Source organism: Myxococcales bacterium (genome assembly GCA_016717005.1).
Lineage (GTDB): Bacteria > Myxococcota_A > Polyangia > Haliangiales > Haliangiaceae > UBA2376.
This window is the reverse complement of record JADJUF010000038.1, coordinates 57672-173014: the sequence shown is the minus strand read 5'-3', so window position 1 is coordinate 173014 and position 115343 is coordinate 57672. Positions and strand designations below refer to the sequence as shown.

Annotated in this window: 96 protein-coding genes and 1 pseudogene (2 of these 97 cut by a window edge); 52 read left to right on the top strand and 45 right to left on the bottom strand. The window is 73.4% G+C overall.

The window, feature by feature from the left end:
* The 11 genes in view from IPL61_29810 to IPL61_29760 are tightly spaced (at most 1 nt apart) and all read left to right on the top strand, a layout consistent with a single transcriptional unit that may run on beyond the window.
* A protein-coding gene (locus IPL61_29810; protein MBK9035405.1) for a beta-ketoacyl-[acyl-carrier-protein] synthase family protein crosses the window boundary here: on the top strand, positions 1 to 996 show its 3' portion. Its footprint begins 225 nt before the window's first position; the window shows 996 of its 1221 coding nt (coding positions 226-1221); its start codon lies beyond the left edge, outside the window; the stop codon is at positions 994 to 996.
* Entirely contained in the window at positions 993 to 2132 is a 1140-nt protein-coding gene (locus IPL61_29805; protein ID MBK9035404.1) for a hypothetical protein, read from the top strand. Before IPL61_29810 ends, IPL61_29805 begins: the two co-directional genes overlap by 4 nt.
* Positions 2129 to 2869 (top strand): 3-oxoacyl-ACP reductase FabG, encoded by a 741-nt coding sequence (gene fabG, locus IPL61_29800; protein MBK9035403.1) that lies wholly within the window; start codon positions 2129 to 2131, stop codon positions 2867 to 2869. Before IPL61_29805 ends, fabG begins: the two co-directional genes overlap by 4 nt.
* Positions 2866 to 3525: a nitroreductase family protein gene (locus tag IPL61_29795; protein MBK9035402.1), complete on the top strand. Its 660-nt coding sequence runs from the start codon at positions 2866 to 2868 to the stop codon at positions 3523 to 3525. Before fabG ends, IPL61_29795 begins: the two co-directional genes overlap by 4 nt.
* Positions 3522 to 3935 (top strand): acyl carrier protein, encoded by a 414-nt coding sequence (locus tag IPL61_29790; protein MBK9035401.1) that lies wholly within the window; start codon positions 3522 to 3524, stop codon positions 3933 to 3935. Before IPL61_29795 ends, IPL61_29790 begins: the two co-directional genes overlap by 4 nt.
* 1 nt (position 3936) lies before the next feature.
* The gene (locus IPL61_29785) at positions 3937 to 5421 is read left to right on the top strand and encodes a radical SAM protein (GenBank protein ID MBK9035400.1); all 1485 of its coding nucleotides are present in this window, start codon (positions 3937 to 3939) and stop codon (positions 5419 to 5421) included.
* On the top strand, positions 5418 to 6164 hold the full coding sequence (locus tag IPL61_29780) for an SDR family oxidoreductase (protein MBK9035399.1): 747 nt from the start codon (positions 5418 to 5420) through the stop codon (positions 6162 to 6164). The genes IPL61_29785 and IPL61_29780 overlap by 4 nt, the downstream gene beginning before the upstream one ends.
* Positions 6161 to 7486: an aspartate aminotransferase family protein gene (locus IPL61_29775; protein ID MBK9035398.1), complete on the top strand. Its 1326-nt coding sequence runs from the start codon at positions 6161 to 6163 to the stop codon at positions 7484 to 7486. The genes IPL61_29780 and IPL61_29775 overlap by 4 nt, the downstream gene beginning before the upstream one ends.
* The gene (locus IPL61_29770; protein MBK9035397.1) at positions 7483 to 8181 is read left to right on the top strand and encodes an SDR family oxidoreductase; all 699 of its coding nucleotides are present in this window, start codon (positions 7483 to 7485) and stop codon (positions 8179 to 8181) included. Before IPL61_29775 ends, IPL61_29770 begins: the two co-directional genes overlap by 4 nt.
* On the top strand, positions 8181 to 9158 hold the full coding sequence (locus tag IPL61_29765) for a hypothetical protein (GenBank protein ID MBK9035396.1): 978 nt from the start codon (positions 8181 to 8183) through the stop codon (positions 9156 to 9158). The genes IPL61_29770 and IPL61_29765 overlap by 1 nt, the downstream gene beginning before the upstream one ends.
* Complete coding sequence (locus IPL61_29760) at positions 9155 to 10246, top strand: acyltransferase (GenBank protein MBK9035395.1); 1092 nt, start codon at positions 9155 to 9157, stop codon at positions 10244 to 10246. Before IPL61_29765 ends, IPL61_29760 begins: the two co-directional genes overlap by 4 nt.
* Here the strand turns inward: IPL61_29760 and IPL61_29755 are convergent.
* From IPL61_29755 to IPL61_29745, 3 genes are all read right to left on the bottom strand, one after another.
* On the bottom strand, positions 10208 to 11173 hold the full coding sequence (locus IPL61_29755) for a flippase-like domain-containing protein (protein MBK9035394.1): 966 nt from the start codon (positions 11171 to 11173) through the stop codon (positions 10208 to 10210). The two genes, IPL61_29760 and IPL61_29755, sit on opposite strands and share 39 nt — an antisense overlap.
* 51 nt (positions 11174 to 11224) lie before the next feature.
* Positions 11225 to 12661 carry a radical SAM protein gene (locus tag IPL61_29750; protein ID MBK9035393.1) on the bottom strand — a complete coding sequence of 479 codons (1437 nt, stop codon included), beginning with the start codon at positions 12659 to 12661 and terminating at the stop codon, positions 11225 to 11227.
* Between the two features lie 121 nt (positions 12662 to 12782).
* A complete protein-coding gene (locus IPL61_29745; GenBank protein ID MBK9035392.1) occupies positions 12783 to 13310 on the bottom strand; it encodes a hypothetical protein in 528 nt (175 codons plus the stop codon).
* A gap of 202 nt (positions 13311 to 13512) precedes the next feature.
* Here IPL61_29745 and IPL61_29740 point away from each other — a divergent pair, with 202 nt between their 5' ends.
* The 6 genes from IPL61_29740 (at position 13513) to IPL61_29715 (ending at position 16966) form a co-directional block, all read left to right on the top strand.
* Complete coding sequence (locus IPL61_29740) at positions 13513 to 13920, top strand: hypothetical protein (GenBank protein MBK9035391.1); 408 nt, start codon at positions 13513 to 13515, stop codon at positions 13918 to 13920.
* Positions 13913 to 14272: a hypothetical protein gene (locus tag IPL61_29735; GenBank protein MBK9035390.1), complete on the top strand. Its 360-nt coding sequence runs from the start codon at positions 13913 to 13915 to the stop codon at positions 14270 to 14272. The genes IPL61_29740 and IPL61_29735 overlap by 8 nt, the downstream gene beginning before the upstream one ends.
* Entirely contained in the window at positions 14272 to 15174 is a 903-nt protein-coding gene (locus IPL61_29730) for an FAD:protein FMN transferase (protein MBK9035389.1), read from the top strand. The genes IPL61_29735 and IPL61_29730 overlap by 1 nt, the downstream gene beginning before the upstream one ends.
* 271 nt (positions 15175 to 15445) lie before the next feature.
* Positions 15446 to 16096 (top strand): ferric reductase-like transmembrane domain-containing protein, encoded by a 651-nt coding sequence (locus tag IPL61_29725; GenBank protein ID MBK9035388.1) that lies wholly within the window; start codon positions 15446 to 15448, stop codon positions 16094 to 16096.
* Between the two features lie 66 nt (positions 16097 to 16162).
* Positions 16163 to 16339 (top strand): hypothetical protein, encoded by a 177-nt coding sequence (locus IPL61_29720; protein MBK9035387.1) that lies wholly within the window; start codon positions 16163 to 16165, stop codon positions 16337 to 16339.
* A 9-nt stretch (positions 16340 to 16348) separates the two neighbouring features.
* Positions 16349 to 16966, top strand: coding sequence for a J domain-containing protein (locus IPL61_29715; GenBank protein ID MBK9035386.1), 618 nt, complete (start codon positions 16349 to 16351; stop codon positions 16964 to 16966).
* Positions 16967 to 17029: 63 nt separating this feature from the next.
* On the opposite strand, the gene IPL61_29710 is transcribed toward IPL61_29715, so the two are convergent.
* From IPL61_29710 to IPL61_29700, 3 genes are all read right to left on the bottom strand, one after another.
* Positions 17030 to 17818 (bottom strand): hypothetical protein, encoded by a 789-nt coding sequence (locus IPL61_29710; GenBank protein ID MBK9035385.1) that lies wholly within the window; start codon positions 17816 to 17818, stop codon positions 17030 to 17032.
* Positions 17819 to 18079: 261 nt separating this feature from the next.
* Positions 18080 to 18718 carry an MBL fold metallo-hydrolase gene (locus IPL61_29705; protein MBK9035384.1) on the bottom strand — a complete coding sequence of 213 codons (639 nt, stop codon included), beginning with the start codon at positions 18716 to 18718 and terminating at the stop codon, positions 18080 to 18082.
* A gap of 250 nt (positions 18719 to 18968) precedes the next feature.
* Positions 18969 to 19403, bottom strand: a complete 435-nt coding sequence (locus IPL61_29700; protein ID MBK9035383.1) for a gamma-glutamylcyclotransferase — start codon at positions 19401 to 19403, stop codon at positions 18969 to 18971.
* A 61-nt stretch (positions 19404 to 19464) separates the two neighbouring features.
* Between IPL61_29700 and IPL61_29695 the strand changes: the two genes are divergently transcribed.
* The 3 genes from IPL61_29695 to IPL61_29685 are packed head-to-tail and all read left to right on the top strand — an operon-like array spanning position 19465 to position 23479.
* The gene (locus IPL61_29695; GenBank protein ID MBK9035382.1) at positions 19465 to 22077 is read left to right on the top strand and encodes a CHASE2 domain-containing protein; all 2613 of its coding nucleotides are present in this window, start codon (positions 19465 to 19467) and stop codon (positions 22075 to 22077) included.
* A 2-nt stretch (positions 22078 to 22079) separates the two neighbouring features.
* Positions 22080 to 22577: a hypothetical protein gene (locus IPL61_29690; GenBank protein MBK9035381.1), complete on the top strand. Its 498-nt coding sequence runs from the start codon at positions 22080 to 22082 to the stop codon at positions 22575 to 22577.
* A complete protein-coding gene (locus IPL61_29685; GenBank protein MBK9035380.1) occupies positions 22574 to 23479 on the top strand; it encodes a M48 family metalloprotease in 906 nt (301 codons plus the stop codon). The genes IPL61_29690 and IPL61_29685 overlap by 4 nt, the downstream gene beginning before the upstream one ends.
* 128 nt (positions 23480 to 23607) lie before the next feature.
* Here IPL61_29685 and IPL61_29680 read toward each other — a convergent pair whose 3' ends face one another.
* Both IPL61_29680 and IPL61_29675 read right to left on the bottom strand, forming a co-directional pair.
* Positions 23608 to 26487, bottom strand: coding sequence for a serine/threonine protein kinase (locus IPL61_29680; GenBank protein MBK9035379.1), 2880 nt, complete (start codon positions 26485 to 26487; stop codon positions 23608 to 23610).
* A 1-nt stretch (position 26488) separates the two neighbouring features.
* On the bottom strand, positions 26489 to 27112 hold the full coding sequence (locus tag IPL61_29675; protein MBK9035378.1) for a sigma-70 family RNA polymerase sigma factor: 624 nt from the start codon (positions 27110 to 27112) through the stop codon (positions 26489 to 26491).
* 155 nt (positions 27113 to 27267) lie between these two features.
* Between IPL61_29675 and IPL61_29670 the strand changes: the two genes are divergently transcribed.
* Positions 27268 to 29160: an OmpA family protein gene (locus IPL61_29670; GenBank protein MBK9035377.1), complete on the top strand. Its 1893-nt coding sequence runs from the start codon at positions 27268 to 27270 to the stop codon at positions 29158 to 29160.
* Positions 29161 to 29272: 112 nt separating this feature from the next.
* On the opposite strand, the gene murD is transcribed toward IPL61_29670, so the two are convergent.
* The 6 genes from murD to rsmH form a co-directional block, all read right to left on the bottom strand.
* Positions 29273 to 30697: a UDP-N-acetylmuramoyl-L-alanine--D-glutamate ligase gene (gene murD, locus IPL61_29665; GenBank protein MBK9035376.1), complete on the bottom strand. Its 1425-nt coding sequence runs from the start codon at positions 30695 to 30697 to the stop codon at positions 29273 to 29275.
* A 3-nt stretch (positions 30698 to 30700) separates the two neighbouring features.
* On the bottom strand, positions 30701 to 31840 hold the full coding sequence (locus IPL61_29660) for a phospho-N-acetylmuramoyl-pentapeptide-transferase (protein ID MBK9035375.1): 1140 nt from the start codon (positions 31838 to 31840) through the stop codon (positions 30701 to 30703).
* Positions 31841 to 31854: 14 nt separating this feature from the next.
* Positions 31855 to 34725 (bottom strand): UDP-N-acetylmuramoyl-L-alanyl-D-glutamate--2,6-diaminopimelate ligase, encoded by a 2871-nt coding sequence (locus IPL61_29655; protein ID MBK9035374.1) that lies wholly within the window; start codon positions 34723 to 34725, stop codon positions 31855 to 31857.
* A gap of 75 nt (positions 34726 to 34800) precedes the next feature.
* Positions 34801 to 36855 carry a transpeptidase family protein gene (locus IPL61_29650; protein ID MBK9035373.1) on the bottom strand — a complete coding sequence of 685 codons (2055 nt, stop codon included), beginning with the start codon at positions 36853 to 36855 and terminating at the stop codon, positions 34801 to 34803.
* The gene (locus IPL61_29645; protein MBK9035372.1) at positions 36852 to 37199 is read right to left on the bottom strand and encodes a cell division protein FtsL; all 348 of its coding nucleotides are present in this window, start codon (positions 37197 to 37199) and stop codon (positions 36852 to 36854) included. Before IPL61_29645 ends, IPL61_29650 begins: the two co-directional genes overlap by 4 nt.
* Positions 37196 to 38164, bottom strand: coding sequence for a 16S rRNA (cytosine(1402)-N(4))-methyltransferase RsmH (gene rsmH / locus IPL61_29640; protein MBK9035371.1), 969 nt, complete (start codon positions 38162 to 38164; stop codon positions 37196 to 37198). Before rsmH ends, IPL61_29645 begins: the two co-directional genes overlap by 4 nt.
* Positions 38165 to 38463: 299 nt before the next feature.
* Here rsmH and IPL61_29635 point away from each other — a divergent pair, with 299 nt between their 5' ends.
* The gene (locus IPL61_29635; GenBank protein ID MBK9035370.1) at positions 38464 to 39261 is read left to right on the top strand and encodes a Fic family protein; all 798 of its coding nucleotides are present in this window, start codon (positions 38464 to 38466) and stop codon (positions 39259 to 39261) included.
* An 87-nt stretch (positions 39262 to 39348) separates the two neighbouring features.
* Here the strand turns inward: IPL61_29635 and IPL61_29630 are convergent, their stop codons facing one another.
* Positions 39349 to 40950: an aldehyde dehydrogenase family protein gene (locus IPL61_29630; protein ID MBK9035369.1), complete on the bottom strand. Its 1602-nt coding sequence runs from the start codon at positions 40948 to 40950 to the stop codon at positions 39349 to 39351.
* A gap of 71 nt (positions 40951 to 41021) precedes the next feature.
* Positions 41022 to 42827, bottom strand: a complete 1806-nt coding sequence (locus IPL61_29625; protein ID MBK9035368.1) for a pyruvate kinase — start codon at positions 42825 to 42827, stop codon at positions 41022 to 41024.
* A 258-nt stretch (positions 42828 to 43085) separates the two neighbouring features.
* Here IPL61_29625 and IPL61_29620 point away from each other — a divergent pair, with 258 nt between their 5' ends.
* Positions 43086 to 43892 carry a HEAT repeat domain-containing protein gene (locus IPL61_29620; protein ID MBK9035367.1) on the top strand — a complete coding sequence of 269 codons (807 nt, stop codon included), beginning with the start codon at positions 43086 to 43088 and terminating at the stop codon, positions 43890 to 43892.
* A gap of 25 nt (positions 43893 to 43917) precedes the next feature.
* On the opposite strand, the gene arfB is transcribed toward IPL61_29620, so the two are convergent.
* Positions 43918 to 44343, bottom strand: a complete 426-nt coding sequence (gene arfB, locus IPL61_29615; GenBank protein ID MBK9035366.1) for an aminoacyl-tRNA hydrolase — start codon at positions 44341 to 44343, stop codon at positions 43918 to 43920.
* A gap of 86 nt (positions 44344 to 44429) precedes the next feature.
* On the opposite strand from arfB, the gene IPL61_29610 reads away from it, so the two are divergent.
* From IPL61_29610 to IPL61_29590, 5 genes are all read left to right on the top strand, one after another.
* Complete coding sequence (locus IPL61_29610) at positions 44430 to 45095, top strand: hypothetical protein (protein ID MBK9035365.1); 666 nt, start codon at positions 44430 to 44432, stop codon at positions 45093 to 45095.
* A 131-nt stretch (positions 45096 to 45226) separates the two neighbouring features.
* Positions 45227 to 46909 carry a serine/threonine protein kinase gene (locus tag IPL61_29605; protein ID MBK9035364.1) on the top strand — a complete coding sequence of 561 codons (1683 nt, stop codon included), beginning with the start codon at positions 45227 to 45229 and terminating at the stop codon, positions 46907 to 46909.
* Positions 46906 to 48543 carry a PEGA domain-containing protein gene (locus IPL61_29600; GenBank protein ID MBK9035363.1) on the top strand — a complete coding sequence of 546 codons (1638 nt, stop codon included), beginning with the start codon at positions 46906 to 46908 and terminating at the stop codon, positions 48541 to 48543. The genes IPL61_29605 and IPL61_29600 overlap by 4 nt, the downstream gene beginning before the upstream one ends.
* A 6-nt stretch (positions 48544 to 48549) precedes the next feature.
* Entirely contained in the window at positions 48550 to 50574 is a 2025-nt protein-coding gene (locus tag IPL61_29595) for a molybdopterin-dependent oxidoreductase (GenBank protein MBK9035362.1), read from the top strand.
* 302 nt (positions 50575 to 50876) lie between these two features.
* Positions 50877 to 51506 (top strand): hypothetical protein, encoded by a 630-nt coding sequence (locus IPL61_29590; protein ID MBK9035361.1) that lies wholly within the window; start codon positions 50877 to 50879, stop codon positions 51504 to 51506.
* Positions 51507 to 51614: 108 nt separating this feature from the next.
* Here the strand turns inward: IPL61_29590 and IPL61_29585 are convergent, their stop codons facing one another.
* Both IPL61_29585 and IPL61_29580 read right to left on the bottom strand, forming a co-directional pair.
* Complete coding sequence (locus IPL61_29585; protein MBK9035360.1) at positions 51615 to 52244, bottom strand: hypothetical protein; 630 nt, start codon at positions 52242 to 52244, stop codon at positions 51615 to 51617.
* A 43-nt stretch (positions 52245 to 52287) separates the two neighbouring features.
* Complete coding sequence (locus tag IPL61_29580; protein ID MBK9035359.1) at positions 52288 to 53286, bottom strand: class D beta-lactamase; 999 nt, start codon at positions 53284 to 53286, stop codon at positions 52288 to 52290.
* A 51-nt stretch (positions 53287 to 53337) separates the two neighbouring features.
* Between IPL61_29580 and IPL61_29575 the strand changes: the two genes are divergently transcribed.
* A complete protein-coding gene (locus tag IPL61_29575) occupies positions 53338 to 53913 on the top strand; it encodes an NAD(P)H-dependent oxidoreductase (protein ID MBK9035358.1) in 576 nt (191 codons plus the stop codon).
* Between the two features lie 118 nt (positions 53914 to 54031).
* Here IPL61_29575 and IPL61_29570 read toward each other — a convergent pair whose 3' ends face one another.
* The 3 genes and pseudogenes from IPL61_29570 to IPL61_29560 form a co-directional block, all read right to left on the bottom strand.
* Positions 54032 to 58060, bottom strand: coding sequence for an NAD-glutamate dehydrogenase (locus IPL61_29570; protein ID MBK9035357.1), 4029 nt, complete (start codon positions 58058 to 58060; stop codon positions 54032 to 54034).
* Positions 58061 to 58157: 97 nt separating this feature from the next.
* Positions 58158 to 58946 (bottom strand): annotated as a pseudogene (locus tag IPL61_29565) (NAD-glutamate dehydrogenase).
* A 260-nt stretch (positions 58947 to 59206) separates the two neighbouring features.
* Positions 59207 to 60424: a multidrug effflux MFS transporter gene (locus IPL61_29560; GenBank protein MBK9035356.1), complete on the bottom strand. Its 1218-nt coding sequence runs from the start codon at positions 60422 to 60424 to the stop codon at positions 59207 to 59209.
* 110 nt (positions 60425 to 60534) lie between these two features.
* On the opposite strand from IPL61_29560, the gene IPL61_29555 reads away from it, so the two are divergent.
* Positions 60535 to 61173: a hypothetical protein gene (locus IPL61_29555; protein ID MBK9035355.1), complete on the top strand. Its 639-nt coding sequence runs from the start codon at positions 60535 to 60537 to the stop codon at positions 61171 to 61173.
* 54 nt (positions 61174 to 61227) lie between these two features.
* On the opposite strand, the gene IPL61_29550 is transcribed toward IPL61_29555, so the two are convergent.
* The 3 genes from IPL61_29550 to IPL61_29540 all read right to left on the bottom strand — a co-directional run bounded on the left by IPL61_29550 (position 61228) and on the right by IPL61_29540 (position 63388).
* A complete protein-coding gene (locus IPL61_29550; protein MBK9035354.1) occupies positions 61228 to 62169 on the bottom strand; it encodes a hypothetical protein in 942 nt (313 codons plus the stop codon).
* Positions 62170 to 62177: 8 nt separating this feature from the next.
* Entirely contained in the window at positions 62178 to 63125 is a 948-nt protein-coding gene (locus IPL61_29545) for a hypothetical protein (protein MBK9035353.1), read from the bottom strand.
* A 68-nt stretch (positions 63126 to 63193) separates the two neighbouring features.
* Positions 63194 to 63388: a hypothetical protein gene (locus IPL61_29540; protein MBK9035352.1), complete on the bottom strand. Its 195-nt coding sequence runs from the start codon at positions 63386 to 63388 to the stop codon at positions 63194 to 63196.
* Positions 63389 to 63738: 350 nt separating this feature from the next.
* On the opposite strand from IPL61_29540, the gene IPL61_29535 reads away from it, so the two are divergent.
* From IPL61_29535 to IPL61_29520, 4 genes are all read left to right on the top strand, one after another.
* Positions 63739 to 64056: a hypothetical protein gene (locus IPL61_29535; GenBank protein ID MBK9035351.1), complete on the top strand. Its 318-nt coding sequence runs from the start codon at positions 63739 to 63741 to the stop codon at positions 64054 to 64056.
* 191 nt (positions 64057 to 64247) lie between these two features.
* Positions 64248 to 64913: a hypothetical protein gene (locus IPL61_29530; protein ID MBK9035350.1), complete on the top strand. Its 666-nt coding sequence runs from the start codon at positions 64248 to 64250 to the stop codon at positions 64911 to 64913.
* A 200-nt stretch (positions 64914 to 65113) separates the two neighbouring features.
* The gene (locus tag IPL61_29525; protein MBK9035349.1) at positions 65114 to 65569 is read left to right on the top strand and encodes a hypothetical protein; all 456 of its coding nucleotides are present in this window, start codon (positions 65114 to 65116) and stop codon (positions 65567 to 65569) included.
* Positions 65551 to 66204, top strand: a complete 654-nt coding sequence (locus tag IPL61_29520) for a hypothetical protein (GenBank protein ID MBK9035348.1) — start codon at positions 65551 to 65553, stop codon at positions 66202 to 66204. The genes IPL61_29525 and IPL61_29520 overlap by 19 nt, the downstream gene beginning before the upstream one ends.
* A gap of 40 nt (positions 66205 to 66244) precedes the next feature.
* Here the strand turns inward: IPL61_29520 and IPL61_29515 are convergent, their stop codons facing one another.
* Positions 66245 to 67000: an ATP-dependent Clp protease adaptor ClpS gene (locus IPL61_29515; protein MBK9035347.1), complete on the bottom strand. Its 756-nt coding sequence runs from the start codon at positions 66998 to 67000 to the stop codon at positions 66245 to 66247.
* Between the two features lie 677 nt (positions 67001 to 67677).
* Between IPL61_29515 and IPL61_29510 the strand changes: the two genes are divergently transcribed.
* The 3 genes from IPL61_29510 to IPL61_29500 are packed head-to-tail and all read left to right on the top strand — an operon-like array spanning position 67678 to position 69794.
* A complete protein-coding gene (locus tag IPL61_29510) occupies positions 67678 to 68487 on the top strand; it encodes a hypothetical protein (protein ID MBK9035346.1) in 810 nt (269 codons plus the stop codon).
* Positions 68484 to 69155 carry a hypothetical protein gene (locus IPL61_29505; protein ID MBK9035345.1) on the top strand — a complete coding sequence of 224 codons (672 nt, stop codon included), beginning with the start codon at positions 68484 to 68486 and terminating at the stop codon, positions 69153 to 69155. The genes IPL61_29510 and IPL61_29505 overlap by 4 nt, the downstream gene beginning before the upstream one ends.
* Before the next feature lie 3 nt (positions 69156 to 69158).
* Positions 69159 to 69794: a hypothetical protein gene (locus IPL61_29500; protein MBK9035344.1), complete on the top strand. Its 636-nt coding sequence runs from the start codon at positions 69159 to 69161 to the stop codon at positions 69792 to 69794.
* Positions 69795 to 70019: 225 nt separating this feature from the next.
* Here the strand turns inward: IPL61_29500 and IPL61_29495 are convergent, their stop codons facing one another.
* The 10 genes from IPL61_29495 to IPL61_29450 all read right to left on the bottom strand — a co-directional run bounded on the left by IPL61_29495 (position 70020) and on the right by IPL61_29450 (position 83446).
* Positions 70020 to 72638 (bottom strand): carboxypeptidase regulatory-like domain-containing protein, encoded by a 2619-nt coding sequence (locus IPL61_29495; protein MBK9035343.1) that lies wholly within the window; start codon positions 72636 to 72638, stop codon positions 70020 to 70022.
* Positions 72639 to 72674: 36 nt separating this feature from the next.
* Positions 72675 to 73205 (bottom strand): hypothetical protein, encoded by a 531-nt coding sequence (locus IPL61_29490; GenBank protein ID MBK9035342.1) that lies wholly within the window; start codon positions 73203 to 73205, stop codon positions 72675 to 72677.
* A gap of 292 nt (positions 73206 to 73497) precedes the next feature.
* On the bottom strand, positions 73498 to 75774 hold the full coding sequence (locus IPL61_29485) for an erythromycin esterase family protein (GenBank protein MBK9035341.1): 2277 nt from the start codon (positions 75772 to 75774) through the stop codon (positions 73498 to 73500).
* A gap of 186 nt (positions 75775 to 75960) precedes the next feature.
* A complete protein-coding gene (locus IPL61_29480; protein MBK9035340.1) occupies positions 75961 to 77184 on the bottom strand; it encodes a hypothetical protein in 1224 nt (407 codons plus the stop codon).
* Positions 77181 to 78119 carry a hypothetical protein gene (locus IPL61_29475; protein MBK9035339.1) on the bottom strand — a complete coding sequence of 313 codons (939 nt, stop codon included), beginning with the start codon at positions 78117 to 78119 and terminating at the stop codon, positions 77181 to 77183. Before IPL61_29475 ends, IPL61_29480 begins: the two co-directional genes overlap by 4 nt.
* A 162-nt stretch (positions 78120 to 78281) precedes the next feature.
* Positions 78282 to 78683, bottom strand: a complete 402-nt coding sequence (locus tag IPL61_29470; GenBank protein MBK9035338.1) for an erythromycin esterase family protein — start codon at positions 78681 to 78683, stop codon at positions 78282 to 78284.
* Positions 78680 to 79879 carry an erythromycin esterase family protein gene (locus tag IPL61_29465; protein MBK9035337.1) on the bottom strand — a complete coding sequence of 400 codons (1200 nt, stop codon included), beginning with the start codon at positions 79877 to 79879 and terminating at the stop codon, positions 78680 to 78682. The genes IPL61_29470 and IPL61_29465 overlap by 4 nt, the downstream gene beginning before the upstream one ends.
* A gap of 294 nt (positions 79880 to 80173) precedes the next feature.
* Complete coding sequence (locus IPL61_29460; GenBank protein ID MBK9035336.1) at positions 80174 to 81958, bottom strand: hypothetical protein; 1785 nt, start codon at positions 81956 to 81958, stop codon at positions 80174 to 80176.
* A 4-nt stretch (positions 81959 to 81962) separates the two neighbouring features.
* Positions 81963 to 82586, bottom strand: coding sequence for a hypothetical protein (locus tag IPL61_29455; GenBank protein MBK9035335.1), 624 nt, complete (start codon positions 82584 to 82586; stop codon positions 81963 to 81965).
* Entirely contained in the window at positions 82490 to 83446 is a 957-nt protein-coding gene (locus tag IPL61_29450) for a serine/threonine protein kinase (GenBank protein ID MBK9035334.1), read from the bottom strand. Before IPL61_29450 ends, IPL61_29455 begins: the two co-directional genes overlap by 97 nt.
* A gap of 243 nt (positions 83447 to 83689) precedes the next feature.
* Here IPL61_29450 and IPL61_29445 point away from each other — a divergent pair, with 243 nt between their 5' ends.
* The 8 genes from IPL61_29445 (at position 83690) to IPL61_29410 (ending at position 95760) form a co-directional block, all read left to right on the top strand.
* Entirely contained in the window at positions 83690 to 85099 is a 1410-nt protein-coding gene (locus IPL61_29445; protein ID MBK9035333.1) for a lanthionine synthetase C family protein, read from the top strand.
* Entirely contained in the window at positions 85096 to 87963 is a 2868-nt protein-coding gene (locus IPL61_29440; protein MBK9035332.1) for a lantibiotic dehydratase, read from the top strand. The genes IPL61_29445 and IPL61_29440 overlap by 4 nt, the downstream gene beginning before the upstream one ends.
* On the top strand, positions 87903 to 88301 hold the full coding sequence (locus tag IPL61_29435) for a hypothetical protein (GenBank protein MBK9035331.1): 399 nt from the start codon (positions 87903 to 87905) through the stop codon (positions 88299 to 88301). The genes IPL61_29440 and IPL61_29435 overlap by 61 nt, the downstream gene beginning before the upstream one ends.
* Positions 88298 to 90079, top strand: coding sequence for an HlyD family efflux transporter periplasmic adaptor subunit (locus IPL61_29430; protein ID MBK9035330.1), 1782 nt, complete (start codon positions 88298 to 88300; stop codon positions 90077 to 90079). The genes IPL61_29435 and IPL61_29430 overlap by 4 nt, the downstream gene beginning before the upstream one ends.
* Positions 90079 to 90777: a hypothetical protein gene (locus IPL61_29425; protein MBK9035329.1), complete on the top strand. Its 699-nt coding sequence runs from the start codon at positions 90079 to 90081 to the stop codon at positions 90775 to 90777. The genes IPL61_29430 and IPL61_29425 overlap by 1 nt, the downstream gene beginning before the upstream one ends.
* Positions 90774 to 92231, top strand: a complete 1458-nt coding sequence (locus IPL61_29420) for a peptidase domain-containing ABC transporter (GenBank protein MBK9035328.1) — start codon at positions 90774 to 90776, stop codon at positions 92229 to 92231. The genes IPL61_29425 and IPL61_29420 overlap by 4 nt, the downstream gene beginning before the upstream one ends.
* A 705-nt stretch (positions 92232 to 92936) precedes the next feature.
* Positions 92937 to 94505 (top strand): sigma 54-interacting transcriptional regulator, encoded by a 1569-nt coding sequence (locus IPL61_29415; protein ID MBK9035327.1) that lies wholly within the window; start codon positions 92937 to 92939, stop codon positions 94503 to 94505.
* Between the two features lie 109 nt (positions 94506 to 94614).
* Entirely contained in the window at positions 94615 to 95760 is a 1146-nt protein-coding gene (locus IPL61_29410) for an AAA family ATPase (protein ID MBK9035326.1), read from the top strand.
* On the opposite strand, the gene IPL61_29405 is transcribed toward IPL61_29410, so the two are convergent.
* From IPL61_29405 to IPL61_29395, 3 genes are all read right to left on the bottom strand, one after another.
* Positions 95757 to 96287, bottom strand: a complete 531-nt coding sequence (locus tag IPL61_29405) for a hypothetical protein (GenBank protein MBK9035325.1) — start codon at positions 96285 to 96287, stop codon at positions 95757 to 95759. The two genes, IPL61_29410 and IPL61_29405, sit on opposite strands and share 4 nt — an antisense overlap.
* A 117-nt stretch (positions 96288 to 96404) precedes the next feature.
* Positions 96405 to 96902: a hypothetical protein gene (locus IPL61_29400; GenBank protein ID MBK9035324.1), complete on the bottom strand. Its 498-nt coding sequence runs from the start codon at positions 96900 to 96902 to the stop codon at positions 96405 to 96407.
* Between the two features lie 3 nt (positions 96903 to 96905).
* A complete protein-coding gene (locus IPL61_29395) occupies positions 96906 to 97409 on the bottom strand; it encodes a hypothetical protein (GenBank protein ID MBK9035323.1) in 504 nt (167 codons plus the stop codon).
* 63 nt (positions 97410 to 97472) lie between these two features.
* Here IPL61_29395 and IPL61_29390 point away from each other — a divergent pair, with 63 nt between their 5' ends.
* Positions 97473 to 98042 (top strand): pseudouridine synthase, encoded by a 570-nt coding sequence (locus IPL61_29390; protein MBK9035322.1) that lies wholly within the window; start codon positions 97473 to 97475, stop codon positions 98040 to 98042.
* 172 nt (positions 98043 to 98214) lie between these two features.
* On the opposite strand, the gene IPL61_29385 is transcribed toward IPL61_29390, so the two are convergent.
* A complete protein-coding gene (locus tag IPL61_29385; protein ID MBK9035321.1) occupies positions 98215 to 99300 on the bottom strand; it encodes a hypothetical protein in 1086 nt (361 codons plus the stop codon).
* A gap of 536 nt (positions 99301 to 99836) precedes the next feature.
* Here IPL61_29385 and IPL61_29380 point away from each other — a divergent pair.
* The 6 genes from IPL61_29380 to IPL61_29355 all read left to right on the top strand — a co-directional run bounded on the left by IPL61_29380 (position 99837) and on the right by IPL61_29355 (position 106974).
* The gene (locus IPL61_29380; GenBank protein MBK9035320.1) at positions 99837 to 100598 is read left to right on the top strand and encodes a hypothetical protein; all 762 of its coding nucleotides are present in this window, start codon (positions 99837 to 99839) and stop codon (positions 100596 to 100598) included.
* Between the two features lie 52 nt (positions 100599 to 100650).
* On the top strand, positions 100651 to 101178 hold the full coding sequence (locus tag IPL61_29375; protein ID MBK9035319.1) for a hypothetical protein: 528 nt from the start codon (positions 100651 to 100653) through the stop codon (positions 101176 to 101178).
* The gene (locus IPL61_29370) at positions 101178 to 103292 is read left to right on the top strand and encodes an ATP-binding protein (GenBank protein ID MBK9035318.1); all 2115 of its coding nucleotides are present in this window, start codon (positions 101178 to 101180) and stop codon (positions 103290 to 103292) included. The genes IPL61_29375 and IPL61_29370 overlap by 1 nt, the downstream gene beginning before the upstream one ends.
* Positions 103293 to 103334: 42 nt before the next feature.
* On the top strand, positions 103335 to 104027 hold the full coding sequence (locus IPL61_29365) for a hypothetical protein (protein MBK9035317.1): 693 nt from the start codon (positions 103335 to 103337) through the stop codon (positions 104025 to 104027).
* Positions 104028 to 104031: 4 nt separating this feature from the next.
* Complete coding sequence (locus IPL61_29360) at positions 104032 to 104838, top strand: hypothetical protein (protein MBK9035316.1); 807 nt, start codon at positions 104032 to 104034, stop codon at positions 104836 to 104838.
* Positions 104839 to 104928: 90 nt separating this feature from the next.
* On the top strand, positions 104929 to 106974 hold the full coding sequence (locus tag IPL61_29355; GenBank protein MBK9035315.1) for a cation:proton antiporter: 2046 nt from the start codon (positions 104929 to 104931) through the stop codon (positions 106972 to 106974).
* Positions 106975 to 106977: 3 nt separating this feature from the next.
* Here IPL61_29355 and IPL61_29350 read toward each other — a convergent pair whose 3' ends face one another.
* The 5 genes from IPL61_29350 to IPL61_29330 form a co-directional block, all read right to left on the bottom strand.
* A complete protein-coding gene (locus tag IPL61_29350) occupies positions 106978 to 107643 on the bottom strand; it encodes a hypothetical protein (GenBank protein MBK9035314.1) in 666 nt (221 codons plus the stop codon).
* 114 nt (positions 107644 to 107757) lie between these two features.
* Complete coding sequence (locus IPL61_29345; GenBank protein ID MBK9035313.1) at positions 107758 to 111528, bottom strand: protein kinase; 3771 nt, start codon at positions 111526 to 111528, stop codon at positions 107758 to 107760.
* 11 nt (positions 111529 to 111539) lie between these two features.
* On the bottom strand, positions 111540 to 113762 hold the full coding sequence (locus IPL61_29340) for a molybdopterin-dependent oxidoreductase (protein ID MBK9035312.1): 2223 nt from the start codon (positions 113760 to 113762) through the stop codon (positions 111540 to 111542).
* Positions 113763 to 114015: 253 nt separating this feature from the next.
* Entirely contained in the window at positions 114016 to 114840 is an 825-nt protein-coding gene (locus IPL61_29335) for a hypothetical protein (protein ID MBK9035311.1), read from the bottom strand.
* 45 nt (positions 114841 to 114885) lie between these two features.
* Positions 114886 to 115343: the 3' portion of a glutamate racemase gene (locus tag IPL61_29330; protein MBK9035310.1), read on the bottom strand. It continues 355 nt past the right edge of the window; 458 of the gene's 813 nt are visible here — the last part of the coding sequence; its start codon lies beyond the right edge, outside the window — the gene reads right to left on this strand; the stop codon is at positions 114886 to 114888.

Genomic DNA, 115343 nt, shown 5'->3' with positions numbered 1-115343 from the left:
GAGGCCTGGGCCCAGGCCGGGTGCGGCCCGGCCGAGCAGCGCGCGCCGCTGGTGATCGCGCTCGGCCTCGAGCAGGCGTTCCTCGAGGACTTCGCGCCGATGATCGAGCCCGATCGGATCGCGTGGGCACGCGCGGCGACCGCGGCCGGCGACCGCGCGCTGGCGTTCCGCGCTCCGGTCGACACCGCCGCCCGCGCGGTGCGGCGCGCGCTGGGCCTGCGCGGCCCGACCGTCGTCAACGTGTCGGCGTGCGCGGCCGGCGCGCTGGCGGTGGCCCACGCGGCGCAGCTGATCGCGCGCGGCCGCGCCGACGTGATCGTGTGCGGCGGCAGCGACAGCATGGTCAACCCGCTGGGCATCGGCGGCATGGCCCGGCTGGGCGCGCCGTCGCCGCGCAACGCCCCCGACGCGTGCCGACCGTTCGATCGCGATCGCGACGGCCTGGTGATCGGCGAGGGCGCGGCGATGTTCGTGGTCGAGCGCGCCGACCGTGCGCGCGCCCGGGGCGCCCGCGCGCTGGCGGCGATCGTCGGCTGGGGCGCGACCCAGGACGCCTACCGCGCCACCGCGCCTCGCCCCGACGGTAGCGCCGCCGCCGCGGCCATCGCCCGCGCGATCGCCCGGGCCGGGATCGCGCCGGCCGACGTCGGCTACGTCAACGCCCACGGCACCGGCACGCCGCTCAACGACCCGGCCGAGGCCCGGGCGCTGGCGACGGTGTTCGGCCCGGCGCTGGCGCGCACGCCGGTCAGCTCGATCAAGGGCGCGATCGGCCACCTGATGGCCGCGGCCGGCGCGATCGAGCTGGCCGCGTGCGTGGCCGCGCTCACCGACGGCTCGCTGCCCGGCACCGCGCACCACCAGACCCTCGACCCCGAGTGCCCGCTCGACGTCATCGGCCCGACCCCGCGGCGCGTGCAGGTCGAGCACGCCGTCTCCAACTCGTTCGGGTTCGGCGGCCACAACGCCAGCCTGGTGCTGCGGCGGTGCCCGTGACGACGCCGGTCGCGGTCCTGGCGTGGCGCTGGCGCACGGCCCTGGGCGCCGACGTCGACGGCGCGGTCGCGCGGCTCGTCGCCGGCGAGCGCGGCGCGATCGCCAACCCGGTCGCCACCTCGCGCGCGCGCACGATCGCGCCGATCCCGGGCGCGCCGCCGCGGACCCGCCACGATCGCTACCTGCGGCGCATGGGCGCCTTCGGCCTCGACGTCGCCACCGAGGTCGCGCGGGCCGCGGCGCTGCCGCCGGATCCGCGCACGGGCCTGTACGCCGCGGTCGGCGGCCTGCGCGCCCACTGGGACGACATGCTGCCGGCGCTGGCGCGGCAGCGCGCCGACGGCCGCGACGCCTGGGCCCTGGGCCTGCGCGAGATCCACCCGTTCTGGATGTTGCGGCACCTGTCGAACAACGCCCACGCGCTGCTCGCCGCCGACCTGGGCGCGCGCGGCGATGGCGCGACCTTCGGCGGCGCCAGCGCCGGGGCTCAGGCGATCATGAGCGCGGCGTGGGCGCTCGCGGCCGGCGCGATCGACACCGCGATCGTCGTCGCCTACGACTCGCTGCTCGAGCCCGAGCTCCTGGTCGAGCTGTCCGAGCGCGGCGACGTCACCGCCGCGGCGCCCGCCGACGTGATCGCGCCGTACCACGCCGCCGCGCGCGGGTTCGTGCCCGGCGAGGCCGCGGCCGCGCTGGTGCTGGTGCGCCCCGACGATCCGCGCGCGGGCGCGCGCACCGCGACGATCGCGGCGTTCGCCGGCGCCGGCGACCTCGCCGCCGCGCTCGCGGCGCTGCCGGTGGCGCCGATCGTCGACGGCTGCGCCCGGGCCCGGCCAGCCCAGGACCTCGCCGAGCGCGCGTTGATCGCCGCCGCGTGTGGCGACGCGCAGCTCACCGCCACCAGCGCCGGGTTCGGCCACGCCGGCGCCGCGACGGCGCTGATCCAGACGATCGCGCTCGGGACCGCGCTGGCGCAGGGCGTGCTCCCGCCGGTCGCCGGCGCTGGCGCTGGCGCGGTCGCCGACGGTCCGCTGACGATCGTGACGAGCGCCACACCCACGACCGCTCGGGCCGCGCTGGCGCTGTCGGTCGGCGCCCCCGATCTGGTCGCGGCCGTGCGAGTGTCGGTGCCATGAGCCAGCCCGCGGCCCTGGTCACCGGCGGCTCGCGCGGGATCGGCCGGGCGATCGCGCTCGAGCTGGCCCGCCGCGGCCTCGCGGTCGCCGTCAACTACCGGCGCGACGCCGACGCCGCCGCCGCCACCGTCGCCGCGATCACCGCCGCCGGCGGTCGAGCCCAGGCCATCGCCGCCGACGTGACCGACCCGGCCGCGGTCGCCGCGCTGGTCGCGACCACCGAGCGCGACCTCGGGCCGATCGACGCGCTGGTCGCCAACGCCGGCCTGACCCGCGACGCGCTCCTGGGCACGACGACGCCGGCCGATCTCGACGCCGTGATCGCCACCAACCTCGGCGGCGTGGTCACCGCCTGCCGCGAGGTCATGCGCGGCATGCTGCGTCGACGCCGCGGCGCGATCACGTTGATCTCGTCGGTCGCGGCCCAGCGCCCGGGCCGCGGTCAGGCGCTCTACGCCGCGTCCAAGGGCGCGGTCGAGGCGCTCGCGCGCGCGCTCGCGGTCGAGCTGGCGCCGCGCAGCATCCGCGTCAACGCGGTCGCGCCCGGCGTGATCGACACCGACATGACCGCCGAGCTCCAGGCGCTGGCCCCGGCCGAGCTGGTCGCCCGGGTCGCGCTCGGCCGCCTGGGCCGGCCCGAGGAGGTCGCGCGGGTCGTGGCGTTCCTGTCGACCGACGACGCCAGCTACGTCACCGGCCAGGTCTGGAACGTCGACGGAGGCTTCAAGCTCGCATGATCGAACCCGAGGAGTTCCACGCCTGGCTGCGGGCCCGCCGCAGCGTCCGCGACTTCGCGCCGACGCCGGTGCCGCGCGCGCTGCTCGCGCGGCTGATCGAGGCCGCGACCACCGCGCCGTCGAACACCAACCGCCAGCCGTGGCGGTTCGCCGTCGTGACCGCGCCCGCGACCCGGGCCGCGATCGCCGACGCGGTCCGGCGCAAGGCCGACGAGATCCGCGCGATCATCGCCCGCGGTCACCACGCCGACGACTACGGCAGCTACGGCGACTTCTTCCACGAGCCGCTGGCCAACGCCGCCGCGATCATCGTGCCGCAGTACCGCGCGTACCCCGATCTGATCGCCAACTTCATCGCCTCGGGCGGCGGCGACCCGACCCAGTTCGCGACCGCCAGCGCGATGCAGGCCGAGCTGTGCTCGACCTGCGCCGCGGTGATGACGCTGCTGATCGCCGCCCACGCCGAGGGCCTGGGCGCGTGCTGGATGGCCGGCCCGATGATCGCCCGCGACGAGATCCAGCCGCGCCTGGGCATCGCCGCCCCGTGGCAGATGGTGGGCGCGATCGCGCTCGGCTATCCTGTCGGCCCGACCGAGCCCAAGCCGCGCAAGCCGGTCGATCGAGTCGTGACCTGGTTCGAGGAGGACGCCCCATGACTGAGCCCGCCGCCACCACCGACGCCTCGGTCGAAGACCGCGTCCGCGCCATCATCGCCACGTCGCTCGGCAAGGACCCGGACCAGGTCGAGCTCGCCGCCGCGCTGATGGAGGACCTCGGCGCCGAGTCGCTCGACATGCTCGACATCGTCTTCGGCATCGAGCGCGAGTTCGGCATCGAGATCACCCGCGGCGAGATGGAGCGGGCCGCGCGCGGCGACATGACCGACGACGAGTTCGCGCCCGGCGGCGTGATCTCGGACGCGGGGCTGACCCGACTGCGCGAGCTGATGCCCGAGGCCGCGCACCGGATCACCGCGGGCCTGCGCGCCCGCGAGATCCTGGCGCTGTTCACGGTCCAGACCTTCGCCAACATGGTCCACGGCAAGCGCACCGGTCGGCAGGTCTGACGTGGCGGTCGAGCCGGCCACCGCCGACGCGCTCCTGCACCAGACCACGAGCCTGTGCCGGACCTGCCGCGAGGCCATCCCGGCCGACATCGTCGCGACCGACGCCGACGAGGTCTGGATGCGCAAGCGCTGCGCCGACCACGGCCAGCAGGACGTGCGGATCTCGACCGACGTCGCCTGGTACCAGCGCACCCGCGCGATCGCGCAGCACAAGGTCGGCCCGCGCGCGAACAAGCGCCCGATCGAGCTGGGCTGCCCGTTCGACTGCGGCCCGTGCGAGGCCCACAGCCAGAAGGTGCGGCTGCCGGTGGTGACGATCACCAGCGCCTGCAACCTCGACTGCCCGATCTGCTACGTCCACAACAAGAACGAGGACGCCTACCACATGGGCCCCGACGACTTCGCGAAGGTGCTCGCCCACCTGCGCGACGATCACGGCGGCGAGCTCGACATCGTCAACATCACCGGCGGCGAGCCGACCCTGCACCCGCACCTGCTCGATCTCGTGCGCGCGGCCCAGCGCGAGGGCATCCACCGGGTCACGGTGTGCTCGAACGGGGTGCGCCTGGCCAAGGACGAGGCGTTCGTCGCCGAGCTGGCCGCCCTCGACGCGCGGATCGCGCTGTCGTTCGACAGCTTCGACCCCGACGCCGACTACCTGCTGCAGGGCGCGCACCTGATCGCCACCAAGAAGCGGTGCATGGACCTGCTCGAGAAGCACGGCGTCTCGACGACGCTGATCCCGGTGATGACCCGGGGCGTCAACGACCACGAGGTCGGCGAGCTGATCGCCTACGGCCTGGCCCGGACCAACGTCCGCCACCTGGAGATCCACACGATCACGTACACCGGCCAGGGCGGGCGCACGTTCGACCGCGCCGGCCGCATCTCGATGCGCGAGGTGCTGGCGCAGATCGAGGCCACCACCGGCGGGCTGCTGACGGTGGGCGACTTCGTGCCGTCGCCGTGCGCCCACCCGCTCTGCTACCAGATCGCCTACCTGCTGGTCGATCCCGACGGCGGCCCGCCGATCCCGTTCACGCGCTTCATGAGCCCGGCCGAGCTGTACGAGGCGCTGTCGGACCGGCTGTACATGGAGCCGACGCCGCAGCTCGAGGCGGTCATGCAGGCGGCGATCGATCGGCTGTGGGCCGACGAGGACCCCGCCCACGAGCGCACGCTGCGGCTGCTCAAGCAGATGCTGGTCGCGATGTTCCCGTCGGACCGCTCGATCTCGCCGCGCGCGGCGATGCAGGCCGGCGAGCGCGCGGTCAAGGCGGTCTACGTCCACTCGCACATGGACGAGGAGACCTTCGACACCGAGCGCGCGATGGACTGCTGCGACGCCAACTGCTACGCCGACGGCCGCACGATCCCGGTCTGCAACTACAACGTGCTGTACCGGGACAAGGAGGCCGCCTTCAACGTCGCGCCGGCGACCTGGAGCGCGCGGCGCGGCGGCCACAAGCTCCGGGTGGTGTCGTGACCACGCCGCGGCTCGCCGGCAAGCGCTGCCTGATCACCGGCGGCACCCGCGGCCTCGGCCTGGCCATCGCCAAGGCCTGCGTCCGCCACGGCGCCCGGGTCGCGATCACCTACCGGCGCGAGCAGGCCGACGCCGAGGCCGCGGTCGCGGCGCTGACGGCGCTGGGCGGCGAGCCGCTGGTGTTCCAGGGCTCGGTCGCCGACGCCGCGCACGCGCGCGACACCGTCGCCGCGATCACCGCCGCCTGGGGCGGCGTCGACGTGCTCGTCAACAACGCCGGCATCACCCAGATCTTGCCGGTGGCGTTGATCGAGGAGGACGACTGGGATCAGGTGATGGACGTCAACGCCAAGGGCGCGTTCCTGTTCGCGCGCGCCGCGCTCAAGGGCATGATCCGCGCCCGCGCCGGCCACATCCTCAACATCGGGACGTTCGCGTCCGAGCGCGTGATCGAGGCGCCGATCCACTACGCCGCGTCGAAGGCGGCGCTGCGCGGCCTGACCGACGCGCTGGCCCGCGAGGTCGGGCGCTACGGCATCCAGGTCAACCTGCTGGCGCCGGGGCTGCTCGACGTCGGCCTGGCGCAGATGCTGCCCAAGCACCGGCTCGGCGAGTACGTCAAGCAGGCGGCGCTGGGGCGGCTGGGCCACGCCGACGAGGTCGCCGAGATCGCGGCGTTCCTGGTCAGCGACGACAACCGCTTCATGGCCGGCGCGAAGATCGTCGCCGACGGGGGCCTGTGACCATGGCCGACGACACGCTCCGCGACGGCTGGGCCGCGTACCGCGACTTCGTCAACCCGATGGTGGCGCTGCGGGCCGAGCTCCTGGGCGAGCCGGTGCGGATCCGCGAGGTGATCGACGGCCAGCTGATCGAGGAGCGCGGCGCCGTCGAGGACTTCCACGGCACCCAGACCTTCGGCCACCGCAACCCGGCCGTGACCCAGGCGGTCGTGGACTTCCTGGCGACGCCGGCCCCCAACTGGTTCCCGGCCCGCGTCAACCCGCACGCCGGCGCGCTCGCGAAGGCGCTGTGCGAGCGCAGCGCCCGCACCTCGGTCGGCCACCGCCCGGCCTACGACAACGTGTTCTTCGCGCACTCCGGCTCGGGCGCGGTCGAGGCCGCGCTCAAGATGGCGCGGGCCGCGACCCGCCGGCCGCGGGTGCTGTCGGTCGACGGCGCCTACCACGGCACGACGATGGGCAGCTGCAGCCTGATGAAGCCCGGCATGTTCCGCGATCCGTTCGGCCCGCACCTGCCCGGCTGCGGCCCGCTGCCGTTCGGCGACGTCGACGCCCTGGCCGCGGCGATCCGCGCCGACGACGTCGCCGCGGTCGTGATCGAGCCGATCCAGCTCGAGGGCGGCGTCCGCACCCACCCGCCCGGCTACCTCGAGGCGCTGTGCGAGCTGACCGAGCGCCACGGCACGATGCTGGTCGCCGACGAGATCCAGACCGGGCTCGGGCGCACCGGTCGGTTCCTGGCCAGCGAGGTGTGGCCGCGCCGGCCCGACGGGGTCGTCCTCGGCAAGCACCTCGGCGGCGGGCTCATGCCGATCTCGGCGTTCATGACCCGGGCCGAGCTGTTCGACCGCGCCTACGGCGGCAACTACGCCTCGGCCGAGGCCCACAACTCGACGTTCTCGGGCCACGCGCTGGCGTGCGTCGCCGGCCTCGCGGTGCTCGAGCTCTTGACCGACGAGCTGATCGAGCGGGTCGCGCGCCTGGGCGCGCACCTGCGCGGGCAGCTCCAGGACCGCCTGGCCCGCCACGCGATCTTCGACGACGTGCGCGGCGACGGGCTGCTGGTCGGCATCGGCCTCAAGCCGTCGGACCACCCGTGGCTGTCGTTCGAGCACTTCGGCGTCGACGGCCTGGCCGATCAGCCGTCGATCGGCGTGATCGTGTGCCACCGCCTCTACAAGCGCGGCTTCTACGCGTTCGCGTGCGGCCACGACTGGCGGATCCTGCGCATCCTGCCGCGCTTCAACATCCCCGAGGCCACGCTGGCGCGGTTCGTCGACACGATCGACGACGAGCTCGGCTACGTCGGGGGCCTGCTGTGACCGCCCGCCACGCGCTGGTGCTGGGCGGGACCGGCGCGGTCGGCGCCGCGGTGGTGCGGGCGCTGCGCGCGCGCGGGGTCGACGTGACGTTCACGGTCCACACCAACCACGCCGCCGCCGCCACCCTGGCCGAGCTGGGCGCGCGCCCGGTCGCGGTCGATCTGGCCGACGACGCCGCGGTCGCGGCCACGCTGGCGGCGCTGCCGGCGACGATCGACGTGGTCGTGGCGTGCGCGGCGGCGCTGGCCGACGGCGCGTTCGTCGAGCAGGATCAGGCCGCGTGGCGCGCGTGCTTCGCGGTCAACGTCGACGCCACCGCCGCGGTGTGCCGCTGGTTCGCGCGGACCCGGGCCGACGCCGGCGGCGACGTCGTCCTGGTCGGCGGGCTCGATCGCGGCCAATCGCTGCCGCTGCCGCCGGCCTACGCCGCCAGCCAGGGCGCGCTGACGGCGCTGGCGATGGCGCTCGGCCACGAGCTGGGCCCGCGCCAGATCCGCGTCAACCTGGTGGCGCTGGGCGTGCTCGACCGCGGCCTGTCGCGGCGGCTGTCGTCGTCGCGGCGCAAGGACTACCAGCAGTTCAGCGCGCTCCGGCGCGAGGGCACGCCGGCCGAGGCCGCGAGCGTGATCGTGTGGCTGGCGCTCGAGAACACGTACATCCACGGCAAGGTCGTCGCCGCCAACGGAGGCATCTGATGGCCACCGCGCCCCACACCTACCGCGGCCGCGGCGTCTGGTACTTCGACGGCGCGATCCAGTGCCCGCTGGCCGGCATCGGTGGCCGCGGCCCGTTCGCCTCGAACCGGGTCGTGATCGAGGACGAGCGCGCGACCGTCACGCTCGATCGCGATCGCCACCGGATCGACGTGACGATCACCGGGACCTACCCGACCAAGGCCCTGGTCGCCGACCTGACGTTCCTGGGCGACGGCACGACCGCCGCCGGCGCGACCACGCCGCTGGCCATCCACCTCGAGATCTTCCGCGAGGGCGACAAGCTCGTGCTCGACCTGCACCGCCACCTGCGCGTGCAGGACAAGCTGGTCGACGCCGCGTTCGAGCCGTACACCGTCGTCGTCGACGACGGCCGCACCCGCACGACCGTGCTCGATCGACAGATCGTGCTCGACCTGGTCCGCAAGCCGTCGCTGACCCACCGGCTGATCAAGGCGATGATGGCGATGAAGGATCACGCCGAGCACGCCCGGCAGGATCTGACCCGGCCCGGGTTCGCGGTCGCCGACTTCGAGATGGGCTTCGGCGTCGGGCCGCTGACCAAGATGCTGGTGCGCGCGCGCCTGACCTCGCTGCAGCCGGCGGCGGCGCTCACCGCGGCCGGCACCGCCGGCGAGCTGCTCGCGCACGGCGGCTGGGAGCTCGAGCTCACCGCGCTGGCCGAGAAGTACATCAACGACGTCATCAAGCGCGACCTGATGCTGTTCGGCCTCGAGGACGAGCCGCTGCTGGCGCCGATCAAGGCCCGGGGCCTGGCCCGCGGCCAGAAGCTGGCGTTCCGCTTCGACGACGGCGTCGGCAGCATCCGCGTCGACGCCACCAGCGCGCCGATGCCGGCCGCCCTCGACGTGGCCCGCGCGTACCTCGAGTACCACATGCTGGGCGGCCTCCTGGCCGAGCACGCCGAGCGGTTCGTGCGCCGCCTGCCGGCGCGATGACCGCGGTCGCCAGCGACGAGCCCGGCCTGGCCAGCGCGCGCGGGCTGGCGATCGTCGGCGTCGTGCTCGGCCACGCCGCGCTGTCGTTCCTGGCGACGCCGATCGGCTGGGCGGTGCGCGACGACGCGCGCTGGCTCGGCGCCGACGCGATCGTCTGGATCCTGCGCCAGTTCCTGATGCCGGCCTTCTTCGTCGTGGCCGGGCTGGCCGCGGCGCGGCTCCTCGACGTGCGCGGCGTCGGCGGCTACCTGCGCCAGCGCGCGCGCCGGATCGCGCTGCCGCTGGCGCTGGCGCTGGTGCCGGTGTCGCTGGCGATGAACGCGCTGTGGGACTGGGGCCGGACGCTGGCCGCGCGCGCGGCGGTGGCCGAGACGGTGCCGCGGCTGCGGGCGTCGACCGCGCCGGTGACCCTGGCGCACCTGTGGTTCCTCTACTACCTGCTGGCGCTGTCGCTGGCGGCGCTGGCGATCGCGCTGGCGCTGGGCCCGCGCCGACGTCGGGGGGTGACCGCCGCGCTCGACGCGCTCACCGCCCGACCGCTGGCGACGGTGGTGCTCGCGTCGCTGCCGACGTGGGCGTGCCTGCAGGTCGACGGCACGCTCCAGCTCGACACGCCGCTGGGGTTCGCGATCGATCCGGTGGTCGCCGGCTACTTCGGCTGGTTCTTCGCGTGGGGCTGGTGGCTGGCGCGCCGGCGCGCGGGCCTGGCGGCGCTGGCGCGCGCGGTCCCGGGGCTGCTCGCGCTCGCGGTCGCCGCCACCGCCGCCGCGATCCCGGCGCTGCTGGCCGCGCGCGACGGCGATCGCCCGAGCGCGCTCGCGACCGCGGTGTGCGCGCTGGGCTCGTGGGCGTGGGTGCTGGCGCTGCTCGGCGGCGCGCGCCGCTGGCTGCCGGTCGCGCCGCGCTGGCTGGCGCGCTGCGCCGACGACAGCCTGTGGATCTACGTCGCGCACCTGCCGCTGGTCGTGCTCCTGCAGCTCGGCGCGGCGCACCTGGCCGCGCCGGGACCGCTCGAGTACGCGGGGATCGCCGCGGCGGCGCTGGCGGGCTCAGCGCTGATCGCGCGCGGCCTGCGCCGGGCGCTGTAGCCGCCACAGCCCGCGCGTCGCCAGGTAGACGCCGGGCACCACCACCTGCGCGACGAAGCGCGCGATCCGGAACGCCACCACCGCGATCACCGCGTCGGCGGGGCCGATCAGATCGCCGAAGAACACCACCGACGACGCCTCGGCCACCCCGGCGCCGCCCGGCGTCGGCGCCAGGAAGGTCGCGCACAGGTACGCGAGCGCACGCGGCAGCGCCGCGCCGGCCGTGCCGGGCACCAGCGCGTGGCAGATGAGCACGAGCGGCGCGGCGTAGCCGACGAAGTAGAGCGCGTGCAGCGCCATCAGGCCGAGCATCCCGCGCCCGCGGACGTCGGCGATCCGCGTCAGGCTCGGCACCACGTGGACCGCGAGGCGTCCCGTCACGCGTCCGAGGCCGCAGCGCTGGCCGAGCCACGCCAGCGCGCGCGTGGTGCGATCGACGTCGCGCGCGATCGCGATCACCGTGGCCATCACCAGCGCCGCGCCGGCGCACGCGAGCGCGCCGCTCGTCCGCAGCCACGCCACCGGCGGCCCGCCGCCGAGGACGAACACCGCCGCGCCGACCGCGAACACGAACGTGAAGCTGGTGGTGAACTTCACCATCGGCACCGCCAGCGCGACCTCGGCCGGCGCGCCGCCGCGCCGCAGCACCCACGCGACCGCGGGCTCGCCCAGCCCGGTGGCGGGCGTGATCGCGGTGAAGAAGCCGTTGGCCGCCGCCGCGTCGATCGCGCCGCGGCGACCGACCGCGCAGCCGAGCGCGCGCGCGACCCACCACACCCGCGCTGCCTCGACCGCGAGCGGCGCGAGCGCCGCCGCCGCCGCCAGCCCCAGCCACGGCCACGGCGCCGCCGCCAGCCGGGACGCCGCCGCGCGCAGCGCCGCCGCGCTCGGCGCCGCCCACGCCACGCCCGCGCTCACCAGCGCCACGACCAGGACCGCGACCGCGATCGTCCAGCCAACGCTGGACCTCGGCCCGCGTCACGCCCGCCGACCGCGGCCGAGCGTCACCAGCGGCGGCGCCGGCGCCGGCGCGAACCGGGCGTCGCGGTTGCGGTAGAGCACGTTGTACGCGCAGCTCGGGATGTTCTGGCCGTCGGGCTCGCGGATGCCGACGCAGCACTGCCGGATGCGATCGGTGTCGAAGGTGTGCTCGTCCATGTGCGCGTGGACGTAGATCGCCTTGCTCCACCGCTCGCTGGCGCGCAGGCGGGCGTCGGGCGACAGCCCCGGCTGGAACACGGTGTCGATCAGGCCGCGCAGCGCCGCGAGCACCAGCTCGGCGTCGGCGGGCTCGACCGCGCCGGCCCAGACCCGATCGATCACGTCGGCCAGCGCGACCTCGACCGCGGGCCCCGGCTCCAGGTACAGCATCCCGCCGAGCATCGCGCGCAGCTCGTCCCAGCTCATGAAGCGCGCGAACGGCAGCCAGCGATCGGGCGCGATCCGCAGCAGGTACGTGACCTGGTAGCAGGTCGGGTGCGCCGCCGGCGATGGCACGAAGTCATCGCGGCGCAGGCGGCCATCGGTCTGGCGCTCGATCTCGGCCAGGACCTCGTCGGCGGTCATGCGCGCGCCGGCGTCGAAGTCGAGCCCGCCCTGGCCGGTGAACGTCATCGTGTGCAGCTCGAGCGACCGCACGTGATCGCGCGCCAGCGCCAGGTCGACGAACGCGCCCAGCTCGTCGTGGTTGTGGCCGCGGGCGATCACCGGCAGGAGCGTGGTCGCGACCCCGTGGCGGCCGAGCAGATCGAGCACGCGCAGCTTGGCCTCGGTCAGGGTCGCGCCCAGCATCGCGACGTTGGTGGCGTCGCGCAGCGAGTCGAACGACAGGATCACGCGGGCGTCGAGCGCGGCCAGGCGGGCGACCAGCGCCTCGTCCTTCTGCAGGCCCAGGCCGTCGGTCGAGATCGTGATGCGGTGGACGCCCTCGGCGTGGCACAGCTCGACCAGGCGCGCGAAGTCGGGGTGCAGCGTCGGCTCGCCGCCGGTCAGGTTGATCAGCCGGCGCTCGGGATCGGTGGCGCGGATGTGGCCGAGGATCGCCCGCAGCTCGGCCTCGCTCATGTGGTAGGCGCCGTCGTTCTTGTTGACCGTGTAGCAGATCGGGCAGTCGAGGTTGCAGGCGCTGGTGATCGGCACGATCGGCAGCATCGCGGTCTGCTCGTGCTGCGCGCACGGACCGCAGTCGAACGGGCAGCCGCGGTCGACCGGGCGCGGCGCGGCCGGCGCGCGCACCACCGCCGGGTACGCCGAGATGCGCTCGTACCAGTCGGCGTCGTGGGCGACGATCACCTCGGCCGCGCCGTGATCCGGGCAGGCCTTGGTCATCACGACCTGGTCGCCGCGTCGGTGCACCTCGGCTGGGACGCTGCGCCGGCAGATCGCGCACAGGCTGGTGGTCGCGCGCAGGAGCACGCCCGACGGTAGCGCACATTCAGCGGCCGGACGTGGCGGCGGTCGGTCGCGCTACTTCCGAGGTGCGAGAGGACAGGCAGCCGAACCGGGCGCAGGCCGGCCGCGGCGCCGATCGGCCGCGCTACTTCTTCTCGAGGTGACAGTCGAGGCAGCCGAACCCCTCGGGGTTGGTCGGGCTGTGGACGGGCTCGCCCAGCAGCTCGGCCATGCCGGGCGTGACCTCGTCCTTCATGAACGCCGCCATCTTGGCGTGCTTGCCGGCCTTGAGCGCCGCGAAGTCGAGCTTGGGCAGATCGGGGTTCGGCATCTCGTACTTCTTCGACGCCACGCCCTTCCCGTGGCAGGTCTTGCACGAGAACTTGCCGAAGTCGCCGGCGTCGAACTTCTTGAAGGCGGCCTTCATGGGCGGCATCACCTTGGTCCGCATGAACTTGATCTGATCGTCCTTGGACAGATCCCCGAAGGCCACGCCGCCGGCGTCGATCGGGGGCTCGGCCGCGTCGGTCGGGGGCGGCGCGGCGTCGACCGGAGGCGGCGCGGCGTCGATCGCCGGCGCGGGCGGCGCCGATGACCCCGGACCCGACGAGGAGCCGCCGCCCTTCGAGCAAGCGGCGGTGAGGACGAGGGCGACGATGCACAGGCGAGACATCGGCGCGCACGATAGCCCGGCGGTCGCACCAGTAATACTGCCTCGCCGCGCAGACCGTGCCCGATCCGGCGGGGGCCGCGGGCGCTCACATGTGTCCCTGGGCACTGCGCCAAGAATTTGAAATTAAAGGCTTTCACATCTATCGGATGGGCGCCGGGGCGACGTCGATGCATCCATGGGCACAGACCCCAGGAGGATCACGATGCCCAAGGAAACGCCCCCCGCCCCCGGCCGCACCGCGATGATCGTCGCGGTCGCGAGCCTCACCCTCGCCGTCGGCGCCACGGTCGCCGCGCTGACCGGATGGATCGGCCGTCGGCCGCCCGCGGCCGCGGCGCCTGAGCCCCCCAGCGCCGCGGCCCCGGATTCGGTCGACGCGACGGTGGGAGGTCCGACGTCGACCCCCGACACGCCGCCGGGGCCGTTGTCCCCCCAGCCCACGATCCTGGTCCCGGTCCAACCAGTGAACGCGGCGGCCGAGCCCGCGCTCGCCCCCTCGCCCGACGATCTCGTGGCCGCGGACTGGCGCGGGGATGACGGCGGCCGCAAGCACCGCCGTCATCACGAGGACGACGATGATGACGACGACCGCGAGCACGACGATGACTGACCCCGCACCGCGCCCGCGCCGCGGCGCCCGCTGGGACGTCGATGGTCGCTCGCTGCGCTTGTGGGTGGTCGCGGGCCTCGCGACCACCTACCTGATCGCGTGGTGGAGCTTCGCACCGGCGCCGGCGGCCACCTCGACATCGTTCGACGCGCCGGCGGAGACCCCGACCGCGCGCGGGCCGACGACCGTCTGGTGGAGCGAGCTGCCGCCGGGCGATCGCCCGGTCGTGACGCTGCCGCCCGGCTGGGAGATCGCGACCGCGGCGCCGCCGCGCCTGCAACCCGTCAGCGCGGCGCCGACGCCGCGCGCGCGGCCGACCCGCCGCGTCCGCATCCGGACCCGGAGCTCGTGATGATCGAGCTGCGCGCGATGGACACCCGGGTCTCGGTGTACGCACCGACCCTGGCCGCTGAGGACGAGGCCGCGGCGGCGGCCACCGTCGCGGCGCTGTTCGAGGCGGCCGAGGCTCGCTTCAGCCGGTTCCGCCCCGACAGCGAGCTGGCGCGCCTGAACCGCGCCACCGGCGCGATCGCGGTGTCGCCGGTGATGCTCGCGGCCCTGGCCCGCGCGCGCGGCTACGTCGAGCTCACGCGCGGGCGCTTCGACCCGGCGGTCGGCGGCGCGCTCGCCGCGGCCGGCTACGATCGCTCGTTCGCGGCCGGCGCGCTCGATCATGACGACCAGCCCACGCAGCCGCGACCGGCGCGGTTCGCCGAGGTCACGCTCGACCTCGAGCGCGGCGTGGTCGACCGGCCCCCGCACGTGCAGCTCGATCTGGGCGGCATGATCAAGGGCGCGACCGTGGACCTCGCGGCGCGCCAGCTCCCGGCGGTGGCCGCGCTCGACGCCGGCGGCGACGTGGTCCTGCGCGGCGCCGGCCCCGACGGCGACGGCTGGCTGATCGAGGTCGAGGATCCGATCGATCCCGCGCGCACGCTCGTGACCCTGGTCGTGCGCGACCGCGCGGTCGCGACCAGCGCCGCCAATCGCCGACGCTGGCGGCGCGGCGATCGATGGGCCCACCACCTGATCGACCCCGCGACCGGCGCGCCGGCGACCTCCGACCTGGCGCAGGTCACGGTGGTCGCCGCGTGCGCCGAGCGCGCCGAGGTGCTCGCCAAGGCGGTGTTCGTCGCCGGCGCGCAGGCCGGGCGCGCGCTCCTGGCCGCGACCGCCGACGTCGCCGCCGTGCTCGTCCACGTCGATGGCACCGTCGAGCTCGTCGGCCCGCTGGAGGTCCATCACGATGCGTAAGACGATCCTCCTCGGCCTCGCGCTCGCGCGGGCCCTGCCCGCTCACGTCGATGGCGCGGTCGAGCTCGTCGGCCCGCTGGAGGTCCATCACGATGCGTAAGACGATCCTCCTCGGCCTCGCGCTCGGCGCGCTGGCCCTCCCCGCTCACGTCGATGGCGCGGTCGAGCCCGTCGTCCGCGGCCCCCCCCCCCCCCGGCCCCGGGGCGCCCCCCCCGGCCTCGCGGGCGTGGCCCCCCCCGCCCTCGCTCGGCCCGCTGGAGGTCCATCACGATGCGTAAGACGATCCTCCTCGGCCTCGCGCTCGGCGCGCTGGCCCTGCTCGCGCTCGGCGCCGTCGGCGCGCGTCTCGGCGTCGTGGTCGCGCCGCCCCGCCCCGACGGACCGTGGGCCTGGGTCGCCGCGCGCGCCGCGGGGGTGACGGCGCTGGTCGCGCTGACGCTCGACGCGCTCGCCGGGCTGGTGCTGTCGACCGGGGCCCTCGACCGGTGGCTGGCCCGGGCGCGCTCGATCGAGCTGCACCAGACCCTGTCCCGGTTCGCGCTGGGCTTGACCGCCGGCCACGTGCTGCTGCTCCTCGCCGACGGCTACATCCGGTACGACCTGTTCGACGCGCTGGTGCCGGGTGTGTCGAGCTACCGACCGTGGGCGGTGGCCGCGGGCATCGTCGCGGCATACCTGGCGGTGGTCGTGCACGTCAGCTTCGGCTGGCGCGCGCGGCTCGGCACCCGGACCTGGCGGCGCTTGCACTACCTGTCGTTCGCGGTGCTGATCGGCGCGCTCGGGCATGGCCTCGCCGCGGGCACCGACACCGGTCGACCGGGCCTGCGCGCGCTGTACGTGGTGCTGGCCGGATCCGTCGCGGCGCTGGTCGCCGTGCGCGCGCTGACGGCGATCCGAGCGCGCGCCGCGCGGCCCGCCTGAATATTTGCACTGGCGCGGCAATTTTGTGCGACCATCGGTTCCTCGCTGCGACCAACAGTGAGCCGTATGTCGAAGCCCTACGATCCCGCAGCACCCAGCCCGTCACGGGTCGTCGAGCTCCTGCGCAGCCTGGGCAAGCGCGACTCGGGTCCGATGCCGGCGGTCGAGCCGCCGGCCGATCTCGAACCGTTGGCCGACGACCCTGGCAGCGGTCCGGTGGTCACGCGCGACCCTGCGCGCTAGGCTCGGCCGGTGAGCCTGACCCGTCGGATCCTCGAGAGCGCCCGCGCGGGGCTGTCGACGCTCACCTCGCTGGTGATCGTCGACGATGAGCCGCTGTCGAGCGTCGAGGCGGCGGCGCTCGAGGTCGAGCTGGCGGCGCGCAAGAAGGCGCACACCGGCGAGCCCGGGCGCTCGGCGATCGCCAAGCTGGCCGGGCCCGGCGCGCGGGCCGATCGCGCGCGGCAGGCGGCCGAGCGGGCCCACCGCATCAACGGCGCCGCCGCCGCCAAGGCCGCCGCCGCCAAGCGCGCGGCCGACGACGCGTTCCGACGGATGAAGGCCGAGGCGGCCCGCGGCGACGCCGGCGCGAGCGGCGCCACCGGCTCGAGCCGATCGAACAGCGGCGGGCAGCGGACCGGCCGACCGAAGCCGGGCTCGACCGACGCCCAGCTCGCCGAGTGGTACCGCGTGCTGAACCTGTCGCCCGGCGCCGACCCCGGCGAGATCAAGAGCGCGTACCGCCAGCTCATGCGCAGGTACCACCCCGACATGCACGCGGCCAACCCGGCCAAGCAGAAGGCGGCCAACGAGCTGTCGATGCGCGTGACCGCCGCCTACAACGGGCTGCAAGAGCACCTCAACAAGTAGCGGCGGCGCGGCGGGATCAGCGGGTGATCGCGACCTGCCCCCGCGCGTCCGCGTCGGTGACCGTCAGTGACAGCCGCGCGCGCCGGCCAGGGCGGGGACCTCCTCGAAGCGGCGCTCCTTCCACACGTACCGGACCTCGATCGGCGGCGGCGGGACGCACGCGCTGCGGTCGCTGTAGTAGCGCTGCACGGTCGCGACGATCGTGCGCGGCCCGCGCGGTCGCTCGCGCACCAGGCGATAGCTGGCGGTGGTACCGCCGCTGGGGCCGCGCGCGATCGTCGCGCCGCGGAACACCTCCTGACCGCGATCGGTCTTGCGCAGCGAGATCAGCACCAGCGCGTGCTGGCGATCGGTCCCGCTCGACCTGCCGTCCGGGCTGTCCTCGGTCACGACCTGCTCGGTGGCGGCGACCAGCACCAGCGCCGGCCACTTCATGCGCCGCGGGCCAGCGCCGACGCGCGGCAGCGGCAGGTACGCGCCGGGCTGCGCGCGCCCGCCGCCATCGGTGATCGGCAGCTCGGTCGCGTCGCCGGCGAGGTCGACCACCCCGACCACCGCCAGCGTGTCGGCGCCCCGGAGCCCGACCACGGCGCCCTCGCAGGCGCGCGCGGTGCAGCTCATCAGGATCGCGCGCCGCGCTTGCCAGGCGTAGCCGGTGGTGTTGCGGCCGACCACGACGTGGGTGGTCCCGGCGACGCCGGCCACCTTGAAGCCCCGCGCCTCGGTCACCGTCGCCTCGTCGACCTGCGCGAAGTGCGCGTACTTGTGGACGACCTCGTCGCCGCGCGCCGCGGTCGCCAGCGCCATCAACGTCACGAGCGCCAGCGGGGCCCGTCGCAGGATCGATCGCATCGGGCCTGCTGACGCTCGAGCGCCGCCAACGATCTGGCCGCTCACGAGCACCCCGGGATCATCCCCAACGCCGCCCTGGAAGGTCCCGTCCTGCGAGGTGTCCTCGACCTCGACCGGCTTGGGCCCGCAGGCACCGCGATCGATCCTCGAGGTGCCGCTGGATCGTCCCGACGATCGTCACCGGCCCGCGCATTCGCGCGGGCCTCGTCGTCGAGGGTCAGGCGCGGACGAACGGGTTGGCGCGGGCCTCGTCGCCGAGGGTCAGGCGCGGACGAACGGGTTGGCGCGGGCCTCGTCGCCGAGCGTGGTCGTCGGGCCGTGGCCGGGGATGACGACCGCGTCGAGATCGCGCGTGTACAGCCGGGTCTTGATCGAGGTGCGCAGCTGGGCCGCGTCGCCGCCCGGCAGATCGGTGCGCCCGACGCTGCGCCGGAACAGCGTGTCGCCCGCGAACAGCCGCGTGGGCTCGCCGGGCGCCGCCACCTCGAAGCACACCGAGCCGGGGGTGTGCCCGGGCGTGTGGACCACCAGCGCTGCGCGCGCGCCGAACCCGAGCTGATCGCCGTCGGCCAGCCACCGCTCGACCGCGGTCATCCGCGGCGCCGGGAACCCGAACATCGCCGCCTGCACCGCCGCCGCGTCGTAGAGCGGCTTGTCGTCGGGGTGCAGGCACACCTCGCCGCCGTGCGCGAGCTTGACGTCGCGGGTCGCGAAGATGTGATCGAGGTGCGCGTGGGTGTGGACGATCGCGCGCACGGTCAGATCGTTGGCGCGCACGATCGCGGCGATGCGCGCGACCTCGCCGCCGGGATCGATCACGATCGCCTCGCGCGTCGCCGGGTCGGCGATGATCGTGCAGTTGCACTGGAACGGCCCGGCGGCGAACGTCTCGCACAGCATGGCGTGGTTGTAGCCCACGCCGGCGCGGGCGCCGCGCTGAGCCGTGTTCTGACATTTCGGCACCGCGATCGTCGTCTAACCTATTGTGATCTATCGCTTTTTCACGCCCCGCGATGCACCGACCCAACCCTTGACTCCTGCCGGCGTTTGGACAAACTGCGCCCGTGCAATCGATCCATCGTCGCCCGCGCGAAGTCAGCGCCGGCACCTTCGCGCTCGCGCTAACCGCCTTGTCTCTCGCGCTGGTCGCTTACTTCGGATCCTGATCACTCGCCGCGCGCGCCAGGTAGCGCGCCCAGTCACCGTGCTCGAGCCGGCGCCCATGGCGCGCCAGCTCGGGTGACACGAGGACGTAGATCCACGCCCAGGTCCCGCCGTCCGCGGTCGTGACCTCGGTCAACATGCGCATGAACTCGTCGCCCTCGAACGCGTCGAGCAGCGGCAGCGCCGACGCCAGATCGCGGAGCTGCAGCAGCTCGCCGACGATCACCCCGCCGTCATCGGGCACGACCCCCGGGTAGTCGCCCGGGAAGGCGTACAGGCTGCCGCGGGTCGTCGCGCTGACGCCGCCGACGAGGTGCGCCGCGACGATCGCGCGCGCGGTCTGGCCCGTGCGCAGCGTCCCGTAGACGAACAGTCGATCGACGACGGTCGCGGGGACCGTCCTGCGCTCGTCGGTGCTCACGCTTCGGTTGTAGCAGGTGACGCGACGCGAGGGACGATCACGCCCGTGGTACCGTGCCGGGGTGAGCGCATCCCTGTCGCCGCGGGCCAAGAAGCTGGTCGCAGCTGGGCTGGTCGGGGTGCTGGTCGGGCTGGTCGCCGCGGTGCTGGCGTTCGCGCGCCCGCGCTTGCTCGAGGGCGGCGAGCTGTGGACCTACGATCAGCGCGCCCGCGCCGCGGCCCGCCCCAGCACGGCCTCCCCCGACATCGTGTTGATCGAGGTGTCGGAGCAAGACATCGAGGACGCCGAGGACAACCTCGACGTGACCTGGCCGTGGCCGCGCGCGATGTACGGCTACATCGCCGCCTACTGCAAGACGGCCGGGGCCAAGGTCGTCGTGTTCGACTGGCTGTTCCAGGACCGCGGCCAGTACTCCGTCGGCGACGCCGAGGAGTTCGCCCAGGCGATGCGCGACGCCGGCAACGTCGTGATCGGTCTGGCGCTCACCAAGGACCCGCTGGTGGCCCGCTCCCGGACCGGCGCGTGGGCCGCGCCGCTGCGGCGCTTCGACGACGCGGCCGCCGCCGAGATCGCGGCGCAGAAGCTGCTGGCGTGGAACACGCGCGTGTTCCTGGTGCCCGACGGCGGCGGCGTGACGGTCTGGTACGGCGGCAAGGACGAGGCCGCCGACGTGGTCGCGGCCTGGCGCCGGATGTCGGCCGCCGAGGAGCTGGCCGAGCTGTTCGCGCCGCCGGAGCCGGCCGACGACGCCCCGACCGGCGACGCCCCGACCGGCGACGCCCCGACCGGCGACGCCCCGACCGACGACGCCCCGACCGGCGACGCCCCGACCGGCGACGCGCCGACCGACGAGGCGCCGGCCGACGACGACGGCGAGCCCGCGGCGCCGATCGAGCCAGCCCCGCGCGTGCTGACCGCGGCCGAGCTCGCGACCGAGCTGACGCCGACGACGATCATCACCCGGCGCGACGGCTTCGTCGGCGGCGACGGCGGGCTCACGCTCGAGCGCCGCGACGGCCTCGATCCGCCGCTGGCGGTGATCGCCGCCGGGCCGGCCCGGGCCGGCAACGTCTACCAGGGCACCGACGCCGACGGCATCATGCGCCAGCACATGCCGCTGGTGCGCCACGACGGCCGGCTGTACCCGTCGCTGGCGCTGGCCGCCTACCTCGTCGCGCACCCCGAGGTCACGCCGCGCCTGGTCGACGGCGAGCTGGTGCTCGGGTCGCGCCGGATCGCGCTCGACGAGCACGGCCGCTTCAGCCTGCGCTTCCACGGCGCCGGCGTCTACCCGCGCATCCCGGCCTACGAGCTCCTGCGCTCGCAGGCGCAGCTCGACGAGGGCGCGGCGCCGGCGATCGCGTTCGAGCGCCTGCGCGGCAAGTACGTGATCGTCGCCGCGACCGGCCAGGCGCTGCGCGACATCCGCATCACGCCGCTGGGCACGCCGGTGCCGGGCTCGGAGATCCAGGCCACCGCGCTCGACAACCTCGAGGCCGGCCGGGTGATCGTGCGGCAGAGCCGGCCCGCCGACGCCGCGATGGCGCTGGGCCTGTGCGCGCTGGTGGCGATGCTGGTCACCGGGGTGTGGATGGCGACCCGGCGCACGCTGATCGCCCTGGCGGCGACCACGGCGATCACCGCCGGCTCGCTCCTGGCCTACTGGTGGCTCGCGCGGTGGCTGTTCACCAGCCGCGGGGTGTGGATCGCGGTCGCGACCCCGGCCCTGGGCGCGATCGCCTCGGTGTTCGCGATCATCCTGGTGACCTCGGCCGCCGAGCGCCGCAACCGCCGGTTCGTGCAAGAGGCGCTGGGCCGCTACACGTCGCCGGCGCTGGTCAAGGAGCTGATCGAGCATCCCGAGCACCTGTCGCTCGAGTGGGGCGAGCGCCGCGGCATGTCGGTGTACTTCTCGGACATCGCCGGCTTCACCAGCTTCAGCGAGAACCTGTCGCCCGAAGATCTCGTCGCGCTGCTCAACGACTACCTGACCCACATGACCGACCTCGTGCTCGAGCACGGCGGCGTCGTCGACAAGTACATCGGCGACGCGGTCATGGCGTTCTGGGGCGCGCCGATCCCGAACCAGGACCACGCCGCCGCGGCGATCCGGTGCGCGATCGCGATGCGCGACCGCTGCGCCGAGCTGCGCCCGGGCTGGCGCGCGAAGTTCGGCGTCGACCTGTTCGCCCGCGCCGGCCTGTCGTCGGGCGACGCCGTCGTCGGCAACATGGGCTCGCGCCACAAGTACAACTACACGGTCATGGGCGACATGGTGAACCTGGCGTCCCGGCTCGAGGGCGCCAACAAGCCCTACGGCACCAGCCTGATGATCTCCGAGGCCTGCTACGCCCGGGTCAAGGATCTCGTCGTCACGCGCGAGCTCGACTTCCTGGCCGTCAAGGGCAAGGAGCAGCCGGTGCGGGTCTACGAGGTGTTCGCCGAGGTCGGCCAGGTCGGCGCCGACGTGATCGCGCTCACCGAGGCGTTCGGCGCCGCGCTGGCGCGGTACCGCGCCCGCGATTTCGCTGGCGCCCAGGCGGCGTTCGAGGCCATCTTGGTGAACACCCCCGACGATGGACCGTCCAAGACCTACGTCGAGCGCTGCCGGCAGCTGGCCGCTGAGCCGCCCAGCGATGACTGGGATGGCGTGTGGCACTTGAAGGAGAAGTAGTCATGCGAAGAGTCCGAACGAGCATGCGGTGGTGCGCGATCACCGTCGCGGCGCTGGCGCTGACCGGCGCGGTCGCGGTCACGGCGGCGCCCAAGAAGGGCAGCGTCGTGACCGTCCGGGTCATGAGCGCCAAGGTGATGAAGGCGCCCAAGTTCATCGGCAAGGCCGCGGGCTCGGTGTCGCGCGGCGACCAGCTCACGATCGCCGAGATCAAGGGCGACTGGTACCGCGTCAGCGGCGCCGCCACCGGCTGGATCAACCGCACCAGCGTCGTCGACGGCAAGGTCGCCCTGTCGAGCTCGCCCGGCGGCGGCGGCGGCGCGTCGCGCGACGAGGTCGAGCTGGCCGGCCGCGGCTTCACGCCCGACGTCGAGGAGCAGTACCGCGGCAAGCACCCGGACCTCGACTTCAGCCACGTCGACGCGATCGAGAAGACCGGCATCGACTTCACCGAGCTCGAGGCGTTCGTCGCCGAGGGCGGCCTGGGCGGTGAGCCGTGAGGCGCGCCCTGATCGTCGCGGCCGCGCTGGCCGTGACCACGCCGATGCTCGGCTCGTGCAAGGTCCAGCTCACGCCCGAGGGCCTCGCCAAGACCTGGGACGCGATCACCGACGCCCAGAAGGACCTCACGCCCGAGAACGAGTACTGGACCGGGCGCTCGGTCGCGACCAACCTGCTGGCGCGCCACGACTACAAGTACCTCGACGCCGACGCGCTCGAGGCCGGCACGCTCGAGGGCGTGACCGCGTACGTGTCGGCGGTCGGCACCGTGCTCGCGGCGTCGGCGATGGAGACCGCGCGCAAGGGCGACCGGCCGGCGCCGATCGCCGGCTGGCACTTCACCGTGGTCGAGAGCGACACGATCAACGCGTTCGCGGCGCCGGGCGGCTGGGTCTTCGTCACGACCGCCGCGGTCCACGCCGCCACCAGCGAGGACGAGCTGGCGGCGCTCCTGGCGCACGAGATCGCCCACGTCGTGCGCGGCCACGCGCTCGGCTCGATCAAGAAGGGCCGCTGGGCCAACGTCGCCAAGACCATGCTCGACACCTCGGTCGAGCTCGATCAGCAGGCGCTGGGCGAGCTGACGCAGGTGTTCGAGGGCGCGATGGACGACATGATCGACGGCCTGCTGGTCAAGGGCTACTCCAAGGACACCGAGTTCGAGGCCGATCGCATCGGGCTCGCGATCATGGCCCACGCTGGCTACGATCCGCAGGCGCTGGTGCGCTACCTGAAGACCCTCGCGGCCACCCACGGCGGCGGCGACGGCGGCTTCCAGGCCACGCACCCGAAGCCGGCCGATCGGATCGCCAAGGTCAGCGCACAGGCCAGCACGCTCGGCACCCGCGCGATCCCGCCGATCCGGATCGAGCGGTTCGAGGCGGCGGTCGCCGAGATGTAGCGCCGCGGGCGGCGGGTCGCGGCGGCGGGCCCCGAGAGGTCGCGCCGCGGGCGGCGGGTCGCGGCGGCGGGCCCCGAGAGGTCGCGCGCGCGCCGCGGGTCGCGGTCGCGCGCGCGTCGCGGTCGGCGTCAGCGGTGCGCCGCCGCCCAGCCCTCGACCGGCGGCGGCAGATCGCGGCGGTCGGGCGCCGCCGCCACGACCTTGCGCGCGACCGCGATCGCGGCGCGCGCGGCCGTACGGTCCCCCAGCGCCCACAGCGCGTCGGCGAGCACGGTGTGGGTCTCGACGATGATCAGCGGGTCGAGATCCGTGCGGCCCGCGAGCGCCGCCGCCCGGCCCCCCAGGAGGTCGCGCGCCGCGGTCACTTCGCCGAGCGCGACCAAGGTCTTGCCGAGCTCGACCCGCAGGTTGTGCGTGGCCGGGTGATCATCGCCCAGCTCGGTCTCGGCGATCGCGAGCGCCCGGTCGAACGCGGCGCGCGAGTCGGCCAGGTGGCCTTGCTCGCGCGCGACGTAGCCGACCAGGAGCAACGGCTCGACCAGCGCGCCGACGCTGGGGCCGAGCGTCTGCTCGAGCGCGCGCACCTGCTCGGCGCCAGACGCGGCGGCGCGATCGAGCTGGCCGACGCCGACGTAGTGGACGGCCAGCCGGCTCTGGATCCGCGCCAGCTCGCCGTCGAGGTTGGCGGCGCGCGCCAGCGCCGCGGCGCGCTCGAGCACGGCGCCGGCCCCGGGGTCGCGCAGGCGCGTCAGGGCGTTCCCGATCGTCTCGAGCGCGTCGATCAGGTGGGCGTCGGCGGGCCCGTACCACGCCTCGAGGTCGGCCTGCGCCCGGCGCGCGAGCGCGAGCGCCGGCTCGGCGCGGCCGAGGTTGAGCTCGGACGCCGCCAGGACGGTCCGGTAGCGCGCGACGGTCGGGTGGTGCTCGCCGAACACCTGCTCGGCGACCTCGACGGCGGCGGTCGCGGCGGCGACCGCCTCCTCGGTGCGTCCCGCGTTCAGCAGCACGGTCGCGAGGTTGAGCTGGTCCGACGCCGCCCAGCCGCTGGGCGCGTCGGGGTCGCGCGCGGTCATCGCGATCAGCTCCCGGCGCGCCGCGATGGCCTCATCGTGACGACCGGCGCGCGTGGCCACGATGGCCGCGGCGCCGAGCACGCGCCGCCGCACCAGCGGCTCGCCACCCCGCTCGGCCAGCGGCCGCGCCAGCGCCAGCGCCAGCTCGGCCTCGGCGCCGCGCGCGCGCACCGCCAGCGCCCACGCGAGATCCGCCAGCGAGGTCGCGGCGTCGGCGTCGACGCCCGCGGCCAGCGCGACCGTCGCGGCCTCCCGAAACTCGGCGAGCGCCGCCGGCGAGCGGCCGGCCTCCTCGAGGATGTTGGCGTGGGTCGCGAGCGCGCGGGCCAGCACCGGCGGCCAGGCGCTGGCGCGCGCCGCCGCCAGCGCCTGGGTGGCCTTGGCGACAGGATCGAGCCGACCGCGATCGAGCTCGGCCGCGCGCGCGACCGCCAGCACGCGCTCGGCCTCGTCGACCCGGACCCGCGCCGCCGGCTCGGTCGGCAGCGGCGCTTGCGAGGCCAGGCCCACGGCGTCGGCGCAGGCCGCCAGCTCGGGCAGCACCTCGAGCGCGGTCCCGGCGGTCGCGCGGGCGGTCGCGGTGCCGGCCGTCAGCGTCGTCAGCACCGCGTCGAGCTGGGTCCGCGCCCGGCCGAGGCACTGCATCCGCCGATCGAGCAGCTCCTCGCTCTGCGACCGCGCGACCCGGGTCGCGCGGCACGCGTCGCGGTGCCCGAGCTGCCAGGCCCGGGCGTAGGCCTCGATCTTCGGCGCCAGCGCCGGCCACTCGGCGCCGAGCGCGGTCGCCAGCGTCGCCGCGCGCGCCGGCGACCAGGTCGCGGCCAGCGCCGCCGCGCTGTCGGTGCACGGCGGCGGCGTGCGACTGGCGCGCAGGGCCAGCGGCACGGCGATCGCGACCGCGACCGCGGCGCCGCCGGCGACCAGCCCCAGCCGGCGCCGGCGCGCCGCCGGATCGCGCCGCAGCTCCGCGACCAGCGCGGCGACGCTGGGCCAGCGCGCGGCCCGATCGGGCTGCAGCCCACGCCGCAGCGCCGCGAGGACGTGGCGGGGCACGCCGCGCACGCGCGCGCCCGCCTCGCCGAGCGCCGGCGCCGACGACTCGATCGATGACTTGACCGCGGCCGGGGTCGCGCCGCCGAAAGGCCGGATCCCACACAGCGCCTCCCACAGCGACGCGCAGAACGCGAACTGATCGGCGCGGGCGTCGACCTCGGCGCCGGCCAGCTGCTCCGGCGGCATGTACGCGGGCGTGCCGAGGATCGCGCCGACGCGCGTGGCGTCGAGGTCGGCGGTGTCGCCGGTGTCGCCGGTGCGGGCGGGGTCGGCGCCGGCGTCCTCGGCCAGCGCGATCGCCCGCACCAGGCCGAAGTCGGCGACCCGCGGCCGCTGGTCCGCGCCGACCAGGACGTTGTCGGGCTTGAAGTCGCGGTGGATCAGCCCGGCGGCGTGGGCGGCGGCGAGGCCGTCACCGGCGGCGGCGTACAGCGCGACGATCGCGCGCCAGGTCCGCGGCCCGCGCCCGAGCCACTCGCGCGCGGTGCCGCCGTCGACGTACTCCATCGCCAGGAACACGCGCTGGTCGTGCTCGCCGACCTGGTGGACCACGACCACGTTCGGGTGCGACAGCTTCGCCAGCGCCGCGGCCTCCCGCGCCAGCCGCGCCAGCGCCCCGCTCGAGCGCGCCGCGCCCAGCTTGATCGCGACCTGCCGGCCCAGCCGCTGATCGGTCGCGAGGTAGACCACGCCCATGCCGCCGCGCCCGACCGCGCGCTCGATCCGGTACTGATCGCCGAGCAGGGTCCCGGGCGCCAGCGTGGCCTCGGCGCCGGTGCTGGCGACGCCGCGCAAGAGCGAGCCCATCGAGCCGACCTCGCCCTCCGCCACCGCGGTCGGGGTCGACGAGTCGAGGTCCGCCGCGTCGTCGGCGCTCGCCATGTCAGTCGCGGCTGCCCAGCCCGGCCGCGCGCGCCAGGGCCCGGAGCTCGGCCTTGATGCGCTCGAACCGCTTGCGCAGCCCCGCGGCCCGCCGGACGACCTCGGGCTCGGTCAGCGGCGCGTCGTCGTCGGTCATGATCATCGCGATGTCGCGCCACGACAGGTCGCGATCGACCCGCATGATCAAGATCGCCTGGTCCTCGGGCGCGAGCTGCAGCCGCAGCTCGCGCACCTGGTCCTTGACCGCGGTGCGCAGGTGGGCGGCGGTGCGGGTGCGGATCTGCTCGGCCAGGTCGACGAGCTCGCGCGAACCCAGGGCCTCGTGCCGCCGACGGTGCGGCTCGCGGCGCACCCGCGCCAGCGCGTGGCGGGCGACCCGATAGCACCAGGTCCGCAGGCCGGCCTCCCACCGGAAGCCCGGCAGGCCGCGCCACGCGTCGACGGTGAACTGCGCGAACGCGTCGGCGCCGTCGGTCTCGCTGCGGGCGATCGCGGCCAGGTAGTCGGCTAGCTCGTCGCCGAAAGCGCGCAGCAGCGCCGCGGCGGCCGCGTCCCAATGCCCGGCGGCACCGAGGGCGCGGACCTCGGCCTCGACCTCTGGTCGTGCAGCGTCGGGACTCGACACGTGCGCCGATGGTACCTGGATCGCCGCCCGATCGCGACCCTGGGTCGAACCGCGGCGGCGGTGGTTGACCCGCGCCACCGGGGCTTGCGACCATGGTCGGTGCGCAGGGGTGAGGACGCGTACGGGGTGTTGCTGCGCTTGCATCCGGGGGACCCGTGGCCGACACCTGCACCGCACTCACCGCCACTCGCACGCGCCGCCGGCTGCTGGCGCTCACCATCGGCGGGCTCGCGCTCGTCGGCGGGCTGACCTCGGCCGCGGCGCAGGCGCCGCTCACCACCGACGTCCCGGTCGAGCGCATGCGCTGGATCGCCGACCGCGACGGCGTGCTCGACGTGCCGTGGGGCACGGTCTTGCCGAGCCTGTCGCTGGCCGCGGGCCTCGGGTTCTCGTACGCCAACGATCCGCTCACGATCTACCGCGACGAGGGCGGCGACCGCGTGCGCGTGGCGTCCCCGGTCTCGGGCCGCGCCGGCGCCGAGCTGGTCGCCGCGCTGGGCGTGAGCGATCTGCTCGAGTTCGGCCTGGCGATGCCGCTGGTGCTGCAGCAGAGCTCGAGCGCGGGCAGCCTGATGCTGCCGAGCAGCTCGTCGGCCGGCATCGGCGACATCCGGGTGTCGGCCAAGCTCGGCCTCCTGCGCCAGCGCACTTTCGGCGTCGACGGCGCCGCGACGCTGGTGGTCGGGTTCCCGACCGCCACCTCGACCTCGTACATCGGCGAGTCGGGCCCCGTGGCTGAGCCCGGGGTCGCGGTCAGCCGCAAGTTCTCCGACGTCTGGCGCGCCACCGCGACGCTCGGCTACCGCCTGCGCGATCGCACCGAGTCGCTGGCGCTGGTCGTCGACGACGAGCTGGTGGCCGCGGTCGGGGTCGGCTTCCGCGTGGCCGCCGCCGACGGCCCCGGCGTCGAGCTCGGCGCCAGCGTCAACCTGGCGACCGCGGCCGGCGACGCGCTGGGCTCGTTCGATCGCAACTACGCCGAGCTCAAGCTGGGCGGCGCCTTCTCGCCGATGCCGCGGATCTCGGTCCTGCTCGGCGGCGGCGTCGGCATGGCCCAGGGCTTCGGCACGCCCGACTGGCGCGCCTTCGCCGGCGCCCGCTTCACGTTCTCGGTCGCCGACGCGCTGGCCGGCGGCGGCGACGACGGCGTCGACGTGCCCAAGCTCGACATCGCCAAGGCCGGCACGATCTCGCGGACCGATCCGATCACCAAGCCGGAGCCGACCGACGACGATCACGACGGCTTCGTCGGCGACGCCGACGCGTGCCCGTACCAGGCCGAGGTCGTCAACGGCTACCTCGACGACGACGGCTGCCCCGACACGCTGCCCGACCGCGATCACGACGGCCGGCTCGACCAGGACGATCAGTGCCCCGACGAGCCCGAGGATCTCGACGGCATGGCCGACGAGGACGGCTGCCCCGACCTCGACGACGACGCCGACGGGGTGCTCGATCGCGACGACCGCTGCCCGCGCGAGCCCGGCGTCGCCGACAACGGCGGCTGCCCCGACCCGGATCGCGACGGCGACACCGTCGTCGACCGCCTCGACAACTGCCCCGACGAGCCCGGCACGCCGGCCAACGCCGGGTGCAAGGCCAAGCAGCTGGTGCGCCTGACCGGCGACAAGATCGAGATCCTCGACGCGGTGTACTTCCGCACCGACAAGGCCGACATCCGCTCGAAGTCGTTCAAGCTCCTCGACAACGTCGCCAAGGTGCTGGCCGGCCACCCCGAGATCACCGTGCGGATCGAGGGCCACACCGACAGCGAGGGCGACGACGCCCACAACCAGGACCTGTCGCAGCGCCGGGCCGAGTCGGTGCTCACGTACCTGGTCAAGAAGAAGATCGACCGCGCCCGCCTGACCGCCCAGGGCTTCGGCGAGACCGCGCCGATCGCCGACAACGGCACGTCGAAGGGCAAGGCCGCCAACCGACGCGTCGTCTTCGCGATCACCAGCGGCGGCGACGGCGCGGTGGTGGTCGATCCGACCGGCGCCCCGGCGACGCCCGCGCCAGCGCCGCCGACCACGCCGACGCCGTGACGGCGGGGCACGATCTCGGGTCCCGGATCCCACCCCCGACCCCGATCTTGGTCCCGATACCGATCCCCACTCCGACCCCGATTCCGACCCCGATCCCGGTTCCCGATCCCGCTCAGTCCAGGCGGGTCGCGCCGACGGCGCTGACGGCGGCCCGGAACACCTGGCCGCGGTGGCCGAAGTTCTGGAACATGTCGTAGCTGGCGCACGCGGGCGACAGCACGACCGCGTCGCCGGCGCCGACCAGGGCCGTGGCCTTGGCCACCGCGTCGTGCATGTCGGCGCCGTCGAGCACCGGGTAGGTCACGCCGCGCTCGACGCAGGCGGCGCGGATCAGCGGGCCGGCGGCGCCGATCAGCACGATGCCCTTGCAGACGCCCTCGAGCGCCTCGAGCATCGGCTGGTAGGTGCCGCCCTTGTCGACGCCGCCGGCGATCAACACGAGCGGCCGCGGGAAGCCGCGCACCGACGCCGCCACCGACGCCACGTTGGTGCCCTTCGAGTCGTCGTAGTAGTAGATGCCGTCCTTGTCGCCGACCAGCTCCATGCGGTGCGGCAGCGGCCGGTAGCTGCGGGCGCCGGCGCGGATCGCGTCGACGCTCACGCCGCACGCGCGCGCGCCCAGGTACGCGCCCATGGCGTTCTCGAGGTTGTGGTTGCCGACGATCACCAGGTCGTCGACGGGGTAGCGCTCCTCGGGCGCCGCGCCCGGCACGCCGCGCAGCACCAGCGCCCGGCGATCGGCGGACAGGCACGCGCCGCGCGCGACGTCGGCGCCGGGTCGCACGTCGAACCAGGCCAGCTGCGGCGTCAGGTCGACCGCCTCGCGCACGACCCACGGGTCGGCCGCGTTGGCGATCGCCAGGTCGGTCGGCCGCTGGAAGTCCCAGATGCGGCCCTTCACCTGGGCGTAGCGCTCGATCGTGCCGAACCGGTCGAGGTGATCGGGCGTGATGTTGGTGAGCACCCCGGTGGTCGGCGCGAAGGTCGTGCAGTTCTCGAGCATGAACGCCGCGACCTCGACCACGATCAGCCCGCCGTCGACGTTGGCCGGGTGATCGACGGCGTCGATCATCGGCATGTTGCCGAGGTTGCCGCCGCAGAAGGTCGGCCGGCCCGAGGCCGCGCACAGCGCGCCGGTCAGCGCGGTCGTCGTCGACTTGCCGTTGGTGCCGGTGATCGCCAGCACCCGGGCGCCCGGGTGCAGGCACCGGTAGGCCAGCTCGATCTCGGCGATGACCTCGACGCCGGCGGCCCGGGCCGCGACCATCTCGGGCAGGGTCGGCACGCCCGGCGACATGACGACGAGATCGGCCGAGGTGAACGTCGCCAGGTCGTGGCCGCCGAGCTGCCAGGTCACCGGCACGTCGGCGAGCTGCGCCATCTTGTCGGCGAGCTGGGCGGCCGCCTTGCCGTCGGTGACGATCACCTTGGCGCCGTGGCGGTGGCAGAAGCGCGCGACCGCGATGCCGGTCTGCGCCAGGCCGACGACCACCACGGTGCGGCCGCGCAACGAGCTCAGGTAGCCGCGGTCGTCCATCGGTCAGCGCAGCTTCAGCGTGCCCAGCGCCATCAGCGCGAACACGATCGAGATCAGCCAGAAGCGCACGATGATCTTCGGCTCCTCCCAGCCCTTGAGCTCGAAGTGGTGGTGGATCGGCGCCATCTTGAAGACGCGCTTGCCGCGGGTCTTGAACGACCCGACCTGGATGAACACCGACAGCGCCTCGACCACGAACAGGCCGCCGACGACGAGCAGCACGATCTCGTTCTTGGTCAGCACCGCGAGCATGCCGATCGCGCCGCCCAGCGACAGCGATCCGACATCGCCCATGAACACCTGCGCCGGGTAGGTGTTGTACCAGAGGAAGCCGACGCCGGCCCCGAACAGCGCGCCGCAGAACACCGCCAGCTCGACGACGCCGGGGATGTGCGCGATGTGGAGGTACTGCGCCAGCGACTGCTCGCCGCCCGAGCGGGTGAGGATCGTGGTCTCGACGCCGGCCAGGTACGCGAACACCAGGAACGTGCCGGCGTTGATGATCGTCGGGCCGATCGCCAGGCCGTCGAGCCCGTCGGTCAGGTTGACCGCGTTGGCCGTGCCGACGACGACGAACGCGCCGAAGATGATGTACAGCCACGCCGACAGGTCGGGCGACACCTCGTAGAAGTTCGTGAACGGCAGCTGCAGGTGCGTGCGCAGCTCGGGCGACATCGTGTCGGACGTGAACAGGTACGCCATCGCCCCGGCGGCGATCGCGAACTCGAGCAGCAGCCGGACCTTGCCCGGCACGCCCTTGGTGTTCTTCTTGGTGACCTTGGCGTAGTCGTCGGCGAAGCCGATCGCGCCGAACGACACGCTGACCGCCAGCGCCAGCAGCACGAACCGGTTCGACAGGTCGCACCACAGCAGCACCGACACCACCAGGCAGAACAGGATCAGCGCGCCGCCCATCGTCGGCGTGCCGGCCTTCTTCTTGTGGGTCTTGGGGCCGTCGTCGCGGATCTGCTGGCCGATCTGCCGCGACCGCAGCCGCTCGATGAACCACGGGCCGATCAGGAACGACAGGAAGAGCGCGGTGATCGCCGCGGCGAGGATGCGCATCGACGGGTAGCGGAACACCCGCAGGAACCCCAGCCCGTCGAGCTGCGCGAGGACCTGGTACAGGAGGTAATACAGCATCGCTCGCTCCCGGCTTACGCCGTCAGCTCCACCAGCGCGGCGATCACGCGCTCCAGGCGCATGCCGCGGGACGCCTTGACCAGGACCCAGTCGCCGGGCGCGGTCACGGCCAGCACCTGCCGGGCCGCGACCACCGGATCGTCGGTGGTCCACGCCGCCGCCGGGTTGCCGGTCGCGTCGGCGACGATCTGGCGGTGCGCGCCCAGCGCGACCACCGGGATGTCGAGCTCGCCCAGGCGCGCGCCGACGTCGCCGTGCGCGGCCGCGGCGTGATCGCCCAGCTCGAGCATGTCGCCGACGACCGCGACCGCGCCGGCCGAGCCGCGCAGGTCGGCCAGCGTGTCGATCGCCGCCGCCATCGACGCCGGGTTGGCGTTGTAGCAGTCGACGATCACCTGGCGGCCGCCGATCGTGACGACCTCGCCGCGCATCGCCGCCGGCCGGGCCCGCTCGAGCCCGGCGATCGCGACGTCGGCGTCGACGCCGGCCGCCAGCGCGCACGCCAGCGCGCACGTGGCGTCGACCGCGGCGTGGCGCCCGATCAGCGGCAGGCGGAAGCGGCGCGGGTGACCGAGCACGTCGACGTGCAGATCGGCGCCGGCCGAGCCGACCACCTGGTAGCCGGTCAGGCGCACGTCGGCCGCGGCGTCGTCGCCGAAGGTGATCAGCCGCGCACCCGGCGCGTGGGCGCGGGCGTGGGCCAAGAGCCGGGGGTCGCCGGCCGGCGCGACCGCGACGCCGCCGGCGGCGAGGCCGCCGAAGATCTCGCCCTTGGCCGCGGCGATCGCGTCGGTCGACCCGAGCAGCTCGATGTGGGCGGTGCCGGCGTTGACCACGGCCGCCACGTCGGGCCGGGTGAACTGCGTGAGGTAGTCGATCTGCCCGGCGCCGCGCATGCCCATCTCGACGACGGCGAAGCGGTGGTGGTCGCGCAGCGCGAGGAGCGTCAGCGGCACGCCGGTCTCGTTGTTGAGCGAGCCGATCGCGGCGTGGGTCGCGCCGGCGCCGGCCAGGGCCGCGCGGGTCAGCTCCTTGGTCGTGGTCTTGCCGGCCGAGCCGGTGATCGCGATCAGCCGCGCGGCGGGATCGTGGCCGGCCCAGCGCTGGCGGTGCGCGCCGGCGACCGCGGCCAGGGCCGCGCGCGGATCGTCGACCTCGATCACCGCGGCCGCGCCCAGGTCGCCGACCTCGGCGCGACGGCCGCGCCCGATCATCACGGCGCTGGCCCCGGCCGCGACCGCGCCGGCGCAGAACGCGTGGCCGTCGTGGCGCTCGCCCGCGACCGCGACGTACAGATCGCCGGGCGCCGCGATGCGGCTGTCGATGATCACCCGCGCGCACACCGCGTCGGCGCTGGCGCTGCCGCCCGCCGCCTCGGCGATCGCCTGGGCGTGGAAGCGCGGCCGCAGCGCCGCGGCCGCGGCCGCCTCCTCGCGATCGTCGAAGTGGATCTTGGTGGTGCCGAGGATCTGGTAGTCCTCGTGGCCCTTGCCGGCGATGACGACGACGTCGCCGGGCGTCGCCTCGGCCACCGCCGCGCGGATCGCGGTGCGGCGATCGGGATCGACGTAGAACGGCGCCGGCACCGCCGGCAGGATCATGTCGAGGATCGCGCGCGGGTCCTCGGTGCGCGGGTTGTCGCTGGTGACCACCGCCAGGTCGGCCTTGGCCGTCACGACCGCGCCCATCTGTGGCCGCTTGCCGGGATCGCGATCGCCGCCGCACCCGAACACGCAGATCAGCCGCCGCCGGGTCAGCGGGCGCAGCGCGTCGAGCACGTTGTCGCGCGCGTCGGGGGTGTGGGCGTAGTCGACCAGGAGGTCGAGGCCGGCGTCGTTGCCGACCCGCTCGACCCGGCCCGGGACCCCGGCCAGCGCCGCGACGCCCCGGACGATCGCGTCGTGGCTCAGGCCCAGCGCCTCGGCGATGCCGATCGCCAGCGCGATGTTGGCGACGTTGTAGTGGCCGATCAGCGCGTGCGACTCGACCTCGAGCTCGCCGCGCGGCGTCCGCACCTGGGCCCAGATGCCGGCCACGGTCGAGCGCTGCGCGAGCACGCGGATCGCGGCGTCGGCCTGCTCGGGCCGGAGGTCGCCGCCGTCGGACGACACGTGCAGGATCGGGCGGGGCTCGGCGGTGGCGGCGGCGGCCGCGCCCATGGCGGCGCCGGCGGGATCGTCGACGTTGACGACGGCCGTGCCGTGGCGGGCGAGCTGGCGCCGGAACAGCAGCTGCTTGGCCTCGGCGTACTCGGCCATCGAGCCGTGCAGATCGAGGTGGTCCTGGGTCAGGTTCGAGAACGCGCCGACCGTGAACTCGACGCCGGCCAGACGGTTCATCGCCAGCGCCGCCGACGACACCTCCATCACCACGTGGGTCACGCCGTCGGCGACCATCCGGGTGAACGTCTCGTGCAGCACCTCGGGCGTCGGCGTGGTGTACGGCGCGTCGTGGCTCCGTCCGTTCCAGCGGTAGTTGACCGTGCCGATCACGCCCGGCTCGTGGCCGGCGGCGCGCAGCATCGACTCGACCAGGTACGTGGTCGTGGTCTTGCCGTTGGTGCCGGTGATGCCGATCAGCGTCAGCCGCCGCGCCGGGTGGTCCGCCAGGGCGGCGATCGCGAACCCGAGCGCGCGGCCGCCGTCGGGCACGATCAGCTGCGGCACCGTCAGGCCCTCGACCGGCGCCTCGACCGCGACCGCGGCGCAGCCCCGCGCGACGGCGGTTGCGATGAAGTCGTGGCCGTCGCTGCGGCGCCCGCGCACCGCCACGAACAGCGCGCCGGCCCCGACCGTGCGCGAGTCGCTGGTGACGGCGCGGACGTCGACATCGGCGCCGCGCAGGCGGGCGCCGGGGATGGTGCGGACCAGGTCGGAGAGCTTCATCGGGCGGTCAGGAAACGCGGAGCGTCGTCGATTTCGTCCAGGGTGGCAACCGGTAGTGCGGGCCCCATCGACGCGTCAATCACGGGCGGCGAACTCGAGCGCGATCGTCGCGCCGGCGGGCGCGGGCCCGACCGGCAGCGACTGGGTGACGCACCGCCCCGAGCCGTGGAGCTCGACGGCGAGGCCGCGCTCGCCGGCCAGGGCCAGGGCCCGGGCCACGCCGACGCCGCGGAAGTCCGGCACCGTCACCGCGGGCGCGTGGACGTCGAGCATCGACTCGTCGAACGGCGCCAGATCGAGCAGCCCGGCCTCGGCCTCCTCGTCGTCGCCGTCCCCGAGCTCCGGGGCGGCCGGCGGCGCGGGCTTGCCGCCCTTGGTCGCGGCCGGCGGCTCGATCGGCGCGTCGCCGGGCACGCCCAGGTAGCGCAGCGACGCGCTGGCGATCTGACCGAACACCGGGCCGGCGACCGTGCCGCCGAAGTAGTCGCCGCCCGAGGGATCGTCGACGACGACCACGACCGCGATGCGCGGGTCGGCGATCGGCACCAGGCCCGCGAACGACGACAGGTAGCTGTGCGGCGCGTAGCGATGGGTCGTCGGATCGTACTTGTGCGCGGTGCCGGTCTTGCCGCCGGCCCGGAACCCCGGGACCTTGATGTTGGCGCCGGTGCCGCCGTCGCGCTTGCCCGGGTGCGACGGCTCGAACACCGACGCCAGGATCGGCAGCATCGCCGCCGCGGTCGACGGCTTCATGATCGGGCGGCGCTCGATCGGCCGCTCGTAGACGAGGTGGCCGTCGGCGCCGGTGACCCGCGCCACGATCCGCGGCGGGTTGTAGACGCCGCCGTTGCCGATCGCCGCCATCGCGGCGGCGATCTGGATCGGCGACACCGTCAGGCCGTAGCCCCAGGACATCGTCACCAGCTCGACGTCGCGCCAGGTCGAGCCGTCGCGCACCCGCCCGCGCTGCTCGCCGGGCAGGTCGATGCCCGACTTCGCGCCGAAGCCGAACCGCGTGAGGGCCTCGTACAGCCGCAGCCGCCCCAGCCGCAGGCCGATCTTGGTGGCGCCGACGTTGGACGAGCGCTTGATGATGCCGCCGGTGGTCAGCACCTGGTCGTGGTGGACGTCGGTGACGCGCTTGCCGCCCGGCGCCATCCACGCGCCGCCCTCGACGTCCCACAGCTCGTCGGCCCGGGTCAGGCCGGCGTCGAGCGCCGCGGCGACCGTGAACACCTTCATCACCGAGCCGATCTCGTAGACGTCGGTGACCGCGCGGTTGCGGGCCTTGGCGCGCACCGCCTCAGCCGGATCGTTGGGGTCGTAGGTCGGCACGCTGGCCAGCGCCAGGACCGCGCCGGTGCGCACGTCGAGCACGACCGCGACGCCCGACTTGGCCTTGTTGGCGCTGACCGACGCGGCGAGCGCCTCATCGGCGATGTGCTGGATCGAGCGGTCGAGGGTCAGCTCGACGGTCGCGCCCGGCGTCGGCTCGGACACGCCCTCGCTCATCATGGTCTTGCCGCGAGCGTCGCGCAGCGCGGCGAACCGCGCCTTCTCGCCCTTCAGGCGCTCCTCGAGCTGCAGCTCGAGCCCGTCGAGGCCGTTGCCGTCGAGCCCGGCGAAGCCGATCACCGGGCCGCCCGACGAGCGCTCGGGGTACCAGCGGCGCGGCTCGTGCGCGACCTCGATGCCGGCCAGCTTGAGCGCCTTGACCGCCGCGGCCTGCTCGGGCGTGACGTGGCGCGCGATCCACGCGAACCGCTTGCGCGACGCCAGGCGGGCCTCGACGACGTTGACGTCGAGCGCGAGCGCCGCCGCGACCCGCTCGGCCGAGCCGGCCACGTCGACCACCGCGCGCGGGTCGGCCCAGACGCTCTCGGCGTCGGCGCTGATCGCCAGCGGGCGGCCGCGGGTGTCGAGGATGATCCCGCGCGGCGCCGGGATCTCGACGTTGCGCACGTGCTGGCGCAGCGCCTGCTCGCGGAACTTGTCGCCCTGCTCCACCTGGAGGCCGTAGGCCTTGTAGCCGACGCCGAGCAGGAGCGCCGACATCAGGGCCGCGGCCGTGCGCGCGCGCACCCGCGCCGCCCGCGACACGCCCGGGGTCTGGACGCTGGCGCGGGTCACGGCGTCGCTCCCGCCGCGGCCAGGGCCGGCGCGGCGATCACGCGGATGCGATCGGGCGGCACCGGCACCATGCCGAGCCCGGTCGCTAGCGCGCGGATGCGCTCGGGGCTGGTGAGCGTGGCCCGCTCGAGCTCGAGCCGGCGCCGCAGCTCGCGTTCGTGGCGGACCTCGTCGGTCACCCGCGACAGCTGGTAGCCGAGCTGCACGACCTGGTGCCGGGCCTGCACCCGCTGGATCGCCAGCGCGGTGATCAGCGCCGCGATCACGACCATCGCGGACACCAGCTTGCGGTCGCCGGGGGCCGGCTCGACCGCGCGGACCAGTGCGTACAGGCGGGGCTTCATCGGTGGCTCGGCAGGTTGGGGGCGGTCGTCCGCTCGCACGTGCGCAGCCGCGCCGACCGCGCGCGCGGGTTGTCGTCGGCCTCGTCGTCGTTGGCGAACCGGGCCTTGCGCTCGATCGGCACGCACACCGCCTCGACCCGCTCCCCGGCCTCGAGCGCGAACCGCGGCGGCAGCGAGCTGGTCCACGCCAGGTCGCGGAACCGCCGCTTGACCAGGCGATCCTCGAGCGAGTGGAAGCTGATGATCGCGCAGCGGCCGCCGGGCGCCAGCAGGTCGGGGAACACCGCCAGGAACTCGGCCAGCTCGTCGAGCTCGCCGTTGACCGCGATGCGCAGCGCCTGGAACGTGCGCGTCGCCGGGTGGATGTGCAGCTTGCGCAGATCGGCGCCCGAGAAGCACGCCGCGATCGTGTTGGCCAGGGCCAGGGTCGAGGTCAGCGCGCCGTCGCGCTCGGCGTCCTTGAGCCGGCGGGCGATGCGGTGGTTGAGGCGCTCCTCGCCGAAGTCGCGCAGGATCGCCGCCAGCTCGCCGACCGGCGTCGCGCGGATCAGCTCGAGCGCGGTCGGCCCGTGGCTGGTGTCCATGCGCATGTCGATCGGGCCCTCGCGCGTGAACGAGAAGCCCCGCGCGGCGTCGTCGAGCTGCGGCGATGACACCCCGAGGTCGAGCAGGACGCCGTCGACCGTGGCCACGTCGATCGCCGCGAGGTGCGCAGGGATCGCGCCGAACCGGCCGTGGACCACGGTCACGCGCGGATCGGCGGCGGCCAGCGCGGTCGCGGCGGCGATCGCGGCCGGGTCGCGGTCGATCGCGATCAGCCGTCCTGCCGGACCGAGCGCCTCGAGCACGGCGCGGGCGTGCCCCCCGCGGCCGAAGGTCCCATCGACGTAGGTGCCGCCGGCACGGGGCGCGAGCTGGGCGACCACGTCAGCGAGCAGGACCGGGATGTGTTCGGGGGAGGCCACGGGAGAGTTTGCGGCTCTGTAACGCAGGGCGTCATCCCCCTGCGCCAGCGAGTTCACTCCACATCAATAGGTGCACGCCACAGGACGGGCAAATTTTTGCGGATCCAAGCAGTTGGACGGCTCACCTGGCCGAATTGTGAGCCTGATTCATCCATCGAACTCCAGTCAACCGACCCTGGGTCGGGCCGACTTTGTGCCAGATCGGGCCACGTGTAGCGTAAAGTATGCAGTTGACTGATAGCGATCCGCCCGAGTACACTCCGCGCGCTTTAGGGTGGACCGTTTCGTTAGGATCTCGCATGCTTAGGTACAAAGAGACCGAGGACATCGACGCTCGTTTCGTGGAGGTCGATCGGATCTGCCAGGCTTGGCGTGCCCGGATCACCGCGGTCAATCCGTCGATGCGCACCGAGTACCTGCAGCGGTACCGGATCTCGCTCATCCACCACGACGCCGCGCTCGAGGGCGAGGTGCTGTCGTACAGCGAGATCAAGGCGGCGATCGATCCGACCATCATCAGCGACCCGTCGCTGATCCCGGCCTACGACGAGATCCGTCGCTTCAACGAGGCGTGCGACTGGGCCGCCGAGTTCGCGGCCAACAAGAAGAAGCCCTTCAAGTTCGACACGCTGCGCGACATCTACGGCATCCTGTCGCCGGACGAGAAGGCCAAGGGGCTCCCCTATCGCAAGGAGAACCCGCTCCACCGGCTCTACTACCACGACATCGCATCGCCCGAAAAGATCGCCCCGGCGCTCAAGAAGCTCGCGGAGTGGATCGACGATCCGTCGGGCAAGCAGATGCACCCGATCGAGCGCATCGCGGGCATGCACGCGCGCTTCATGGCGGTGTTCCCGTGGGCCAAGGAGAGCGGGCGCACCGCGCGCGTCGCCTCGAACCTGCTCTTGATCGAGGCCGGTTACCCGACCGCGGTCATCCACTCGATCGATCGCCAGCGCTACTACGAGTCGCTGCGCGGCGAGGCCTCGGGCCTGCTGTCGATGTACCTCGAGGCGGTCCAGACCAGCGCCGAGACCGAGCTGCGCCTGTACGAAGAGGCGGAGAAGTCGACGCCGCGCAAGCGCAAGCGCGCGTAGCGCCGCCTCCTGATCCAGACGGCGGCGCTGCCTCGCGGCCGCTCAGACCAGGAAGTCGGTCGAACGGTCCTGGTGCCTCACGGCCGCTCAGAACAGGAAGTCGGTCGACAGGAAGCTCGACAGCCGGCGCGTGACGATCTCGCCGACGAGGTCCTCGTTGGCGTCGGTGGCGGTCGTGGCGACGACGGTGCGGATCGTGAACGCGCGCAGGGCGTCGGTCACCGACAGCGTGCCCTCGGCCGAGTCCTTGCGGCCGGTGAACGGGAAGCTGTCGGGGCCGCGCCGGCACTGGGTGTTGAGGTTGATCCGGCACACCGAGTTGACCAGCGCGTCGACCAGCGCCGCGAGCTCGCGCGGGTCCTGCCCGAACAGCGCGACCTGCTGGCCGTACGCGCTGGTGCGCATGAACTGATCGATCTCGTCGAGCTCGCGGAAGGTCGTGACCGGGACCACCGGGCCGAACTGCTCCTCCTGGTAGAGCCGCGCCGCCGGCGCCACCGGGTACACCACCGCCGGGCGGAAGAACGTGCCGAGGCTGCCGCCGCCGCCGCCGATCACCTTGGCGCCGTGGCCGAGCGCGTCGTCGATCAGCGCGCGCAGGTGCGCGGGCTTGCCCGGCTCGGGCAGCGGCGTCACCGCGACCGGCTCCCACGGCAGCCCGCCCGGCAGCGCGTCGACCGCCGCGGCCAGGCGCGCGGTGAACTCGTCGGCGATGTCGACGTGGGCGAAGATCAGCTTGATCGCGGTGCAGCGCTGGCCGTTGAACGACAGCGCGCCGCTCACGCACTCCTTGACCGCGAGGTCGAGGTCGGCCGAGGGCAGGATCACCGCCGGGTTCTTGGCCTCGAGCCCGGTGATGCAGCGCAGGCGGTTGGGCCGCGGGTGCTGGCGCTTCAAGATGTTCGCGACCCGCGAGCTGCCGATGAACGCCAGGCAGTCGACGTCGCCGCTCTCCATGATCGGGCCGATCACCGTGGCGCCGTCGCCCTGGATGACGTTGACCACGCCGGGCGGGAACGCGTCGCGGAACGCCGGCAGGAGCGGCAGGTGCACGAGCTGGCCGAACCGCGGCAGCTTCGACACGATCGTGTTGCCCATCAGGAGCGCCGGGATCAGCGTCGTGAAGGTCTCGTTGAGCGGGTAGTTGAACGGGCCCATGCACAGGACCACGCCCAGCGGCGAGCGGCGGATCTGCCCGACGAAGCCGCTGGTGACCGTGAACCGCGCGGCGTCACGATCGAGCTCCTTGAGCGCGGCGATCGTGTCGTCGATGTAGCTGACGGTGCGATCGACCTCGGTCTCGCTGTCCTTGCGGGTCTTGCCGATCTCCCACATCAACAGCCGCACCAGGTCCTCGCGCGCGGCGCGCATGCCGGCGACGAAGGTCTGCATGCGCTCGATCCGCTCGCCGATCCGCATCGTCGGCCACGGCCCGCGGCCGTGATCCCAGGCGGTGCGCGCCGCCGCCAGCGCCTCGAGCGCGGCCGCGCGATCGAGCATCGCCACCGGGCCCAGGTCGACCGGCGTCAGCGCGCCGGCGGCGTCGACGACGCACACCGGCGAGCGCACCGGCTCGGTGGCGCCGGCCCAGGTCCGGATCTCGCCGGCGCACAGCCACTGCCGCTCCCAGCGGCGGGTGTCGACGGCGACGTGGGCGGGCAGCGCGGCGGCGGTCGGGAAGTCGATCATCGCCGCGAGTGTACGCGCCCCGACCGCGGCCCGTCACGGCGCCGGCGCGCACACGCCCCGGCCGTGGCCCGTCACGCCGCCGGCAGGCGCAGGTGCAGCCGGCGGTACAGGCTGCGCTTCTTGTACTGGTGCTGCTCCATCCGCCGGAGGATGTCGTCGAGCGCGGCCGCCGCCTCGGCGACGTACGGGCCCTTGTTGAGCATCACGCACTCGGCCCGCACCGCCATCGCCGCGTCGGTGACCTCGGCCCGCGACGGCCGCCCGGTGCGCGCGAGCTGATCGAGCACCTGGGTGGCCCAGATCACCGGCACGTGCGCGGCCTCGCACAGCCACAGGATCTCCTCCTGCAGCTCGGCCAGGCGCTGGTACCCGCTCTCGATCGCCAGATCGCCGCGCGCGATCATCACGCCCACGGGCGCGCGCTCGAGCGCCGCCAGCACGATCTCGGGCAGGCGCGCGAACGCGCCGGTGGTCTCGATCTTGAGGACCACGCCGACCCGCGCCGCGCCCAGGGCCGCCAGGCGACGGTGCAGCTCGCGCACGTCGTCGGCGTCGCGCACGAACGACGCGTCGACCAGGTCGGCGTGGCGGGCCGCGAACGCCAGCGCGCGCTCGTCGTCGGCCGAGCACAGCGGCAGGTCGAGCTCGGTGTCGGGCAGGTTGATGCCCTTCTCGCCGCCGAGCCGGAACCGCCCGCCCGGCGCGTAGGTCGCGCGCAGCACGGCGTGGCCGGGGCCGACCGCGGTGACGACCGCCTCGAGGTGGCCATCGTCGAACAGCACCCGATGGCCGACCGCGAGCGCCGCGAGCGCCGCGGGCAGCGTGCAGCCGATCGTGGGCAGCCCCGCTGGCGCCGCGACGCCCTCGGCCACCAGCGCGAACGCCTGTGCGGTCGCGAGCTCGAGCCGCGCCCGCCGCGCCGGCACGTCGGCGATCACGAACTCGGCGCGGGTGCGATCGCGCCGCCTCGCGATCACGCGCGTGCCGGGGATGACGTAGGCGGTCGCGCGCAGCTCGGCGCGCCCGCCGCGCTCGCCGTGCTCGATGACGCGCAGCGTGCGCCGCTTGCCGCGGGCGTCGCGCAGGGTGAGGTCGTCGCCGACCGCGAGCCGCGCCCACAGCGGCGCCGGCACGTCGAGCGCGTCGGCGTGGGCGCCGCCGATCACCGCGGGCCGCAGCGCGACCACGCGCGGCGCCGTGACCTGCCCCAGCTCGTCGCGGGTCGGCTTCCACCTCACCACCCGGGGGCCGTCGGTCAGCATCACCGTGCGCAGCTTCGGCCCCGGCAGATCGACCGCGATCCGCAGCGGCACCTGGCGCGTGGCCGCGACCGCGCGCGCGGTCGTGACGATGTGCAGCCACGCCGCCTCGTCCTCGTGCGCGGCGTTGACCCGGAGCAGGTTCATGCCCGCGACCAGCAACCGCTCGACCCAGGCCGCGTCGACCTCGGCCGCCGACGGCGCGGTGACCATGACGTAGACGTGGCGGTGCGGCGGCCGCGGCCCGAGCAGCGCGTGGGTGTGCGCGTGCAACAGGCGCTGCGCCTCGTCCCACGTCGGCCCGACCGGCCCGTCCGCGATCGCGGGCGCGCGCGCCGGGGCGGTCAGCGCGTCGTCGAGCCGCTGCCGCACCTGCCCGACCGCGTCCAGCACGTGGCCCTCGAGCCGCCCCAGCGACGACAGCCCGTAGCCGAGCAGGCCGAGCTGCAGCGCCCGCAGATCGTGCTGCCGCAACCCCACGTAGTGGACGAAGTTCCGCGCGCTGCACACGTAGTCGGGCGCCACCGCCCCCAGCCGCGCCTCGACCGCGCCCGCCTGCTCCGTCAGTCCGCGCTCCAGCCCGCCGATCGCGTCCCGCAGCATGGCCAGCGTCGTCATGCCTCCACCATGGCCACGTTCCGCGCCCCGCGGGTGACCGCGACGCCACGCCACGGCGACGCCGGCGCGACCGCGGCACGCGCGCGCCTCGGCCCGTATCGCCAAAATCGATGGGGACAGGCTCTACCCATCTAACAATCTAGAATTGCTATGGAATTTTGACCTACCGCGGCCGGATTCCATGAGCGTGATTCAGGATTCCAGTCGCCGCCTCATTCCGCATCGGGCTACCCTCAGCGGTGGCCGCCGACGTCGAAGGTGCAGGTCGAAGCGCTGGTCGACGGCCGAGCCGTCCATCTCGATCACGGCGGCTCGATCTCGACCCGCATGGCGGTAGCATCGACCGCGGTGAGCGACCTTGGGCTGGAGCTCCGCGCGGCGCTGCTCGATGAGACCGACGTGGGCGTGGTGCGGCTCGCCGAGATGGTGAAGCCGGCCCGCAAGAGCGGTGCCTGGCGGGCGCTGCTCGCAGATCCGGACATCGGCGCAGCGGCCCTGGCGGCGGTCGCGCGCTCGGCCGCCCTCGGCGGCGATCTCGAGCCGCGCGCCCGGGTGATCGTCGAGGACCTGCTGTCGGCGCTCGGTCAGCTCCGGCACGAGCCAGCGCGCGCGACGCTGGTGCGCTGCTGGTCGACCGCGCAACCGGAGCTGCGGCTCCGCGCCGGCCACGCCCTGATCCGCTTCGGCGACCGCGCCGCCCTCGAGGTCGTCGCCGGCGCCCTCGACGACGACGGCAACCGGCGGCAGCTCGCGCTGCAGGCGATCTTCACGCTCGACCCGGCGACCGCGTGGGATCGGCTGGCGGCCGCGTGGGCCGCGCCGTCGCAGCACGGCGGCGTCCGGCTCGGCGCGACGCTGCAGGCGCTGATGCACGACCTGAACGACGACGGCCGCGCCCACTGGGGCCCGAGCCGCCGCTGGTTCGAGGCCGATCCGCGCTGGCTCGAGCTGTGTCGCGCGTGGACCGCGCTGCCCGCGCCCGCGGAGCGCGAGCGCTGGGGCCCAGGCCGCGCGCAGGAGATCGTCGAGCTGGCCGCGTGGTTGCGCAAGCGTCAGGGCGCGTGACGGTCCGACGCCGGCACGCGACGCATCAGTCCGCGCTCACGCGACCGCGCGCGCTCTTGATCTCGCCGCGACCCTTCTTGGCCTTGATCCGACGCTCCTTGCTGCCGCGCGACGGCTTGGTCGCGCGCCGGGGCTTGGGCCGCGCCAGCGCCGCGCGCACGATCGCCACCAGCTTGTCCTCGGCGTCGGCGCGGTTGTTGATCTGATCGCGGGTCCGCTCGCTGACCACGATCAGCTCGCCCGCGGTGGTGAGGCGCCCGCCGAGCTTGGTCAGGAGCCACGCGCGATCGGCCGCCGTCAGCGCCCGCGACGTGCTCGGGCACCAGCGCAGCTCGACCTTCGACGACACCTTGTTGACGTTCTGGCCGCCCGACCCACCCGAGCGCGCGAACGCGAGGCTGAGCTCGTCGGCGGGGATGACGACGCTCGGGGTGATGGTCAGATCGGCCATGGCGGCGCGCACGATAGCGCGCGCTGGCGATCACCGCACCGATGAATCGCAACGCGCCCGCGCGTCGGCCGTGCGAGCATGCCGCCATGCTCGCCGCGCGTGTCATCCCTGCCCTGGCGCTGATCACGATCACGCTCACGCTCGCGGCGCCGGCCCGGGCCGAGGACACGTCGATGTTCGTCACGGTCGGCGGCTCGGTCGGCGTCGGCACCACCGTCGACGGCCAGGACGCGTTCGGCCGCGACTACGATCCCGAGGGCACGCTGCAGCTCCGCCTCACCGCGTCGTGGGAGCCGCCGCCGCTGGCGTACAAGGAGCCCAAGGGCTACCGCGTGGCCGGTGCGCTCATCCCCGAGGTGACGTTCGGGTACCTCCGCGTGGCCGACCACCGCACCGGCGACCCCGACGGCAACACCGACGCCTACGTCGCGATCGGCGGCCGGCTCGAGGCGCGGGTGTCGCAGCGCAAGATCGGGCTGCTCGAGGTCTCGGCCCGGGGTGGGTTCTACCTCGCCGGCCGGGTCGGCCTCATGACCGACGCCGATCGCACGCCGCTGCTCGAGGTCGCGGTCGGCGAGCACCTGTTCCTCGGCGACCGCATCAGGATCGGCGGCGAGTTCGGCGTGCAGCGCTTCTTCGGTCAAGACTACGTCGCCGCGGTCCCGCTGGCGGCGGCGCGCGCGCCGTGGCGCGACGGCGACGGCCAGTACCTGTCGTTCCACGCGACGGTGTTCGTCGGCTGGAAGCTGTGACGCGCCGCACGAGCCCACGCGCGAGGCGGTGACGCGCACGACCACTGTGATCTCGGCAACTTCCCCGCCGGGGTGGTCGGGCCAAGGGTTTGACTTACCCCACCTCGCCACCTACCATCTTCAGTGGATCCATGAGCGGACGAGGCGACGACGCCCCGAGCGATAGCGGCGCGCGCGCAGCGCAGGCGCGGGCCGCGGTTCGCAGTGATCCCGAGCTGGTCGCGGGCGAGTCAGCCACGATGGGCGCCGCCGACACCGCGGTCGCGATGCGGACGCCGACGCCGGCCGACTTCACCGAGCCCGAGCCGGGCCCGCCGTCGGGGGTGCGCACGCTCCGCGCCGAGGAGGACCTCGTCGGCACCACGCTCCTCGGGCGCTACTCGATCACCCGCAAGATCGGCCAGGGCGGCATGGGCGCGGTCTACGAGGCCACGCACACGCTGATCGGCAAGCGGGTCGCGGTCAAGGTGTTGCTCGACAAGTACGCGCGCAAGGAGCAGGTGGTCGCGCGCCTCGAGCAAGAGGCGCGGCTGGCGTCGTCGATCGGCCACGAGCACATCATCGACATCACCGACTTCGGCCTGACCGAGGACGGCCGCACGTTCGTCGTGATGGAGTTCCTCGAGGGCGAGTCGCTGGCCGAGCTGCTCAACCGCGAGGGCCCCCTGCCCGAGCAGCGCATCGTCGACATCGCCTGGCAGATCGCGTCGGCGCTCGGCGCGGCCCACGCCAAGGGCATCGTCCACCGCGACGTCAAGCCCGACAACGTCTTCCTGCTGCGGCGCAAGGACAAGGACTTCGTCAAGGTGGTGGACTTCGGCATCTCGAAGTCGATGCGCTCGTCCGACGTCGGGGACGACGACTCGCCGCGGCTGACCCAGACCGGCATGGTGCTGGGGACGCCGCTGTACATGTCGCCCGAGCAGGCCCGGGGCGACGAGGAGCTCGACGCGCGGATCGACATCTACGCGCTCGGCGTGATCCTGTACGAGCTGGCCACCGGCCACGTGCCGTTCACCGGCACCAACTACCTCGCGATCATCTCGCAGGTGCTCAACGACGAGCCCAAGACGCCGCGCGCGCTCCGCCCGGAGCTGTCCGACGAGTTCGAGAACATCGTCCTCAAGGCGCTCGCGAAGGAGCGCAGCGAGCGCTACCAGTCGACCGACGCGATCATCACCGACCTGTCGGCGCTGCACGACGATCCGACCCACTCGACCCAGCGAGCCCGCATCACCGGCCCGCGCCGGCGGTTCGGCAAGCGCGGCGGCGGCCTGCGCATGGTGGCGTGGGTCGCGGCGCTCGCGGCGATCATCGCCGCGGTGGTCGTGACGGTGTCGATGACGATGAGCACCAGCGCCGCGCGCCAACCGTCGGCCGCGGTGGTCGACGCCGGCCCGCCGCCGCCACCACCGATCGACGCACCGCCGGCGCCGCCGCCGCCGCAGGTCGAGATCGTCAAGCTGCGCGTCGAGACCACGCCGCCCGGCGCGATGCTGTCCGAGGGCGGCCGGGACCTCGGCCAGGCGCCGCGCGAGATCGAGCTGCCGCTCACCGGCGAGACGGTGACGCTGGTGGCGACCCTCGACGACTGGCAGGGCGCCGACTGGGAGGGCGAGTGCAACGTCCGCCCGGCGGTCGATCACGACAAGACCATTCCGTGCAAGCTCAAGAAGCTGAAGAAGGGCCAACCGCGGCGCCACCGCCCCGGCGCGGGCACCGGCGCCGGCTCAGCCACGCCCGCGGGCACCGGCAGCGGATCGGGCGCCGCCGGCGGGGAGCTCGAGGGCAGCCCGTTCAAGCAGGGCAAGTGATCCGAGCTGGCGCGGTGGCGACGCTGGTCGCGCTGGCGCTCGCCGCCGGCGCCAGCGCCGCGCGGGCCGACGACGACGGCTTCATCGGCCGGCCGCGGCTGCGCCTCGAGATCGACGACTGCCCGCCGCACCCCGACCTGCCCAAGCCCGAGCTCGCGGCCCGCGCCAACGAGTACTACGAGCGGGCCGAGGTGCTGTACGTGCAGGGCGACTACGCCGGCGCGATCACCGAGTTCGTCGCGGCCCACTGCCTGATCCCGGCGCCGACGGTGCTCAAGGACATCGCCCAGGCCTACGAGCGCTCGGTCCGCTACGACCTGGCGATCGCGTACCTCGAGCGGTTCGTGGTCGACACCGACGACCCCACCGCGCTCAAGAACGCGGCGTCGCGCGTCCAGGTGCTGGCGCGGCTGTCGTCGACGATCCGGGTCGCGACCGTGCCGCCGCGGGCCAAGATCACCGTGCGCGACGGCGCCAGCGTGCGCGGCATGGCGGTCGCGAACACCGACGACGTGATCGCGCTGCCGACCGGGCGCTACACGATGACCGTCGAGCTGCCCAACTACCAGCCGGTCGACGAGGAGCTGACGATCGGCGTCGGCCAGCCCTACAGCTACTCGTACCGCCTCGAGCCGCGCCGCGGCCGGCTGCGCGTCCAGACCGTGCCCGGCGACGCGCGCATCCTCATCGACGATCTGTTCGTGGGCGCGGGCCTGTTCGACGGCGAGGTCGACCTCGGTCCGCACACGATCGACGTCGATCAGCCCGGCTGGAACCCGGCCCACCAGACGATCGAGGTCACCGAGCAGGCCCCGGCCGACGCCAGCATCGCGCTGACGCGGCCACCGGCGAGCGCGCGCTGGCTGGCGATCGGCGGCACGACCGCGTTCGGGACGTACATCGGCTCGTCGGTGGGCGCGATCATCGGCGGCGACAACGCCGCCGCAGGCGCCGGCCTGGGCGGGCTGGTCGCGGGCGCCGTCGGCGGCTACGTGCTCGTGCCCGAGGACATCCACCAGGGCACCGCGTCGCTGCTCCTGACCGCGACCACCGCGGGCATCATCGGCGGCCTCGAGCTCGGCACGGCGCTGTCCGACGACAACCGCCTGGTGACCTCGACGACCCTGGCCGGCTCGGTGGTCGGCGCGACCGCCGCCGTGCTGGTCGTGCGCCAGACCGCCGTCAGCGACGGCCAGGCCGCGCTGGTCAACAGCGGCCTCCTGTGGGGCACGATCAGCGGCCTCTTGTTCACGCAGGTGTTCATCGGCAGCGAGCGCACCGACGTGGCGCTGACGGCGGCCGGCTCGAACCTGGGGCTGCTCACCGGCATCGTCCTGGCCCGGCGCTACGACGTCAGCCGGCGCCGCTCGATCTACATCGACCTGGCGGGCGCCGCGGGGCTCGTCGCCGGCCTCGCGGTGCAGAACGGCGTGCAGTCGAGCGGCACCGGCAGCAACAGCGACGAGAGCCGCTCGCACTTCACGCTGGCCGGCATGGCGGTCGGCCTCGGGCTGGGCATCTACCTCACCCGCAACTTCGACGCGCCGCGCCTGCGCATCCAGCCGCAGCTGGTGCCGGTGCGCGACGCCGCTGGTGGCCGCGGCGCCGTGCTCGGGTTCGTCGGCACGCTATAACGCGCCATGGTCGCGACCACCCACGCCAGCGCCTGCCCGCTCGACTGTCCGGATCTGTGCGGCCTGCGGGTCGAGGTCGACGACGGCCGGGTGATCCGCGTCGACGGCGACGAGCGCTCGCCGCTCACCGCCGGCTTCGTGTGCGGCAAGGTCCGCAACATCGCCGATCACCTGTACGGCGCCGACCGCCTGCACACGCCGCTGGTGCGGGTCGGCCCCAAGGGCGCCGGCGAGTTCGCGCCGGTCACCTGGGACGTGGCGCTCGATCAGATCGCGACCCGCCTGGCCGCGATCAAGGCCGAGCACGGCGGCGAGGCGATCGTGCCGTTCCACTACGGCGGCTCGAACGGCTGGCTGTCCGAGGGCGGCCTGGCGACGCGGTTCTTCCGCCGGCTGGGCGCGTCGCGCTGCCTGCGCACGCTGTGCGCGGCGCCGTCGACCGAGGCCGTGCGCGGGCTGTACGGCAAGGTCCCGGGCGTGGCGCTCGAGGACTACGGCGCCGCCAACCTGATCGTGGTCTGGGGCTGCAACCCGTCGGCCTCGGGCATCCACCTGGTGCCGGTCATCGAGCGCGCGGTCGCGGCCGGAGCGACGCTCGTCGTCGTCGATCCGCGCCGCACGCCGCTGGCGCGCTCGGCGGCGCTGCACCTGCCGGTCCGCCCCGGCACCGACCTGCCGGTGGCGCTGGCGTTCATCCGTGAGCTGTTCGCGCGCGGCGCGGCCGACGCGCGGTTCCTGGCCACGCACGCCCGCGGCGTCGACGAGCTGCGCGCCCGCGCCGAGCCGTGGACCCTGGCCCGGGCCGCCGAGGTCAGCGGCTGCGCCGAGGCCGACCTGGCCCGGTTCGTCGAGCTGTACGCGGCGGCGTCGCCCGCGGTGATCCGCGTCGGCTGGGGCCTCGAGCGCAACCGTAACGGCGGCTCGGCGGTCGCGGCGGTGCTGGCGCTGCCGGCGGTCGCGAACAAGTTCGGCGTGCGCGGCGGCGGCTACACCATGTCCAACGGCGACGCCGCGTGGGGCGTCGGGCCCGAGCCCGCGATCGCCGAGCCCGAGCCGGCGACCCGCGAGATCAACATGGCGCTCCTGGGCCAGGCGCTGGCCGCGACCGACGCGCCGATCAAGGCGCTGTTCGTCTACAACTGCAACCCGACCCAGACCGTGCCCGATCAGGCGGCGGTGCTGCGCGGCCTCGCGCGCGACGATCTGTTCACGGTCGTGCACGAGCAGGTCATGACCGACTCGTGCCGCTGGGCCGACGTCGTGCTGCCCGCGACCGCGTTCCTCGAGCACCGCGAGGTCCGCCGCGGCTACGGCATGATGCGCCTGTTCGACTCGCCCGCGGTCGCGACCCCGCCCGGCGAGGCCCGGAGCAACCACCAGCTCTTCGGCGCGCTCCTGACCCGGCTCGGCCTCGACCGGCCCGGCGATCCCCGCACCGAGGACGAGCTGGTCGACGCGATCTTCGCCGGCGCCCACGACGACGATCTGCGGGCCCAGCTGCGCGCGCGCGCGGTGGCCGCGCCGATGTTGCCGACGCCGCGGCTGTTCGTCGACGTGATGCCGGCGACGCCCGACGGCAAGGTCGACCTGTGCCCGACCGCGCTCGACCTCGCCGCGACCCACGGCCTGTACACCTACCAGCCCGATCCGGCGACGGCGGCGTTCCCGCTGGCGCTGATCTCGCCCGCCATCGCCCAGCAGATCAGCTCGACCTTCGGCCAGCTGCGCAAGGCCCCGGTCGCGGTCGAGCTGGCGCCCGCCGACGCCGCCGCGCGCGCGATCCGCGACGGCGACACGGTCCGGATCTGGAACCAGCTCGGCGAGATCGTGTGCGGCGCGCGGATCTCGACGCACCTGCGGCCGGGCGTGGCGGTGCTGCCCAAGGGCACGTGGCGCTTCCACACCGCCAACGGCGGCGCCGCGACCACCGTGGTGCCGCAGGCGCTCACCGACCTCGGCGCCGGGCCCTGCTACAACGACGCCCGCGTCGAGATCGCGCGCGTCGACGCCGCGGTCACGGCGCCCGCGTGATCACGAGGTCGTCGACCCCGGCGTCGTCGCCCAGCGCGTCGAGGTGGGCGAGGTTGGCCACGTGCGGACAGTTGTCGTAGGCGTCGATCACGCGGGCTGGTCCTCGTCGTGCGCCATCGGGGTGATCGCCCCGTCCACGACCACCGCCGCGTCGACCTCGACCGCCGTCGGGCCGCCGGCGCCCATCGCCAGTCCTGCCATCGCGCGCGCGCGTCGAGCATCGACCGCGTATGTGCAGCCGCAGCGTGGCGCGCGAGCGTGAAGCGCCGGCGCCGGCCGCCGAAACCGCGTAGGCTCGGAAGATGAAGTCCGCCACGCTCTCGCTCGCCGCGCTCGCGCTGGCGCTCGCGACCACCCCCGCCGCCGCCAAGCGGATGAAGCCCGACCCGACCCGCCTGGCCCTGGCCGAGCTGCAGGGCGCCGCGGGCTGCGACGACAAGGCCTCGCCGCGCCGCGCGTGGTGCGTCGCCGCCGACGGCTGGGTCCACGGCACCGCCGCCAAGCTGCCGATGGGCAAGGTGCTGATCGGCATCACGGTGCAGCGCCCGGCCGCGGCCACCGGCCCGTGGGACCTCGCCACCGAGCCGACGATCGGCCTGGTCGCCCTGACGGTCTGGCACGACGGCCCCGCCAACGAGCTGCGCCTGACCACGCTCACCCCGCAGCACCTGCCCGAGGTGGTCGCGGAGGTCGCGGCGGTCCTGACCGGCAAGAAGCGCAGCGTGAAGGTCCCCGCGGAGCTGCGCACGACGCTCAAGTCGCTGGCCAAGAAGAACGGCTACCGCGCGTCGAAGGGCGCGAGCGGCTGGATGTGGATGGGCGACAACGGCAGCGAGCTGCGCAAGGTCGGCAAGCACTGGGTGGTCATCGAGGGCCCGGCGAACGGCTCCGACGACCGCACGATCACGATCCTCACCGAGCAGTGGAAGTAGCCGCCGCGCTGGACGCGGGCGCCGCCGCGCGCCGAGCGGTCGTCCGCGTCACGGCGCCGGCGCGGCGCCACGTCGAGCGTCGGCGGTCCCGCGCAGCGACCCGCCGCGTCATGGCGCCGGGGCGATCGCGCTGGCCGGTCGATCGTCGCGCCGATAGGCCAGGCTGACGGCGCCGCCGGGCTCGGCGAACGCCACCAGCCAGACACCCCCGCGCACCCAGACCCGGCGCAGCGAGCCTGGCCCCGTCGGCGGATCGGTCGCGAACGTCCGCTCGTCGTCGGGCGCGCCCAGCCGGCGCGCCAGGGCGTCGAGCTCGGCCCGCGCCGCCGCCGGCGTCAAGAGCGCGCGCAGCTCGACGCGATCGAGGTGCCCGCCCGGGGTCGGGTAGTGCGCGGTGCCGGTCCAGCCCGGGCGCGGGACGAACAGGATCATCGGCTCGACCGTGTGCGCGACCTCGATCGTCCCTGGCGCGGCGTGGAACTGCTCCGGCGTCGAGACGTACGCGTGCATCTCGTCGGCCCGCGGCGCCATCCCCGCGGCGGCCAGGCGCGCCACCGCCTCGTCCTCGAGCATGTCCCACGCGAGCGGCGCTGGCTCCAGCGTCGCCGGGGCGACGGTGCTCGCCGGTGGTGGCCCGGGCGGCGGTGGCGCCGACATCGGCCGCTCGGCGCGCGCGCACGCGCTGCCCGCGACCGCCACGACGATCGCGCCGGTGCGCGCGGCGAGGCTCAGGCCCATGTCTCCGTGAACGCATGACGCCGGGCGCAGATCTACGGCGACCTCACGGCGGCGGGCTCGACGCCGGGACCAGCCGCAGCTCGGCCAGCGCGCCGCGGCACACCGCCATGCGGTGATCGCGCACGGTCTCGAACGGCACGCCGGCAGGCTCGCGGATCCAGCACGCGAACGGGCGCGCGCCGTCGGGCCGATCGACCCAGCCCACCAGCCAGCCGATCCAGCCGCCGTCGTCGAGCTCGCCGGTCCCGGTCTTCCAGTGGATCGTCGCGTCGCCGAGCGTCTCGCGCTGCACGGCCTCGCGCACGGTCGCCATCGCGGCGGCGGTCACCGGCAACGTCGCCGCCAGCAGGCCGGCCACCAAGGCCACCTGCTCGCGCGCCGACACCGCCAGCCCGCCGGTGAGCCAGAACTGGTCGAGCCCGCCCGCGATCGAGCGGTTGCCGTACGCCAGCGCGTCGAGGTGCGCCTGCATCCGCGCCGCGCCGATGTCGAGCGCCAGGCGTCGGTACAGCGGCACCGCCGAGACCTCGAGCGCCCGCCGCACCGACTGATCGCGCTTCCACTCGGGGTTGGCGATCTGCGCCGGCGGGTAGCGCACCGGGTCGTAGCGCAGCACCGCGTCGGGGCCGCTGATCAGGCCGACGTCGGCGCCGATCAGCGTGTTGACGATCTTGAACGTCGACGCCGGGCGCAGGCGGACGTCGGCGCAGGCCCCGTCGCTCGCGATCACCGCGCCGCCCGGATCCCCCAGCACCAGGCAGGTCGCGTCGACGGGCAGCCCGACCGCGGCGGTGACGACCGCCAGGGCGCCACCGACGTCGAGCGCGACCACCGGCGCGTCGATCGTCGCGACCGGCGCGTCAACCGGCGCGACCGCACGGCCGGTGTCGGCCGCGGGCCGTGCGCTCGACCGCCCGCGACAGCCCCAGCCGAGCCCCGCGGCCACGGCGAACATCGCGAGCACGCGCGGCGTCATGGCCCGGACCAACGCCCACCTCGCCGCGGATATTCGCGATCCGATCGCGACGCGCGCGCGGGTCATCCCAGCGAGCGTACCGCGGCCAGCGGGTGCGCGATGCGCTACCTTGCCGCGATGTCCCCGCCCGCCCCGCTCCGCGTCGTCGCGATCGTCGGCAGCCTGCGCACCACGTCCTCGACGGCCGCGCTCGCCCGCGCGGTGGCCCGGGTCGCGCCGGCCCACGTCACCGTCGAGTTCCCCGCCGGCATCGCCGACCTCCCGCACTTCAGCCCCGACCTCGACGTCGAGCCGCTGCCGCCCGCGGTCGCGGCGCTGCGGGCCCGGCTCGGCGCCGCCGACGCGCTGCTGGTCACCAGCCCCGAGTACGCCCACGGCATGCCGGGCGCGCTCAAGAACGCGCTCGACTGGCTGGTGTCGGCGACCGAGCCGGTCGGCAAGCCAGTGCTGCTGGTGTCGGCCTCGCCCGCCGGCGCCGTCCACGCCCACGCGCAGCTGAGCGAGGTGCTGCGCACGATGAGCCTGCCGTTGATCGACGGCGGCGCCCACGTGTTCTCGCGGGCGCGCCTCGACGACGCCGGCGAGGTCGCCGACCCGGCCATGCTCGCGCACCTGGGCACCGCGGTCGCCGCGCTGCTCGCCGCCGTCGCCAGCGCAGCCGAGCCGGGCGAGGGTCACGACGGCGCGCGGTAGTCCTCGCGGGCCGCGATCGGCGGCTCCGCCAAACCCGGCCAGGGTCACCCGGTGCTCCTCGTGGATGTCGCCGGCGCTGCTCGCCGGCGATCGCCAGCTCAGCCGAGCCGGGCGAGGGTCACCACGGCACGCGGTAGTCCTCGAGGATCAGGTACATCGGCACCAGGCCGTGGCCGCCGAACTGCTTCACCATGCGCAGCGAGTCGGCGATCTTGTCGATCTGGTCGCGGTGCTGCTCGATGTACGCGGGGTTGTTCGCCAGCTTCGACACGCCCAGCTGCCGGATCGCCGCCGCCTCGCGCTCGATCGAGCTGAGGAACCGCCGCTCCCAGCTGTTGGCCGGCACCTGCGCCGCCAGCTGCTCGTCGAACGTGTCGACGTGGAGCTCGCGCCCGACCCGCTCGAACAGCTGCGCGACCTTGGCCAGCGGCAGCTTGGCGTCCCGCGCCGCGGCCAGCACCGCGAAGCCGGACCGCAGCAGCGACACCCGCGTCAGCTTGGTCGCGAGGTCGGCCGGGAACCCGCGCGCGATCAGATCCTGCTCGTGGGCCGCCGCGGCCGCCTTCGCGGGCGCGTCGAGGGCCGCCAGCAACACCTCGGCCACCGCCTCGAACTCGCGCTTGGTGCTGGCGACGTCGTCCGGCGACAGCTTCCAGGTGCGATCGTTCCAGATCCACCAGCGCAGCAGGCTCCGGTTGACCTCCTCGAGCGCCAGCAGCGCGTCGTACTGATCGCTCGACGCGACCGCGTAGTCGCAGGCGTGGATCGCGTCGCGGTGGGCCCGCCCGCCGATCAGCTCGTCGCAGACGAAGTAGCGGACGACCAGCTCGTCCATCGGCAGCGTGGTCTCCTTGCACAGCTGGACCAGGAGCGTGCACCCGGCCTGGTTGATGATCGCGTTGGTCGCCACCGTCGCGATGATCTCGCGCCGCAGGTGGTGGCTCTTGATCTGGGCGGCGTGGGTCTTGGCGAGCTGGCTCGGGAAGTAGGACGTGAGCATCGGCTGGAACAGCGCCAGCTCGGGGATCCGTGACGCCAGCACGCGATCGAACAGGTCGAGCTTGGTGTGCGCGACCAGGACGGCGAGCAGGTTGCGCGGCAGGCCCTTGCCGGTCGAGAGCCAGCTGCGCAGCTCCTCGTCCGACGGGACGTGCTCGGCGGCGCGGTTGAGGTTGTGCTTGTCGAGGTACGACACCAGCTCGAGGAAGGGCGCCCCGTGCTTGAGCGTGCGCATCTGCGCCATCGACAGCACCGCGGCCTGCAGGTAGTTGTCCTGCACGCACATGCGCCCGACCTCGGGCTCGAGCGAGCGCAGCAGCTGGTCGCGGGCCGCGCGGGTGGTCGCGCCCGACGCCATCAGCGGCGCGAACAGGATCTTGAGGTTGACCTCGTGGTCGCTGCAGTCGACGCCGGCCGAGTTGTCGATCGCGTCGGTGTTGCAGCGGCCGCCGTGCTGGGCGTACTCGGTGCGGGCGCGCTGGGTGATCGCCAGGTTGGCGCCCTCGCCGATCACCTTGGCCCGCAGGTCCGAGGCGTTGATCCGGACGTTGTCGTTGACCTTGTCGCCGACCTCGCCGTGGCTCTCGTTGGTGGCCTTGACGTAGGTGCCGATGCCGCCGAACCACATCAGGTCGACCTCGAGCCCCAGGATCGCGCGCACCAGGTCGGGGCCGGTGGCGAACTTGCCCTTGAGCCCGAGCAGCGCCTTGGCCTGCGCCGACAGCGAGATCTCCTTGGCCGCCCGCTCGTACACGCCGCCGCCCTTGCTCAGCGCCGCGGGCGCGTAGTCGCTCCACTGGGTCCCGGGGGTCGTGAACATGCGCTTGCGCTCGGCGTACGAGATCGCCGGGTCGGGATCGGGATCGATGAACACGTGCTTGTGGTTGAACGCCGCGACGACCTTGAGCTTGTCGTTGAGCAGCATGCCGTTGCCGAACACGTCGCCGCTCATGTCGCCGACGCCCGCGACCCGGATCGAGGTCTTGCGGATGTCGATGCCCATCTCGCGGAAGTGGCGCTCGACGTTGGTCCAGCCGCCACGCGAGGTGATGCCCATCGCCTTGTGGTCGTAGCCGGCCGAGCCGCCCGACGCGAACGCGTCGTCGAGCCAGAAGTGGTAGCGCAGCGAGATGCCGTTCGCCGTGTCGCTGAGGTGGGCCGTGCCCTTGTCGGCGGCGACCACCAGGTAGGGGTCGTCCTCGTCGTGGCGCAGCACGCCCGGCGGGGGCACGATCGCCGTGCCCTGGTAGTTGTCGGTGACGTCGAGCAGGCCGGCGATGAACACCTCGTACTGGGCCCGGGCCTCCTCGCGGGTGGCGCCGAGCTTGCGGGTCACGAAGCCGCCCTTGGAGCCGGTCGGCACGATCACGGTGTTCTTGAGCGTCTGGGTGCGCTGCAGGCCCAGCACCTCGGTGCGGAAGTCGTCGGGGCGATCGCTGTGGCGGATGCCGCCGCGCGCGACCTTGCCGCCGCGCAGGTGGATGCCCTCGACGCCGGGCGCGTGCACGTAGATCTCGTACAGCGGGCACGGCCGCGGCATGTGCTCGATCAGCCCGGACTCGATCTTGATCGAGATCGTGTCGCCGCGGCCGGGCCGATAGTAGTTGGTGCGGCGGGTCGCCTCGAACAGATCGATGAAGTAGCGGAGGATCAGGTCCTCCTGGATCGCGGCGACCTTCTCGAGGCGCTCGTCGTACCTGAGCGCGATCGGCGGCAGCAGCTGCTCGGCGCGCTCGGCGACGGTGTCCTCGCGGTCGGTCCGGAACTTGGTCTCGAAGTACTCGACCAGGAGCGCGACGCACGCGGGGTGCTTGAGCAGCGCGTCGTTGACCGAGTGGGTGCCGAAGCCCTGGAACACCTGGACGAAGTAGTTGCGGTAGGTGATCAACAGATCGACCTGGCGCCAGTCGAGCCCGGCCAGGTAGCCCAGCCCGAGCAGGCGGTCGTCGAGCAGCTGGCGATCGAGGACGCGCTGGATGATCGCGCCGAGGCGCTCGAGCGTGGCGTCGTCCTCGATCTCGCGGCCGTCGACGCCGGTGACCTCGAACCCGGTGATGTAGACGTCGGGGCCGGTGCCCTCGAGCCGCTCGGCCAGCCGGCTGGTCGTGGAGAGCGCCATCCGGTGCAGCGACGGCACGACGTCGTTGAGCAGGAGCTCCTGCCGCGACACGATCCGCAGCGACGTGTACTGGCGCTCGCCCGAGCCGAGCACGACCAGCGCGACCCGCAGGCCCTCGCTGGCCTCGAGCCGCTCGATCAGCTCGATGTCGAGCAGCGCGATCTCGGGCGCCACGACGCCCTGGTACGACTCGGGGAAGCGCGCGCCGTAGCGGCTCCAGATCTCCTGGGCCGTGGCGGTGGTCGCCAGGTAGACCGCCGACCGCGACCGCGAGGTGGTCTCGGTGGTCCCGCGGTAGCGCTTGAAGACCAGCGCGCGCAGCTGATCGGTCCAGGTCTCGAGCAGGCGCTCGAGCCCCTCGGTCAACACCTCGAGATCGGCGTCGGTCACGTTCGGGCGGTACTTGCCGACCGTGAAGTGGAGGCGGATCGGGGACTCGTCGTCGGTCTCCTGCCGGTAGTCGCGCAGGGCCGGCACCGCCAGGAACGTGCGGATCTCCGCCGCCAGCTCGGCCCGCAGCGCCTCCGAGAACTGCATCCGCGGCACCACGCACACCACCGTGATCCGGCGCCCGCCGGGGCGGCGCCAGACGAACACCCGCGCGTGATCGCCGGACTCGGCCAGCCGGAACTGGCTCGCGACGTCCTGGATCTCGTCGATGCTCCAGTAGAACAGGTCCTCGAGGGGGATCGAGTCGAGGATCGCGGCGGCCTTGGTGAAGGCGTAGCTGCCGGGCGGATCCTCGAGCCGGGCCATCACCTCCTTGATGCGCTGGCCGACCACGGGCACCCGCCGGTTGGCGTGCTTGAGCGCCTTGGTCGACATCAGCCCGATGAACACGTGCTCGCCGATCGCCTTGCCGGCGGCGTCGAGCTCGGCGACGCCGAAGTAGCGCACCTGCGCCACCGACCGGACGACGGTGATGTAGTCGGTGCGGTAGTACGAGTACAGCTCCTCGCGGCTCCGGCGGGTGCCGACGATCTCGCCGATCACCTCCTCGACCGCCTTCCGGTCCTGGGCCGCGAACAGCCCGAGCCCGCGCTCGGGCCGGAGGCCGCTGGTGCCGCTGGTGGTTGGTGCCGTTGGTGCCGTTGGTGCCGTTCGCGCCGCTGGTGCCGTTGGTGCCGTTCGCGCCGCTCGCGCCGTAGGCGAACCACGCGTAGCCGATCAGGATGAAGTTGTCGTCCTTGAGCCAGTCGATGAGCTCGACCGCCTCATGCGCCTCGTGCGCGCGCGGCGTCGATGGGACGCCGGCCTCGGCGCGGGCGATGACCTCGACCGGGATCGACTGCGACTCGCGCGGGCTCGGGCGCGACGGGTCCTGCCCCGACAGCGCGCACAGGCGCGCGCGCGACTCGTCGAGCCGCGCCTCCATCTGGCGGCGATCGCGGTTGACCAGCAGCGTGCGCTCGAGGCGCTGCTCGAGGTCAGCGCGCAGCGCCTCGCGCCGATCGGGCGGGACCTCGGAGACCTGCAGGTAGACCTGGGAGTACTTGGTGCCGCGCGACCCGTCGATGCCGGTGATCTTGCCGTGGTCGTGGACGACGCCGTGGATCGGGTGCAGCACGAACTGCGTCTGCAGGCCCTGCTGCCGCAAGAACGCCTTGATCGTCCGGATCACGAACGCGCAGTCCGGCAGCCGGGTCTCGATCACCGTCGAGTGCGCCTCGTCGGGGAGCAGCGTCGTCTCGGGATCGCGGATCGTGACCTTGACCGTGCGCGCGAAGTCCTCCTCGAGGAACGCGTACCGCTCCATCACGAACGCGAGCAACGTCGGCGGCTCGACCTCGCTCAGCACCTCGGGCGGGATGGCCCGGCAGTACGCGCGAATGTAGGCCTCGAGCCGGTCGCGGTGGGTCTCCTTGACGGCGTGGTGGGCGAGAGACAGGACCTGCCGAACTACCTCAGCTTGCATGGCGGCGCGACGTTACCAGAGTCGCGCGTGGCGAGCGAAACGCGGCCGATGTGATCCGCGTGGTCCGCATGACAGCGACATGACGACGTGCGTCAACGTCGACGCAGCGCGCGCATCAGTCGACGTCGACGCAGCGCGCTACGGACCACGCGCGAACGCGGTCAGCATCGACGCAGCGCGCTACGGAGCGCACGCGAAGCGTTAAATGCCGCCGCGGCACGCTCCGGCGCGCGCGCGCAGCAGTAATCGTCAGGCGCGGGTCACGGGTCGGGGGTCGGCGTCAGCAACAGCGCAGCCCGGGCCGAGATCGCGAGGACGAGCACGCCGAGCGCCAGCGGCCGGACGGTGCCGTCGTAGAGCTGCCCGACCACGCCGCCGATCAGCGCGCCGCCGATGGTCGTGACCGCGCCCAGCACCGACGACGCGGTCCCGGCCAGGTGGCCCATCGGCTCCATCGCCAGCGCGTTCAGGTTCGAGCCGACGAACCCGAAGCTCATCAGCACGACGCAGGCCAGCGCCTCGTACCCGAACAGGTTCAGGTGATCGGTGACCGCGAGCGCGGCCATCACCGCGGCGCTGAAGATCATCAGGTGCAGCGCGCGTCGGGCCAGCCGCGCCGGCCCGAACGTGCGCACCAGCCGCGAGTTGCCGAACGCCGCCACCGACATCGTCACGGCGATCAACGCGAACCACAGCGCGAACGCCGCGCCGACGTGGAACGTGTCCTGGTAGACCTGCTGGGCGGAGGTCACGAACGCCATCAGCGCGCCGTGCGTGAGCGCCATCGCCAGCATCGGCACCGCGGTGGCGCGGGTCGTGACCACCTCGCGCAGCCCGCGCGCGACCGTCCGCGGCGACAGCGAGCGGCGGTGCTCGGGCGCGAGCGTCTCGGTCAGGCGCAGCCCGGCCCACGCCGCGACCACGGCGCCCGCGACGGCCAGCACGCCGAAGATCCACCGCCACGACGCCACCCACAGCACCGCCTGCCCCACCGACGGCGCCAGCACCGGCACGACCATGAACACCATCATCACCAGCGACATCACCCGCGCCATCTCCGAGCCGCGGTAGCGGTCGCGCGCGATCGACACCGCGACGACCCGCGGCGCGCCGGCGCCGAGGCCCTGCACCACCCGCGCGACGATCAGCGCGCCGAAGCTGGGCGCGACCGCGCTGGCCAGGGCCGCGACGCCGTAGATGGTCAGGCCGACCAGCAGCGTCGGCCGGCGCCCGATGCGATCCGCGAGCGGCCCGTGCACCAGCTGCGACGCGCCCATGCCGATCAGGTACACGACGATCACCAGCTGGCGCCGGTTGCCCTCGGCGACGCCGAGGTCGGCGCCCAGGTGCGGCAGCCCCGGCAGCACCACGTCGATGGCGAGGGCGTTGAGCGCCATGATCGTGGCGAGGAACGCCACCAGCTCGACGAACCCCATCGCCGGGCGCACCACACGAGCCCGGGAGACAGCGTCGGTCACGATGGCGCAGCATACGCAACGACGGCGCGGTGACAATGGCGGCCAACCCGTGAACCCCAGTCGCCGCTCCTCCGGAACACGCGCCGGATCGGGCGCGTTAGGGTCTGGCCATGCAGCTCCGCGCGCTCGCCCTCGCCCTGATCGCCGCCACTGCCTGCGGCGGCGGCCACGCCCCGCGCGCCGTCAGCAATGAGTCCGCCGATCCCGCCGCGGCGGCCGAGCCCGAGGCCGTGCTCGCCGCGCTGGCCGACGCGATCGCACAGGACGACGGCGCCGCGCTGGCCGCCCTGGTCGATCCCGACCACGGCCTGACCTTGTGGTACACGCCCGGCGCCGGTCACGCGGTGTTCGAGACGATCACCGCCGGCGACGTCGTCGCGCCGTCGCGGCGGGTCCACCCCGGCCTCGACGACACCCCCGAGGCCTGGAGCCAGTACGCGTGGTCGGCGGTGCGCGCCAGCGTGACCGCGGGCCTGGCCAAGCTCGACCGCGATCCGCTCGATCCGCGCGCCGCGATCTACGGCGACTGCGGCGACATGGACCAGCCGGTCCGGGCGTACTTGATCCACGATCAGGACGACCGATCGCTGTTCGCGGGCGACCTGTCGGGCGACGGCGAGGTCGACGAGGCCGCGATCTCGACCGACCTGGCGGTCTTCAACAACTGGGGCTTCACCGCGTACCTGCGCCAGCACGCAGGACGCTGGTACCTGCGGCACCTGGTGGTGCAGGACGTCTGCAGCGCCTGAGCCCGCGCGCGTCGCTCAGCGCCTGCGCGCGCTCGGTCGAGCGCTCCTGAACGCTCAGCCGATCAGCGCCATCAACCGCTCGGGATCGTCGCTCTCGATCCAGTCGACGCCGAGCGCGCACAGCCGCGCGACCTCGGCCTCGGTCGACGCGCTCGGCGCCAGCCGCTTGCCCGTGGTCGACCCCAGCGGGAACAGCGTGTGCGCGCCGACCGCGATGCCGCGCCGGTGCAGGCCCGCGACGGTGTGCGGGCCGATCAGCGTGTGCTCGGCGCCGACCACCGGCAGATCGAGCGCGCGGCCGACCAGGTGGAAGGCGAGGATCCGCTCGAGCACGAGGTGGGCGTTGTGGGCGTAGGCCTGGCCGGCGGCGCGGCCGCCCAGCGGCGGCAGCCGGTCGAGCACCGGGCGCGCGAAGTTGAGCATCGTGTCGTCGAAGCAGAACCCGGTCACCAGCGCCGGGTGCGCGCGGCGCGCGGCCACCAGCTTGCGCGGATCGAACGACGTCACGATCACCGCGTCGGTCACCCCCGCCGCCGCGACGACCGCCGCGGTGCGCGCGCCGACCTCGGTCTGCCACACCCGCGGCAGGCCGAGCTTGACCTCGATGTTGATCGCGACCTTGCCGCCGACCTCGGCCAGGACCTCGTCGAGCCGCGCGATCGGCTCCTCGCGCTCGTAGCGCACGACCACGGCCCCGCCGCCGTCGTCGACGCCGTAGCGCAGCTCGCGGCCGACGCGCAGCTTCGCGAGCTGATCCCACGTCTGATCGATCACGCGGCCGTGGCCGCCCGTCAGGCGCCCGACGTCGCGATCGTGGAACACCACCGGCACGCCGTCGCGCGACAGCAGCACGTCGAGCTCGATCGCCGGGACGCCGAGCTCGACCGCGCGCCGGAAGCCTGCGAGCGTGTTCTCCTGGTGCAACCGCGGCACGCCGCGATGGCCGACCACCAGCGGCCGTCCCCGCGCCGCCTGGAACCGATTGCCCGTCGACACGCGCGCGGCTAGGCCTCTTCGAGCTCGCTCTCGTCGAGCTCGAGCACGTCGTCCTCGACGCTGTCGGCCGGGCCGCCCAGGTGCCGCACCAGCGACAGGTGCACCTGCGAGCGGATCAGCCGGAGCACGCTGTCGAGCTCCTGCGGCGACACGTTCAAGCGCGTACGCAGGAGCGCCAGCGTCGCCGCCACCAGCTGCTCCTTGGCCTTCTCGAGCCAGCGGAACGCGGTGACCCGGTGGACGCGGTAGATCGCGCCGATCTCGTCGATGTTGAGGCCGTCGACGTGGTGGTAGCGGAGCAGCGTCTGCTCGCGCGCGCCCTGGGCCGCCAGCGCCTCGGCGAACGCCGCCTGGAACTCGCGGGCGTAGGTGCGCTTCATGTACGCCAGCTCGGGGTCGTCGCCCGGCATCGCCTGCTGCGCGATCAGCTGATCGTCGTCGGTCAGCACCTCGTGCTTGCCCTTGCGCAGGTCGTTCAGGCACGTGCGCACCGCGACCGACCGCACCCACCGCCGCAGATCGCCGCGGCCGCCGTACTCGACGATCTTGCCCGGCACGCCGTCGCCCACGAACAGCCGCTGCCGCACCAGCTGCTTGACGTCGGCCACCCGCGGCGCCGGCATGCGCATGCGCGCCAGCGCGATGTCGACCTCGCGCATGTAGTGGCGGTCGAACGCCGCCAGCGCCGCGCGATCGCCGTCGGCGCACGCGCACGCCAGGTACAGGTCCGCCGCCCGCAGCGCGGCCAGCGCGTCCGCCGCCTCCGCCGTCGGCTCCAGCCGCGCCGCCGCGAAGCTCGCCGCGCGCGCCGGCTCGATCGCCACCTCCGGCCACGCCTGCCGCCCCTCCGCCACCAGCGCCCACACCAGCCGGGCCAGGTCGGGCATGGCCGCGAGCTCGTCCCGCAACCCGGGCGGGGCAGCGTCGAGAAACGGCGCGACCAGCGCAGGCTCCACGCCACGATCACGCCACATTCCCGCCGCCCGCGCAATGGCCGGGCCGGCCGGGGACCTACCAGCCCGCCTCAGCCTCGACGCGCGGCCGGCGTCGGCGCTGGCAGCCTCGGCCACTCCGGCCCGCACAGCTGGCCCTCCCCGTCGCAGTCGATGTCTCGCGCCACCGGCTCGTCGGCCTGCGCGCGCGGCGCGGCCACGAAGCCGCAGCCCGAGGCCGCGGCGACGAGGGACATGACGAGCGTGAGCGCGGTGTGTCGGTTCATGCGAGCCGGGATTGCAACGCCCGCGCCGCGTCGCACGCCAGGATGGAGCTCGCCAGATCGCTCAGGTGGCGCGCTGCCATCGCCGTGAGGCCGCCTCGCGACCGTTCCGGGCTGTTCCGGGGCTGTTCCGGGGCTGTTCCGGTTGTTCTGCTGCGTGCCGGTCGCAGAACGATCAGAACCTCGGCGGAACTGGTGTGGAACCCGCTGGCCGCCTGTGCTCGCGCGCCGGCCGCCGCCAAGTCCTCGTCGAGCCGCGCTCGCCATCCGCCGCATCGCTGGCCCACGGCCTGCACTGCACGTCGCCGAGCTCGATGACGGGCTCACTTGAACATCGTGTGAAGGAGCAGACCATGATCGGATCGAAGTGGAAGATGGTGGCGGCGGCGGCCTCGATGGCGACGCTGGCGGCGCTGGCGGCCCCGCGCCTCGCGGCGGCTCAGGACAACGCCGGGGGCGGGCCGGGCGACTGTCACGCGTGTACGGCCAACTACCTGACCGGGAGTTCCCAGTGCGTCACGTACGGGACCGGCTACAGCAACCTGTTCGGGATGACGGTGTGCACCGCCGGTACCGAGCGTCTCGGATTCAAGGTCCTCGCCACGTGTGAGCTGTCGGGTCAGGTCTGCATGGGCGATGTGCCGCTCCCGCCGTTCCCGGGATACCTCTGACCATGCGCGCGCGGGTCGCGGTCGCCTTGTTCCTCTGCGCAGCGTGCGCAGGGACGCGCGATACTTCACGGGACGACTTGACGTCGACTCCGAGCGTCACCATCAAAGCCCTACGTGGCCGTCGATGGGTGCTCCCGACCGCGACCGCCTCCGCGCTGGACCTTCGTCGTCACGCGGACGAGGTCGGCGTCATGACCGCCTTCCTCGATCTCGACGACGACGGACGGCTCGATCCTGAGATCGAGCCGTCCACGCCGTGCCTCGAGACCCGTTCGGGCTGGCAATGCCAGGTCGAGCCTCGCCAGGTGACCGTGCTGCGGACCACGACCGCGAGCGCGACGAGCCTGTTCGTGATCCCGCGATGGGATCGCGATCTCGGCGTGCGCTATTGCATCGGCAATGACGAGGGGTGCGACGCGCCATTCGAGGGAATGCCGACACGGTCGGGCGACGTACACTCGACCTGCGGTGATGCCCGCGTGGTCTGGCTGGACACGACGCCGCCTCACCGCGTCGCGATCGGTGACCACGAGCCCATCGTCGCGGCAGCGACGCTTCGTCGAACCGCGACCGGCGACCTCGAGCTGAGGATCGACGCCCCCAGGCCTGAGCGCGTCCTGGCCTGGGTCGGGCAGGGCGCGACAACGACCTGGGATAGTGAGAACTCGCCAGAGCTGTGGCGGGCGACCGATGGTGGCGTCGCGATCACGATCCCGGGAGCTAGCCTCCAACAGTGCGGCGCGTGTGGGGTCGAGGTCGCGATCGCACACCACGTCCGCTGGCACGACAAGGACACATCCGCGATGGTGCTCGACGTGCGCGAGCGCCGCTTTCACCTCGAGGTCGACAGCGAATGAGAATCGAGCGCCAGATACAGATCGGCCTGATCGCGATCGCGACGTTCGCCGGATACCTCACCCACTCACGGGCCGGTGCGCCAGCGCCTTCACCGCAACCCACGGCGACCCGATCGGCGCCGTCGAACCAGCACCCCGCTGTCATCGCTCGAAACGCCCAGGCCCCTCGCGGCTGGCGCCGGCCGGCGGGCGAACCTGGGATGAGCTTCACGCCGGCGCTCATCGATCCTGAACAGCTTCCGCGGCGCGACATCCAGACGGACGAGCCGCGGAACCCGGCCTGGGCCGAGCCGATGGAGTACGAGATGTCGCGGCTGCTTGACCGCAAGCTCGTGCAGATCTTCCCCGATCTCAGCGCGACCGTGCGCTGCCGCAGCACGACGTGTCGGGTCGAGATGGTGATCCCACCAGACAGCTCGACAAAGGTCGTAGGCTTCTTGACCCTGGCGGTGCCGCTGGGACAGCGCATGCGCCCGTCGTCGGATCGCCGCGACGCCGCGACGGTCGACCTCGCGCTCGAGGTTGACCTGGCCAAGACACCGACCCTCGACGACTGGCGACGCTACGGGGCAGATGCTCGAGGGTCACGACAGGCCCAGATCGAGGCGCTCATCAAGGCCGAGAAGGAAGGTACGCCGTGGTTTCCCGACCGCTGACATGGACCGCGACGGTCGCCGCGGCCGTGCTCGGCTTCGCCGCCGCGCGCTCGCTCGCCAAGGAATCGCCGGCGAGGCCGGTGGAGGCCGCAGCACCGGCCGCGCCGCCGCCGCCGTCACATGCACCAGCCGCGGTCGCTGCGCCCACGCCGGCGCCGCTGGGGACGACGCCACCGACCGCGCCGTCGAAGCCGCTCACGGGCCTCGAGCTGTACCAGCAGGTCAACGAGGCGTACCCCGATCTCGGGCGCGCGACCTGGCCCGCCATCAACAACTCGGTCACGCGGCTGCTCGAGGCGCACGTCCGCGCCCACGGCGACCCGGCGACCGCGTGCGCTCCCGACGGCGCCCTCGACGACGCCATCCTCACCGTCCACTGGACCGTGTCGACCGACGTCCAGGGTGTCCACGTCCGCGGCGGCCGCCTCGCGATCGATCAGTTCCCCGAGGCGCTCCACGCCTGCGTCGACGGCTACCTCGCCAAGGTCGAGGGCGACTTCCCGTCGAGGCTGCCGCTGGCCGAGCTCGACCTCCGCTACCAGTGGCCGATGCCCGCCAAGGTCGTGCTGGCCAGGCCACCCGCGACCGACGGCGGCGCAGCGCCGGCAGCGCCAGCACCGCCAGCCCCGCGCTGACGCCCACGGCATCGGCGCCTGCCCCAGCCGCGCGGGCCCGTCACGCGCTCGGGACGACGGCGACCCACAGCGGCGACGCCGCGCGCTCGGCCAGGTCGCGGGCGGCGATCACGCCCACCCGCGCCGCCGCCATCGGCATCGGGCCCAGCGTGCCGCGCCCGGTCTCGTGGATCGACCGCATCACGCGCTCGGCCTCGACCGGCTCGAGGCGGAAGCCCTCGATCAGCGCCTCGACCACCAGCTCCATCGTCGTGTACGCGTCGTTGCGCAGCTCGACGCAGGCCGTGCCGCGATCGCTCGCCGGCAGCGGCGGCGGCCCCGCGCCGTGGCAGAGCCGGAACAGCACCGCGGCCCGATCGATCTGCTGCGCGTCGAGTGCCGCCCCGGCGTGGTCATCGGCGAAGCACGCCCACAGATCGGCGCAGCTGATGCCGCGGCCGCCCTGCTGCGCGATCCACGCGGCCCGCCCCAGCACGCGCTCGATCGCCTCCGCCTCGCCCACGTCGCCCTCGGCCAGCGCCGTCAGCACGCGATCCTCGAGCCCGCTCACGTCGCCGCCCGCGTCGGTGATCGCCGTCGTCACCGCGTCCACCTGGAGCAAGCCGAACAGCACGTGCAGCGTCGACGGCTCCTGGCGCCGCGTCACCGCCTCGTGGCGCGCCACATGGACCGCGATCCCCGCGTCCTCATCGAACGCCTTCGCCGCCGCCCGCTCGACCGCCCGCCCCTCGCGCAGGTGCAGCCACCAGAACACCCCGGCGCTCGCCGCCGTCATCGCCAGGTAGAGTGCCGACACTGCGCCTCAAGCCTGGCCCAGCCGGCGCGGGGTGTCCACCGCGCGCCGAGCTGGGCGGGTTGGGCGGGTTGCCAGACACCTGGTCCCGTGCTTGCGCCGGCGTCGGACCCGCGTGGTTGTTTGGGTCCAAGACCTTCGCTCCGCTGCTCGGCGGTTGTTCTGGACTTGTTCCGGGTTGTTCCGCTTGTTCCAGGAATTAGGGAATCAAGTCCTGTGTTGTCCAACACTTGGCCGATTGGCCCAGGCACGGAGCGGTGGCACATTGTCTGCACAGTGGATTGCACGCGCCATCGATCCCGCTGGCGGCTCCACCCCACGAAGGAACGTCTCATGAACACCGTGATGCGCTCGGCCGCAGTCCTTCTCCTGGCATCCCTGGCTTCCATCGGTCCCGCCATCGCCCGCGACGACACAGGCGGCGGTCCCAGCGCGAGCTGCTATTAGTGCGCAGAGCGCGTCGTCTGGGGACAAACCACGGTCTACTGTCAGAGCGGCTGGATCGCCGGGTTCTCGACATGCAAGACCGTCGACCGCCCTGGCCCCCAGAGCGATGTGAACTCGTGCGAACTCGGGCTCACCTGCTTCAGCGGCAAGTCATGGCCGTTCTTCAGCGCATTCTAGCCAGGGCCGGCATTGCTTGTATGGTCGCCGGATGCGCGACCCGCGCCGATCCCCACGTGGTCCCAATCGAGCGCCCCGCTGGACTTCCGCTTGCCTTCGGCAGCAAGATCCAGAGTGGGGCGGTGTTGGCGCAGGTCGACTCCGTGCCAGACACGGTGCTCGCGATCTCGACTGTCGTCGATACCAACAACGACGGCGTGCTCGACCTGGACCGCGACATCACCATGCCATGCGAACGTCGACCAGATCACTGGTGGTGTGAGCGACCGACCCAAAGGGCGATCCTCCGCACCGTGAACGGCGCCGTGCATGAGATTGTCATGACACCTGGACCATACGTGGTCGCTGCGTGCGAAGGAGCGACATGTATTCCCGTCGACGTTCTTCAGGAAGGCTCCCTCCGCATTGTCCGTGAATGCGCGAGACCATTCAACGCCCTCGCGCTGGTGGGCGATGTCACAGATGAGCGAATCGAGCTGCGCGGGGTCCTGGTGACCCAAGACCCGACATGGCATCTTGTGCCCAAACGCAGTGACCGCCGGAACGAACAGATCGCGACGTCTGTGCCACCTCGAGTCGGCGCAGCAGCGGACGTCTGGATCGGCCCGCGGGTACTCGCGAACCCAGAGCAGCTCGACCCACTTCCGCCAACAAGCGCACAGCTGGAAGCGGCGGCGAAGTCGGGGGCGACTGCGGTCGTGGCGCGAGTTGATGCAGTCCTGTTCAACAACTGCGCGTCACTCCCCGACTGCGAAATGTGGCTTGGGATCGCGACGCGAACGACCGTCGCGCGCAGCCCTCGCCTCCGCGTTGAGGCGCTAGCCGACACCTTCATGCCAATGATCCACAGCGAATCGACTCAATGAACCGCACAACCATCATCGCCGCAGTCACAGGCGTGGCGGCCGGCGTGGGCCTGGCCTGGACCACCAGGTCGGCAGTTCGGGCGCTTGGTCCAACACCCAGCGGGCGCAAGCCAGCTGCGGCTGGTGAGTTGGCGACCGAGCGCGGAAGTGCCAGCGATAGCCCCGTTGGCATCAAGCGATTCGCACTCGAACTTGCACTTCCGAAGGGCCGCACAACCTACGACACGATGAAAGGCAGCGAGGGCGTCGAGGCGCCCACGGACACCGTTCGCGACGAGCGATGGGCGGTGGAAATGGAAGCTGCAATCGTCCAGCACAGCAAAGCCGAACTCGCCGACCTGATGCCTGACGCGGAATGGCTTGACGCGACCTGCATGAGTCAGACGTGCAAGATCCGCATTCGTGCACAAGCACAATCGCCGGAGGTCATGGCAATTCTCTCCATTTTTCTCTTTGGCCCAGGCACCGCTCGCTCGCATCAGGGGCGCGTCATCGACGATCGCTACACCGAATACACCTTCGACGTGCATTACCGCGATGACGACACCCGTGCCCGCATCTCGGGTGGCGAGTACTTGGCCCGGCAGCGACCGCTGACGCCAGAGCGCCAAGACCTGCGCGACCAAGTCCGCGACCACTTCCACAATCACCCCGACGACGAGCATTGACGAATGTCGCGCCCGCTCCATGCCTTGTTCACGTTTGCCGCGTGTGCAGGACTCGCGTTCGGCCTTGGTCGCGTACTCCTGCCGTCGCGCGCACCCGTACCATCACGTGTTGCGCGAGGTGCCTCTGATGGCATCGAGACGAGCTCCTGGCAGGGGGCGCCGCCAGGCGCCGCCGGGGCAAAGCGCCAGCGTGCGGCGGCCATCGCAGACAACGCCACGCTGCGCCGTGACCTTCGAGTCCACGGCGCAGGTCTCTCGGCCGAATGGCCCGCCATCTTCAACGAGGTCGTGCTGCGGATTCATGTACTCGGCGCAGGCACGGCCGCAGAGCGGCATCCAATGCTCGATTGCATCCACGGGGACGCTGATTCGCTCCTACGGCTGTGGGTGGCGTTAGACAGCGATGGCTCCACGCTCCGCGCGTCAAACATGCGTGTTCTCGAACCCGAGCTTGACGTCGCCGACCGCGCCTGCCTTGAACAACTCCTCTCGCCCGGCGTCGAGTTGCAGCTATCCGAGACCAGCCGTCCAGCGCCCAGCCTGCAGATCGGCCTCATCATACCATTGGTCCTTGATCCCCGCGACGTCCTTCATGACCTCGGCCGACTGGGTCCTGACGCGAGAATCGCGACTCCCTAGCCTTCTCCGTAGGCGCCGCGTGGTCGGCCAACCCCGCCAGAACGCGTTCCTTGACCCCGCTCGAATCGCCGCCCACCTCGCGCATCGGCTCGGTTCAAGATGTCGCGCCGGCAGTCGCTTCGTGGCTCGGCGGCCCAGAACCTCGCGATCATCGCCCCGCTCGTGCTCGACCCGCGCGCGCTGCTGGACGAGCGCCGGCCCCACCGCCCTCAACCGCCGCCGAGGTCACGGCGCGAGCGTCAGCGTCCCGAGGTCCGGCGTCGGCGCGACGATCGTCACCGGCCGCATCAGGCGCATGCGCTGGCCATCGGGCGACAGCACCGCGAGCGCCGCCGGGCCGACCGCGGCCCGCAGCTCGATCCGGCCGCGCGCGTCGCTGCGCGCGCGGGCACCGTTGACGGCCTCGAAGATGACCGCGCCGATCGAGGCGGTGTCAGCGCCGATCAAGAGCGGGAGCTGTCCCGCGACCCCGGCGCCGGTCGCGTCGACCAGGCGCGCGACCACCGTGGCCTCGGCGGCCAGCTCGACCGTGACCGCGGCGCTGGCGCCGGCCGCGAGTTCGACCGAGGCCGCGCCGACGGTGTCGCCGCGGCGGACCGAGAGCTCGTAGCGTCCGGCGGGCAACTGCGCGAGCACGAACGCGCAGTCGCTGCCCGTCCCGGTGGCGACGGCCGAGCGGGGCCCATCGGCGCGAACGCGACAGGCGCCGGCGCCCCCACGCACGGCGCCGCGGATCGTGCCGGCGCGCTCGACCCGCACGATCGCGGGGCGCGCGGGGTCGGCCTGGACCGCGGTCCCACGGAGGCCGCGCGCGGCGTGCTCGGCGACCAGGCGGTGCGGCGCCGGCAGCACCTCGAGCGTGAACTCGCCCGCGGCGTCGGTGACCGCCGGCCCCGCCGGTCCGCTCTGCTCGATCAGCGGGAAGTGCACCGACGCGCTGCCGCCGATCGCGCCGTCGCGGTCGGCGGTCACCAGCGCGTCCGCCACCGGCGCGCCCTGCTCGTCGACGACGCGCCCGCGGAGGGTGACCAGCGGGCGGTGGACCTCGAGCACATAGCCCGTGCGCTGTTCGCCCGGCTCCAGCGTGACCCCGGTGACCGAGCCGCCGGCGTCGAGGTGTCGCTGCGCCCACATCAGCGCCTGGCGGTCGTCGCGCGCGACCAGCAGGTAGTCGCCTGGGGACAGGTCGCGCAGACAGAAGCTGCCGTCGCTCCCGATCGGCGTCCCGCCGTGCGCGCTGGCGTGGCGCAAGTGCCGGTACGCGGTCGTGGGCAGCGACACAGGCTGGTTACGCAGTGACGGCGTCACGGTGACCGCGCCCAGCGTGCCGCCGCTGGCCTCGCGGACCGTCCCGCAGATCGACGCCAGGCGGTCGAGCACGATCGTCACGTCGCGCAGGTCGACGTCCTGCACCTCGACGCGCGCCGACCCACCGCCCTGCTCGGTCGACGCCACGAGGTCCCAGGTCCCCGCCGGCACGTCATCCAGCTGGAAGCGACCCTGCTCGTCGATCGGCGCGGTCAAGAGCGCCTCGGCTGTCACGCTGGTCCCGAGCCCGTCGAGCGAGATCGCCTCGAGCGGCCGGGTCACCCGCACCTGCCCCGGTCGCGCCGGCGACACCTGCCCCGAGACCGAAACCCCGCGCGCCACCCGCAGCACCAGGGACTCCGACGACGGCACCGCGATCGCGGCCGCGGCGGTCGCCAGCGCCGCCTGCCCCGGAGTGGAGCGCACGAGGTAATGCCCCACCGTCAGGCCCTCGAGGACGAACGCGCCCGCCGCGTCGCTGGTGGCCCGGGCAGCCGTGACCCCGAGATCCTCCGGCCTCGTCGCCACGATCGCCACGCCTTCGATCGGTCGCTCTCGCTGATCGACCACTACCCCGTGGACATCCGACGCGGCCTCGAGCAAGAGCTCGACCCCGTCGCGGGTCTCGCCGATCCCGACCGACACCTGCACCGCGGTCGCCTGGCCCCAGCCTGGCGCCCGCGCGCCCAGCGACACCACACCGGGCGAGACGCCCGTGAGCTCGTACGCGCCGTCAGCGCCGCTGGTCACACACGGCCGAACCGCCGCCGGCACGAACCCGGCCAGCTCATCCGCCGCCTCGACCTGCACGCACGCGCCCGCGATCGGTCCACGGTCCTCGGCCCGGAGCACCCGCCCGCGGATCGTCGCCGCGGGCGCCAGGCGGAAGTCCTCGACCCGCGCGCCGCGCTCGACCATGACCCGGCGCTCACCGTCGACGTAGCCGTCGAACCGCGCCGTCAACAGGTACGGCCCCGCCGCCAGCGCCAGCCGGTAACGCCCGGCGCCATCGGTCACCGCCACCACCGGCGCGCTGTCCCGGGTCCCCAGCTCGATCGCCTCGACGCTCGCGCCCGTCAGCACGCCGCTCTCCAGGTCCATCACCGTCCCCGTGACGGCGGCCGCCATCGTCACCACCCGCAGCGTCACCTCGCGGTCGGCGCCATCGACGATGACCACCTCCACCGGCGCGCGCTGCGCCCGCCCGTCCGCCGCCGCCCGCACCAGATACCGCCCCGCCGCCAGCCGCAGCGCGAACTCACCGGCGCTGTCGCCCTCGACCACCCGCGCCCGCCCCGCCGACGCCCCGCCCCGCGCGACGACGGCGATCGCCGCCGCCGCGACCGGCGCGCCGGTGGCGTCGTCGACCACCGCACCCCGCAGCGTCGCCCCCGCGACCTTCCGCTCGCCGCCGGCCACGATCACGACGTCCGCGGTCGGTCGCGCCCCGCCGCCGCGTGGACGCTGCCGTCGCGCGACCATCACCGCCGCCACCACGATCATCAGGACCAGCGCCGCCAGCGCCCAGCGGCGCATTCGGACACGAGGATGACGATCAGACATCGGGGTCTCTCACTTCTCGACAACCGGACGGCGGGACGCCGGTTCGACGACGTCCCGCCCGCAGCTCACTGCGGCGTGCCGCCGCTGCCGCTGCCGTTGCCGGAGCCCTGGGTACCACCGCAGTTCAGGTTGCCGATCACCACGACGCTGGCCCCGGTGACGCTGACGTTGCACGTGTTGGTTGGTGGTGTTGGTGTTGCCGCCGCCACCGCCGCCGCTCGAGCCGCCCGACAGGGCGTCCTTGCCGATCGAGATCGCGATGTCGATCAGCGTCCCCAGCCAGCCCTTCGCCGCCGCCGACTGGTCCGGCGCGACCCACGTGTCGGGCACCACCCACTCCAGGCGGATCTCGACCCCGTCGACCTTCTGGGACGTCACGACCGTCCCGTCCTTGGTGACCTCGAGCGTCATGTCCGCGCTCTTGAGCTCGACCTGCACGTCGTCGATCACCTTGTCCAGATCGCTCGCCGCCGCCACACCGCTCCCCATGACCAGGCCAGCCAGCGCCAGCGCCACCACGCCCATTCGCATTCCCTTCATCGCTCTCTCCTTGTCCGTCTCGTTTGAACTGCCACATGGCAGCAGCCCCGGACAATGCAGCCGTCGTGCCACGCTTCAGCGAGGGCGCCAGTCAGGCCGTCGCGCTGACTTGGACACTCGAAGGGGGCTCGCCTGCCCAGGCTGGCATGTACCGGCCGCTGCGCCTGCCTGTTCCATGCGTTCCGGTCGCCGCGGTCGCGGCCGCGCGTCCATGAGCGCGGCAACACGTGGACCGTCCGCGTCCGCAACGCGTACCGCACGGCGCCCGGCTCAGTCGTGCACGTCGCGCCAGTCATGGCGCCGGCGGCTCAGGCGCGGGCGCCGGCTTCGGCCGGATGCCTCCAGGCAACGGCCGCGCGCGGGTGGTCTTGTCGACGTAGATCACCGCGTCGAACGCCCTGGACAGCGCGACCGGGCTCGTCATGTTCGCCTCGTTGCTGAACACGGCGCCGACGTCGCGCATCGGGTGCGGCGCCGCGAACCATGTCGCGACCACGCCGTGCGGCGCCGTCCGCAGGTCAGCCACCAAGGTCGGCTGGCCGACGCGGGCGAACGGCGTCGACGCGTCACTTTCCGGCGCCGGCCCCAGCGTGTGCTCGCGCAGCGTGTCGCCTCGGCCCTTGGTCCCGTCGATCGCCTGAAAGGACCCCTGGCCGAACACGAAGCCGAAGACCACGTAGCCCGTGCCGAAGCGCCGCCGCAGGTCGCTCCCCATCGCCGCGTAGCTCGTGGCGTCCACACCGACGTGCCCGTTGTGCGCCCACACGACCATGCCCGTGCCCTTGGGTTGGTGAGCGAGGATCCACTCGGCGTTGTCGGCCATCGCCATGTCACGAGTGCGGTAGCCGCCGGCGCCGGCCGCAGCCATCGCGGCCTCCTGCTCGAGGACGCGAAGGTCTTGACGCGCCAGCTCGTAGGCCGCGGTCCCGGCGGCCGCGCGCCACGATTTCGCGAGCTGCTCGAACCGCGCCACCACCGCCGGGACGGCCGCCCGGCGCACCTCGGCCTTGGCGTCCGAGAGCGGCGCGACCAGCGCCACCTCGCCTGGCGCGACCTGCTGCACGAACGCGGCGACAGACGCAGCGGCCACGTCGGTGTACTGCATGTCGAAGCCGGTGAACTGCACCTTCTTGACGTGGCGCGGATCGGCGTTCCACGCCCGCATCCACTCGATCATCGCCAGCACCTCCTCGGTGTTCCAGGTCCAGAAATGGATCCCGTCGAGCCCGTGCCGCGGATCAACCGCGCCCGTCAGGACGTAGTCGTGGATCGCGCGACACTCGGGCTGGTTGGCCTCGATCGCGAAGACCGTGAAGCCCAGGCGCTCGACCAGGTAGCGCACCACGCGGTGCTTCAGCTGGAAGAACTCGCGGGTGCCGTGCGTCGCCTCGCCCAGCGCGACGATCCGGGCCTTGCCGACGATCTTCTTCAGCGGCTCGAGGTCGTCGAGGTCGTGGTCTGGATCGGCGGTGGCGATCCGGATCGCCGACGCGGTCAGCCAATCAGCCACCGCTGGCGGCGGCGGCGCCAGGACGCTGACTTCCAGGTCGATGACCACGCGATCGCCGGCCCGGGCGACGCTGGCGAGTCCCGTCAGCCGGGCGGCGTCGACTCTGGCGCCGTACTCGTTCGCCAGCGGCAACTGGCCCCCGAATGTTCCATCCGCGGCGACCGGGAACGAGAAGAGGTCGGCGCTGTTCGCGCTCACCGGCCAGACGTTGACCCGCGTGCCCGCCGGCACGGGATCTGTCATCACGGCACGACCCACGACCAGCACGCCGCCCGCGCGCGGCAGCGTGATCCGGACGTCAGCGATATCGGCCTCGACCAGCATCGTGTCGACGAAGCCACCGACGGACCCAGCCTTGTACGCGGTCAGGCCGAACCGGCCCGAGGTGGTCACGACCCGGAAGCCGCCGTCAGGTCCGCTGGTGGCCGCCGGTGTCGACGAGCTCTGCGGGTCGACGAGCCTGACCTCGGCGCCCGCGACTGGCGCGCCGGCATCGTCGATGACGCGGCCCATCACCACCACCGGATGCGGGGCCGGGATGTCCTCGACCGCGATCGAGAAGTCGTCGAACCAGGCGGCGCCCGCGCCCACCACGCCTGGTCCGAGCGTCAGGCGCTCCGCGTCATCCGGCACGTCCACCACGGCCACCGCCTCACGCCATCCCCCTGCCCGGCTCGGGTCACCGACGGGCGGCGTCCCGTACGCCGGCGGCCGGCGATCGACACGCAGCCACACCTGCGCGTTGTCGCCGCCGACCACCTCGGTCTTCACCCAGCCGTGGAGGCTGACCCGCTTGCCGCGCAACGTGGTGGCATCGACCGACACCGACGCGGTGCCAAAGCCGTCGGGCCCCGCGGTCAACCGAAACGACGCGACCCCGCCGTGGGCGTCACGATCGCTGCCACCCTCGCCCTGTGGAAGTCCGCCGCCCGCCCCCAGCTTCCACGCCTCCGGCTGGCCATCGACGACCGCCTCGAAGTTGAGGTTGAGCCCGGCCCACAGCGGGTCGCTCGGCGGCGCCAAGGGCACCTCGACCTTGCTGACAATCGCGGGACTCACCGCGGGCGCCGGCGCGCCCTCGACGCCACGGCCGCCGGCACACGCGACCGCGGTCGCGATGACGCACCAAGCTGTCACTCTCTTCATTCGCCAACATCCTTTCGACGCGAGGCGCCGAGACTCGCGGAGCCTATCGACCGCTCCCGCGAACGGTTGCTCATCCGCGCGCGATCCCGGCGGCACGGGTCATGGCACACCGCCCGCCGCGACCCGGATCCCGCGCTCCAGGATCACATCGCGGCCGGCCTGGACGTCCGCCAGCGTCGGCGTGACGAGGACGTCGACCGACGGTGCGCGCTCGTTGTAGTCGCTCCCATCGGCGAGCAGGACGCGCAGGCCGGTGTACTGCGCGTGCAAGCCCAGCGGCAGCGCGAGCTCGGCGATGTTCCCGTTCGTCCCGGCCGAGGGCTCGCCCACGACGGTCACCCGTCCGGTCGCGCGCAGGAGCGACACCAACGTCTCGACCGAACTCACGCACCGGCCGTCGGTGAGCGCGACGATGCGCGCACGCAGCGGCGGCGCGAGCGGATGCAGCGTCCAGCTCGACTCCTCGTACTCGACGACGCCCTCTGGCCGAACCACCGGCACGCCCCACCTCGGCGACGCGACCGGCGCCTCGAGCAGATGGGCGAGCAGGCCCAGCGCGCCATCGCTACCGGAGCCTCGCAGGTCGAGCACGATGCTCCTGGCGTGCTGCAGGGCCGGGACGACCGTCGCCAGATCGGCCCGCCTGAGCGCGCCGACGCGCAGGTAGCGCACGCCGGGAGACACCTCGGCGTTCTGCAGCGGGCGCGGCGCCAGGATCTCATCGAGGCCAGCGCCCTTCTCGACGCGGGGCAGCAGCGCGGTCTGAGCCGGACCGCCCGTGACCGAATAGGTCACCTTGGCCATGGAGCCGATGGGGCCGTAGAGCGCGAATCGCGCCGTCGCGATCGCTCTCCACCCAGGCGTCGCCGCCGACACACGTGCCGCGACGCCTGCCAGCAGCTCGACGATCGGCTGACCATCGATGGCCGTGACGATCGCGCCGACGGGAAGAGCGTGCGCGAACGACGGATGGACGGCCGTGACCACGACGCTGGCATCGTAGCGTCTGACCTCGAACGGCAGCGTGCCCGCGTCGAGCTCGGGCGAGATGACGCGCGCGTGTGCGTCGTCGAGCGCGACGAGGATCCGGCCCAGCGCGGCGCGCACGTCGGCCACGCTCTCGGCGGCCGGAAGGCGCAGCGTCGCTTCGTGAAACGCAGCGCGCAGCCCCGCGAGCCGCGCCGGGGCCTTGACGGCGAAGGTGCGCGCCTCTGCGTACAACAACTGCGCGGCGGCGAGGTTCAGCGCGGTCGCCGCGTAGCCCCCCGCGACGCTACCGGCAGGTCCTGCATCCCCAGTCGTCACGACGAGCGGATACGTCAACGTCGCCGACCCAAGCTGGACGCTCCGGTCGGTCTCGGGCCGCGGTGGGCGACGACGCAACGTGACACAACCGGCGCACCGCTGTCCACCCGCTCGTAGAGCGAGCTCCCGATCCCGCGGAGGTCCCCGGCAGCGAGCGGCACGGTCGACGCCGGTCGGCCGTCGCAGCTGACCTTCAGCTCGCGGAGGACCAGCTCGCCTCGGCCCGCAAACCGGACCGCCAGCTCGAGTGAGTCCGCACTGCTCGGGACATCGGCCTCGAGGACGACCTCTCCGGCGGCCAGCGCGACGTCGCTGCGGGCCTCATCGAACCCGCCGGTCGACGCGACCATCACCAGCCGGCCCTGCGCCTCCGGTGACAACCGCTCGACGCGCGCGACCGCGGACAGCTTGCGACAGTCGGCGCCTCGAGGAACCGGCTGCCAGTAGGAGAAGATCGCGGTGGCCGGTTCGTTCGCGGCCCCGTCCACGAAAGCGACGTAGATCCCTTCCGTCGTCGCGCCGTTGCGGATCACCGGGCCGAGACGAGGCGCGGCGACCGCTCCAGGCTCCGGCACGGGGCCACGCGAACGCCCCAGCGTCAGCCGCGCTCCCGGCGCCGCCTGTCGCACCCATTCATCGAGCGAGACGACCAGCGCCTGCATGTCTGGCGTCCGCGCAGCGAGCTCGTGCCCGACCGCGAGCCAGGCGGCCCAGTCGAATGCGGGGTCCACCTCGGGGCTGAAGTAGCGGACCTCGCGCGCGACGTCGGCGATCAACTCCAGGGCCTCGAAGCTGACCCGGCCCCCGGGGCGCCACGGGTTCGCGGCTCTGCCAGCCACCAGCCGAAGGTCCTCGACGAGCACCTCAGGATGCGCCGGCACCGCCCGGCCAGCGCAGGCGGCGCCGAGCACCAGCAGGAGCATGTGCAGCTTCAGCTGCAGGTACCAACGCATCTGTCTGGTCCCTACTTCGTGGTCGTGCAGGTCGCGGGCAAGCGTCGTGGGCCGTGCGGCCCTATCTCACTACTGCCGGCAGACGGAAAAGCCGAGCCTTCCCTCGGCATGAACCAGTACCCCTGCCGGCCGAAGCGGCCGAGGCCCTTCGGATCCTGGCGTCTATTCTGCGGTATGCACGTCACTGGCGTCCGTGGATGGAACTACCAACCGGACCACAACTGCGGCGTCGTACTCTTCCAATAGTGGAACATAGTCAAAATCACCCGTCGGGCCCGGATAGCCCGCACCAAATTCCCTGACTCGGCGCGGCAGCACAAGCCAATCACGTGCGGCCCTACTCAAGCGGGCAAACGGCAAGTAGACCTCGGCTCGCCCTGGGTTGTCGCTTGCGACGGCGGATTCCATGGAGTACGTTGGTGGCGCGGGCAATGGGTAGACGTCCATCGATGTCGCGCCCCGCGCGCGCGTCTCACCAGCGTACCCAAAGAGTCCAATCGCCCGGTAACCATCGCCGAGTTTGGCGCGAATCCAGTATCCGGCTGTAGGCGGGACATTGTTTATCGAAACCTTGACGTGTCATTGTGAGCGAGCACAACAAGAACCTTCCCCTCCGTCCTCTCGGCATTGAGCAGGACCATATCGGCCATCGCAACATCCCGCTGCGCATTCCTCCAAACGCCGGTGAGTGCAGAAACCTCAATCCGGTGCGCTACCGACAGCAACGCGACCCGATCACGCTCGGCCTCCGATCCAGACATACGTGAAGCGCGCACACGCAGTTCGTCAATCATTGATTGACGCTCTTTCGCATCCAGCGCCGCTGCTCCAGCGGCGCGATCTGTGCGCAGCGGAGCCAACTGGGCAACCAACGCATCTTCAAGCCCGAGTCGCCCGACATGTTCTATTAGGTAGTCGAACGCCTTCTCGTTCTGCGGAAGGTCTATTCCGACGATGCGGATCACATCTCCGCTGCCACTCTGATTGTGGATGCGGATCATTTTGAGAAAGTCAATGAACTCCTTGGTGTTCCAGATCCAGTACCCCAGTCCGGCAACAGCAGCTTTTACGTCCACAGACTTCCCCGTGACGTAGTCATCCAATGGAAACACTTCGACAGGTCCAGCCTCAATCGCAATGGCGCTGACTCGACCGAGCGCAGCGAGGCTCATGATCAACTTGGTGCGGGAGGTGAGGGCCGATGCGGAGCCGTGATCCGATTCTCCGATTCCAATGACTGACGCATTCTTGGCCGCTGCGTCTATGAACTCCGGGAGATCCGGGGTGTTGACAAATGCCGAACGGCTCGCGGGTCGATTGAGTTCGTCCAGCGCCCAGAGCTTCACGTCTGCTGCGCCAGCGCCACTTGCGAGGTCGAAGTAGAGCTTCTGAGAGTGAAACTGCTCTCCTTCGACGACCGCGTAGTAGCGGCCGGAAGGGACGCAAGCGGCGAACGCCCCGTCCTTCTCGACACCGACAGCCTGAATACGTTCCGGGTCGGTCCATGGAAAGAACCCGACGGGATGATCTCCTGCAGGCTGGCCGATGACCGATCCGGTGATGGAGACGCAATCCGTACGATATGATAAGTTCGGGTCTTGTGAGAGCGGGACCGTGACCCGTGCCACTGAATACTTGTCGACAGACGTTCCCGCGACGACGTATTCGCCATCCGGCAATTCCCTCACGATATCAAGGAGTGGTTTGCGGCTTTTTCCTTTGAACACCGGCTCGCCCGTGTTCAAGTCAGCGACGAACACGTATGGCTCAGAGTCCGCGGGGAGCGGCGCATGTGCAACGGACGAATGCCCACACGCGGCGACAAGGCAGACCAGAATTGCTCGCGGGAAACGTCTATTCATCGGAGAAGCCTATTTGCTGCCACCAATGGTGCAGGTGTCCTGGGCACCTTCTGTCGCATTTGTGTTCTTGGTCGATGTGGTAAATGGGCCGGCCCCGGCCCCAGCGGCAGATTCCAACACTGACGACTGCAACGGTCGGATGGTGGCCCTGCGGAGGTTCGGGATTTGACGACGCGTCTGCTTCTTCATTGATCAGTTCCCCTTGCTTGTTTGATGGTTGCGATCCAAGACATAGAGATAGCCCTCCGCGGCAATAACGCCAACACCTTGCCAAGCGTAAACTACCAACGGTGGCCTGCCGGTACCGATATCGATTGCACGAATGACGTCTCCGTCCAACGTCTGTTCGATTACTCCGCCATCTGCGACCACTAGCACAGTGCCCTGGTCGCTTGGACGAGAGATCCTTCTTATTAGCGCATTGAAGTCGGTTCTACTATTCAGGCTTGCGCGATGTACCCAAAGCGTGTGTCCACCTTCTGCAGCGACCCATCCATGCCCATTGTCGAAGAAGCTCGTTGAACTCAGCCCAGATTGGGCGACAGCAATCTCAGTAGCCACGCCTGAGGTAGGTTCCACTTGCAGGACGCGACCATCCCTTGTCGCAACGACCATCGCGCGATCCGCGATGGTCGCGCCCACTATGGAGCTGCCGACATTGAACGAGGCCTGGACTAGATCGCCATTGCGTGGTTCGCCTCGATAGACGGTGCCGTCTTTACTGACAATGAAGAGTGCTCCATCGACAGCTTCTCCTATGAACTCGGGCCTAGAGGCGAATTCCGCGATGAGCGTCAGGGGGCCGCCGTTCGCAGACCATTGCCAGACAGATCCGCTTTCTTCGCCGATATAGAGGTTTGTCGTACCGGAACGCAGCACGGTTACCGGTGAGGACACATGCGTTCGAGTCGGTGCACTCTCGCCTTTTACGTCTGAGCAAACCACGTCTCCGTCGTATCCGCCGGTACAGAGCATGTTTCCGGCCCACGCCATGCCGAACGATATGTCGCGGTGCGTGTGGAGTTGTGTGTGGCGGTGGGACTCGATGTCGACAACACCAACAGCACCGCTACCGCACTGATATGCGACAAGCGGCATTCGCTCGGCAGGCGAGAGCGCCAGTGGAAAGCATGCGAGTTCGGCGGCTACCGCGGGCGTATTCGAACGCAGGTGCCAGACCCTGGCTTGCATTGCACTTACGGTCACGACGATATCGCCATGGAGGAAGATCCAGAATATGGGGTCTGCACCGTTTGTGAGTTGCCACCGCTTCTTATCTAGGGCATCCCAAACTTGGCCGCGGCCATCGCGAAACCCCCACGCTACCAGGCTCCCAGCCGCTGCTAGGGCCGAGGGTACCGACGTAGTACTTGGACCACGGAGCTTTTGCGCGCTGCCCGCCAAGATGAACCAAGTGGAGTCGTCAGCGCCTACACCCGCGATGATGCCCTTGTCGCTGACCGCGATCGAGTTCACTTCGCCGGTCTCCATCTCGTCGATCCGCCCCTGCTCAATCCTCAGAGATTCTCCTGTGGGACTAATAGCGGCGACGAATTCTCCGGCGGCTGCGATGTCGAACCTAGCACCACTGCTACGGCACTTGCCCATCGTCGAGATCTTCCCACTGTTGACGACGGCAAGTCGATCATTTGCAGTACACACCCACAGCGAACCTGCTGTGCTGCTCACGATACTCCTGATGCCTTTCGCGATTGCGCGTGGCACGCTGCCATCTCCGTCGATGAGGAAGAGGATTTCGCCTGCAAGAATATACAGACTTTCGCCTCTGCTGATGATCGCGCTCACTGGCAGAGGGCCATGCCACGGGATTGCGTCATTGCCAAAAACTATGGCTACATTTCCGTGTACCTTCTTGAGATATGTCCAATTGCCACGATGGGCCGCAATTGGCGTCGGTTCGAATACTGACTCTGCGATGGTCGAAAGATGCCCGCTTTCTAGGTCGAGTTCCAGCAACCGACTATCTCCATGAATGGAGCACCGCGTCCTGAAACGCAGACGGTGCCGCAGTCGCGCTGTGCGTCGCGATCGGGTGCGCCTTCACCCGCGCCAGCAACACGGCGTTCTCCGGCGTCTTGGGCAGCTGCTCGGCGATCGGCAGCGCCTGCGTCGGATCGCGCACGAGCAGCTCGCGCACCTGGGCGGCGCGGGCGCTGTCGCGCTCGGTCTCGGCGGTCTTCCGCGCCGCCTCCTCGCGCACGCCGGCCTCTCGGCTCGCGGTCAGCGCCCCCTCGGCGCGGTCGCGCTCGCTCTGCACGCGCACGAAGGCGATGACGGCGACCGCGGCGAAGGCGAGGGTGAGCGAGACGATCGCCACGGCGAGCCGCTTGTGGCGCTTCACCCAGTGCGAGACCAGGGCGGCGGCGGAGTAGGTGCGCGCGAGGATGCGGGCGCCGGCGACGAAGGCGCGCAGGTCGGACGCGAGGCGGCCGGCGTTCTTGTAGCGATCGCCGGCGTCGGGCGCGCAGGCCTTGCGGACGATCGCGATCAGGTCGACGTCGACGTCGCGGCGCTGCAGGTTGGCGTAGATCCGGTACGGGTCGTTGGGCGGCGACAGCTCGCCGGTGCACAGCTGGTACAGCATCGCGCCGATCGCGTAGACGTCGGCGCGCTCGTCGACCCGCTCGCCGCGGCCTGTTCGGGCGCCATGTAGGCCGGCGTGCCGAGCACCGAGCCGACCACGGTGACGCCGGGGGCCGGCGCCGACGTGCGGTAGGGCCCGTCCTCGGCGGCGTCGTCGGGCTCGGCCTCGGACGAGATGTCCTTGGCCAGGCCCCAGTCGATCACCACCGTCTCGCCGAACTCGCCCACGATCACGTTGGACGGCTTCAGGTCACGATGGATGATCTTGCGGTCGTGGGCGTAGGCGATGGCGTCGGCGACCGCGATGATGTGGGGCAGCAGCGCGAGGCGCTCGTCGGTCTTGGTGCACGCGTCGATCAGCGCCTTGAGCGGCCGCCCGGCGACCAGCTTCATCGCATAGAACGGCGTGCCGTCGGGCCAGCGGCCGGCCTCGTGGACCGGGACGATGCCGGGGTGCTCGAGGCGCGCGGTGATGAGCGCCTCCCGGAAGAACCTCAGCTCGCTGGACGCGCCGCGGTGGAGGAGCTCCTTCAGCGCGACGTCGCGCCCCATCTCGCGGTCGCGCGCGCGGAAGACGCGGCCGAGGCCGCCCCGGCCGTGCTCGCCCAGGACGTCGTAGCGGGCCGGGTCGCGGAACTGGAGCGGGGCCGGCAGCCGTTCGGAGGTGCGCTGCTCGCCCTTGTGGTTGGCGGGCGAGTCGCCCTGGGCCGGCTCCTCGTCCCGGGTGCTGGTGCGCGTGGCCTGGTCGGGCTCGGCTGCGGGCTCGGCCGCGGCATTGATCGCGGGCGCCGAGACGTCCGCGGCGACAGGCTCTCTTGCCTCGGCGCGCGCGCCGTCGTCTTCGCCCGCCACCGACTTCATCTGCGACGGCAGAATACTCACCGACCCTCCAGACGCAAGATCGCCGATGGGCAATCGTGCAAATCCGGCGGGACGGAGCGGGCGCATGGGGTACCCGCGCACCTAGCAGGTGACGTGCCGTCCTCGCGGCGCCGCAAGGGGCCGAACTTACCCGGGGCAGGCTGTTCCGGAACAGGTTCCGGACGTACGCTCAGTGTTTCACCTGCCAAGATTGCACGCCAATAATATGTAATTATTGATGATTTGCCGGAACATCTATCACTGTTCCGGCCCTGTTCTACCCCGTTCCACTGGGCAGCCTCCACCTCGATTCCCTCGATCTGTGTACCAGGGCACACCTGTTTTTCGTCCGTATCGGGTTCACCCCTTCGATCTGATCGCCATAGGCTGGAGCAATCGTGGCTCGAGTTGTGCTACCCGATCCGCGCGATGACCTGGGCGGTGCTCCTCAATGATCAGCACGCGCGCGCCGTGTGCGACGAGCTGGTCGCGGCGGTCGCCAAGGTACCAGCCGTGCCCGGCGGGCTCGGTGGTGCCGCCGGCCACGCGCTGCTGTACACCTACGCCGCCATGGCCTCCCCGGAGGGGGGCGACGCCCTCATGCAGGCCGGCTCGGCGCGCCTGGACGCGGCGGTCGCGGCTCTGGACGGCGACGTGAAGACGATCGGCCTGTGGAGCGGGGTCGCCGGCGTGCGCTTTGCGATCGCGCACCTCGCAGACGGAGACGCCGCCGCCGCGGCGATCGCGACGATCGACGCGGCGCTGGTTAGCGTGCTCGAGCGCGCACCGTGGCCTGACACCTACGACCTGATCTCCGGGCTGTGCGGGATCGGCGCGGCGGCGCTCGAAGGCCCGGAGCCCAACCACGCGATCCTCGCTCGCGTCATCGATCACCTGGAGGCGCTCGCGACCCGCGAGGGCGGCGGCGTCACCTGGTTCACCCCGCCGGGCTTGTTGCCCGACTGGCAGCGCGCGCTGCACCCGGGCGGGTACCACAACCTCGGTCTCGCGCATGGGGTCGCGGGGGTGATCGCGCTGCTCGCCGCGGCGCTCGAGCACCAAGTCGCCCGCGCGCGCATCGAGCCGCTGCTGCGCAGCGCGGTGGCGTGGACCCTGGCGGCGGTGCCCGCGCGGACGCCGCGGCGCTACCCCGCATGGCTGGCGCCGGAGACCGACCGCACCCCGGCCAAGCTCGGCTGGTGCTACGGCGATCCCGGCATGACCGTCGCGCTCTGGCGTGCGGCTCGAGCGCTGAGCGATCCAACCTGGGAGCGCGAGGCGATGGCGATGGCGATCGCGATGTCCGAGTGCACGTTCGAGGAGGCGGCGGTCGCGGACACCGGGCTGTGCCACGGCGCCGCCGGGCTGGCGCACATCTTCAATCGCCTGTTCCAGGCCACCGGGGACGAGCGCCTCGGCGCCTCGGCGCGCCGCTGGTTCGAGCGGCTGCTGTCGATGCATCGGCCGGGCGAAGGGATCGGCGGCTTCCAGACGCTCCAGATCCACGACGGCGTCGACGTCTGGGTCGACGACCCGCACATGTTGTCCGGGGCCGTCGGGATCGCGCTGGCGCTCCTGGCCGCGACCACCGCGGTCGAACCCGCGTGGGATCGCACGCTGCTGTGCGACCTCGCGCCGAAGGAGCTCGCGTGAGGACCCGGTGGAAGGTGGGCGAGCGGTGCGCGGTCCGCGCGCCGCTGCTGCCGATCGAGACCGTCGCCGACGCCGGCGCGACCGGCGACGCCACCGCCGAGACCCTCGCGGCGCAGCGAGCCTGGCTGGGCGCGCTGCTCGACCGGGCCGACGTGGCCGAGGCGGTGTGGCTGGCGTCGCCGGCGCTGGCTACCGAGCTGGAGCTGTGGCGGCGCGCCCCCGACACCGAGCGCGGCCGTGCGGCTGAGTGTGCGGCGATGCGCTACGTCGCGCGGATGGCGACGCGGTCGACGCCTTTCGGGCTGTTCGCGGGCATCGGCGTCGGCCACCTCGGCGGGCGCGGCGCCACGGCGGTGACGCTGGCCCCGCCGAGCGACACGAGGCGGTGCACGCGCCTGGACAACGAGCTGCTCCACCGCCTGACCACCGCGATGATCGGCGACGCGACCGTCCGCGCGGCCCTGACCTGGTCGCCCAACACCAGCCTGACCAGGGTGGCGGGCAAGACCCGCTACGCCGAGGCGCGGCTCGGCGCGGCCGGCGCTGGCATCTCGTATCACCTGATCGCGGTCGATCCGACGCCGCACCTCGACGCGACGCTGACGCGCGCGCGCGGGGGCGCCCGGCTGGGCGAGCTGGCGGCGGCGCTGGTCGACGAGGTCGATGGCATCGAGCTCGCCGACGGCGCGGCGTTCGTCGACGAGCTGGTCGCCGCGCAGCTGCTGGTGCCACGGCTCGGCGTGGTCGTGACCGGCGCCGACCCGCTCGCCGCGGTGATCGCCCAGCTCCGGACCGCGGGGCGCGAGCGCCTCGCCGCTCGCATGAGCGAGATCTCGCGCACCCTCGGGGCGATCGACGCCGCGGGCGTGGGCGGGGCGGCGACCGCCTATCTCGAGCTCGCCGGCGCGGTCGCGCAGGTGTTCCGGGCGCTCGGGGACGACACCGCGGTCGACCCGGCGCGCGTGGTGCAGGTCGACCTGGGCATGGCGATGACCGCGACGATCGGCCGCGACATCCCCGCCCAGATCGAGCGAACGGTCGAGGCGCTGTGTCGGATCACCCGCCGCCGCCCGGACGAAGCGCTGAGCCAGTTCCAGACCGCGTTCCGCCAGCGCTGGGATGAGCAGGAGGTGCCGCTGGCCGAGGTCCTCGACGAGGAGGCCGGCATCGGCTTCGCGGCGGCCACCGGCCCCGGCAGCGAGGGCGCGCCGCTCCTGGTCGGCCTGCCGTTCACGTCGCCGCCGGGCGAGGCGCGCGTGCTGTGGGGCGAGCGCGAGGCGTGGCTGCTGGGTCAGCTGGCGCAGCTGTGGGCCCGGGGCGAGCACGAGCTGGTCCTCGATGAGGCCGCGCTGAAGGCGCTGACGGTCGAGGCGCCCGCGGTCATGCCGGCGGCCTGGAGCGCGATGGTGCGGATCGCGCGCGACGCCGCCGGGCGGACGAGCGTGCTCCTCGACGGCGCGTCGGGTCCGTCGGGCGCGCGGCTGCTGGGGCGGTTCTGTCACGTCGATGGGGAGATCGACGCCATGGTGCGCACGCACCTGGCCGCCGAAGAGGCGCTGGCGCCGGACGCGATCCACGCGGAGATCGTCCACCTGGCCGAGGGCCGCAACGGCAATGTCCTGTGTCGACCGGTGCTGCGGAGCCATGAGCTCACGTACCTGGGCCTGAGCGGCGCCGCGGACGCAGCCCAGCTGACCCTCGAGGATCTGGTCGTGTCGGTCCGTGGCGACCGCGTCGTGCTGCGCTCGCGCGCGCTCGACCGCGAGGTGATCCCGCGCCTGACCAGCGCCCACAACGTCCACGCCCGTGGCCTGGGGACCTATCGCTTCCTGGCGGCGCTGGCGACCCAGGACGGCGTTGGCGTCGGTTGGTCATGGGGGCCCCTGGCCGACGCGCCACGCCTGCCGCGGGTGCGCATCGGTGACACGGTGGTCGCGCGGGCGCAGTGGACGTTGACCCGCGCCGAGCTAGACGGCGTGACCACGGCCGCGCGGCGCGATCGGGCGGCGGGCTTCGCGGCGATGCAGGCGGTCCGGGCCGCGCGCGGCCTGCCGCGCTGGGTCGCGCTGATCGAGGGTGACAACGAGCTGGTGGTCGATCTCGATCACGCGCTCATGGTCGACGCGTTCGTCGACGCGCTGGGACGCCGACCACGGACCCTCGTGTGCGAGGTCTACCCGGCGCTCGACGCCGGGGTCGTCGACAGCGCCGCGGGGCAGCACGCCAGCGAGGTCGTCTGCACGTTCGTGCGCGACGACGGTGCCCGCGTCGCTACCGCGATCGCGCCGCCATTGCGCCGGGACAGCGGCGCGCGTCGGTTCGCGCCCGGCTCCCGCTGGCTCTACGCCAAGCTCTACGGCGGCGTCACGACGGCAGACCGGGTGCTGCGTGAGGCGGTCGCGCCCGTGGTCCGGGCCGCCCTGGCGAGCGGCGCGGCCCGGCGGTGGTTCTTCATCCGCTACGCCGATCCGCAGCCGCACCTGCGGCTCCGGCTCGACGGCGCCCCCGACCGCCTGCTCGCCGAGGTGCTGCCGATGCTCGAGCGCGCGACCGAGCCCCTGCTCGACGACGGCAGCCTTTGCGCATCCAGCTCGACACCTACGAGCGCGAGGTCGAGCGCTACGGCGGGGCGGCCGCGATCGACGCTTGCGAGGACGTGTTCTGGCGCGACTCCGAGGCGGCGCTGCAGATCATCGAGACGCTCGAGGGCGACGAGGGCCACGAGGCGCGCTGGCGGCTGGCGCTGCGGAGCGTCGACCGGCTGCTCGCGGCGCTGGGGCTCGACGCGCCCGGGCGCGCGGAGGTGTTCACGCGCGGGCGCGACGCGCTGGTCACCGAGCACCGCGCGGGCACGCCGCTGCTGAAGGCCATCGGCGCGCGCTGGCGCGACCTCGGCGGCGAGCTCGGCGAGCTGCTCGCGCGGGACGAGGTCGATCCGACGCACGCGCTCGCGCCGGGCCTCGCGGCGCTGGCGACCCGGGACGCCGCGCTGGCGTCGCTGGCCCGCGGGTTCGACCGCGACTGTCGCGCCGCGCTGCTCGGGCCGGCCGCGTGGAGCCTCGCGCACATGAGCGCGAACCGGCTGCTGCACGCGTCGCAGCGCGCGCAGGAGCTGGTCCTGTACGATCTGGTCCGTCGCCATCACGCGCGGGCGCGCGCCCGGGGCGCGGGCGCACCGACGATGATCGCGAGGTCGGCGTGAGCACCAGGATCCTGGTCGTGAGCGATCGCCTCGGCGATGGCGCTCGGCTGCGTCACGTCCTGGGGCCTGACGCCGAGGTCGTGAGCGTGAGCCGGCCCGCAGAGATCGCGGCGGGGCTCGACGGGGTCACGCTCGTCGTGGCGGCGGGCGGGTGCGCGGCCAGCGCCACGACGCTGGCCGCGGTCGGTGCGGCCTGCACGCCGTGTCCGGTCCTGGCGTTGACGGCGCAGCGGCCGGCGGGATCGCCAGCGCTCGCGTTCGTCCAGGGGCCCGATCCGGACGACGAAGACCTCGCCGTGCTGGTGATGAGCCTGGCCTCGGGACGTCCGGTCGGGCACCGGACCGAGCGACGGCCGCTGGACCTGGATGAGGCGCGCCGACGCGGCCGGGCGTTTTCCGCCTCGCGGCGCGTCGGCGCGGCGCCCGATCTGGCGACCGCGGAGGCCGTCTCGGCGGACGTGCTGAGTGACTTGATCGACGCGGACGGCGCCCGGTGCTGGTTCTACGACGCGAGCGCCGGCGAGCTGTGGTCGGCGGTGGCCACCGACGAGGGGGCCCCGGCTGATCGCGGCCTGGTCGGATGGGTCGCGCGCACCGGAGCGATCGTCGCGGTGGCCTCGGCCGGCCGCGATCCGCGCTGGGACCGCGCGCGCGATCGCGTCGATGGCGACGCGCGGGTGCTGGTCGTGCCGCTGCTGGGCGCCGCGGGCGCGGTCGAGGCGGTCTGGCTGGCGCATCGGCGACCGTCGCAGCCACCGTTCGGCGACGCCGAGGTCGCGAGCGCGTGCGCGCTAGCCGAGCTGGTGGCGCCGCTGCTGCCGCAGATCGCCGAGCACGCGGACGCGCAAGATCTGGTGGCCGAGGGCGACGCCGACGTGTTGTTCCGGCGCGAGGCGGGCGAGGCCCAGCGCGGAGACGCGTGGGGCGAGCTGGTGCTCGGCAGCCCCGGCTGGCTCCGCTGGGTCCACGTCGGGCTCGTGGCCACGATGCTCATCGCCTTGAGTTACATGATCGTCGGACGAGTGCACACGTTCGCGCGCGGGCCCGCGGTGGTGCGCCAGACCGCGCGGACCGAGGTGACGGCCCGGGTCGCGGGCAACGTGATCACGGCGCGCGGCACACCCGGCGCCGCGATCGCCGCGGGCGATGTGCTCGTGGTCCTCGACGACGCTCCCCAGGCGGCCGAGGTCACGCGCCTGCAGGCGGAGTTCGAGGCGCGCCTGCGCGAGCGCATGCTGTCACCGTCCACAGCGGCGGTCGGCGCCGCCGTCACCGCCGCGCGCACGGAGATCGAACGGGCCCGCGCTCAGCTCGACGAGCGGGTGCTGCGGGCGCCCCGGCCCGGGATCATCGGCGACATCCGGGTGCGCCCGGGCCAGCGCATCGAGCCCGGAGACGTCGTCGCGTCGGTCGTCGATCCGGCCAGCCCGGTCGAGGTCATCGCGCTGATCCCCAGCGGCGACCGCCCGCGCCTGACGCGGGGGCAGCGGCTGCGGCTCGAGCTGACTGGCTTCCACCACACCTACCAGGACGTGATCGTCGACTCGATCGCGGCCGAGGCGATCGGCCCCGAGGAGGCGCGGCGCTACCTCGGCAGCGTCGGCGCGGCGGCGCAGCTCGCCGGTCCGGTCGTGGTCGTGAAGGCGCGGCTCCCGAGCGGCTTCCGATCAGATGGCCACGACTATCGCTACGTCGACGGCATGAGCGCGATGGCCGAGATCCAGGTTGGCTCGGAGCGAATCGTCCACGCGCTGGTGCCGGGTTTGGGAGGGCGGTGATGGCGAGCCCCGCGATCCCGTTCGTCGCGCAGGTCGAGATGGCCGACTGCGGGGCGGCGTGCCTGGCCATGGTCATGGCGCACCTGGGCGCGCGCCGACGGCTCGACGAGGTCCGCCAGGCCATCGGCGCGGGCCCGGGTGGGATCGACGCGCTCGCGCTCGTGCGGGGCGGTGAGGCGCTCGGGCTCCGCGGGCGAGGCGTGCGCCTCGAGGCCGACGATCTCGGCGAGCTGCCCCCGGCCGCGATCCTGCACTGGGAGTTCAATCACTTCGTCGTATTCGAGCGCGTGACCCGACGCGGCGTGGTGATCGTCGACCCCGCCTACGGACGGCGTGAGGTCCCGCTCGCACGGGTCCGCCGGTCGTTCACCGGGGTCGCGCTGGTGTTCGAGCCGGCGATGCCGCTGGTGGCGAGCGCGGATCGCACGCGGCCGCTGGCACGCTACGCCCGGATGGTGCTGGCGCAGCGACCGCTGGTGGGTCGCGCGCTGTCGATGTCGGTGATGCTGCGGCTGCTCGCGCTCGCGCTGCCGCTGGTGATCGGCTTGGTGGTCGACCGCGTGGTGCCGCGCGGTGATCGCGCGATGCTGCCGGCGATCGCGGTCGGGGTGACGTTGGTGGTGGTCCTCCAGTTCCTGGCCGGGCTGGTACGCGCCCACGGGCTGCTGGGCTGCGGACCCGCCTCGACGGGCGGATGAGCGTGGGCTTCCTCGATCACCTCCTGGCGCTGCCCTACGACTTCTTCCAGCGCCGGTCCGCGGGCGATCTGATGCTGCGCGTCGCCGGCAACACCGCGATCCGCGAGCGGCTGACGACGGCGCTGCTGGCGGCGCTCCTCGATGGCCCGCTCGTCCTCGTCTATCTCGTGCTGGCGTTCGCGCTCGCGCCAGGGCTCGCGGCGATCGCGGTCGGACTGGGCGCCGTGCAGGTGCTGGTCTACGCGGTGAGTCGCAGGCGCATCCGGGAGCTGATGGCCGCCGACCTCGAGTCCCAGGCGCGGGCCCAGTCGTACCTCGCGCAGCTCCTCGCCGGCGTCGAGAGCCTGAAGGTGGCCGGGGCCGAGCGGCGCGCGGTCGCCCGCTGGGCCGACCTGTACGCCGCCGAGCTGAACGTCGCGGTGGTCCGAGGACGGCTCGACGCGCTCCTGGGCGCGGTCCGGGCCGCCCTCACCACCGGCGGGCCGCTCGTGCTCCTGCTGGTCGGGGTCACGATGGTCCTCGACGGCCAGCTGTCGCTCGGCACGATGCTCGCGGTCAACGGCCTCGCGATCGGCTTCTGGACGCCGCTCGACGCGCTGGTCGAGGCGGCCTTGGCGGTGACCAGCCTGAGCGGCTACGTCGCGCGCCTCGACGACGTGCTGGCGACCGACGTGGAACAACCGGGCGCCGGCGCGCCGCTGGCGCGGTTGACCGGCGCGATCGCCGTCCACGGCGTGTCGTTTCGATACGCGCCGTCGAGCCCGCTGGTCGTGAAGCAGGTCGAGCTCGAGGTCGCCGCGGGCTCGATGGTCGCGATCGTCGGTCGGTCAGGGTCGGGCAAGTCGACGATGGCGCGCCTCCTCCTGGGCTTGTACCGCCCGACCGAGGGCCGGGTGCTGTTCGACGATCACGACGTGGCGTCGGTCGACCTCCGGAGCCTGCGCCAGCAGATCGGGGTCGTCCCCCAGACGCCGCACATCTTCGCCGGATCGGTGCGCGACAACATCGCGCTGGGTGCGCCCGGGGTCAGCCAGGACCGCATCGTCGCGGCGGCCCGGCGGGCCGGCATCGACGCCGACATCCGTCAGCTGGCGATGGGCTACGAGACCCCGATGGCCGATGGCGGCGCGACGCTGTCCGGAGGGCAGCGCCAGCGCCTCGCCCTGGCCCGGGCGCTGGTAGGTCATCCGGCGGTGCTCTTGCTCGACGAGGCCACCAGCTCGCTCGACGCGATCACCGAGCGCGCGGTGATGCTCGGGCTCGCGGACCTGGCGTGCACGCGGATCGTGATCGCGCACCGGCTCAGCACGATCGCCGCCGCCGATCTGATCGTGGTCATGGACGAGGGCGCGATCGTCGAGACCGGCACGCACGGCGAGCTGCTGGCCCGCGGGGCCGCGTATGCTGAGCTGGTGAACCACCAGGCCCGCCTGGCGCGCGAGGATCTCTCGTGAGCGCGCGCCGCGCGACCGCGGCGGTGCTGCTCACGCTGGCCGCGTGCGCGGGCGACGATGTCCACGCGCCCGGGTCGACGGACGAGCCTGCACTGGTGGAGGCCGCGGCAGCGCGCCCGGTCGCGGCGCAGGACCACGGCTGGATTGGAGTCACCGCGCCGGCCGAGGCGGTCGACGTCGCCCCGACCTTCGACGGCGTCGTCGCCGCGATCGCCGTTCGCCCGGGTGATCGCGTCGAAGCTGGGGCCGAGCTGGCTCGGCTCGACGAGCGGCTGCTGCGCGAGGAGCTCGACGCGGTGCGCGCGCAGGTGCGCGAGGCCGGCGCGGCGGCGCGGCGGGCCGCGGTCGAGGTCGAGCGGGCGCAGTACCGCCTGCGCATCAACCAGGCCGGCTTCGCCGCCGGGACCGAGCCCGCGTCGGTCGTCGAGGACGCGCGCCTGGAGGTCCGCGCCGACGAAGCGGCGGCCGCCCAGGCGCGCGCCGCCCACGCCGAGACCAAGGCGCGGCTCGAGCGCGCGATCAACCGGTTGGGCGACACCGCGATCCGGGCGCCGTTCGCCGGGACGATCGGGCTGCGCTACGCCGACGTGGGCGCGGCGGTGGGACCCCAGGTGCCGGTCGTCCGCCTGGTCGGCGGAGGACGAGCGCGGCTGCGCTTCGCGATCCCGATGGCCGAGGTCACCCGCGTCGCGCCAGGGACGCGGGTTGTCGCCGACCTCGCCGATCGCGCGCCGATGCCCGCGCGGGTCGCGACCGTCTCGCCCGAGGCCGATCAGGCCTCGCAGCTGGTCTACGTCGACGCCGAGTTCGCCGCCGACCTGCCCGACGTCCCGCCGGGCGTGCCGGCGAGCGTCCGCCTGGGCGACGAAGGGCTCGGCGATGCCAAGTAGCGAGCTGACGCGCACCGGCAGCCGGACCGACAGCAGCGACGACGCCCTGACCGCGCTGGGCGACCAGCCTCGGCTGATCGTCGCGCTCGAGGGTGAGCGTCCGCAGGTCCCGGGGCTGCGCCTGAGCCTGACGGACGTCGACGAGGTTCAGATCGGACGTGGGGCGCAACGCACCTGGAGCCGCGAGCGCCGCAAGCTGCTCCTGACGCTCCCCGATCACGAGCTGTCGCGCCACCACGCCGCCTTGCGACGCGCGCCCGGGGGTTGGGAGCTCTCCGACCTCGGCTCGAAGAACGGGACGATGATCGCCGGCCAGCCGATCAAGACCGCGGCGCTCGCAGACGCCGACACGATCGAGGTCGGCGCCTGCACGCTGATCTTCCGTGAGGACGGCGCCGCCGAGCCGGTGACCGATCGCGATCTTGCGGGCGAGCCGGAGGTCCCGGCGGGCTTCCGGTCCTTGTCGACGGAGTTCGAACGGCGGGTGCGCGACCTCGCCAAGCTCGCGCCATCGAACGTGCCGATCCTGATCCGCGGCGAGACCGGTACCGGCAAGGAGGTCATCGCGCGGGCGATCCACGATCGCTCGCTGCGACGCGGCGAGCTGATGGCGATCAACTGCGGCGCGCTACCGCGCGGGCTGATCGAGAGCGAGCTGTTCGGTCACCGCAAGGGCGCGTTCTCGGGTGCGCACGGCGACCGCGACGGCCTGGTCCGGAGGGCCCACGGCGGGACGCTGTTCCTGGACGAGATCGCCGAGCTGCCCGAGGAGTCGCAGGTCGCGCTGCTCCGGGTCCTGCAGGAGGGCGAGGTCCGGCCGATCGGCGGCAACGAGTCGGTGGCCGTCGACGTACGCATCGTCGCGGCGACCCACCAGGATCTCCCACGCCGGATCGGCGACGGCCGCTTCCGGCAGGATCTCTACGCCCGCCTCGCCGGCTTCGAGGTGGAGCTCCCGCCGCTGCGCGACCGGCTGGAGGATCTCGGCACCTTGATCGCGACGATGCTGCCGCACTTGGTGCCTGCCGGCGCCGACCCGAGCACGGTCCGGATCCATCGCACGGCCGCGCGGGCGCTCTTCGCGTACAGCTACCCGCTGAACATTCGCGAGCTGGAGCAAGCCGTCCGGACCGCGCTCGTGCTCGCCGACACCGGCGAGCTGCGCCTCGAGCACCTCGCGGAGGCGATCCGCACCGCCGGCCCACGCACGACTGGCGGCGCGCTCCGACCCGAGGATCGCGCGCTGCGCGAGCGCTTGATCGAGGTGCTGCGCGAGACCAACGGCAACGTCATGGCGGCCTCGCGCGTGATGGACAAGGCCCCGATCCAGCTCCGGCGCTGGTGCCGCCGCTTCGCCATCGAGCTCGCCGACTTCCGGCGCTGACCGGCGCGGCGATCGCGGCGCGAGGGTGCCGCGCCCCGAGCCCGCCCTCCAGCGCTGACCGACGCGGCGCTGGCAGCGGGGGCACCGCCACGGTACGATCGGGGGATCGATGACCGAGACCCACCGGCGGCCGCGCAAGCAGGGGCTCGAGCACTTCCTGAAGGTCGTGCGGGAGCTGCCGGACCCGGGGCCGCGGACGCTGTGGGCGCAGCTCGAGGACCACGGCTACCGGGGCCAGGCGGCGGCGCGGCGGGCGCTGTGCCTGATGGCGTACCGGCACGTGCGGCGGATCAAGCGCATCTACCTCGAGGGCGTCGACCGGGCCGAGCTGCCGCGCAAGACCAACTACCTGCTGGCGGGGCCGACGGGGTCGGGCAAGACGTTCCTGGTCGAGACGCTGTTCGGCAAGCTGCTGCGTCTGCCGACGACGATGGTCGACATCACGACCTTCTCCGAGACCGGCTACGTGGGCCAGGATCCGATCTCGATCCTGACGCGGCTCTTGCACACCGCCGACGGCAACCCGCTGCTGGCGTCGATCGGCGTGGTCTGCCTGGACGAGTTCGACAAGATCGCGTCGGGCCAGAACAACGCGGTGTTCGCGGGCGCGGGCACGACCAAGGACGTCACCGGCATGGGCGTGCAGCGCGAGCTGCTCAAGATGCTCGAGGCCGGCGACGTGATCGTGCCGACCGAGATCGGCCACGCCAGCTACGGCGATCACGTGACCCTGTCGACGGGCGACCTCGGCTTCGTCGCGTGCGGCGCGTTCTCGGGGTTCCACACGGTCGCGCGCGGGCGCCGCAACCGCGGCGGGCTCGGCTTCGGCGGCGCGCCGACCGCGGCGGTCGATCCCAACGCGATCGCGGTCGACTTCACCGACGACGAGGTCGAGAACGTCGCCAACTTCCAGGCCTACGGCTTCCTGCCGGAGCTGATCGCGCGCTTCACCCGCATCGTGCCGTTCAAGGCGCTCGACGCGGCCACGCTCAAGGACATCCTGCGCACGGACGTGGTCACGCGCATGACCCGCGAGTTCAAGGCCGAGGGCCTCGTGCTCGAGATCGATGACGCGGTGCTCGACCACGTCGTCGCCGACGCCCAGCGCAACGAGACCGGCGCGCGGGGCCTGGCCGCGACCTTGACCCGGCGCCTCGAGGACGTCGCGTTCGAGGCGTTCGGCGCCGAGGGCCACACCGACACCGCGGTGCGGGTCACGCTCCAGGCCGGCGACCTCGACATCGCCGTCGGCTAGCTGGCGCCGGGCGGGCCGGGCGGCGCCTGCTGCGGCGGCGCCAGGGTGCGCTGCAGCCGGGCGTTGGCCTTGAGGTAGATCTGATCGACCAGCCCGACGATCCAGCCCGGCATCGTCGGGTCGCCCGCCGGGATCGGGAACAGCGCGGCGTAGCCGCTGCGGAACTGCTGGACGTGCGGCACCACGTCGATCTGCACCGCGTCGCCGGCGGGCGTCACCGCGACCTCGAACACCACGACCACCTCGCCGCCGCGCAGCAGCGGCTGACCGGCGGCGTCCTTGGCGACGAACGTGCCGTCGACCTCGTACCACCGGGCCAGCGACATCGCCTGCCCGGCGACCGGGTCGGCGCGACCGACGCCATGGCGGTTGTCGTGCAGCGCGGCGACCGCGGCCGCGAACACCTCGGACGCCGGGGCGTGGTACTGCGCCGTCCGCGCCGCGTGGACCTGCGCCGCCGACGGGCCGCAGCCGCCGACCGCGACGACGCCGAGCGCCAGCGCCAACCCGAGCAACCACTGCTTCATGCTGTCCATAGAGCCTCCCGCCAGGTAGACGTGTCGGGTCGTGACGTCGATTTCCGCGAGATCCGACCGGCGACTTGATCGAGTATAGGTCGGCGCGGCCGAAGTGCCCACGTCGCGTCAGCGCGGCGGGACGACGCGCGCGCGCAGGCGCCGGTGGATGCCGAGATAGACCGCGTCGATGCGGCCCGCGAACCAGCCTGGGCGGGATCGGTCGGTGGCGGTGATCGGCTGCGGCTGTAGCTCCCCGCGCGCGCGGACCGCGACGGCCTCGATCACGACGCCGGCGCCGGGGCCGGTCACGTCGTCGACCCGGATCTGGAGCTGAAACTTGATGAGGCCGTCTTCGGCGCGCCCGCGCACATTGCGGGCCATCGTGCCCTCGGGGTGATGCCACTGAGCCAGCGACTCGACGCGCCCGAGCGCCGGATCCGCGACCGCGATCTTGTAGCCCTCGGCGCGCAAGGTCGCGACCGCCACATCGACCAACTCGGCCGGCGTCGCCTGGTAGCGCGCGTCGTGGGCCGTCCGGATCTGCGCCGCCGAGGGTCCACATCCGCACAGGACCAGCGCGAGCACGAGCCCCACGCACGCCACCGCGCCGCGCCCCGCCCGCATCGCTCAGGTCCCCGACAGGACCGCGCTCTTCTTGAGCGTGTCGTAGGTCGAGATGTAGACGTTGTCGACCTTGCCGGCGATCCAGCCGGGCATCGCGGGGTCGCCAGGCTTGAGCTCGAGCGGCGCCGAGTAGCCGTCCTTCTGCTGCAGCACCCGCGGGATCACCTCGACGCGGAAGGTCTCGCCGTCGGGGACGACCCCGACCTCGATCGACAGCATGATGCCGCCGGCCGAGGACAGCTGCGGTCGACCGTCGCTGTCGCGCGACAGCGTCGTGCCGTCGACCTCGTACCAGCGCGGCTCGGTGAGCGCGCGCCCGGCGACGGGGTCGGCCTGCTTGATCTTGTGATCGTTGGTCTTGAGCGCGCCGACCGCGGCCTGGAACACCTCGGACGCCGAGGCGCGGTAGCGCGCTTCGCGCGCGGTCTTGATCTGCGCCGACGACGGGCCGCACGCGACCAGCGCCAACACCGCGACGACGACAAGGGCGATCGACCGAAAGGACATGCTACGTGACTAGGACGCCGCCTGGGCGATGTCAATCGCTGGCCCCCTCCGACCGTGACCACGATCGCGTTCCATAAGCCCTACGGGGTGCTGTCGCAGTACACCCGCGACGCCAGCGCGTGGCGCACCCTGGCCGAGTTCGGGCTGCCGCCCGCGGTGTGGCCGATCGGCCGGCTCGACGCCGACAGCGAGGGCCTGCTGATCTTGTCGTCGGACAAGCGCCTGATCGATCGGCTGCTGTCGCCGCGCCACGCCCACGCCAAGACCTACTGGGTCCAGGTCGAGCGCATCCCCGACGACGCCGCGCTCGCCGCGCTGGCCGCGGGCGTGATGGTCACCGGCGGCCGGACCCGGCCGGCGCGCTGCGCCCGGCTCGAGCCGCCGGCGCTGCCGCCGCGCGACCCGCCGATCCGGTTCCGCAAGACCGTGCCCGACTGCTGGCTCGAGCTGACGATCACCGAGGGCCGCAACCGCCAGGTCCGCAAGATGACCGCCGCGGTCGGCCACCCGACCTTGCGGCTGGTCCGCGCGGCCATCGGCGGGTACGCGCTCGGCGATCTGGCGCCCGGCGGGTTCCGCGCGCTCGACGACGCCGCCCTGGCCCGGCTGCTGACCGTGCCGCCGCCGCGCTGAACGTCCGGAACGCGCGGGCGGCTGCGCCCAGGCCAGCGCTCGACCTGGCCCACACCACGCGGACCCTGGCCACGTTGCCCCGAACGTCGATCGAGCGGATCCTGCACCGCGTGCGCGAGCTGCGCGACCGCGCCGACCTGGCGACGCAGATCGCCGAGCGCGTGCTGCGCGGCTAGCGGATGCCCGCGGGCGGGCGGGCGAAGCCGCGGTCGCCGGGGAACGGATCGGCGGTCTCGCGGGTCATGAGCTCGTTGGCGTCGGGCTCGGGCGCGAACAGGATGCCGAGGGCCTTGAGGCCGGCGTCGTCGTTGTAGCGCAGCTCGGCGATCGCGACCGGCTTGTCGCTCGAGCGGACGAAGCGGGTGTAGCTGGCGGCGGAGTAGCGGGTCTCGCCGTACTCGGTGCCGAGGCCGAGGCGCTCGGGCTGACCGCAGCAATCGCGCGCGGACTCGTCCTCCATGGTCTGGCGGGCGGGCGCGCCCGCGGTGACCGAGCCGGTGCCGCCGTGGACGCCGGGCGGCGGCGGGGCCGGACGCGAGCGGACCGACGGCTCGGCGGCCTTGTCGGCGGCGGGCGCGCGGGTCTGGCCGCGACCCATGCCGCCCCCGCCAGCCTCGGCGCGGGCGCCGTCGCCGCCCGACGGGCCGTGCCAGCGCCGGTCGAGGTACCGGTCGACCTCGTCGCCGTAGCCGTCGTAGTCGTCGTCGCCGTCGAGGTACGGGTCGCCGGGCTGCACGATCATCGCGGGGGCGTTCTCGGCGAACAGCGCCACCGCGATGACGCCGACGTTGCGGGCCTTGCCCTTGCGGCCGGCGTAGCTGTTCTTGACCGCCGAGAACCGGAACGCCGCGACGTTCTCGAGCGACGTGCGCCAGCCCTCGATGCGGACCTCGCCGTAGGCGGGCACGATGTAGCCGCGCTTGTGCAGGTCGCCGTTCTCGCCGTCGATCACGTCGAGGCCGTCGATCGAGATGACCGCCTCGACCCGCTGGGGCGTCGGGTTGGCGACGCGGATCGTGTAGGCGCGGTCGGTGGCGCCGCGCACGTAGTAGCGGCCCTTGTGGAAGTAGGTGTCGAGCGTGTCGCCGTCATCGGCGACGATCTCGACCGTGTAGGGCGAGCGCACCGCGTCGGGCGCGACCGCGATCGGGACCAGCGGCCGGGACGCCGGGGCGGCGATCCGGTCGGCGTAGGCGGCGCTGCAAGCGCCAGCGAAGAGAGCGGCGGAGAACAGGGCGCGGGCGAAGAGGCGGGCCATGGTCCCTACGACGGATCGGAGCGCGGAACGATCTATCGCGGCGGCGAGCACCAGGTGCGACGCGACGCCCCCACGGCCGAAGCGGCGACCGGCGCGGTCCAGCCTGGGGGCGCCCGGAGCCTGTCGGGCGTTACGGCCTCAGGACTTGCGACTCACCGCGTCACGAATCCTGCCGCGGCGAGGCTAAAATCACTAGTGGTCACAGACAGTTGGGACCCAGGAGCCGGTCCCCTTGGTCGCTAGTGGTCACAGGTAGTTGGGACCCAGGAGCCGGTCCCCTTGGTCGGGACTTGCGATGCACCGCGTCACGAATCATGACGCGGTGCCTAGAATCAATAGTAGTCCCGGGTGGTTGGGACCCGGATTCGGTCCCCTCTTGCGACTCACCGCGTCACGAATCCTGAGGCGGTGAGCCTAAAATCAATAGTAGTCCCAGGTGGTTGTGACCCAGGAACCGGTCCCCTGTGATGCCGGGGAAGGATCGGTGGCCGGGTGCCGTATTCTGATCGGACGCCAACACTGCCTGGAGAAGACCGATGCCCGAGCCAAGCCACGCCCGACGACCTGGAGACGAAGAGCGCGAGCTCCCCAAGAAAGAGGTGAGCGCGACGGCGGCGGCGCGGCTCGATCAGGCCCGCGCGGCGATCACCGCGACCAAGGCGGTGCTGAACTTCGGCGCCGGCAACCAGGTCGAGGCGCTGCGCGCCACCAACCTGAACTCGATGGCGCGCCTGCAGGTCATGCGCGACAACAAGTACTGGGAGATCGCCCCGGAGGTCCGCTCGATCGCCGCGGCCAACCCCGAGGCGCTGTTCGCCGCCAAGGCCGACCTGGCCCACGGCGGCAACTGCGGTGAGCACGCCTGGGTCGCGTACCACTACCTGCGCCAGCACGCGGCCGGGCAGCACATCCAGGTCTCGGCCAAGGAGGGCCTCGACCACGCGTTCGTGCTGATCGGCGACGTCCAGGGCGCCGACAAGGACGCCGACATCGCGGTCTCGGATCCGTGGCCGACGCGGGCCCGCGCGTGCCTGTGGGAGGACCACTTCGCGTTCACGCCGGATCGCGGCCAGATCGAGGACTACGCTTCGATGGTCGCCGACGGTGAGAGCAAGAAGTCGGCGATCGCCGCCGGCCTCAAGCTGTCGGCCGAGGGCCTGGCGTACGTCCACGCCAAGGCCAGCGATACGGAGACCGAGGACGTGGTCGGCAAGTCGCGCGAGAACCACCTGTGGAACCACCCCAACACCGAGGCGAGTGGCTCCCAGTTCAACTACGTGAACCAGGACGGCCAGTGATCGGGGCGCCCGCGGCCTCGCGGTCGCGGCGCGCGCGTGGCATCCTGACCGCGTGACGTCGACTCGTCCGCACGTCCTGGCGGTGGCGCTGGTGTTCGCCGGGTGCTCCGGCGCGAAGAACGACGCGCCGCGGCCGACCGATCCCACGTCGGCGGCGGCGCAGGACGCGCCGTCCGGAGGTTCTGCCATGACCCAGCCTGATCCTGCCGCCACGCCCTCGCAGGCGCTGACGCCCACCGCCGAGCTGCTCGCGTGGCTCGATCACAACGGCGGCGCCCGCGACATCGGCGGTCCGCCCCGGCTCAAGCTGCCGGTCGAGGTCACGATGGACGCCGACCGGCTCGGGATCGTCGGCGCGACCCTCGGCGAGGTCGCGGTCAAGCTCGACGACACCGCGCTCGGCATCGCGCTGGCCGATCGCGTGCGCCAGAAGTGCCCGGCCGGCTCGACGACGTGCAAGGTGTGGCTCGAGGGCACGTGGCGCGGCCACGACGCCGCCGGCGGTCAGATCCAGGTGACGAAGTTCGCCGGCCTGATCGGGGCCAACGACGCGGGGGATCGCGTCGAGATCCTGCCGTAGTGGACGCCGCCGCGCTGAACCCGCGGCCGACCGGGCCCCGCTGCGATCGCCTGGCCGCGCTGCGGCTGCTCGAGCACGAGCGCCTGCTGGCGCTGGCGCTGGCGGTGCGCGCGATCGCCGGCGACTGGGATCGCGGGCTGCTCGGCGGCGCGATCGACGGCGCGCTGCCTCACGAGGCCGAGGTGCTCGGCCTGTACACCACCCGCAGCGGGCTGGCGCGCGACCGCGTCGTCCAGGCCGAGGCCGGCGTGACCGCGGCGATGCAGGCGGTGCGCGACCTCGAGGAGGCAACCCCGGCCCGGTGGCCGCTGGTCGAGCTGATCGACGAGTTCGGCCTGTCGCCGCTGGCCCGGCTGATCCTGATGGTGGCGGTGGCGCCGCACATCTCCGACGAGGCCGCGCGGCTGTACCGCATCCTGGCCAACGATCCGCTCCGGGCGCTGATCGACCTGGGCCTCGTGACCCGGCTCCTGGGCCCGCGGGTCAACCCGCACGACGTCGCGCGCGAGCTCGATCCCGATCGCCCGCTGGTGCGGTTCGGACTGATCCAGGTGGCCGAGGGCCCGGTGCGGCGCTTCGCGGCGCTCAGCGTCGATCCGCTGGTGATCGCGCGCCTGCGCGGCGAGGCCCTGACCGCCGATCCCGACGCGGCGCTGCCGGTGGTCACCGCCGCGCGCACGATCGACCAGCTGCTGATCGAGCCGGCGGCCGCCACGGCGCTGGTCGAGGCCGTCGCCCGGCCGCGCCCGCCGACCGCGCCGCTGCGGCTGATCGTGCGCGGCCGGATCGGCAGCGGTCGGCGCGCGGTGCTGGCGGCGCTGGCCCACGCGGCCGGGCGCCAGCTGGCGATGGTGCACGTGCTGCACGTGACCGACGGCGGTCGCCCGAGCGCCGCGGCGATCCGGCGCGCGCTCGAGCGCTGCACCGTGGCCGGCTGGATCCCGTGCCTCGACGGCGTCGATCTGATCCCGACCGACGAGCGCTTGTTGTTGCAGCAGATCCGGCACGTGGTCGCCCGCCACCCGGGTCCGCTGGTGGCCCGGGTCGAGCCTGACACGCGACCGCCGATCGACGCCGGCTACGACCTGGTCGAGCTCGAGGACCTGACCGAGAGCCGGCGGCGCGAGGTGTGGCTGGGCGCGCTGGCGGCGCGCGCGATCCCGGCCGAGGGCTTGAGCGATCTGGCGGCGCGCTGGCGCATCGGGCCCGGCACCATCACCAACGTCGTCGCCGGCCTGCCCGAGGACGGTCGCGCGATCACGCCGGCGGTCATCACCGGCGCGGTCGGCCAGTACCTCGATCGCCGGCTCGGCGACGTGGCCGAGCGCATCCGCAACCTGCCGCGGCTCGAGCAGCTGGTGCTGCCGCCCGACATCCTGGACAGCTTGAAGGAGTTCCTGGCGCGCATGAGGCTGTCGCGCCAGGTGTTCGAGGAGTGGGGCATGGAGCGCGTCGCGACCACGTCGCGCGGCATCGTCGCGCTGTTCGAGGGCCCGCCCGGCACCGGCAAGACCATGGTCGCGGGCGCGCTCGCGCGGGAGCTGGGCATCGAGCTGTTCCGGGTCGACCTGTCGCGGGTCATGTCGAAGTGGATCGGCGAGACCGAGCGCAACCTCGCCAACGTCTTCGCCGCGGCCGAGGAGTCGCAGGCGCTGATGCTGTTCGACGAGGCCGACTCGCTGTTCACCAAGCGCACCGAGGTGAAGTCGAGCAACGACCGCTACGCCAACCTCGAGGTCAACTACCTGCTGCAGCGCCTCGACAGCTTCACCGGCGCGGCGATCCTGACCACCAACTTCGGCGCCGCGATCGACACCGCGTTCCGTCGGCGCCTGGCGTTCCGGGTGCTGTTCCCGATCCCCGACGAGGAGCTGCGCGAGCAGCTGTGGCGCGCGCACCTGCCGAAGGACCTGCCGCTCGGGGACGATCTCGACCTGGCCGACCTGGCGCGACGCTACGAGTTCACCGGCGGCTCGGTCCGCAACTGCACGGTCCGGGCCGCATTCCTGGCCGCGGCCGAGGGCCTGCCCATGGGCCAGGAGCACCTCCGGCGCGCGATCCGGCTCGAGTATCGCTCGGCGGGCAAGCTGGCCGAAGGCGGCCCGCTGGAGTAACCCGACGGCGCCCGTCGACGGGCAGGCGTGTATAGTGCCGGCATGGCACGCACGCCCGCCAAGTCCGCCAAACCTGCGCGGCCCTCGTCCCGGGCCGCGGCGAAGAAGCAGCCGGCCGCCAAGGCCAAGCCGGCCGCGAAGGCCAAGGCCGCCAAGGCCGCGCGGTCCGAGCCCGCGCTCGCGCCGGCGCCGGACGTCCTCAACAGCGATCCGTCGCTGTTCGCGCCGCTCACACCCGGCGAGTCGGCCGACGCCGTGCGCACGCTGACCGAGGACCGCCGGGTCGCGGCCATGGCCAAGGTCGGGCGCTACCGCGTGGTCGCGACCGAGCCGCTGGTGGTCAAGCCGCCGCACTGGATCCACGGCCACCGCCTGGCGCGGGTCGTGGTCTACGACTACGCGGCCGACCGCTGCGTCGACGCGTGCGTCGATCTCGACGCCGGCGTGGTCGCGCACCTCGACATCACCCGGGCCCAGCCGATGCTGTCGCGCGAGGAGGAGGCCCTCGCCACGTCGGTCGCGACGCTCGACGAGGGCGTCCGCGCCAGCCTGGCCATGGGCGACGAGCCGCTGGTGACGATGCACTACTGGGGCAAGGACGCGAGCGACGCGGCGTTCGAGCGGCGCTCGGCGGCGGTGGTGTTCGGGCGCCACGGCGGCCACCCCTCGGTGGTGGCGGTGGTGGATCTCCTCGACAACCTGGTCACCGCCGTGGTGCCCGCGAGCCAGTGGTGAAGCCATGAGCAACGTCATCAGCGAGGCGAACTGGAAGTTCCACTGGCGGCTCACCGAGTCGGCCGGGATCATGATCTACCTCGCCGAGTACCGCGGCCGCCGCGTGCTGTGGGAGGCGTCGTTGCCGTACGTCACCGTCGACCACCAGCGCGACGTGCTCGAGGTCCAGAGCGACGGCGCCGAGACCCGGGGCCCGTGGTGGGTGCCGCTGGGCACGCGCACGCTGGCCGGCAACGTCCGGGTGCAGCCGTTCCGCGGCGGCGTCGAGCTGTCGGCCGACTTCACCGCCGGGCCGTACCACTACCTGCAGATGTGGCGGTTCCACGACGACGGCCGGCTGTGCCCGTGGCTCACGATCCACGGCTCGGGCCTCCACGACCAGCACACCTACCACCCGCACTGGCGGTTCGACTTCGACCTCGACGGCGCCGGCCACGACGCGCTCGAGGCGTTCATCGACGGCGGCTGGCAGCGGGTCGAGGAGGAGGGCTGGTTCCCGCACACCGGCGAGGCCGACGAGGGCGGCTTCGTCTGGCGGCAGATCGACTTCCCCTCGGGCGCGGCGGTCAACCTGCGGCCCCACACCTGGGACGACGCCGAGCTGTTCGCGGTGCGCTACCACGACGGCGAGTGGGCGCCGTTCTCGCCGCGGCCCGCCGCCGGCGCCGCGCCGTTCCCGGCCGCCTACGTCGGGCGCGAGCCGCTCGAGGACCACGACGTCGCGCTGTGGTACGTCGCGCACGTCCACTACGACCAGTCGTTCCCGTACACCGCGGGGCCGTGGATCAAGCTCGAGGGCTTCGGTCGGTAGGTGCGGCGCGTGCCGGGCCGCGCGGCGGGTGGCGACGGGGAACGTGCCATTGCGAATCGCCCGGGCGACGGTCCCGGCTAGACTGGCGGCGTGACGGGCCACGATCTGATCCAGACGCTCGCGCTGGTGGTCGGCACCGCCGCGGTCGTGACGGTCGTGTTCCAGCGCCTGCGCCTGCCGGTGGTGCTGGGCTACCTGGCCGCCGGAATGCTGGTCGGGCCCCACACCTCGGTGCCGTTCTTCGCCGACGAGGGCATCGTCGCCATCCTGGCCGAGCTGGGCGTCATCCTGCTGATGTTCTCGATCGGCATGGAGCTGTCGGTCCGCGGCGTCATCGGCGTCGGGATCGGCGCGGTGGCGGCGACGGTGCTCGAGGTCGGCACGATGGTCGCGGCCGGCGCCGCGATCGGTGGCGTGTTCGGGCTCGACGGCCGCGCCAGCCTGTTCGTCGGGGCCATGGTCGGCATCTCGTCGACGACGATCATCTCGCGCACGCTCGACGAGCAGCCGCCGCCGCCGGCGCAGCGCCGCCGGGTGTTCGGCCTGCTGGTGGTCGAGGACCTGCTGGCGATCCTGCTGTTGACGGTGCTGACCGCGGTCAGCCGCGGCGCCGGCCTCGGCGTCGAGGCCCTGCTCGAGACCCTGGCCAAGCTCGCGGGCTTCCTGGCCGCCACGATCATCGTCGGCATGCTGGTGGTGCCGCGGCTGATCCGGGCCACCGTCGCGCTGGGCCGCCACGAGACCACGCTGGTCGGCGTGATCGGCCTGTGCTTCGCCCTGGCCACGCTGGCCCACGTCGCCGGCTACTCGGTGGCGCTGGGCGCGTTCCTCGCCGGCGCCCTGGTCGCCGAGGGCGGGGTCAACCACGACATCGAGCCGCTGGTCGAGCCGGTCCGCGATCTGTTCGCCGCGATCTTCTTCGTGTCGGTCGGCATGCTGATCGATCCGGCCGCGATCGCGTCGTCGTGGCTGGAGATCCTGGTCATCCTGGCGGTGGTCGTCGTGGGCAAGATCGTCGCGGTGTCGACCGGCGTGTTCCTGGCCGGCCACGGCATCCGCGCCGCGGTCACCACCGGCATGACCATGGCGCAGATCGGCGAGCTGTCGTTCGTCGCCGCCAGCATCGGGGTCGGCAGCGGGGTGCTGCCGCCGCGGTGGTACGCGGTCGCGGTCGCGGTGTCGGCGATCACCACCGCGCTGACCCCGCCGCTGGTCCGGCTGGGCCCGCGGGTCGCCGCGGGGATCGAGGCTCGGCTGCCGCGGCGGCTGGCGACCTTCGCGGCGCTGTACGGCTCGTGGATCGAGCGGGCCCGGGCCGGGCCGCGCGACGTCGGCCCGCTGCGGCGGTCGGCCCGCCGGCTCGCCATCGACGGGGTGGCGCTGTTCGCGCTGGTGCTGGGCGCCGGCCTGGCGCGGCGCCGGGCGGTGGCCGCGCTCGGCGAGCGGCTGGCGCTCGACCCGCGGTGGGCGACGCTGGCGCTGCTCGGCGTCGTGGTCCTGGCCGCGCTGCCGCTGCTCCTGGGCATGGCTCGGATGTCGCGGACCGTGGCCACCGGCGTGGCCGAGCGTGCGCTGCCGGCGGGCGCCGGCCTCGATCTGGGCGCGGCGCCGCGGCGCATGCTGATCATGGCGCTGCAGGTGCCCGTGCTGCTGGTGGCGCTGGTGCCGGCGCTGGCGGTGGCCGGGGCGTTCGCGCCGTCGGTGGCGGCGGCGGTGGTGGCCGCGATGGTGGCGTTCGAGGCCTGGCGGGTGTGGCGCAGCGCCGGCGATCTCGACGCCCACGTGCGCGCCGGCGCCGAGGCGATCGTCGAGGTCCTGGCCGCCGCCGGCAAGCGCGTGGCCGGGCAGCGCCCGACCGAGGCCACCGCCGATCTGTCCGCGATCGAGGCCGTGCTGCCGGGGCTGGGCACGCCGACCGCGGTGCGGGTCACCGCCGGCAGCGCGCTGGCGGGCCAGACGCTGGCCGCGACCAACCTGCGCGGCACTACGGGCGCGACCGTGCTGGCGATCCAGCGCGGCGAGGTCAGCATCCCGGTGCCGGCGGCCGTCGACATCATCGAGGTCGGTGACGTGCTGGCGCTGGCGGGCTCGAGCGAGGCGATCGCCGCGGCCGCGGCCCTGCTCGCGCCGCCGTGACGATCAGAACGGGTTGCGGCGCGGGCCGTGATCGACGACCGCACAGCGCCCGGCGGTGCAGGTCGCGGTGTAGCGCCCCTGGTTCTCTTGCAGCCGCCGCTCATAGTCGGGGCCGCCCATGCCGCAGGCCTCGGGCCGCTTCGCCAGCGTGCGCCGGGCCTCGGCCAGGTGCGCGACCGCGACCCCGACCGGATCCGACGGGAAGCAGGTCGTGCGGGTGAACAGCACGGTGCAGTCGGCCTGGGCCCGGCACGCGTAGAGCGCGCCGCCGCTACCGCCGCCGCTGCCGCCGCCGTAGCTAGAACCGCCGTAGCCGTAGCCGCCGTAGCCGTAGCCACCGTAGCCGTAGCCGCCATAGCCGTAGCCGCCGTAGCCGCCGTAGCTCTGCCCGCCGTAGCCGCCATACCCAGAGCCGCCATAGCCGTAGCCGCCGTAGCCGTAGCCGCCGTAGCCGTAGCTGCCGTGGGCGGACCCGCCGTAGCCCTGCCCGCTGCCCTCGACGATCATCGGCCCGCCCGGCGCGCCGCCTGGTGGTGGCTGCGCCGAGGCCAGCGGTCCGCTGGGCACGCGCACGCACGCCGCGAACGTCAACGACGCGAGCAAGCTCGCGGCGGCCAGCGACGCGACGGCACGGAGCGATGGGGAGGACGGGGTCGCGAGGTCGGTCATTGAGCTCCTGACGCAGCAGCGCCGGCGATGCGCCTGAGAAGTTTGGTGCACAGCGTGTGGCGCGAACGCCGCACCCGCCCTCATGAATACCACCGCGCCCGACGGCGTCCGACCTCAAAGGCCCGGCAAGACGCCCGCGCACGCGTCGGGATCGAACGCGGCCGCGGCCAGGCCGCTGCCGTCGAGGCGCCACGGCGCCACGCACCGCGCCAGCGCGGCCGCGTCGACGACCGGCGCGGCGATCGTCCACAGGTAGACCACGCCCGAGCCGCCGCCGAACGCCAGCGCGCGCCCGTCGGGGCTCCACGCGAGCTGGGTCACCAGCGCCGGCAGCTCGGGCGTCGCGAGCAGCTGGCGGCCGGTGGCGGGATCCCAGACCCGCACGCGGCGCCCGCCGGCCGAGGCCAGGAGCGCGCCGTCGGGGCGGAACGCCAGCGCCGCGAGGCCGTCGTCGATGCGCCAGCTCCGGATCGGCGCCGCGTCGGCGGCGTCGCGCAGCACCACCTCGCCGCTCGGCGTGCCCACCGCGACCAGCCGGCCGTGCGGCGGACGCGCGGGCGCCGGCGACACCGCGGCCGCGAACGCGCCCTCCTGCTCGGCGCGGCCGTGGACCTGGCCGTCGCGATCGATCACCAGCACGCTGTCCGGCGCCGCGGCGACGAGCCGGTCGTCGGCGACGATCAGCTCGCGCAGGCGATCCGGAAACGGCCGCAGGTTGGCGCGCGGGGTCAGGGTCGCGGCGTCCCAGAGCGCGGCTCGATCGTTGGTCTGGGTCGCGAGCACCTGCTCGTCCCCCAAGAGCGCGACGTCCCACGCCGGCCCGCCGAGCTCCGCGTGCCCGAGCGCGCGCCCGGTCGCGACCTCCCAGGCGTAGACGCCGGTGCCGGCGGCCACGAACGCGCGCGCGCCATCGCGCGTGAAGACGACCCGGCGGGCGCGCCCCGGATGGGGCCAGGTCGCGAGCTCGGTGCCGGTGGCCACGTCCCACAGCGTGACCGCGCCGTCCTCGCGCGCGGTCGCGACCCGGGTCTCATCGGGCGACAGCCGCAGCGACCGCAGCCCGCGCGCGTGGTTGTGGAACTGGCCGCCGTCGTCGAGCGACCGGATCGCCGGTTCGACGTAGTCGGCGGCGCCGAACACCCGCACCGCGCCGGTCGCGAGGTCGAGCCGGCGCGCGGTGCCGTCGTTGGCCGCGGTCCACAGCGCCGTGCCCGCGCGATCGAAGGTCAGCTCGCGGATCCGCGCCTGGTGCAGCGGCACGCGGCGCAGCGGCACCTCGGGCGCGAGCTGCCACACCCGCGGCCGCCCGGCGCCGAACGTGACCAGGTGGTCGCCGCGCGCGATCACGCCCGGGTTCAGCTCCTCGAACGGCAGCACCGACCGCCGCTCGCCCGTGGCCGGATCCCACACCGCGATCGTGCCGGACTCGTCGACGGTGACCAGCCACGCGCCGACCGCGACCGCCGCCGACACCGCGTGGCGGTGCCCGATCAGCTCGGCGCGCAGCGCGCCGGTCGAGAGGTCCCACAGCCGGGCCACGGCCGCGTCGCCGTAGGTCACCGCCCACGCCCCGGTCGGCGCGACGTAGACCCCGTACGGGTCGCGGCCGTGGGTGAAGCGCCGGGTCACCCGCGGCGGCGCGGCGCCGTCGACACGCCAGGTCCGCGCCTCGCCGTCGTCGGCCACCGCCAGCAGCGAGCGGTCGTCGAGCCAGGCCGCCGCGATGGTCTTGATCGAGGGCTGCGCGATCGTCCGCGCCGTGCCGTCGGGGCCCGCGATCGCGATCACGCCGTCGGCGCCGACCGACATGAGCCGCGCGCCGTCGGGGCTGAACGCCAGCGTCCAGACCTCGCCCTGGTGCGCGCCGCGGACCGCGAGCGCGGCGTCATCGAGGCCGCCGGTCGCGACGCGCCCGCCGCCGGTCGCGACCGCGAGCCGATCGCCGCGCGGGCTCCACGCCGGCAGCCACAGCTGATCGTCGGCGGCCGGCAGGGTCCACCGACGCACGACGCGGCCCTCGTGCGCGGTGCGGATCGTCACGTCGAGCCCCGGCCCCAGGCACAGGACCAGCGCGCCGTCTGGCGACGCGCGGACGTGGTGCACGCCGGGCGCGGTCCATACCGGGCGCCGGGTGGCGAGGTCGTAGGCGCTGGCGCCCATGGCCGAGGCCGCGACCAGGAGGTGGCCGCCGTCAACGAGATCGGCGGCGAGCGTCCCGACCACGTCGGGCGGCGCGAGCGCGCGCAGCCCGGTGAAGGGCGCGGCGGCCTCGCCGAGCAGCGCGGCGAGCGTCGGGCGCGGGCCGGCGCCGGTGGCCGCGGCGAGGAACGGCAGCGCGCGCTCGGGCTCGCCGGCGATCAGGGCCTGGCGCCCGAGCTCCTCGAGCGTCTCGCCCACCCGCTGCTCGGCCAGGGCCTGGGCCTGCTCGGCGCGCGCGCGCTCGCGCTGCGCGATGGTGCGCTCGCCCCGGGCCCGATCGCGCTCGCGGGCGATGCGCGTGACGCTGAGGATCGCGAACACCGCCAGCGCCGCCAGCGCGACGGCGCCGGTCCCGACCGCGCCGCGGTGCTGGCCGACCCAGCGCCGGATGCGCTGCCAGCGCGTGTAGCGATGCGCGCCGACGAGCTGACCGGTCTGGAACCGGCGCAGATCCTCGGCCAGGCCGGCGGCGGTGGCGTAGCGATCGGCCGGCGCCCGCGCCAGCGCGTGCTCGGCGATCGTGACCAGCTCGGCCGGCAAGGTCGGCGCCAGCACCCGCAACGATCGCGGCGGCCCGGCGTCGACCGCCGCGAGGATCTGCTCGATCGTCCGGCACTCGGCGTACGGCCGCTCGCCGCCGAGCACGTGGTACAGGATGGCGCCGATCGCGTAGACGTCGGCGCGCTCGTCGAGCGGCTGGCCCGCGGCCTGCTCGGGCGCCATGTACGCCGGCGTGCCGACCACGGCGCCGACGACGGTCATGCCCGGCTCGGCGCGCTCGACCGCGACCGGCGCGCCCGACGCGGTCTCGGCGTCGCCGAGGTTGCGGGCCAGGCCCCAGTCGATGACCACGGTCTCGCCGTAGGGCCCGACGAGCACGTTCGCGGGCTTGAGGTCGCGGTGGATCACGCGCTCGCTGTGGGCGTAGGCCAGGGCCTCGGCGATCGCGATCACGTGCGGCAGGAGCGCGATCCGCGCCGCCGGCGTCGTGGCCTCGGCGATCAGCGCGTCGAGCGCGCGGCCGCGCACCAGCTTCATCGCGTAGAACGGCTCGCCCGACGGCCAGCGCCCGACCTCGTAGACCGGCACGATCGCCGGGTGCTGCAGGTTGGCCGTGACCATCGCCTCGCGCGCGAACCGCACCATCAGGTCGGCGGTCGGCCGCAACACCTCCTTGAGCGCGACCACGCGGCCGGTGCGCGGATCGCGCGCGCGGAACACCCGGCCCAGGCCGCCCCGGGCCAGCTCCCCGAGCAGCTCGAACCGATCGCGCGCGACCTCGTCGAAGCGATCGATCGACGCCGCGCGCAGGTCGTCGCCGATCGTGCGCGCGGTCGTGGCGCCGGCGTCGGTCGGCGACAAGGTCACGGCCGCGCCGACCAGGCTGTCGCCGAGCACGACCGGCGCGACCGGCGCCGCCAGCGTGGCCTCGCGCCCGGGCCCGCCGCCCGACGCCGCCACGGTCGCGTCGGTGCCCGCGACCACCGCCGCCGCGCCCGACGCCGCTACGGTCCCGTCGGCGCCCGCGACCACCGCCGCCGCACCGACCGCCACGGTCGCGGCGGTGCCCGCGACCACCGCCGCCGCGCCCGGCGCCGCCACGGTCGCGTCGGCGCCCGCGACCACCGCCGCCGCGCCGACCGCCACGGTCGCGTCGGAGCCGGCGGGATCGCGTTCGTCGGGCACCGGCGGCGATGTTACCGCGCGGCGGCGTCCACTTCGACCGGCACGCCGTTGAACGCGGCGTTGTGCGACGGCGCGTCGACGAACTCGGGGTCCGACACCCGGTTGACGTTGACGCCGCCGTGGGCGCGCGCCACCGCCATGCGCACCCCGGCCAGCTCGTGGCCGAAGCCGTGCGGCAGCGACACCACGCCCGGGCGGACCTCGTCGGAGAGCTCGACCGGCGCCAGCACCTCGCCGGCGGCGCTGCGGACCCGCGCGGTCGCGCCGTCGTCGAGCCCGCGCGCGCGCGCGTCGGCGGGGTGGATCAGCAGCGTGCAGCGGTCGCGCCCCTTCATCAGCGGCCGCAGGTTGTGCATCCACGAGTTGTTGCTGCGCAGCTCGCGCCGCCCGATCAGCACCATCGCCGGCGCCGGCGCCGCCAGCGCGGCCTCGAGGCGCGCGACGTCGGCGACGATCGCCGCCGGGGCCAGCGCGATCGCGCGGTCGGGCGTGCGCAGCACCTCGGGCAAGCGCGGCACCAGCGGCCCCAGGTCGAGCCCGTGCGGCGCCGCGCGCAGCGCCGCCAGCGTCAGGCCGCCCGGCCGCGCGCCGAAGCCGTCGCCGTACGGCCCGAGCCGCACCAGCGCATCGACGACGCGGTCGGGGCCGCGGCCGTCGAGCATGGCCAGCGCGGCGGCGACGTCGACCCGGGCCGGGGTGCCGGCCTCGACCAGGTCGGCCAGCTCGCGCGACACCAGCTCGCGCGCGACCACGTCGTCGGCCATCGCCAGCGGCGCCGCCGCCATGCCGGTCACGCCCTTGGCCAGGGTCAGCAAGATCTCCCACTCGGCCGGCGCGCCGGCGGCCCGGGCCACCGTCGGCGGCGAGTAGCGCGCGACGTTGCGGATCGCGAGCTGGTACAGCGCCAGGTCGTAGTGCGCGCGCGCCAGCGGCGACGGCGGCGGCAGGATCACGTCGGCCAGCCGCGTGGTCGCGTTGACGTAGGGATCGATCGCCAGCCGGAACTCGAGCCCGGCGATCGCCTCGGTCAGCGCGCCGACGCCGGGCGCCGACACCAGCGGGTTGCCGGCGATCGTGATCAGCGCGCGCACGCCGCCGCCGGCCAGCTCGTCGGCCAGGGTCGCGACCGGCAGCTCGCCGAACATCTCGGGCAGCCCGCGGACCGTGCTGGCGTAGCGGCCGAAGCGCGCGTCACCCCGCGTGCGGTAGCGCCCGGGCAGCGCCGCCGGCGTGGTCCACATCGCGCCGCCGGGGCGATCGAGGTTGCCGGTGAGCACGTTGACCAGATCGACCGCCCAGCTCGCGAGCGTGCCGAACTCCTGGCAGGTCGTGCCGATCCGGCCGTAGCAGGCGGCGCTCGCGGCCGCGGCGTGCTCGTGCGCCAGGCGCCGGATCGTGGCCTCGTCGAGGCCGACCCGCGCCGCCACCCGGGCCGGCGCGAACCGCGCGGCGATCGCCTCGACCTCGGCCAGCCCGGTCACGTGGCCCGCCGCCGCGCCCAGCCGGACCAGGCCGTCGGCGCACAGCACGTGCACCATCGCCAGGAGCAGCGCGGCGTCGCCGCCGGGGCGGATCGCGTGGTGCTCGTCGGCCAGCGCCGCGGTCTCGGTCCGCCGCGGATCGATGACGATGATCTTGCCGCCGCGGGCGCGGATCGCCTTCAACCGGGCCTTCACGTCGGGCGCGGTCATCAGGCTGCCGTTGGACACGACCGGGTTGGCGCCGAGGATCAGCAGCCGATCGGTGCGATCGAGATCGGGCACCGGGATCGCCAGGCCGCCGCCGAACATCAGCGCCGCGCTGACCATCTTGGGCAGCTGATCGGCCGAGCTGGCGCTGTAGCGCTGGCGGGTGCCGAGCGCGCGCACCAGCGCCGTGCCGTAGCTCATCAGGTCGAGGCTGTGCGCGGCCGGGTTGCCCAGGTACACCGCGACCGCGTCGGCGCCGTGCGCGGCCTTGATCTCGGTGAGCCGCTCGATCGCCACCGCGAACGCGGCGTCCCACGACGCGGTCCGCAGCTCGCCGTCGGCGCCGCGCACCAGCGGCGTGCGCAGCCGATCGGGATCGTCGTGCAGCGCCGCCAGCGCCGCGGCCTTGGGGCACAGGTACCCGCGCGAGAACGGATCGTCGGCGTCGCCGCGGATCCCGACGACCGCGTCGCCGTCGAGCTCGATCGCCAGGCCGCAGGTGGCCTCACACAGCGGGCAGGTGCGGTACGCGCGGGTCGTCGCCATTGGCCGCAGCCTACCGCGCCGCGTCCGGTCTCCGCGCGCGTGCCGACCGCGCCCATCGGGCCTCCGCGCGCGTGCCGACCGCGCCCATCGGGCCTCCGCGCGTGCGCCGACCGCGCCCATCGGGCCTCCGCGCGCGTGCGCGACCGCGCCCATCGGGCCTCCGCGCGTGCGCCGACCGCACCCGATCGGGCCTCCGCGCGTGCGCCGACCGCGCCCCGGCCACCGCGTGCGCCGACCGCCGCCCGCTCGACGCTCAGCACGTGTGGCAGTGCGACTCCTGGCCGATCAGCGCGCCGGTGAGGACGTCGACGAACAGCCGCTGACCGACGCAGTGCTCGGTGGTGGGCCCGCTGCAGCAGAACGCGTCGCTGTTGATGACCTCGGGCGTGGCGTGGGCCGGCAGCAGGTAGACGTCGACCGCGCGCACCCGGCGCAGCCCGCCGGCCTCATCGACCAGGTAGCCCTCGTCGCCGACCTCGATCACGTCGTCGGCGGCGATCGTGTACGTGCCCGGGCCCTGCGGCGTGCACGCGCTGAAGCGCTCGTAGCCCATCGGCGCGCCCGGGATCTCCGCCGCCACCGCCGGCGCGTCGAGGCACGCGTCGGCGACCGTCGCCCCCGCCGGCAGGTAGTCGGCGTGCAGGAACACCACCGCGTCGGTGGCGTCGACGTGCACCAGCGCGTCCTGGACCGGCGCGAACAGCGGCAGCCCGCCGTAGCGCGGCGCCCGCACCCGCACGATCTCGCGGTCGAGCACGTCGTCGTGGGTGCAGGTCACGGTCGCCCCGCCGCCGTCGAGCTGGGCCAGCTCGGGCGGGCGCCCGGTCGGCGCCAGCAGGGCCCGGCCGATCTGCTCGCAGCGCGGGCCGGTGCCGTCGAGGGCGAGCGTGGTCGGCGCGCCGAGATCGACCGACACCGCGCGGATCATCATGGGATAGCCCGTCGTGTCGCACGCGGCGGCGTCCGGTGCGGCGTCGACGACCGGCGGCCCGTCGACGGGATCAGCGCCCGACGAGCCGCAGGCGACGAGGAGGCTGGCGACGAGGAGGCTGGCGAGGACGGCGAGGCGCGCGATCATGCGCGGCAAGAGAGCACGGGCCGTGCCACCCGCAAGCGATCGCCATCACAGATCGACGAGGTCGAAGCTCGTGATCGGCTCGCCCAGGAACCGCGGCGCCAGCTCGTCGAGCCGCGAGATGTCGGTCGCGAAGCACGCCAGCGCGCCCGGCTGTGCGCGCCGGTTGTCGGTCGACGCGCCCAGCGCCGCGCCCGCGGCCGCGGCCATCGCCGACGCCGAGTCGACGATCGCGATCGGCCGACCGGCCACCTCGGCGGCGGTGCGGGTCAGCACGTCGCGCAAGAGCGGGTAGTGGGTGCAGCCGAGCACGATCGTGTCGAGGTCCGGATCCCGGACGAACAGCTCGGTCAGGTAGCGCCGCGCCACCGCGGCCGCGACGTCGTCGTCGACCCAGCCCTCCTCGGCCAGCGGCACCAGCAGCGGACACGCCAGCGCCGCGACGTGGACCGCGGGGTCGCGCGCCGTCAGCGCGCGCTCGTAGGCGCCCGAGCGCACGGTGCCGA

Excerpts from the sequence above, each read along its gene's own strand:
- fabG (MBK9035403.1), top strand. The coding sequence starts at position 2,129 with ATGAGCCAGCCCGCGGCCCTGGTCACCGGCGGCTCGCGCGGGATCGGC.
- IPL61_29795 (MBK9035402.1), top strand. The coding sequence starts at position 2,866 with ATGATCGAACCCGAGGAGTTCCACGCCTGGCTGCGGGCCCGCCGCAGC.
- IPL61_29790 (MBK9035401.1), top strand. The coding sequence starts at position 3,522 with ATGACTGAGCCCGCCGCCACCACCGACGCCTCGGTCGAAGACCGCGTC.
- IPL61_29765 (MBK9035396.1), top strand. The coding sequence starts at position 8,181 with ATGGCCACCGCGCCCCACACCTACCGCGGCCGCGGCGTCTGGTACTTC.
- IPL61_29760 (MBK9035395.1), top strand. The coding sequence starts at position 9,155 with ATGACCGCGGTCGCCAGCGACGAGCCCGGCCTGGCCAGCGCGCGCGGG.
- IPL61_29745 (MBK9035392.1), bottom strand. The coding sequence starts at position 13,310 with ATGTCTCGCCTGTGCATCGTCGCCCTCGTCCTCACCGCCGCTTGCTCG.
- IPL61_29740 (MBK9035391.1), top strand. The coding sequence starts at position 13,513 with ATGCCCAAGGAAACGCCCCCCGCCCCCGGCCGCACCGCGATGATCGTC.
- IPL61_29735 (MBK9035390.1), top strand. The coding sequence starts at position 13,913 with ATGACTGACCCCGCACCGCGCCCGCGCCGCGGCGCCCGCTGGGACGTC.
- IPL61_29730 (MBK9035389.1), top strand. The coding sequence starts at position 14,272 with ATGATCGAGCTGCGCGCGATGGACACCCGGGTCTCGGTGTACGCACCG.
- IPL61_29725 (MBK9035388.1), top strand. The coding sequence starts at position 15,446 with ATGCGTAAGACGATCCTCCTCGGCCTCGCGCTCGGCGCGCTGGCCCTG.
- IPL61_29720 (MBK9035387.1), top strand. The coding sequence starts at position 16,163 with ATGTCGAAGCCCTACGATCCCGCAGCACCCAGCCCGTCACGGGTCGTC.
- IPL61_29710 (MBK9035385.1), bottom strand. The coding sequence starts at position 17,818 with ATGCGATCGATCCTGCGACGGGCCCCGCTGGCGCTCGTGACGTTGATG.
- IPL61_29705 (MBK9035384.1), bottom strand. The coding sequence starts at position 18,718 with ATGCTGTGCGAGACGTTCGCCGCCGGGCCGTTCCAGTGCAACTGCACG.
- IPL61_29690 (MBK9035381.1), top strand. The coding sequence starts at position 22,080 with ATGCGAAGAGTCCGAACGAGCATGCGGTGGTGCGCGATCACCGTCGCG.
- IPL61_29680 (MBK9035379.1), bottom strand. The coding sequence starts at position 26,487 with ATGGCGAGCGCCGACGACGCGGCGGACCTCGACTCGTCGACCCCGACC.
- murD (MBK9035376.1), bottom strand. The coding sequence starts at position 30,697 with ATGGACGACCGCGGCTACCTGAGCTCGTTGCGCGGCCGCACCGTGGTG.
- IPL61_29660 (MBK9035375.1), bottom strand. The coding sequence starts at position 31,840 with ATGCTGTATTACCTCCTGTACCAGGTCCTCGCGCAGCTCGACGGGCTG.
- IPL61_29655 (MBK9035374.1), bottom strand. The coding sequence starts at position 34,725 with ATGAAGCTCTCCGACCTGGTCCGCACCATCCCCGGCGCCCGCCTGCGC.
- IPL61_29645 (MBK9035372.1), bottom strand. The coding sequence starts at position 37,199 with ATGAAGCCCCGCCTGTACGCACTGGTCCGCGCGGTCGAGCCGGCCCCC.
- IPL61_29635 (MBK9035370.1), top strand. The coding sequence starts at position 38,464 with ATGCTTAGGTACAAAGAGACCGAGGACATCGACGCTCGTTTCGTGGAG.
- IPL61_29630 (MBK9035369.1), bottom strand. The coding sequence starts at position 40,950 with ATGATCGACTTCCCGACCGCCGCCGCGCTGCCCGCCCACGTCGCCGTC.
- IPL61_29625 (MBK9035368.1), bottom strand. The coding sequence starts at position 42,827 with ATGACGACGCTGGCCATGCTGCGGGACGCGATCGGCGGGCTGGAGCGC.
- arfB (MBK9035366.1), bottom strand. The coding sequence starts at position 44,343 with ATGGCCGATCTGACCATCACCCCGAGCGTCGTCATCCCCGCCGACGAG.
- IPL61_29610 (MBK9035365.1), top strand. The coding sequence starts at position 44,430 with ATGCTCGCCGCGCGTGTCATCCCTGCCCTGGCGCTGATCACGATCACG.
- IPL61_29605 (MBK9035364.1), top strand. The coding sequence starts at position 45,227 with ATGAGCGGACGAGGCGACGACGCCCCGAGCGATAGCGGCGCGCGCGCA.
- IPL61_29595 (MBK9035362.1), top strand. The coding sequence starts at position 48,550 with ATGGTCGCGACCACCCACGCCAGCGCCTGCCCGCTCGACTGTCCGGAT.
- IPL61_29590 (MBK9035361.1), top strand. The coding sequence starts at position 50,877 with ATGAAGTCCGCCACGCTCTCGCTCGCCGCGCTCGCGCTGGCGCTCGCG.
- IPL61_29585 (MBK9035360.1), bottom strand. The coding sequence starts at position 52,244 with ATGGGCCTGAGCCTCGCCGCGCGCACCGGCGCGATCGTCGTGGCGGTC.
- IPL61_29580 (MBK9035359.1), bottom strand. The coding sequence starts at position 53,286 with ATGACCCGCGCGCGCGTCGCGATCGGATCGCGAATATCCGCGGCGAGG.
- IPL61_29575 (MBK9035358.1), top strand. The coding sequence starts at position 53,338 with ATGTCCCCGCCCGCCCCGCTCCGCGTCGTCGCGATCGTCGGCAGCCTG.
- IPL61_29555 (MBK9035355.1), top strand. The coding sequence starts at position 60,535 with ATGCAGCTCCGCGCGCTCGCCCTCGCCCTGATCGCCGCCACTGCCTGC.
- IPL61_29540 (MBK9035352.1), bottom strand. The coding sequence starts at position 63,388 with ATGAACCGACACACCGCGCTCACGCTCGTCATGTCCCTCGTCGCCGCG.
- IPL61_29535 (MBK9035351.1), top strand. The coding sequence starts at position 63,739 with ATGATCGGATCGAAGTGGAAGATGGTGGCGGCGGCGGCCTCGATGGCG.
- IPL61_29530 (MBK9035350.1), top strand. The coding sequence starts at position 64,248 with ATGACCGCCTTCCTCGATCTCGACGACGACGGACGGCTCGATCCTGAG.
- IPL61_29525 (MBK9035349.1), top strand. The coding sequence starts at position 65,114 with ATGAGCTTCACGCCGGCGCTCATCGATCCTGAACAGCTTCCGCGGCGC.
- IPL61_29505 (MBK9035345.1), top strand. The coding sequence starts at position 68,484 with ATGAACCGCACAACCATCATCGCCGCAGTCACAGGCGTGGCGGCCGGC.
- IPL61_29500 (MBK9035344.1), top strand. The coding sequence starts at position 69,159 with ATGTCGCGCCCGCTCCATGCCTTGTTCACGTTTGCCGCGTGTGCAGGA.
- IPL61_29495 (MBK9035343.1), bottom strand. The coding sequence starts at position 72,638 with ATGCGCCGCTGGGCGCTGGCGGCGCTGGTCCTGATGATCGTGGTGGCG.
- IPL61_29490 (MBK9035342.1), bottom strand. The coding sequence starts at position 73,205 with ATGAAGGGAATGCGAATGGGCGTGGTGGCGCTGGCGCTGGCTGGCCTG.
- IPL61_29475 (MBK9035339.1), bottom strand. The coding sequence starts at position 78,119 with ATGCGTTGGTACCTGCAGCTGAAGCTGCACATGCTCCTGCTGGTGCTC.
- IPL61_29455 (MBK9035335.1), bottom strand. The coding sequence starts at position 82,586 with ATGCTGTACCAGCTGTGCACCGGCGAGCTGTCGCCGCCCAACGACCCG.
- IPL61_29450 (MBK9035334.1), bottom strand. The coding sequence starts at position 83,446 with ATGAAGTCGGTGGCGGGCGAAGACGACGGCGCGCGCGCCGAGGCAAGA.
- IPL61_29425 (MBK9035329.1), top strand. The coding sequence starts at position 90,079 with ATGGCGAGCCCCGCGATCCCGTTCGTCGCGCAGGTCGAGATGGCCGAC.
- IPL61_29420 (MBK9035328.1), top strand. The coding sequence starts at position 90,774 with ATGAGCGTGGGCTTCCTCGATCACCTCCTGGCGCTGCCCTACGACTTC.
- IPL61_29410 (MBK9035326.1), top strand. The coding sequence starts at position 94,615 with ATGACCGAGACCCACCGGCGGCCGCGCAAGCAGGGGCTCGAGCACTTC.
- IPL61_29405 (MBK9035325.1), bottom strand. The coding sequence starts at position 96,287 with ATGAAGCAGTGGTTGCTCGGGTTGGCGCTGGCGCTCGGCGTCGTCGCG.
- IPL61_29400 (MBK9035324.1), bottom strand. The coding sequence starts at position 96,902 with ATGCGGGCGGGGCGCGGCGCGGTGGCGTGCGTGGGGCTCGTGCTCGCG.
- IPL61_29395 (MBK9035323.1), bottom strand. The coding sequence starts at position 97,409 with ATGTCCTTTCGGTCGATCGCCCTTGTCGTCGTCGCGGTGTTGGCGCTG.
- IPL61_29385 (MBK9035321.1), bottom strand. The coding sequence starts at position 99,300 with ATGGCCCGCCTCTTCGCCCGCGCCCTGTTCTCCGCCGCTCTCTTCGCT.
- IPL61_29380 (MBK9035320.1), top strand. The coding sequence starts at position 99,837 with ATGCCCGAGCCAAGCCACGCCCGACGACCTGGAGACGAAGAGCGCGAG.
- IPL61_29365 (MBK9035317.1), top strand. The coding sequence starts at position 103,335 with ATGGCACGCACGCCCGCCAAGTCCGCCAAACCTGCGCGGCCCTCGTCC.
- IPL61_29360 (MBK9035316.1), top strand. The coding sequence starts at position 104,032 with ATGAGCAACGTCATCAGCGAGGCGAACTGGAAGTTCCACTGGCGGCTC.
- IPL61_29350 (MBK9035314.1), bottom strand. The coding sequence starts at position 107,643 with ATGACCGACCTCGCGACCCCGTCCTCCCCATCGCTCCGTGCCGTCGCG.
- IPL61_29340 (MBK9035312.1), bottom strand. The coding sequence starts at position 113,762 with ATGGCGACGACCCGCGCGTACCGCACCTGCCCGCTGTGTGAGGCCACC.
- IPL61_29335 (MBK9035311.1), bottom strand. The coding sequence starts at position 114,840 with ATGATCGCGCGCCTCGCCGTCCTCGCCAGCCTCCTCGTCGCCAGCCTC.